We start from the raw sequence: 115343 nt of genomic DNA, 5'->3' as shown, positions 1-115343 counted from the left end.
AGCCCAGCACCAAGCATAACAGTTATAAATGTTGGTTTGGCAGCGATAATCATAATACCGCCAATAGCTGCCAAAGCTGTAATACCTACTCCGCAAAGAATTAGAAAAATATAAACAAAAAAGAAAAACAAAACAGAAAGAATCGCTTTTGTGGTCATCCTTTTGAAAGTCGAAGTAACTGGAGCTTTGTAATTTTGCGTCATTAAACTTGAAAAAGTTAGTTTATAATATATTTTAAATTTTCTTTCTTTCCAAAACCATATTCGTCAATTTGCAAAGCGAAACCAAATTACCTTCTTCATCGGTAATCTTAATTTCCCATAAATGCAGACTTCTTCCTTTGTGAATAATTCTGGCTGTGCCAAAAACATAACCTTCACGAATACTTTTTAGATGATTTGCTGAAATTTCGATTCCTCTTACCTCCTGCTCTTTCGGATTGATAAAAAAGAAGGAAGCCGCACTCCCAACACTTTCTGCTAAAGCTACAGAAGCGCCGCCGTGCAATAATCCCATTGGCTGGTGAACGCTTGGATTTACAGGCATTTTTGCAGTTAAAAAATCTTCTCCGGCGTCGATATATTCAATTTTCAGCGTTTCCATTAATGTGTTTTTAGAAAACTCATTGCAACGCGCCAAAATTTGCTCTTTTGTATAATTCATTAAAATAATCTTTAAAATCGTAAAATTAAAGAAAGATAAGATACAAAAGCGAAAAAACGGATTCTAAAATTAAAAATCAATTATAAACTTGTCAGTTTTTTGCTATTTTTACAAAAACAATAAACATAAATCTTGGCTGATTATTTTTGCCACAGATTTAAAAGATTAAAAAATATATAGCTACGAATTTCACAAATTTCCAAGAATTTTAACTCAATTAATTTGTGAAAATTCGCGTAATTCGTGGCAAAAAAAAGAAAAAATAATGCGTCAATACTTTGCAATCTTTGTTCTGGGTTTAATTCTAGCTTTTAGTTCTTGTAGAACGGACTTTGACACTGTTGCGAGTACTGGAGATTTGAAGTTTTCAAAAGACACGGTTTATTTGGATACTGTTTTTAAAAATATTGGATCAAGTACTTACCAATTAAAAGTGTATAATCGAAGTAAAAATGATATTTCGATTCCAGTTGTACAGCTTAAAAAAGGTTTAAATTCTAAATACCGTATGACGGTTGACGGAATGACTGGCAACAACGGAAAGATCTTTAATAATGTTACGCTTTTAGCAAAAGACAGTCTTTACATTTTTATAGAGACCACAGCCGATATTACAGACGCCAATCCGACAGATTTTTTATATACCGATGAAATTCAGTTTGACAGCGGCGCTAATCTTCAGGAAGTGGCTTTGGTAACTTTAATTCAAGATGCTGTTTTTTTATATCCAAATCAAAATCCAGACGGAACAAAAGAAAAAATAAACATCGAAGGCAAAGATGTTGACGGATTTTATCTCAGCGAAAATGATCCAGAAAACAGAAATGAACTTATTTTTACCAAACAAAAACCGTACGTAATTTATGGTTACGCAGGTGTTCCAGAAAACAAAACTGTAACTTTTGAAGCTGGCTCAAGAGTTCATTTTCATGCTAATTCAGGTTTGTATATAGCAAATAATGCTTCATTAAAAATTAACGGAACAACCTCAACAACAGATAAACTCGAAAACGAAGTTATTTTTGAAGGCGATCGTCTGGAATCACTTTACTCGGATATTCCGGGACAATGGAAATCGGTTCTTTTTGCAAACGGAAGTACCAATCACTCCATCAATCATTTGACTTTAAAAAATGCTGTTATCGGATTAGATTTTAAAAATCCTTTCAATACCATTACAATTCAAAACTCACAGATTTACAATTGCGCTGAATATGGGATTTTGGCTCAAAACGCTCAAATTGTCGGCGAAAACATTGTGATTAATTATGCTGGTTTAGCAAGTTTGTCTTGCGTTTATGGCGGAAATTATAAATTCACGCATTGTACTTTCAATAATAATTGGTCTAATCCTTCTCACTTTGCTGTTAACATAAGTAATAGTTTAAGCGGAGCTTCTCCAGAATCAAACGCCTTAACACAAGCAACTTTTAACAATTGTATTATTTATGGTTCAAATTTCAATGAATTCAATTTAAGTAAAAACACGGCTTCTCCGTTTGTCTACCAATTAAATAATTGTTTATTAAAATTTGGAAGCACAACAAATCCACTTTATCAATTTAAAACCGATACCGAACATTATAACAATATCATTCTAAACGAAAATCCAAAGTTTTATAATGTTTCTCAGAATAAATTCAATATTGATAAAACTTCTGCCGCTTTCGCGAAAGGGAATCAGGCATTTATAATTCCAACTGATATTTTGGGAATTACTAGAACTTCTCCGCCAGATTTGGGCGCTTATCAGAGTCAGGATTTCCCGAAGTAAATTTTATTTGCCGCGAAGGCGCTAAGTCACAAAGTTTTTTTTAACAAAGTATTCCACAAAGTTTGTCATTTCGACGAAGGAGAAATCTTCGCAAGTAGCTCCGTACAGAATATCTCTAATTTTTGTAGAGTTTCTCGTGAAGATTTCTCCTTCGTCGAAATGACATAAAATGACGGAAATCATTCCGTTTTTGACAAAAAATCTTTGCGACTTCGCGCCTTCGCGGCAAATAAAATTTTCCTCTTTCTGCAAATTTCTCGGATTTCCTTTAGAAAAATTTGTAATTAAATTTTAAGAATCCCTTCTTCTTCACGTGATACATTTTTGATTAAAATTTGAAAAACAACAGACGTTTACAAGAAAAAATTGAATGTCAAAAAATGTTAAATTTCGAGCATAATCAGAAGCAAAAAAATTGCATTTTCAGGGTAAAATAGAGTAAAAATAAATAATTAAAAAGGCGTTGTTCGTTGCTTTTTTTTTTGGTTTGAATTGACTAAATTTGCACCTCAATACAACAAACACACAAAATGATCCATTTCTTTGAAAACCAAAGCAAAACTGTTTTTGCCGTACAAACGGAAAACGAAATTTCAGCTCAAGACATTTCAAAATTAAACTGGCTTTTTGCCGACGCACATAAGATCGAGAAATCCGCTTTGACGGATTTTTTTGTTGGTCCGCGTGCAACTATGATTACACCTTGGAGTACCAATGCCGTAGAAATTACTCAAAACATGGGAATTTCAGGTATTATCAGAATCGAGGAATTTCATCCTGCAACGGAAGATTTCAATGATTTTGACCCAATGCTTTCTCAAAAATTTAATGGATTAGACCAAGAAATCTACACAATCAACATTCAGCCGGAACCAATTTTAGAAATTGATGATATCGCTGCTTATAACAAAGTGGAAGGTTTAGCTTTAAGCGAAGAAGAAGTTGATTACTTAAACAATCTTTCGACTAAACTAGGAAGAAAATTAACAGACTCAGAGATTTTTGCTTTTTCTCAGGCAAACTCAGAGCATTGCCGTCACAAAATTTTCAACGGAACATTTGTGATCGACGGAGAAGAAAAAGAAACTTCTCTTTTCAAATTAATCAAAAAAACATCTCAGGAAAATCCTAACGATATTGTTTCTGCTTACAAAGACAACGTTGCTTTTGTAAAGGGACCAAAAGTGCAGCAATTTGCACCAAAATCGGCAGACAAACCTGATTTCTACGAAATAAAAGAATTTGATTCTGTAATCTCATTAAAAGCAGAAACACATAATTTCCCAACAACAGTTGAGCCTTTCAACGGAGCTGCAACAGGATCTGGAGGAGAAATTCGTGACCGTTTAGCTGGAGGTCAAGGATCATTGCCATTAGCCGGAACTGCTGTTTACATGACTTCTTACTCTCGTTTGAAAGAAGACAGAAAATGGGAAAATGCAGTTGAAGAAAGAAAATGGTTGTACCAAACGCCAATGGATATCTTGATCAAAGCTTCAAATGGAGCTTCTGATTTCGGAAATAAATTTGGTCAACCGCTTATTACCGGTTCTGTTTTAACTTTCGAACACGAAGAAGAAAACAGAAAAATTGGTTACGATAAAGTAATCATGCAAGCGGGTGGAATTGGTTATGGAAAATTAGATCAATCTATCAAACACAAACCAAAAGAAGGCGATAAAATTGTAATTCTTGGAGGTGAAAACTATAGAATCGGAATGGGTGGTGCTGCGGTTTCTTCTGCAGATACAGGAGCTTTCGGTTCAGGAATTGAGTTGAATGCGATTCAGCGTTCAAACCCAGAAATGCAAAAACGTGCTGCAAATGCGATTCGTGGTTTAGTAGAAAGCGACAATAATCCAATTGTTTCTATTCACGATCACGGTGCGGGCGGACACTTAAACTGTCTTTCTGAATTGGTAGAAGAAACTGGTGGTTTGATCGATTTAGATAAATTGCCTGTTGGAGATCCAACACTTTCTGCAAAAGAAATTATCGGTAACGAATCTCAAGAAAGAATGGGATTGGTTATTGGTCAAAAAGATATCGATACTTTACAAAGAATTGCTGACAGAGAGCGTTCTCCAATGTACGAGGTTGGAGATGTAACGGGAGATCACCGTTTTACATTCGAATCTAAAACAAACGGTTCAAAACCGATGGATTATGCTTTAGAAGATTTCTTCGGAAGTTCTCCAAAAACGGTTATGACTGACAATACAGTTGACAGAAAATATGCTGACGTTGCTTACAACGCAGGAGATTTCGAATCATATTTAAAAGACGTTTTACGTTTAGAAGCTGTTGCTTCAAAAGACTGGTTAACGAACAAAGTGGACCGTTGCGTTGGAGGAAAAGTAGCTAAACAGCAAAATGCAGGTCCGTTACAATTGCCTTTAAATAATGTTGGAGTTATGGCTTTGGATTATTTAGGAAAAGAAGGTATTGCAACTTCTATTGGTCATGCTCCTATCGCTGCTTTGATTGATCCAGTTGCAGGATCTAGAAATGCAATTGCAGAATCGTTATCAAACCTTATTTGGGCTCCAATTAAAGATCAGTTAAAAGGAGTTTCTTTATCTGCAAACTGGATGTGGGCTTGTAAAAACGAAGGTGAAGACGCTCGTTTATACGCTGCAGTTGAAGGTTGTTCAGAATTTGCAATTGAATTGGGAATCAATATTCCGACAGGAAAAGATTCACTTTCAATGAAACAAAAATATCCAAACGACGAAGTAATTGCGCCAGGAACGGTTATTATTTCAGCTGCTGGAAACTGTACTGATATTAGAAAAGTAGTTGAACCAGTTTTACAGAAAAACGGAGATTCAATCTATTATATCAATTTGTCTCAAGATGATTTCAAATTAGGAGGTTCATCTTTTGCACAAATCAGAAATACAATCGGAAATGAAACTTCTACTATTAAAAACGCTTCTTTCTTCAAAAATGCATTTAATACCGTTCAGGAATTAATCGGCGAAAGCCAAATCTTAGCAGGACACGATATCGGAAGCGGTGGTTTGATCACAACTTTATTAGAATTGTGTTTTGCTGATGTAAATTTGGGAGCTAAAATTGATTTCAGCGCTTTCGCAGAAAAAGACTTGTTGAAAATCCTTTTCGCAGAAAACATCGGAATCGTATTCCAAGCTAAATCTGACGCGGCAGTTGAAGCTAAATTAAAAGCTAACAATATCGAATTCTTCAAATTAGGTACAGTTCAAAGCGTAGCAAGTTTGGAATTTGGAGCTTATAAATTGGATATTCCAACATACAGAGATGTGTGGTTCGAAACTTCTTATTTATTAGATCAAAAACAATCTAAAAACGGAAGAGCTCAGGCACGTTTTGAAAACTATAAAAATCAGGTTTTAAATTATACTTTCCCAACACATTTTACAGGAAGGAAACCAGAAATCGACAACTCTAAACCAAGACCAAAAGCGGCTATTATCCGTGAAAAAGGAAGTAATTCTGAGCGTGAAATGGCAAATGCTATGTACTTAGCAGGTTTTGACGTAAAAGACGTTCACATGACGGATTTAATTTCTGGACGTGAAACTCTTGAAGATATCCAATTCATTGGAGCAGTTGGAGGATTCTCTAACTCAGACGTTTTAGGTTCGGCTAAAGGTTGGGCTGGAGCTTTCTTGTACAACGAAAAAGCAAAAACAGCTTTAGATAATTTCTTCAAAAGAGAAGATACACTTTCTGTTGGAATCTGTAACGGATGCCAGTTGTTTATGGAATTAGAAGTTATTAATCCAGAGCACGAAATTCACGGAAAAATGCACCACAACGAAAGCCAGAAACACGAAAGTATCTTTACTTCTGTAACAGTTCAGGAGAATAATTCAGTTATGTTATCGACATTGGCTGGAAGCACTTTAGGAGTTTGGGTTTCTCACGGAGAAGGTAAATTCAAATTGCCTTATGCAGAAGATCAATACAACATTGTTTCTAAATATGCTTACGAAGGTTATCCAGCAAATCCAAACGGTTCTGATTACAACACCGCAATGATGTGTGACAAAACGGGAAGACATTTGGTTATGATGCCTCATATTGAGCGTTCGACTTTCCAATGGAACTGGGCGCATTATCCAAAAGACAGAAATGACGAGGTTACGCCTTGGCACGAAGCTTTTGTTAATGCCAGAAAATGGATTGAGAAAAACTAAGAAATATATTTTCACAAGAAGCGCCCGAATTTATCGGGCGTTTTTTTTTGATAGCCACGAATTACACGAATTTTCGCGAATTTTCTTTTGTTTTATTTGTGCAAATAAAAAGCAAGACTGTAATCATTTTAATCTGTGGCAAAAAAAATAATTCGTGAAAATTCGTGTAATTCGTGGCTAAAAAACACCTCGACGCTATCCCCACATCGTCAGGGCATTTTCATATTTTAATCTTTAAAAGCTGATGCTATTCCTGTTACAATATTAGCAGTTCCAAAAGCAAATAATCCTGAAGCGATTGCTGTTTGTCCAGAGAAATATTGACTTTCTCTAACTATAATACTAAAAATTGTTCCGCCGGCTAATCCAGCAATTAAGCCTAAACCAATTGTCGAAATAATCCACCAAGGCTCTGGTTCTGGAATTGGATGTTTTTTTAATAATTCGCGCCACCAGCCTGGGTACTTTGTACCGCACCATCCCATCGCTAAGAAAAAAGCAGTTTCCATAATATTCTAATTTATATAAAGCCTACTCTTTTGCTTTTCGGCTTCCGCATTATGACTGGGATAAAAGTAAGATTTAGGCTTTTTAATTATGCTATGAAATTTCCCGTTTTTGAGAGGGGAAAAATCCCCTTTTTACACAACTTAATTCTATTCAAAGGAAACCATTAATAAGCCCTAAGTCTAATTTAATAATATCTTAAGGCGCTTTATTCGGCTTTATTTCATTCGAAAAATAACTTTGTGACATGGAAAAATGGAAACAAAATTTAGTCGCAGCAATTTTATTATTTGCCTTTAGTCAGAACTCGTTTAGTCAGAAAAAAAATTCGATAAACGGAACCGTTTCGGATGGAAAAACTCCTATCGAATTTGTTGATGTTGTTTTAAAACCAGTTAGCGATACAACCAAAACGATTGCATACGCCGTTACGGATGCTACAGGAAAATTTATTCTCGAAAACATCAATCCCTCAGATTATATTTTAAAACTAAGATTAATTGGTTTTAAGACATTCACTCAAAAAGTAAAATATAGTGGAAATTCAATTTCGCTTGGAAATATAACTTTACAGGAAGATGCTAATCTTTTAAACACGGTCGTTGTAAATTCTCAGAAAAAACAAATTCAAAAAACTGCAGAAGGTTTTGTTTTTAATACCGTATCGAATATTTCACAATCTGGCGGAACAGCAATTGATATGCTAAAAAACATTCCAACTGTTGCTGTAGATGCTGACGATGCTATTTCACTAAGAGGGAAAACGCCTTTGATTTTAATTAACGGAAAAAATTCTGCTATTACCGATATGAATCAAATTCCAGCGAGCAGTATTGAAAGTATTGAAATTATCACAAGTCCGACAGCAAAATACGATGCTAATGCAGAAAGCGGAATTATAAATATTAAACTCAAAAAAAATAATTTAAACGGATTGAATGGTTCTGCGGTTCTTGGCGCTGGTTTTGGAGCAAAAGGAAGAATGAACAGTTCGGTTCTTTTAAACAATAAAACTGACAAATGGAATTTAGGAATTGCTTACGATAATCGTTTTGCAGGAAGAACTAAAAGCATAAAAGGTGAAAGAACAAATTATTTTATTGATGATGAACATTTTATCAATCAAAAAAGGCATGATCAGAGAACGGAAGGCTTGCAGAATTTAAAATTTAATGTTGATTTTTCTCCAAATGAAAAAAACACATTTTCATTTGAAGCACTTGGAAACCTTGAAAATAAAGACAATGATGAAACATTAAAAACAGATATTTTTAATAATTCAAATCAGTTTTTTTCTGGAAATCAACGTCATTCTATGGAAATACAGAAAGCTAAAGCGGCAGAAATGGCTTTCAATTATGACAGAAAATTTGCAGATGATCGAAAAAGCTTAAATGCAAGCATTACAACTTCATTCAATTTTGGAAGAGAAAATACCGATATTGACACCAATCAATACGATGAAAATGAAACTGTAATTGGCGATCCGTTTTTACAGCGAACGCATAACTATTCTAAAGAAAACATTTCTAACGCTATTTTAAATTATGCTTTTCCAATTTCAGAAAAATCGATGATTGAAACGGGATACAAAGGAACTTTCAGATTCTTTAATTCTGATTTTCAAAGTGCCGATTTTATCAATAATGAATATGTTGTAAATCCACTAACAAGCAATATTTTTGACTTTAACGAACAAATAAATGCTCTTTACGGACTTTGGAATTCCTATTCGGGTTCTAAAGAAAACCAGAAATGGAAATACAATATAGGACTTCGCGCAGAACAAGTTTCAAATAATGGAAAAACAGAAAATGGAAGCGATAACTTTTCAAATAATTATTTAAAACTTTTTCCGTCTGCATCGATACAACTGAATCTGCAATCTGACGAATCTGTAAAATTAGGTTACAGCAAACGTATTAACCGTCCAGATTTAGATGATTTAAATCCGTTTGTGGATATTACAGACGCTTTGAATCCTCATGGTGGAAATCCGTATTTGAAACCAGAAATTATTCATATTGCCGAATTAAGCTATAATAAAGATTGGGATAAATATTCTCTTTCTGGAAATGCATTTTATAGAAATGCCAACAATACGATTAGACAATATTCTATACTTCAGGAAAATGGAGCTGTTTTATTGCAACCACAAAACATTGGCAGCATGATAACTTACGGACTTGAAACTATTTTCACATTAAAACCAATTTCATTCTATGATGCGAATATTAGCCTTACTGCTTTTCAGCAAAATATTGATGTGGGCAATTTAGAAGGTGTAGAAGATGTTACCAACAATGCTTTTAGCTGGTACGGAAAAATCATCAATAATTTTCTTCCTTGGAAAGGCGGAAAACTTCAAATTATTGGAAATTACAATTCTGCCGTTGCCACTCCGCAAGGAAAACGAATTCCGATTTATAATATAGATATGGGTTTTCAGCAAAAATTAGGAAAAGGAAATGCCCGATTGGGATTAGTCGTTACCGATATGTTTAACACCTTAGAAAGTGGTTATAAAAACAATACTTTATTATTTAGAAACTACAGAACTTCTAAATCTGATACTCGCGCTTTGATGGTGACTTTTGCTTATACTTTTAGATCTGATTTTAAAGAAAAATTACTAGAAAATCAGTTTTCTACGGAGTAAAAACTTACCAAAAATCATTAAAAACTAAAAATTTCATTCTTGTATTTTTAACGTTCGATTCTATTGAAAATTTAATTTATATTCGCCAAACCAAAAATCGGCTATTAGATTTTTCAATCCCAAAAACATTAAACCTACATAGAATGAAATTTTTAAAATTACTTCTCTTCAGCAGTTTCTTTTTAACTGTTTTTCAAACTTATTCTCAAATCAAAGTCGATCAGATTACGTATAAAGTTCATGATCATTATATTACCACTACAATCGGATATCCTGTTGTTGGAACATTTTTTTCTGAAGGCAAAAAAGAACCTATTGTACAATTAAATGAAGACGGAAGCGGTGTTTTTCAATTTGAAGATTTAACAAAAGAAAATATTGTTTGGGGTATCGAATGCACAGAAGAAGGCGTTCCTACTTTTAAAGAAGGATTTAATAGTGCCACCTACACTTTTTGGTATAGAGATAAAAATAAAGAAGATTGGAATTACACTCAATTTTCTATTCACTTCAACAAAAAGAAAATGTTCATTATGGGCGAGCGTATGAAAGATTACGAAGATTATAATGATATGAAAAAACCATATAGTAAATAAATTTTTCTCTCTTTTTTGCAAAATTTACTATTAAAAAGAAAACGTTTTCGTTGAATTTTAATAGTACCCATAAAATTTGCCATTTTATTTTATAAAATTAAAAATCATACCCAAATTTTATTTAATTTGCAGTAAAATTCAATATTTTAAACATGGTTCCAATCACACGCCTTTTTGATTTTCCCTACTATCAACAAGAAACTTACAACCTTCCAGTCGCTCTTGCAACCAAAAAAAATGGAGCTTGGGAAAAAACATCTAGCCAGGAATATATTGCAAAAGCAAATGCTGTTTCGAGAGCATTATTGCGCATGGGCGTTCAGAAAGATGATAAAATTGCTTTAATTACTTCAAACAATAGAACCGAATGGAATATCATGGATATTGGTATTTTACAGACTGGTGCTCAAAATGTTCCTATTTATCCAACGATTGCTGAGGAAGATTATGAATATATTTTAAATCATAGTGGCAGTATTTACTGTTTCGTTTCTGATGAAGAAGTTTTACAAAAAGTAAACGCAATTAAAGCTAATGTTCCAACATTAAAAGAAGTATATTCTTTTAATGAAATTGCAGGCTGTAAACATTGGACAGATTTGCTGTTAGCTGGAGAAGATGAAAGCAATCAAAATGAAGTTGAAGCTAGAAAAGACAGTATAAAAACAGACGATTTAGCAACGATTATTTATACTTCTGGAACAACCGGAAGACCTAAAGGAGTAATGCTTTCACATAAAAATATTGTTTCAAACGTTTTGGACAGTGCGCCAAGAATTCCGTTTGATCCAGGAAAAAGTACGGCTTTAAGCTTCTTGCCTATTTGCCATATTTTTGAAAGAATGATTTTGTACATCTATCAATATTACGGTGTTTCAGTTTATTTTGGAGAATCTATTGACAAAATCAGTGATAACTTAAAAGAAGTTCGTCCAACTGTAATTACAGCTGTTCCGAGGCTTTTAGAAAAAGTTTACGATAAAATTTATGCCAAAGGTGCAGAACTAACAGGAATTAAGAAAAAACTGTTTTTCTGGGCAATTGATTTAGGTTTAAAATATGAACCATACGGCGCAAATGGAGCTTGGTATGAATTCCAATTAAAAATTGCCCGCAAATTGATTTTCAGCAAATGGAAAGAAGGTTTGGGCGGAAATTTAGATTTAATGGTTTCTGGAAGTGCAGCTTTACAACCACGTTTAACAAGAGTTTTTGCTGCAGCAGAAATTCCGGTTATGGAAGGTTACGGTTTAACTGAAACTTCTCCCGTAATTGCTGTAAACGATCAAAGAAATAAAGGTTTTAAAATTGGAACCGTTGGAAAACCAATTCGTAATCTTGAAGTTAAAATTGCTCAAGACGGTGAAATTTTAATAAAAGGTCCAAACGTAATGCTAGGCTATTACAATGATCCTGAAAAAACGTCTGAGGCTTTACAAGATGGTTATTTCCATACAGGAGATATTGGAGAAATTGATAGTGAAGGTTTCTTAAAAATTACTGACCGTAAGAAAGAAATGTTTAAGACTTCTGGAGGTAAATATATTGCACCACAAATGATCGAAAATGCTATGAAACAATCTCGTTTTATTGAGCAGATTATGGTTATTGGAGAAGGCGAAAAAATGCCAGCTGCTTTTATTCAGCCAAACTTTGAATTTGTAAAAGAATGGGCAAAAATCCATAAAATTACTTTAGGAAGTACAGATAAAGAAATCAGTGAAAATCCAGATGTTATTAAACGTATCGACGAAGAAGTTGAAGGAATCAACAAAAAGTTTGGACATTGGGAACAAGTAAAACGTTTTGAACTTACACCAGATGTTTGGTCTATCGACGGCGGACAGCTAACACCTACTTTAAAATTAAAGCGTAAAATCATTAAAGAAATTTACAAAGATCTTTACGCAAAAATCTACGGGAACAATTAATAAATCAAAATAATATAACCAAACGAAAACGGCTGTCAATTGACAGCCGTTTTTATTTAAGCCTTCTTTCCAGCTTTAATTTTATACTTCATGACATCTTTAAGCATTGATCTATTTTTTTCGTTAAAATGCAGTAACTCTAAAGCTATTTCCGGTTTCTTATCAATTTTATTGGCTACTATTTCGTAGGCAATATTTTTTGTCAATTCTTCCATCTTTTGATCTCTTTTAAACTCTTGCTTTATTGCTTGTAAAAAAGATTCTGAATTTGTTTCTGAAACATCTTTGCCATAAACCTCCGAAATAGTTTCTGCCAACTCATCTGTTGTTTTTATGTTACTAAAATAATTATTCAAACAATTGTAAGCATCTTTATTGGTTCGCCAGCCTTCTCTTAGTAGCACTTGTGCTTCAGAAATATTTCCAATCTTATTTTTGTAGATCAATGAAGCTTTTACATACTGAAAATTAGCTTTATACCTGTCAATCACTTTCTGAAAATATTTATCTGCTTCTTTCTTTTCTTTTAGAATCAAATACAAATCGCCAGTTTTTTCATCTTGATTTAATTCTTTATAAATTTCAATTGCCTGTCTGTATGCATGTCCTTTTTCATAACATTCCGCAGCCTTTGCTTTATTATTAAGGTACTTTAAATAAATTGCAGCAGCTTCATTATACATTTCTCCATTTTCAAGAACTCCTGCTGCTTTATTATAATTCTTAAGCAGCTTTATATAAATATGAGCCGCTTTGGAGTATTCTTTCTGCTCTATATATTTTTCTGCTAGTTTTTCATATCGATCTTGCAATGTATTAAAACGTTGCGAATCAAGCAAAGCAGAACTTCCAGAGCGTGAAATTGAGCGTGAAGAAGATCCTTGTAATGCAAGTGCAACAATAAAAACAACGACAAATAGAATTATTAGAACAGTAAAAAATGGATAATCACCAAAACTATTACTGTTAAAGCTACAGCCTCTAATTACAGATACAAAAATCAAAACAAAAATCCATCTTAATACTCCTGAAGCCGAAGAACTCAGATTTCCAATTATGCCTCCGATTCCTTGTCCAAAAGAACCACCATTCGAACCAAAATAAAATTTCCCATAAGCTCCTCCTCTTCCTGTTCCAAGTGTATCTAACGGAATTGCCATTTTTAAAGCTACTTCAGGTTTTTTTTCTAAAAAGGCCAAAAACTTGTCCATTTCCTTCTGATTTCCATTCAATAATTTTTGGATATTGAATGGCAAATTTTCAATCATTTCCTCTTCTGAATAGGGATTTTCAATGTTTTCCAAAATCTTTTCTGCATCAACTTCTAAACGGAAAGAAGAAATAAATTGAGGAATTGAAACTGTTTTGGATGGCTCTAGAATATTAATGCTTCTTTCTTCCGAAACCTCAACGAGATCATTCCAATTAACCTCTTCATCCAATTCTACCAAACCAATGTCAGGATGCAGAAAATGATAACATTCAGAGAACAATTTAGTCCATTCTTCTTTTGTTAACTGAGGCTCGATTGTCGTATATTCAGGAATAAAAAGTTTATTTTCTACTAATTGGCAACAGTTATTTTTATCAATATCTGTTAAACTGATTTTATTTTTATTGAAAACCAAGCAACCAAATAATTCATTCGCTTTTGAAGAAGGAATGGGAAAAACCTTGATACTATCAAGTGCTAGGCCCATTTTTTGAATTTCTTTAAGCCATATTTCCACAGAGGCACTTTTAATAAAAATGCCTTCCTTTGGAAATATATTTTTCGAATTTATCTTTAATTTAAGCTCCATGGTTTAATATATTCTGAATAAAAGAATTAAGATACTTTTCCCTAAAAACCTCGGTATCCATACTCATTTGCTGGTATTCTTTCGAAATAAAATAGTTGTTTCCTGTAAACTCTGTCTTTGATGCCATGGCAGTTGGAATATTAATTACAAAAGGAATATAAAACGTTTCTATCTGCTTATTGCTGCTTTCAAAAATCAGAATTCCATTTTGATTCGTTATTTTACTTCCGTCTGCAGTGATTAAATATTGTGTTTCTATGTAACAAACATCACCGTTTTTTTCTATTTCTTTCTTTAACTTTTCTGCTTCATCTCGATTTACGTTACTAAGAATGACACTAAAATCGTAGTCTATAATTTCTTTAATTTCCAGCGGACTTTTATCGGTAAATTGTTTTAGCGTTTTAAATAAATTAACAGCTGATGTTCCTTTGTTTTTGAGAATCAAATTCACTCTTTCTTCAAAAAAAACTTCAGAAGGTTTTCTCATAAAGTTTCTGTATTTCTGAAATAACAAGTTTGAAATGTAATAATCGTTTATTTTTAAATTTCCTTCTTCAATTACTGCAGCATCTAATTTTTTAATGATATTGTATTTTATTTTTGAACTTTTAAAAAGATTTACAAACACAGATCTTTTTTGAAAATAATTATCATAAACTTTTTTTATATCAACTCCATCAAGTTTGTTTGCCTTAAAATCATCATCAATAAGCCAAAAATTAATATTATCTGTAAAATAGAATTCGTTTTCATGTTCAAATACTTTTACATTTCCTGCATTTATTTCACTAGCAAAATCTCCACTGTTTTTTAGTTCATAAGTATTCAGATTAATTGTGCTAACATATTGCCTGAAATTAAAATAATTATACAACAAGATTCTTTCTCCTTCGCTATTTACTTTCATCGCAAAATTTCCATTTTTAAAAGGAAGATTCGAAGCTATTTTTACAAAACCTTTTTCAAATTTTTCATCACCAAACTTAAACAGACTATTATTCATGTAAACAAAACTCTCATTCTCATAAGAAAATATGTTTTGATAAGTTCTTTCTACAGGATAAAATAATGGAATTGTATTTTCTGAAAGGTCTTTTACGGCATACTTTTTTGTGTGGTCTCTTACCCACAATTCATCTAACGGCATAATAATATGCTGTAACATTTTCCTGCCTTTATTATGGTTTTTGAAGATTTTAATGCTTTCCAATTCCATTTCAAAAACATACTTAATCTCAGAAAAATAATCACTTAGCGCTTTTTGCATAGGAGCGAGTTTTAAACTTTCTTCTGAAGAAAAAAGAAACACTTCCTGATTTTTGCTTTCAATTTTATTTTCTTTAAAAAAGGCATCAAGTCCTTTTGAGCATTCTAGTTTTCCATTAAGTTCGCCTAAAGAATAAATTATTTCATTGATATTATCCAATGAAATTTCTTTGAATGAATCTCCAACGGCAAAAACTTTACACTCAATATCGGTCTTAGGATGTCTTGCAATCGCAATTGCTGAAGCAAAAGACAAAATTTTAGGATTTCCCCAGTTTTTAAGAGAAACGTCAATCAACAAAATACGCTGAAATTTATCTGCTTCTGGCGGAACTTCTCTTTGTATATATAAAGCTTCATTATTTGCAATTCTGGACATAAAAACATCGTCATCATGAGCAAATTCAGAGATGACCAGTTTATCAAAATCTCCTTTATTAGTCAAGTCTGAAATGCCTCCTAAAGGCTGTTGGCTAGGATGATTATGATGTAACGGAATATTTAAACCAGACCATAAACGTTTTATCAAACTTCCAACTTGAAATGTCCTATCATCTTCAATTAGCTGATCTACAAAATCGGTTACATTCTCAGATAGTTTTTTTTCTTCTAAAATTTCATCTTCCAACTTATCATTTAAATCCTGTTGCGGTAAATTTGCCATAGCATCTAAAATCGACTGAACCGTTGGAAACTTTGCTTTTAAAAGTGCGATTGTTCTAAAATCTTTAATAAAATTACCCAGATTAAAAGGCTGTTTGTCTTGAAATTTTATTCCATTTTTTTTCTTCTCACGATATTCATCAAGTATTTTTTTTGCCTTTTCTGACGAAACTCTTTTATGGCAATCATGAAAAATTGTCTGAAAAAGCTCTAAACGTTTTTCGCCTCTTTTATATTCTTCTGGTAGAGACGATAATATTTTTAAAAAGTCTATCACTGCACCAACTCTGAAGAACTCACCCTCAGGATTAGCATACGAAGCTTTGTTTAATTTAATCTTCTCTTCCGCTTTAAGGCTTATCACATAAATAGAACCTTCATTTTCTTGATTTGTTCCTATTATAGCAAGTAAAAGCGAGCCAAATGGCGGAAAACCATCATCAGATAAAAACTCTAAAATTTCAAAAATAAATTCTTCGTAAGCAATGGTAAATGTGTTCGGAATTGATATGACCTCACTTCCATTATCAGAAGAAAGCCGACTATCAAATTCCCAAAAATAATCTTCAAAAGATTGAACGTATTTTTCTAGTTCCATTTTATTTATGAAAAAGTTAAGCGAAATGAGCTTATAGAAAGCGGTTTAAAGTTTATAATTGGTATATTAAAATAAGTATTGTCTGTGTTCCAAAGCACAATATTTTCTTCTGTCGGGTTTAATTTTTTCTGCATTATTTTAGTTAAAGCATTCCATTCGAAATCATATCCAGAGGGCATTAGAAAATTATTTTCAAACCAATATGTATCGCCTTTTAATGGCAATAAAGGAGTTCCGATAATCAATGCTTTTTTATCAAAAACAATCCAGCGTAAAGGTTCCAATCTATATTTTGGAGCAGATTCGATATATGTTTTCAATTCTTCACAATCCACCAATAAGGCATATGCTTCTCTGGTATTTTCTGAAGGTTTCAAAGTCATCTTAACTTTTTGATTAATGCCAAAAAAGTTATGATTAAACTTTGGCAGCAAAATAGGTAAAGCCCTTAAAATTGGTGTCCATAATAATCCCGAAGGAAGCTTTTTTAGAGGCAGAAGTTTATCTTTTTCAAAAAGTAAATTTTCTTTTAGCTCATATAATTTTGTGTACGGAATTTGTAGCATTTCCGGTGAACTAATCTGTGCAAAAGAAAAATCTTTAACCCAAATCACATCCGACTCAAAAGCAACTTTTAAATTCTCCCAATGTCTTATTGCTCCTAAAAATTCCTTATGCTCTTTATTTATTTCTAAAAAATACATTTTAAATAGTTTGTAGAATTTTCTGCCACAAAGATTCTATATGATTCTGGATATACTTTTTTTGCTCTACATCTTTAATCCAATCACAACGTGTCTGAATATATCTCAGCTTATCTTTAATTACGTTTTGCTCTTCAAAAGAAAGGTTTTCATCTTGCCATTTCTCTGTTAGATAATTAACTTCTTTCATTACGCTTTCGGCATCTGGCGTTTTATTGTATAATGCCTGCGGATGTGCTGAGGCAGAATTATCTTTTTCGATAATCTTATTAATAATTCCTTCTAAAATTTCGATTTGTTCTTCGTTATCCCAAATATATTTCAGCACCCAAAAATCAGAAACAATTGCTTCATTTCGACCACACATTAAGGCACTTGCAGCTATAAGGTTTTGAAGCTTTACAGCACGTCTGTCAGACACTTTAATTCCTGTATTTCGAAGACTGTGGATAATATCAACATATTCTTTTCGAATTGCTGTTAAATCTACTTTACGGCAAAGTATCTGTAATTCACGGACTTCATCAGCCGAAATTGTTGGATTTTCTCTTACTTCAGAGCCTTCTAATCTCCATCCAGCCAATAAAACTTCGTGCAATAAGTCTGGTTCTACATAATCACAATTAATACGAATTAAGAAACGATCTAGCAAAGCGTTTAATGCTTCATCTTCAGGCAAAACGTTACTTGCTCCAACAAACATAAGAGCGGGTAATTTTTTAGTTTCTTTACCACGACGAAATATTTTCTCATTGAGCGCCATTAGTAAACTATTCAAAATAGCAGAATTGGCGTTAAAAATCTCATCTAGAAAAACCATTGAAGCTTCTGGCATCATCCCATCTGTATTTGTTACTAATTCACCTTCTTTTAGTTTTCGAATATCAAAAGGGCCAAAAATCTCATTGGGTTCTGTAAAACGAGTTAAAAGATATTCGAAGTTTTTATCGCCTTCAATACCTTTCGATAAAGATCTGACAATAGCACTTTTTGCAGTTCCTGGAGGTCCTAACAAAAAAGCATTTTCTCTAGCCAATAATCCAATTCCTAAAAGGTCTATAATTTCATTTTTTCCAACAAAAGTTTCTTTTATATGTTTTAAAACGGCATTTAATTTAGCTGTAGCATTCATTATTTTACTTCTATTTTTATTAATTCGTTTATTTTAAAGTTGTGTCCAAAATAGTTTTTGGTAGTCTCCAAATCCTATTTCTAATTGTTTTTTAATGAAATCTGACTGAGCAAATTTTATTGCTTTCCTATGTACAATACGATCAATGTAAAGCTGCAGCAAACAATCATTTTTGGCAATATTTTCATAATCTATATTTTCGATTTCGATATCAGATCCAATTGCTGAATAATGAAATCTTGAAATATGCTTCTCCAAAATTGGAACAACCAAATCTTCAGGATCTACTCTTTTCATTTCAGCTATAATTTGAGGTAAAAAACGAAGACACAAATCTGCAGAAAGAATTGCCGAGGCATTTTGCTTTCCTTTATAATCTGATAAAAGCACTTCAAGATCACTTATTTTATGTTCTCGATTTAATAGCAATTGTGCCGATATATATATTGTTTTAGCTCCCCATAAGGCCGCTTGTGGATTAAATTTTGGCGCTGTTCCGGGATATTCTAAAATCTCTTTTTCATATTCAGTTTCCAGAAACTGAATCGTTTCTGTTTCTTCCTTTTCAGAAATAGCTATTACTTTATTATACAAAATAATTTGCTCTATGGTTCTAAGATGGTAAATCGTTTCTAAAAAAGGTGTTTTTGGTTTACTCATAATCATGCAAATTATACCGCTTTTTTTTGACTTCTAATACTTTTTTAAAGCCAACTGTTTATAAGCCTATTCTTGCTAAATGCTTGGTAACAAATATATCATTAAATCTGAGATTTGCTAAATAATTATATGCTCGAAAACAACTGATTTCTATAATAAAATGGAAACTACAAATACTAATAATTTGCAGTTTCCTATTACAGCTATCCTTAATTAACTTGTAGTGTTTTTTCTTTATAAAATTCTAATTTTTCAAACACCAATTCAAAATCTTAGCAATGTTTTTTGCATCATCAATTCCACGGTGATGAGTTCCTTCTAGCGGAATATTAAGCAATGCAAGTGCACCATTCATTCCAGTTGGTTTTACTAGACCAAATTTCCCTGCAAAATATTCTTTTACATTAATGTGTTCATCTGCCATTGGATAGGAAACCCCAAACGATTTACATTGTTTTTTAAGCATATTCAAATCATATTGGCCGTAACTTGCCCAAGTATATAAATCGGGATTGTATTGATCAACTAACTGATTAATGGCGTCCTCAAAAAGAACTCCATTTTTATCAAGCAAATCCTGAGTTATCGTGGTTAATTCTGTACAAAACGGACTTACATTTGAACGCTGAGGCTTTATCAAAATGCCTTGATTCTTGCTAATTTCTCCCGTTTGGGTATCTAAAACCGCTAAACCGATTTCAATAATTTCATTTTCCTGCCCTTTTGGGACCGCACCCTGCCAACATGTGGCTTCTAAATCGATAATGATAATTTTATCTGTAGTTTTCATTTTTTTTTTTTTAAATATTTTATTATTCTCACATAAGGAGATTTTATTTCACGAAGATTTCCTTCAATTGACCAATTACGTTTCCGCCTCCTGAAATTGTAATTTCTCCAATTTTATCGGCAATTTTTTCAACGTATTCCATCTCTTTCAATTTCCACAACATTTCGTTTTCTTCCATCAATTTTGCTGTATTTAGCAAACTTCTTGTTGCGGCAGTTTCTTCTCTTCTCATAATACTATTGGCTTGCGCTTTTTTCTCGGCAACCAAAACTTGATTCATGATTTCTTTCATATCTCCAGGAAGAATTATATCTCTTATCCCAGCATCAGAAATATTCAAACCCAAATCTTTGATTTTAGCTTTTGCTTCTTCTAAAATAGCCTCCGCAATAGCATCTTTTCTACTCAATAATTCATCTAAAGTTAGTCCGCCAACAAAAGCTCTTAAAGCCAACTGCATGGCAACATACAACTGTTTTTCAAAGTCTTTATTTTCGACCAAAGCTTTCATAATATCAACAACTTGGTATCTCACAAAGAAATTGATTCTCAATCCAGCTTTGTCTTTAGTTAATAATTCCTGTCCAGAAATTTCTAGCTGCTGCTGTCTTGCATCGACAGTTTTAACTTCAATTGTAATAGCGTTATTCCAGAAATAATGCGTTCCAGATTTTAATTCTCGTATAAAAGTTCCATTCACAAAAAGCAATGCTTTGTCATTACTTGCCACGATAAATTTTCGAACAAAGTACTTTAATTGATTATGTTCCAATAAGTTTACTGAAATATTTTCTGTGATTTCAATTTTAGAAAGATCTGCTGTTCTAAATTCGTTTTTTACAATTCCTTTCCAGAAAGTATGTCTTCCAGAAGTCAGCGTTCCTTTAAAATTTCCGTTTATAAAATGTAAAACAATCTCATTATCGGCAACCTCAACAACGTCCAACATTGAAGCCAAAACTTCATTTTGCAATAAAATATTCAATTCAAAAGGCGCATTAAAAACTGCGTTTAAATCATAAATCGTTACATTTTTGTCTCGAAAAATCCAGTGCTGACCTTCTTCTAATACTTTTACTAATTTTCTGTTTTCGAAAAGCAATCCCACTTGGTACGCTTCGATTTTAATTCTTTTTATCATAATATTTTTGTTTCACGTTTCCTTTGTTTCACGTTTCAAGTTGTAAAACAGTCGAAAATCTTTGTTCTATTCTCTTGCTTCTATTCTATTCTACATAAAAAAACCTCCTTGCCTTTATCCTCGGAAAAAAGCGGGTGAAAAGTTTATTATCTGTATACCCGAATTGTTGACGATTGTATTTTGTGTAAATGATCCCCAAATCATTTTAACAATCAAATCGAAAAGAAAACAAGTATTTCAAAAAACATTACTTTTCACACTGGCTTTATCGTGAGTGTGAAATTTTAGATTCAAGAATCTTAATTTCACAGACAAAGACAAATCAGTTTTTCCTACTGGTCATCTTTTTAAGAGTGATGGTCTCTGTTAAAAACAGGTTTTGAGCCCGTCGTTGATTAGCCACTCATCCAACCGAAATTAATCGGTGCAGGATTCGAACCTGCGTTGACTTCTATTACTCTACCGGATTGAGTTACCGCATTGCTGCGAATGGGATTCGAACCCACAACACATAGATTGGTGATCATTTTTTGGAAAATAACCGAAACCTCAAACCAAGCTGCATAGAAAAACATAATACGCTTTCGCGGAAAGTTCCCTACAATGGTGCTATACAGAAACACGCAACTGGACTTGTTTGATATCTTTAATCAAAGCCGAAGCTTTAATGCATTTCATTTTATAAAAGAACTTGTTTTATTTCTTGAACAAATATTCAAATTGAACTGCGCAATTATTCTGCGCAGAAAATAAAAAAATTAAATTCGGGTAAATTCGTATTACTCGGTGTTAGACGCACAACTGTGCGTCTTTACCGAATATCCTCCTGTTTCTAGAAAAACAAGCTTTTAAAATCTAGAAAGAAACTTCTTTTCTTAGACTTTTTTTCAGATTTCTTTTTTTCAGAAACGACTTTAGATTTCTCCAATCGTTTAACTGGTTTTGTCCACTCAGTTTTAGAATTCTCGTAAAACTTTTTGAAAGGACGCAATTCAAAATCAACCAAAATTGCAGCCATGTTAATAGCGTCAATGTTTGACGGATCTGTTTCGCCTTTGAAGAATGTTTCGATAGGTCTGAACTTATCTTTCTTCTCCTTAAACTTATTCTTTTTCGAATGATCGAAATCTAAGCCCAAAAGGTTACTGAAAACGTTCAAATCCTCTTTCGTTGGGTTATTTTCGAAAATCAACCAGCACAAATCACGAAGTTTTCCACGAGAAGGTTTGTACAAATAATCAAAGTATTTCCCTTCTTTTTCGGTTTCGTATTTTTTTCTGATTGCGTTTTTATATTGTTGTAATGTATTGTTTTTCATGGTGTTTTTGGTTTTGTAATTCTTGGGAATCTCAGGAAATCGAAGGCTTTTCTAAGAAATCCAATATCACATCAATTCAAAAGCACCATTGCTTTACCAGAGAAATATCTCTAAATGATATATATAATTTTCCTAAAATTCACCTTTCCATTCCATAGGTTAATAAGTCCTAAATCCATTTTTCCAATCGAGGCAAATGGCGGCTCATTAAATTCCACTTTATCTGTTTGACTACTATCGTCTGACCTAAGTCCTATTTTTTGATTCATCCTTATTTTTTTTAGTTTCTAAGGGACTAAGATGCTGAGATACTAAGTTTTTCTTTTAGCACTCTGAACCTTTGTCACTTTGTTCCTTTGTTCTTTTGTCACTTACCATAATGGCATAAAAAAAGCACCCGATTAAAGGTGCTTCATAACAAATACGATATAACTATCCTATTGCTTATATTGATGCACCGACATGTAAAAGCATTCACGACCTGGAGTCGAGGCTACTAATCCTGCGTTGTGTATGTATAATTTAAAACTCATTTTATTTATTTTTTATAATTGTTGTTGTTGTTTTCTGAAACGCTATGTTTCAATTTTGTTGGGCAAAGATATGATAGAAAAAATCATATTTCCAAATATTTTTTAAGATTATTTTTCTGACTATCAGATAGTTACACACAAAATTAAGACAAAGAAAACCCTGTCCGCAAACTGGTGCAGATCTATCTTTTTAGCAATTGGCTGTCGCTCATTAGATTACTTTCCAAGACTATATTTTGCTATTTTGATTACTCATTAAACATTTGGTCAATTATTTTTTTAGTTTTTTTTAGTTATGGTTTGTTTTTCTATCATTTTCTGTCCTGTTGAGCGAAGTCGAAACATCTTTTTTTGTCACACTGAGCGAAATCGAAGTGCTTTTTAGGAGAAATCGAACTGCCAAAAAATAAAAAAAGCGTCCTACAATGTGGACGCTTTTCTATTTTATGATGAGTTTAACTCTAAATCTTAGATTTCAATTTCACAAAAATACATAAAGCATCCTGAACGTTCAACTGGAGAATCTCCGGCTAAAGTTTCAAAATTTTGTTTTGCTGAAAGTATCATTTGTGTTTTTCTATTTTTTAATTACAGATACAAATGTAGTATATTTTATATTAATTTAACAAATATTGGTAAAAATTAAATTTTTATAATAAGACCCTGCAAATACCAATTTGCAGGGTTTGGGTTTTTATTGCGTTAATTTACGATTGCTACTACAAGCCTTATAAATCTGTTTCTCTGAAAATGGCGATAAGGCTTCTGCCAGATTTCGGCTGGTTCTTAAACAGCTCAGAATTTTGTGCCTTAAATTGATATCGTCGCCAAACTCTGTATGCATTAAGAGCTCGAAGATTTCCTGCAAATACAGGGGCTGTTCTTTGTAATCCCCCTCAAACAATTCGTCTGAAAGGAAATTAATTACGGATGGCACTACATCATGATGTGTTGGTTTTTGATTTTCTTTTTGCATAATAGAAAATTTAGATGCGCGAATACCTCGCTTTAGGTGTGCAAAACATTCAAAGGAATGATTTAGGACAGTTTCCTGTTCCTTCACCATGACGAGGTATTCGTTTATGTTAACTTAAAAAAAGTTTTTAAGGATTTCTCCTTTGATTGTTTTGCACCGCAAAGATATACTTTTATTTTAAAAAGAAAGAAATAACTTACTTTTAAAAATAATATTAATAAAACGAAAGAAAATTTTACTGTCTTCATCACTTGATAAAGTTATTTATAAATTTGCAAAAAATTAAAAATCTAACAATTAATTAAATAATTTTTCTCTGAACTCTTTGATCACAGCTGTCCAAAATGCTGCTCTTTCAATTTTTGATACTTCTTTAATCTTATCATCTAAATACAATTGTTTATCCAAAGAAATATTTGTTCCTCTAAGGCTTGCATGATGCTTTCCTAATTTACTTGTTTCCCAATCACAAGGTTTTATAATAATTGGAATTATTTTTTTTCCTAATTCTTCTGCTTTATCAACCTCAAAATCCCTAATATACTTAGTATTTAATAAATCAACACTTACCAAAGCAACCATATAATCACATTCTGCTAGTTTACGTTGAATGACCTCATGTGAATCTTCACCTAGATCTATTTCATCACAATTAAATGGATCTATCAAATTATCATCTTTTAATGTGATTAGATGCTTTACAAATTCTTTTTTATAATCATCATCAAATTTTGAATAACTAATAAATATTTTTTTCATTTTCTCAGTATTTTTATTATTTGTAAAATTTCTGTATAAGATAGCGCTCTCTTCAATAACTAAATTTTTATTAAGTCGTCTAATTTCAATTTCCTTATCATTTTGTATTTCTTTTTTTATTTCTAAGCCGAAAGAAATTATTTTACTAAAGGTCCTATCTTCATTTTGTAATTCTTTATGGCTCGTAAAATACTTATTATCTACTGAAATATATAAATCATCAGGACTAACAAGTTCATTATAATTAGATCGAACACCGTCTTTTGACTCAGCTTTAACTATATTTTCAGTTTTAATATCTTTATGAGAAATACTAGCTTGTAGCGTACCTGAAATTAAATTTTCAATATTTATATCCTCAATATTTATATTTTCTTTTCCTATGTTATTTTGTTTAATTTCAACAGGTATTTTATCCCAATATAAATTAAGTATGTCTTTAAATATTTCTTTTTGCAATTTATCAAAACTCATACTATCTTTTGATTTTATAGAAACCGCTATTTCTAAATTGGTAAAATCTAATTTTATTAAAATTTTGCAATTATCTTTAGTAAACAATAACTGGTCTCTCCAATAATGTTTTTTATTTTTATTTTTACCATAAAAACATATTAGTTGATTAATTAATCCAAATGGAATAAAATATTCAAACTTCAATATAAAAGTTGGTTCAATAAAATCAAATGTTAGTAACTCGTATAATTTATCTTCTTCTTCTGTTAGCGGTAGATAACCAGGAATAATATAATTATTATCGTATTCATCTAAAAAAATGACTTTTTGATTAATAAGTAATTTTACTATTTTTTCATCAGCAAAACCATCAAAAATGTTTCGTTCAACAATTCCTCTCTTTGCGATAATGTTTTCTTTAGATAATATATTAGTATGTATATATTGCACTGTTTTAGAAGGATCTAACCATACCACATCTTTTAAATCTTCATCATCCTTATAATATAAAACAAGTCCTGTTTGACTCAATTCTCGCAAAACTTCTGGCAACAAAAGATTATCAGGATCACTCTCTCTTTTATATTCTGATACTACCTTAGATAATAATATATAATTTTCAGTGTTAGTCCTTAGTATATAATTCAAAAATTCTTTATACCACAAAGGCTCTTTTTTTATTATTTGTTTTTGTTGAATTAAATCATGTAACGTTTCCTCTAAATACTTTAAACCAATCTTTTGTATTACAGAACCTTCAATAGATTCTTGACTAAGAGAAATAAAAAATTCATTCTTAATGTTAAAAATCTCACAATCTCCTTTATAAGTGTCTCTTACATGTGCTTCCTTATCTGCATGAGTTTGAACTAATAAAATTGGTTCTCTTTTATTTCTATCAAATTCTAAATCTTTTTTTCTATTCCCTTTATCATACTGAAATTTTAGTTGGTTTAACCAATAATTACGATCATAATCTCTTGTTAATTGATTATTTCTATCTTTTCTAATTTGATTATTATCGTAATTTTTATTCCATAACAAGATATTAATTGAATCATTACTTAAGAAAGCTTTATAAAGTCCGTGATAATAATCTTGTCCGCCAAAATCATAAAAAACTGCCTTAGGTATTGCATTTTTTCTAAATTTAACGGGTAATGTTTCTATTTGAACAACATGTGTGCTACCAAGATTTTTTTTTAAAATTCTAGGTTCTTTTTCTTGTAAAATATAGTCCAATAATGTAGACTTTCCACTTTCAGTATTACCTAAAAAAAGCACTTTAGCTGGTAATCGATATGTTTTTTTGGATTCATCCAACTTTTTTAAGGCATTTAGAATAGTATCGTAATTATTACCTTTCTCATCAAGATGTATTTTATTTATATTAAAACAATTATTGTTATATGCCTTAATATGGAGTGAAGAAAATTGAACTATGAAGTTAAATTCTTCTACTTCAAAAATTTTATTTTCACTTAAATCTAGATTTCTGAGAAATTTTAGTTCCTTAAGTATGGAAATATGTGAAATTTTATTATTTTTTAAATATAAACTTTCAATTGTTTTCAAATCCTTCAAAATCTGAATATCAGAAATATTATTAGAGCTTAGATATAAAGTTTTCAAAGAGGTTAATTTCTCTAAAAAATAAATATTAGAAATATCATTACTTCCTAAAAACAAAGTTCTAATTTCTTTCATATTACTTAAGAATGAAAAATCAGAAATCTTTACACCATTTAGAAGAAGTACTTTTATTTTTTTTAAAAAACTAATAATTGAAAAATCGCCAATCTGTTGATTATAACTAACATCTAACTGAATTAGATTTTCTAATTCCCTAAGATTACTAATATCAGTAATTTCGTAATTTCCACTTACATTTAAATCTTGTAGTTTTTCCAATTTGGCAATAATTGAAATATCTGAAATTGCATTAAAGCTTAGATTTAAACTCTCCAAAGTTTTTAAATTTTCGATTATATCTATTTCAGAAATTTGATTGTTACTTAGATATAATTCTTTTAACTTATTTAAACTAGCTAAATGTGAAATATTAGAGATTTTATTTCTTGATAAATCTAAAAAGGAAAGTTCTGCGAAATCATAAATAAATGAAATATCTGAAATTTGATTACCATACAAATCTAGATGTACTAAATTTCTTAAAGGATGAAGAATAAAAAAATCAGAAATTTCATTTCGAACTAATTTTAATATTTTTAGTTTTGGTAAATTACTTATAAAAATTACTCCTGAAATTTTATTATCATTTAAATTAATATTATTTAAAACTGGAAGATTATCAATATCAGAAAAACTAAAAATCTGGTTATTACTTAAGTTGACTTCATTAATATTTTTTAAACTCTTCAAAAATGAAAGACTAGAAATTTGATTGTTACTTAAATTAAGTTCTTTTAATGATATTAAGCTTATTAAAACTGTCGGATCTGAAACATGATTATAACTTAGATCCAAAATTTCTAAACTTTTAAATTTCTCTAAAATTGAAATATCCGAGATGCTGTTATTACTTAGATCTAGAATAATCAAACTATTAAAAACGTCTAAAAATGAAATATCATCTATTCCATTTTTAGCTAATTTTAGCTCAACTACACTATTCTCGTTGTTAACAACATAAAATTCACTGGAAAGAAAAATTCTGTGTTTCTTCTCTAAAATTTGAATCTCTAAAGGTTTTTTCATTTTATTTTGTATGGTTTATTAGTATTAGAGAATTGAAAACAATTAGTTTTACTTATTTAAGAAATCAAATATATACAAACAAAAAGCCCTCAAACCAAGTACAAACACCTGATTTAAAAGCCAACAAATAATCTTTATAATTAAAACCTAAATCTCAAAAAAGCTTTTAGAATTCCTAGTCGTTTCCTCCGCCACTTTAGCTAAAGTAATTCCTTTAAACTGTGCAATTGTTCCGGCAACATACGGCAGAAAAGCAGGTTCGCAACGGCGTTCTTGGTATTTCTTCAAGAGACTGTTTGGGACATTTTTAGGAAGCATAAACGGGGCATCGGTTTCAATCATCATTCGGTCGAGCGGTACGTACTGAATGACTTCTTTTAAATGGCTGAAACGTTTGGCATCTGAAATCGCTCCCGTAAAACCCAGATAAAATCCGTTATCGAGATAGGTTTTGGCTTCCTGCAACGTTCCCGTAAAACAATGCACAACGGCTTTTGGCAGTTTCGGCAGATAGTCTTTTGTGATATTCATAAACGAACTAAAAGCACTTCTTTCGTGTAAAAACAATGGTTTCTGAACTTCAATCGCCAATTCGAGCTGGGCTTTGTAACATTCTTCCTGTTTGTTTCGGGGCGAAAAATCACGATCAAAATCGAGTCCGCATTCGCCAACCGAAACGACATGTTTCAGTTCTAATAATTTCCTGAGTTTCGAAATACTCTGTGCATCAAAACTCTTCGCATCATGCGGATGTATGCCCGCCGTAGCGTACAACACACCCGGATACTGCCTCGCCATCTTTGCAGATTCTTCACTATTTCGCACGCTGGTGCCTGTGAGTATCATTTGCGATACGTCGGCATCGAGCGCGTCTTGTACGACATCGTCTATGTCGTTTTGGAATTGTTTATTCGTTAAATTAATTCCGATATCTATATATGTTTTCATTTTTTTGTTTTTGCCACGAAGGCACTAAGACACAAAGTTTTTTTATTCTTTGAGTTGGTTATTATTTTTTAATCTCGCAAAGTCGCAGAGTCGCTAAGTTTTTTTGTTCCACGCAGATTTTAAACAGATTTAAGCAGATGCTAGCAGATTATTTATAAAAAAATCATTTTAAATCTGCTGGAATCTGTAAAATCTGTGTGAAAAAATTCTTTGCGAACCTTGCGTAAATCTTAGCGAACTTTGCGGTTAAAATTATCACAAAGCGTTAGACGCACTACAGTGCGTCTCTACACCGAATACTGTGACCGCGACTGAACACTAAAAATCAATCCTCACGACTTCCATCATCCGCCATTCTAACTAATTTCGGTGTAAACTTCGCTACAACATCTACTAAATCTTTCTGCGCTTCCATGACCTGATTGATATCTTTATACGCCATTGGGGCTTCGTCAAGACCTGCTCCGATAAGCGTAACGCCATGATCTCTCAGGATCGATTTCATTTCGGTTTGTGTGATGTTTTTTATGGCTTGGGTTCTGCTCATTTGTCTTCCTGCTCCATGCGAAGCAGAGTTTATTGCATTTTCTTGACCTTTTCCTCTCACCAAAAATCCTGGTGCGGTCATACTTCCCGGAATGATTCCCATAACGCCTTTTCCGGCTGGAGTTGCACCTTTTCTATGTACGATCACTTCTTCGCCGTTCCAGGTTTCTTTCCAGGCGAAATTATGATGGTTTTCTACTTTCGCTAAAATTGTCGCACCCAAAGCGCGTTCCATTTTGTTATGGATAATCTCGTGACAAGCCGAAGCGTAATCTCCCGCCAAATTCATCGCCATCCAGTATTCCTGACCCAATTGCGAATTCATATCCAAATACGCTAAATTTCTTGCCACTTCTGGAAGTTTACATTCTTCTTTGGCAATTTTAGTATAATGTCCGGCAATGGTTGCGCCCATTCCGCGTGAACCTGAATGCGTTAACAAAGCGACGTATTTTCCTTTTGGGATATTTAAAACCACATCGTCTTTAGCAAATTCCATGATTCCGAATTCCACAAAATGATTTCCACCGCCCGAAGATCCTAATTGCGACCAGGCTTTATCTTTCAGATTCTTCACAAACGGGTTCATATTGAAAGCTTCGTTCTCCAAAACCGCATGATCTGATTTGTACTGACCGTGAAATCCGTGACCTGCTCCAAAAATAGAATTCGCGATTAATTCTCTTTTGAATTTGGCTTCGTTTTCAAAGTAAAAATCCTCTGGAATATCGTAAACCGATAACGCCATTCTACACCCAATATCAACTCCAACACCATACGGAATAATGGCATTTTTTGTGGCAAGAACTCCGCCAATCGGTAATCCGTAACCTTGGTGCGCGTCTGGCATTAAAGCTCCGGCAACCGTAACAGGAAGTTTCATGGCCACTTCCATTTGTTTTCTGGCTCCGTCTTCGATATGATCCAATCCGTAAGCCGAATACGCATTCGGATTCTGATTTAAAGCAATGAAATCTTCTGGTTTTTCATTCGATTTTTCAATTAAAGCCACAGCCAGTTTGCTGAAGATTTTATCGTCTATATAATTCTCCGGAGTTTCTAAGACGTTTTTGTAATGAGTAATCATTTCGTCTCTTGTGAATCCGTTTCTTTTGCTGTTTATTTTTAAGGCAATCCCAATTATTTTTCCTTCAGGGAATCCTAATTCTAATATATCTGTACCGTTTATTTGTGTTTTCATTTTTTTTTATTTTGATAGTACAAAGGTTAATTACTACTGCGCAGTTATTTTGCGTAGTTTTTTTATTCCTAAGTTTTTTTTTCTCAGCGAAAGAGATGGTTCTCGCAAAGTCGCAGAGTCGCTAAGGTTTTTCTTTAAGTATTAAACACAAAGTTTGTCATTTCGACGAAGGAGAAATCTCCACAAGAAGCTCTACAAAGATTGGCTTTTCGTTGCGGAGTTACTTGCGAAGATTTCTCCTTCGTCGAAATGACAAGTATTGCGTAAAAAACTTTGCGACTTCGCGCCTTTGCGAGATTAAATTTACCAAACTCTGCAGAAACGCACAGAAGTGCGTCTCCACAAAACCTTTGAACCTTTGGACCTAATCTATTAACAACTGCGTAACAACCGCTGGATTCATCGCCCATTGCGCTGTATACACCTCATCAGCGATTTCATTTTCGGTGATTGTTAAACCTTGAGCTTCCGCTTTTAGCTGTAACAAACTACCAATATTCAATTTGCTGTTCAATTTTGCCAATAGTGCCTGAACTCCTTTGAAATCCAAACCACCTACAACCTGACCTCCGAAAGTCATCTCTAACCAAACGATTTCTCTTTTGGCTACATCCAACACTCCAAAAACCAAACCTTTGGCAACATTCTGCGTCACACGAACCTGATGATCTACACACGACGGATCGTATGCTACACCTGTTCTTTCCGAAATTTTCATCGGGTGTTTGCTGTTCATCCAACCTACGACTAGATTTGGCGTAATACTTCCGTTGCTGTACGCATTGCAAGTAAAAGTTACAAATTTTGCTTTGGCTTTCGCCAATTCGTCGATGTTGATGTTGATATATTCGGCTGTTCCAATTTTATTCGGAATGCTTCGGATATCACCGCTATGCTGACAACCTGTAGTCGTCAATCGGCTGTATGAGCAAATATCTGAACGATCTTCGTAGGCAATATGACAGCTCAAATCCATATCCAAATGTTGTGCAGGAAGGTCTTTACCCCACTGCATAAACAATCGTACTTCGTTACCTTCAACTGGGAAACGTGTTCCCATTAAAGCAACTGGCAAATCCTGAACTGTTTCGCTTCGATCTCCAATAGAAACCGGAATATTAAACAATTGCGGATCGATATAAATCGTTTTGTTGGTATTTGGAACCGAAGCAAATCGTTTTTTCATAGCCAAAAGGCACAATTCTTCGATTTTAGTTTTCATTTCTTCCAACTGAAAATCTTCGTATAATCCCAACAATTGATTTGCACCAATTCGTTTGTTTGTTCCACCCAAAGGTTTCACACTTCTCTGTATGTTTTTATCAAAATAATTTTGAGCATACATGTTCAAAGTAAACACCAAACGAGCTGGAACTTTATCGATGATTTCTTCAAAATGAGCAATAGTTTCTTCTGCTCCAAACCAAAGCATATTCGAAAATAACGAACGAGCAAATAATCCTGGACGCTGTTTCAATAACGCAAATGTCTTATCGGCATCAAATTTCAATCTTGACGAATTCACTTTGCTTTGCCAAACGTCGTACACTTGATTATAGAATACATCCATTAAAAAGTTCAATTTCTCAAACCCTTTTCTTTTGCTGTATTCTGCCAAACGCAACGCACGGATAAAACGAACCCACATTCCTCTTTTTGGATGCATCGTTTCGCACATGGCTTCAACGTCCATATCCATATCGTTCAACCAGTTTGCCACCATTAAACATTCTTTTCGGGAATATTTTAGTTTCAAATCTTTTTGAGACGCAATTCTTGCCTGAACACTTGTATCTAAAACATTATGAAAATGCTGTGCATTTTTTGATGTTCGTTTGATAATCGTTTTTGGCTCGATAATCTGAAGCATTCCTGTATTTTTGTACCATAAGTATCGTAAGATATCGGTTGGCGTTTTCAAAAACTGAGAAGCCTCATTTTCTTTACCGTTTTCAATCAAAAGATCGATCACTAGCATTAAAGTTTCCTTCATTGCTACTTCGGTTTTTGGTAAAGGTAAATATTGCATCGCCATTTTTAAACTATCTACCTGAGTAGCGTCTAAAGCGGTTTTTGATTGCAATAACGATATATAGAAATCATTTAAATCTTTTTCTGACCATAATTCCAACATTTTCAATTTGCTTCCTTGTCCGATATTTTCCAGTTTACCGAATTCAAACGGAGTTCCGCAGAACGGACAACCATTGTATCTTTCTAATGGGAAAGTATTATCTGGGATAATATGTCCGCATTGTAAAGTTGTTCCATTTCTAGTCTGGAAAACATTTCCGAAAAAAGTGATGATATGATCTACAACAGATTCGTTTGTTGGAACATTCCATTCTTTTACCAATGGTGTCCAGTTTTTATCAGTTCCCAAAACTTCTCTTAAAACTTCTAAAACCTCGATTTTATATTTTGGGTTTACGTTGTTTAGAGCATGAAGCAATGATTCAGAAAATGTAAATCCAAGTTTAGAAACATTGGCTAACAAAACTGATGTTGTTCCTGATAAATTTTTAGCGTCATTCGTAATCATTTCTGACGGAATGAAAATAGCATTTTGACGTAAACTGATTTTTAATAATTCTTTTGTTTTCATTTTTTTTAATTTTTAAAATTTAGATAATTGCGTTTCTGATTTCTACCTAAAAGAGTTTTGAAGTAAGAAACACTTGACCTGAAATTTAGTGTAATGAATTAGCTGATTCAAAGTGACAGTTTGGTGGGATTACCCCGAAGTAAGCTAATTTTGACCCTCGTTTTTTTATTAATGATGATTTTAAAACTATGTTCGGATTCGAACCGAAAGTAGCCGTTGTCTGAAGTAAGTTTTAATTGACCATTAATTGTGGAGCAGGTGGGATTCGAACCCACGACCCGGACATTAAAAGTGTAAGAAGTAAATTTTGATTGACCTTTGATTGATAATTTCAAAACTACCTGCTCTAACCGCTGAGCTACTGCCCCAATTATGATTGAAAAATAAAAAGGTAATGGTGTAAGTGGTACATTGGAAAGTGTTTTCGAAGTAACTTAAACTTGACCTGTTTTATTTTTTTCTATTTCTATGAACGTTTGTTTTTATTTCTTGAACAAAGATTTTAAAACTAGTACGCAGTTATTTTGCGTAGTAAAATTTTTGTTTCATTTTTTAGAAATACGATTTGTTTTATTTCCTGAACAAAGATTTCAAAACCACTACGCAATTATTTTGCGCAGTAAAAAAAGAATTTTAAATTTGAGTAAAAAACAAGATGAATTTAAAAGAAATTTATTCTGATTTACTCTCCAATATTGGCTTTTCAGTAAATGAAATTCAGCAAAACTGGCTGGATTTAGAAAAGGCATATTCCAAAAAATCAAGGCATTACCATAATCTCACGCATTTAAAAGAAATGATTGCCAGTTTTGAAGTCTATCGTGATAAACTTGAAAACCCAAACGAAATATTATTTTCAATTTTCTATCATGATTTTGTGTATTCGGCTTCTAAAAAAGATAACGAACTCAAAAGTGCTGAGTATGCTTTGGCTGTTTTACCTGAAAATGTCAGCTTAAATAAGCAATTAGTTTTTGATGCAATCTGCGCAACACAACAGCATCAGCAAAATGAAATTGGAGATATTAATTGGTTAATCGATTTTGATTTGAAAATCCTCGCTAAAGACTGGGAAGATTATAAAATCTATTTTCAACAAATTAGAAAAGAATATCGCATTTATCCTGATTTTCTCTATAAACCCGGACGAGCAAAAGCTTTGAAGCATTTTCTGGAGAATGAATTTATTTTTCAAACAAATGAATTTAGGAGTTTGTATGATGAAAAAGCTCGTGCTAATATTGAGAATGAAATAAAGTTATTAAGCTAAAAAATTGAATCTCGCAAAGACGCAGAGGCGTAAAGTTTTTTTATTTCACGCAGATTTTACAGATTTGAGCAGATCTAAAAATATTTTTATTTTTTAAATAATCTGCTGAATCTGCCTAAATCATTTTTAATCTGCGTGAAACAAATCTTAATAATCATTGAATTAAAAAACTTTGCGCCTTCGCGACTTTGCGAGCAAAACCACACACAGCCATGTCACAAAACAAAAACGCCTTAATACGCTACAAAACAATCGATAAATGTCTTCAGAATAAATACAGACAATGGACACTCGAAGATTTAATCGAAGAATGTTCTGAAGCTTTATCTGAATATGAAGGCCGTCAAAACCCAATCAGCAAGCGAACCATTCAAATGGATATTCAGCTGATGCGCAGTGAAAAATTGGGTTACAATGCGCCAATCGTAGTTTACGATAAAAAGTATTATAAATATGAAGACGAAGATTTTTCGATAACCGATATTCCGCTGACGGAAACCGATATGAATGTTTTGACAGAAACGGTTTCGATGCTGAAACAGTTTAAGGATTTCTCTTTATTTAATGATGTATCAGATATTTTACAGCGGTTGGAGGATAAAATCTACGCCGAGAAATCGCATACAAAACCTGTTATTTATCTCGATAAAAATGAGAAACTAAAAGGACTGCATTATCTGGATGAAATATATCAGGCGATTATCAAAAAAATGGTGCTCATTATTACTTATAAATCTTTTAAATCTGCTGAGGAAACGAAATTCCATTTTCATCCTTTTATATTAAAGGAATTCAATAATCGCTGGTTTTTGATTGGAAAAAGAAAAGCTTTACAACCTATTACCAATTTAGCCTTGGACAGAATTATTTCTATTGATTACGATTTTAATCTAACTTATATAGAAGAAGATTTTGATGCTGATGATTATTATAAAAATGTAATTGGTGTTACCGTAAATTCAGGTTTACAGCCTAGACGTATCGAAGTTTGGGTTGATGCTTCAAATGCGCCTTATGTACTCACAAAACCTTTGCACACTTCTCAGCGATTAATTAAACAAAATGAAGACGGAAGTGTTGTTATACATATATATGTAATACCCAATTATGAAATGGAACGTCTTCTGTTAGGTTTTGGAAGCTGTCTTGAAATTTTAAGGCCTGAAGGTCTGAGAAATCGTATGAAAAAGGTACTTCAAGAGGCACTTTTGCGTTATGATTCTGAAAACAAAACTGAATTAAATTCATAATTTTTTACAGAATACAGAATTAAATGCGTTTTAAAAACAAAAAAAGGATTTTTACCGCATCTAAAATGTTAAAATCTAAGAAAAGAATAGTATATTACACTTAAAACAAACAACCAAAACCCTCTAAATCAGGGATATTTTATAACTAACCAAAAAATTATTAAAAAATTATATGCATGCATAGTATTTTTTAATTATATTTGAAATCGATATAGTTACCTATGAAAGACAAAACGATAGATTATATTTTGAGAGCGACATGGCAAGCTGTTTCTAGAATGTATAACGAGGAAGCTGCAAAGTATGACGCAACAATGGCAACAGGATTTGCTCTTTTAAGTATGGATAAGGAAGAAGGAACTCCATCAACGGCTCTTGGCCCAAGAATGGGAATGGAAGCTACTAGCCTGACCAGAACATTAAAATCTATGGAAGAAAAAGGTTTAATTGTTCGCAAAAAGAATCCAAGTGACGGAAGAGGCGTTTTGATCTACTTGACCGAATTTGGAAAAGAAAAAAGAGATTTATCTAAAAATACAGTTCTAAAGTTTAATGAAACAGTAAGAAAACATGTTTCAGAAGAAAAGCTGAATCATTTTATCGAAGTTTCGGAAATCATCAACGAACTGATTCACGATAAAAACATATTTAATCAAACAGAAAACACAGAAAATAAATAGTCTTTAAAAGGCATTTATTTTTCCATACAAACAAATAATAACAATATGAAACGCACAATTAAAAAAGTTGCTGTAATTGGATCCGGAATTATGGGTTCAGGTATAGCTTGTCATTTTGCTAACATTGGTGTCGAAGTTTTACTTCTGGACATCGTACCGCGTGAACTGACCGAAGCTGAAGCTAAAAAAGGATTAACACTTGAAAGTAAAGCCGTTCGTAACCGTGTGGTAAACGACCATTTGGCGAATTCATTAAAATCAAAACCATCTCCTATTTACAGTCAGAAATTTGCTAGCCGAATCACTACTGGAAATACAACAGATGATATGGCAAAAATTGCTAATGTTGACTGGATTATTGAAGTTGTTGTAGAACGTTTAGACATCAAGAAATTGGTTTTTGAACAAATCGACAAATTCCGTAAACCGGGAACTTTGGTTACTTCAAACACTTCTGGTATTCCAATTCACTTTATGAGTGAAGGAAGAAGCGAAGATTTCCAACAGCATTTCTGCGGAACTCACTTTTTTAACCCTGCGCGTTACTTAAAATTATTTGAAATTATTCCTGGTCCAAAAACTTCAAAAGAAGTATTGGATTTCTTAAACGATTACGGATCTAAATTCTTAGGAAAAACTTCGGTTGTTGCCAAAGATACTCCGGCGTTTATTGGAAACAGAATTGGTATTTACGGAATCCAAAGTTTATTCCACCTTGTAAAAGAAATGGGATTAACGATCGAAGAAGTTGATAAATTGACAGGACCAGTAATTGGTCGTCCAAAATCGGCTACTTTCCGTACGGTTGACGTTGTTGGTTTAGATACTTTGGTACACGTTGCCAACGGTATTTATGAAAACTGCCCAAACGACGAACAACACGAATTATTTAAACTTCCTGATTTCATCAACAAAATGATGGAGAATAACTGGCTAGGAAGCAAGACTGGGCAAGGTTTTTACAAAAAAGTAGATAAAGATATTCTATCTTTAGACTTAAATACTCTAGAATACAGAGCTGCAAAAAAAGCAAATTTTGCAACTTTAGAATTAACTAAAACTATAGACAAACCAATCAACCGTTTTAAAGTTTTAGTAAAAGGAACGGATAAAGCGGGTGAATTCTACCGCAAAAGTTTTGCTGGAATGTTCGCTTATGTTTCAAACAGAGTTCCTGAAATCACAGATGAATTCTACAAAATTGACGACGCTATGAAAGCTGGTTTTGGATGGGAAAATGGTCCATTCGAAATCTGGGATGCTATTGGCGTTGAAAAAGGAATCGAAATCATGAAAGCAGAAGGTTTAGAGCCTGCTGCATGGGTAAACGAAATGCTAGCTTCTGGAAGTAAAAGTTTTTATACTGTAAAAGAAGGAGCTACTTATTTCTACGATATTCCAACAAAATCGCAAGTAAAAGTTCCTGGACAAGATTCATTCATTATTCTGAACAACATTCGCGAAAGCAAAAAAGTTTGGAGCAACAGTGGTGCAATCATTCAGGATTTAGGAGACGGAATCTTAAACTTAGAATTCCAATCTAAAATGAATACTATTGGTGGTGATGTCCTTTCGGCAATCAATAAAGCAATCGAACTAGCAGAAAAAGAACACCAAGGTCTTGTTATTGGTAACCAAGCAGCGAATTTCTCTGTTGGAGCTAATATCGGAATGATTTTCATGATGGCAGTTGAACAAGAATATGACGAATTGAACATGGCAATTAAATTGTTCCAAGACACAATGATGCGTGTCCATTATTCTTCTATTCCAGTTGTGGTCGCACCTCACGGAATGACTTTCGGTGGTGGATGCGAAATGAGCTTACATGCTGACAAAGTGGTTGCAGCTGCAGAAACTTACATGGGATTGGTTGAGTTTGGTGTTGGAGTTATCCCTGGTGGTGGTGGCTCTAAAGAAATGACTTTAAGAGCATCTGATTTATTCCGCAAAAATGATGTGGAATTAAACGTTCTTCAAGAGTATTTCTTAACTATCGCTATGGCTAAAGTTTCGACTTCTGGTTATGAAGCTTTTGATACTGGACTTTTACAACACGGAAAAGACATTATCGTAGTAAACAAAGATCGTCAGATTGCTGAAGCTAAAAAACATGCGTTGCTAATGGCTGAAGCTGGATATACACAGCCTATCAGAAGAAATGATATTAAAGTTTTAGGAAAACAGGCTTTAGGTATGTTCTTAGTGGGAACTGACCAAATGGAAGCTGGAAAATACATTTCTGAGCACGATAAGAAAATTGCTAACAAATTGGCTTACGTAATGGCTGGTGGTGATTTATCTGAAGCAACTTTAGTATCTGAACAATATTTATTAGATATCGAACGTGAAGCTTTCTTGAGTTTATGTACAGAACGTAAGACTTTAGAAAGAATTCAATACATGTTGACTAAAGGAAAACCACTTCGTAACTAGAGAATAAGATGAAAGAGCCAAGAAGCAAGACTTCAAAACAAAGTTTTGTCTTTCCTCTTGCCTCTTGCTTCTACCAATCTTAAAAAAAGAAAAACAAATGAAAACAGCATATATAGTAAAAGCATATAGAACAGCAGTTGGAAAAGCTCCAAAAGGTGTTTTTAGATTTAAAAGACCTGATGAATTAGCTGCAGAAACCATTCAATTTATGATGGACGAACTGCCTAATTTTGATAAAAAACGTATTGATGACGTTATGGTAGGAAATGCCATGCCGGAAGCAGAACAAGGTTTGAACGTTGGACGTTTGATCTCTTTAATGGGATTAAAAGTAGAAGATGTTCCTGGTGTAACTGTAAACCGTTACTGTGCATCTGGATTAGAAACTATCGGAATGGCGACTGCTAAAATCCAAGCTGGAATGGCAGATTGTATCATCGCTGGTGGTGCAGAAAGCATGAGTTATATTCCGATGGGAGGTTACAAACCAACTCCGGATTATAAAGTTGCGGCTGCAGGTCACGAAGATTACTACTGGGGAATGGGTTTAACTGCTGAAGCGGTGGCAAACCAATACAAAATCTCAAGAGAAGACCAAGATGAGTTTGCATACAACTCTCACATGAAAGCATTAAAAGCTCAGGCAGAAGGAAAATTCGACAAACAAATCGTTCCTATTACTGTTGAGCAGACTTTCATCAACGAAAATGGTAAAAAAGAAACAAAATCATATGTTGTAAATAAAGATGAAGGACCAAGAGCAGGAACTTCTAAAGAGGCTTTAGCAGGTTTAAAACCAGTTTTCGCCGCTGGCGGAAGTGTAACTGCGGGTAACTCTTCTCAAATGAGCGACGGTGCAGCATTCGTTTTAATCATGAGCGAAGAAATGGTAAAAGAATTAAACCTTGAACCAATTGCACGTTTAGTAAACTTTGCGTCTTCTGGTGTTGAGCCGAGAATCATGGGTATCGGACCTGTAAAAGCAATTCCGAAAGCCTTAAAACAAGCAGGATTAACATTAAACGATATCGAGTTAATCGAATTAAACGAGGCTTTTGCTTCACAAGCTTTAGCAGTTACTCGCGAATTAAATATTAACCCTGAAATCGTAAACGTAAACGGTGGAGCAATTTCTTTAGGTCACCCTCTAGGATGTACTGGTGCTAAACTTTCTGTTCAGTTATTTGATGAAATGAAACGCAGAGGTAATAAGTACGGAATCGTTTCGATGTGCGTGGGAACTGGACAAGGAAGTGCTGGGATTTACGAGGTGCTATAAGACTTTTTAGAGGAAAGAAGCAAGAGGAAAGACTTTCTCTTTGGGATAAAAGTTAGCCTGAGATGGATATTTTTAAAAGTAGTAAAAAACTTACTTTTAATTTTTCTTCTTATCTTGCCTCAAAAAAAATGAAACACAATTTCAAGAATTTGAAAATTTGGATTTTAGCTATGGAAATTACAAACGATATCTATAAACTAACTTCTACTTTTCCAAAATCAGAAACATATAGTTTATCAAATCAAATGAATAGATGTTCTGTTTCAATGCCTTCTAATATTGCTGAAGGTTCAAACAGAGGAAATAAACACTTTCAGCATTATTTGAATATTAGTTTAGGTTCGTCATTTGAATTACAAACACAATTGTTGATAGCTTGTCAAAATGATTATCTATCCAAAACAAAAACAGAAGAAATAGAAAACAAAATAATTGAATTTCAAAGGATGACAACAGGTTTCATAAGTAAGTTGAATTAAAATCTTGCTTCTTCCTTCTTTCATCTTTTACCTAAAAACATAAGCAATGGCAGATACAATCGAAAAAAACGTGACTCGTGGTGGTCAGTTTTTAGTTAAAGAAACAAAATGCGAGGATGTCTTCACACCAGAAGATTTCTCGGAAGAGCAGTTAATGATGCGTGACTCTGTAAAAGAGTTCGTAGACAAAGAATTATGGGCGCATAAAGATCGTTTTGAGAAAAAAGATTACGCTTATACAGAAGCTTCTATGCGTAAAGCTGGTGAACTTGGACTTCTTGGAGTTGCAGTTCCAGAAGAATACGGCGGATTAGGAATGGGATTTGTTTCTACAATGCTAGTTTGTGACTACATTTCTGGAGCAACAGGTTCTTTCTCAACTGCTTTTGGTGCGCACACTGGAATTGGAACTATGCCAATTACACTTTACGGATCTGAACAGCAAAAGAAAAAATACGTTCCGTTACTGGCTTCTGGAGAATGGTTTGGCGCTTACTGTTTAACTGAGCCAGGTGCAGGATCTGACGCTAACTCAGGAAAAACGAAAGCGGTTTTATCTGAAGACGGAAAATACTACTCTATCACTGGACAAAAAATGTGGATTTCGAATGCAGGTTTCTGCAGCGTTTTCATCGTTTTTGCTCGTATTGGAGATGATAAAAATATTACAGGTTTCATCGTAGAAAACGATCCAGCAAACGGAATTTCTATGAATGAAGAAGAGCATAAATTAGGAATCCGTGCTTCTTCTACTCGTCAGGTTTTCTTCAACGAAACAAAAGTTCCAGTTGAAAACATGTTATCTGAAAGAGGAAACGGTTTCAAAATCGCAATGAATGCTTTAAACGTTGGGCGTATTAAATTGGCTGCAGCTTGTTTAGATGCTCAAAGAAGAGTTACTTCTGGAGCTGTTAAATATGCTAACGAAAGAATTCAGTTCAACACTTCTATTTCAACTTTTGGAGCTATTCGTTCTAAACTAGCTGAAATGGCAACTAACGCTTATGCTGGAGAAAGTGCTTCTTACCGTGCTGCAAAAGACATCGAAGATAGAATCGCTGCTCGTGAAGCTGAAGGAACTTCTCACCAAGAAGCAGAATTAAAAGGTGTTGAAGAATATGCTATCGAGTGTTCCATCTTGAAAGTTGCTGTTTCTGAAGACGTTCAAAACTGTTCTGATGAAGGTATTCAGGTTTTTGGTGGAATGGGATTCTCTGAAGATACTCCAATGGAAAGCGCTTGGAGAGACGCTCGTATCGCTCGTATCTACGAAGGTACAAACGAAATCAACAGAATGCTTTCTGTAGGTATGTTGATCAAAAAAGCAATGAAAGGACACGTTGATTTACTTGGACCAGCAATGAAAGTTCAAGAAGAATTAATGGGAATTCCATCTTTTGATACTCCAGACTACTCTGAGCTGTTCTCTGAAGAAAAAGTAATCGTAGCTAACTTGAAAAAAGTTTTCTTAATGGTTGCTGGAAGCGCTGTTCAAAAATACGGTCCAGAATTAGATTCTCACCAACAATTATTAATGGCTGCTGCTGATATCTTAATCGAAATCTACATGGCTGAAAGTACAATTCTTAGAACTGAGAAATTGGCTAAAAAAGAAGGTGAAGATAAAGTACAAGAGCAAATCGCTATGGCAAAATTATACTTGTATAAAGCAGTAGATATTGTAAACTTAAGAGGAAAAGAAGGAATTGCTTCTTTCTCTGAAGGAGACGAACAACGTATGATGTTAATGGGACTTAAACGTTTCACTAAATATACTAACCTGCCAAATGTTGTGGCACTTAGAGAAAAAATTGCAGAAAAATTAGTTGCAGAAAACACTTACTGTTTCTAATTTCAAAATAGTTTTTAGATTTTAATTTGTTATAAACCCGCACAAGTCCGAAACTGTGCGGGTTTATTTTTTTTATTTTTAAAATAGAGAGATTTTAACTACAATTCGCAAGTTTTTTGCATCAATTTGCAAAATATTCGTTAAAATTATTATTTAACTTGATTAGACATAGTAAAATATCAAATTTATTGCAGTACTTTTAGCTTTCTAAAAAACTATAAAAAACCAGAAAATGAAACAAACTACTCTAATTGCTTTATTTTTAATGTGTTTTAGTATCTCCAATACTTTTGCTCAAAAAAATAAAAAAATGGACATTATTGCCTATTACACAGGCGATTCTAAACTAATTGATGAATACGAAGTTGGTAAATTAGACCAAATCATTTTTAGTTTCTGTCATTTAAAAGATGGTAAACTTACAGTTGATTCTCCTAAGGATTCAATTACCATTAAGCATTTAGTTTCGCTAAAAGCTAAAAATCCACAATTAAAGATTATCGTATCACTTGGTGGCTGGGGCGGTTGCGAACCTTGCTCTGCTGCTTTTTCTACTGCTGAAGGGCGTTTAAAATTTGCAAAATCAGTAAAGCAATTAAGTGATTCTTACAAGATTGACGGTTTAGATTTAGATTGGGAATATCCATCAATCGAAGGACTTCCTGGTCATTTATACCAACCAGCTGATAAACCTAATTTTACTGAATTGATTAAAATATTACGTTCTACTTTAGGAAAAAAATATGAATTAAGCTTTGCAGCAGGAGGTTTCCAGAAATGTTTAGATGAATCTATAGATTGGAAAGCTGTTGCTCCATTTGTAAACCGTATTAATATTATGAGTTATGATTTAGTAAACGGATATTCAAAAGTTACAGGTCATCATACTCCATTGTACAGTACAAATCCTAAAGAAGAGTCTACTGATAGAGCTGTTGAATTTTTATTAAAAGCTGGTGTTCCTGCTGAAAAATTAGTAATTGGAGGTGCGTTTTATACAAGACAATGGAAGAACGTAGAAAACATCAATAACGGATTATATCAGGCTGGAGAGCACTTTCAAGGTGTTGACTTTAAAAACTATGCTACAACATACACGGAGGCTAACGGCTGGAAATATTTTTATGATGAAAAAGCTCAAGCTCCATATTGGTATAACGCTTCAACAAAAACTTTTGCGACATCAGATGATTTAAGATCTATCAAAGCAAAAGCTGAATATGCAAAAGCTAAAAAATTAGGCGGAATTATGTTTTGGGAACTTACTTTAGACAGCTTCCGCGACGGAATGGTAAACGAAATTTACAAAGTAAAAACAGGAAAATAATCTTCGTTTTTTGTATATAAAAGAGGCAGTTGAATATAATCAACTGCCTTTTCTATTTTTTCTATAATAGTAAAATTTTATTGCACTTTCGATTTATCTAATTCCCCAATAAACGGAATAGCCTCCAATATTTCACTGCGAATAATAGTCTGAAGATAAACTTCCAACTGAATAAATTTGGCAGCATTAATTGACCCTATTGCTTTTTTAGCTTTTGAATATGTCTTGCAATAAAGCTTCTCATAAGCGATATGATTTTTCAAAGTTCCTTTGGCCAATTCATCAGCTTTGGCATCAGTCAACGTTTCATAATTGGCTGCATAATCATTAATCAATTTAAACTTGGTTTGTCCCAATACTTTTCGCTGTGTTTCATAATCATCATACACTTTAGCAAAAGCAGTCGCCTGAACATCAGACAAATTCATGTATTGTTTTACTAATTCACTTTTAGATTTTCCATAAACACTCTGCACTACTTCCAAATCTTCCGTAAAAGAAGATTGCGCATAAGATGAAAACGAGGCAATTGCCAAAATAAGGATAAGACTTAATTTTTTCATGGTTTCAATTTTAAATTTGTTTTTAAAAAATAATATGCTCTTCTCAAATATACTGATTTTTAACACATTAACACTTATAAATTAAAAAAATGAATATTGATAAGCCAGAGACAAAGCATAATAATTAAGTCCATTATTAGTGTATGCTCCTACATGATATTGTAATCTTATTGATTGTCCTTTTGCAATAGGCGTAGAAAAAGTTCCTCCTACTCTCCAATTATCGATTTGGCTGTCATCTGAAACTCCATCGGTTATCGTTTTTCCTCCAAAAAACCAATTGGTATTAAACCCAACCCACATTTGATTTTTAAAGTAATAACTCGCATGTGCCTGAAGACTATAAGTAGATTTCTGCTCGAGTTTTTTACCCATAAAATCATTATTATCAGTATAAAACCAAATTCCTGCATAAGCTTCAGCATACAAATGAGTAAAACGTTTAGAAACACCTATTTCAGGTTTAAATCCCCAACGGTTTGTTCCTATATTAACTTGTTTGTCAGAATAATATTTTCCTGTTGGAATTGAAGTTACAAAACTAACTCCCAAAATAGTTTTTTGCTGAAAATCACGAAATTCTGATTTATCCAAAGCGGGAGATCCGAGAAGATTAACTCCAAATCGAATCTTCGTATCTGCAAAACCTGTTCTTGAACCCGTTATCAATTCATCATTAATCGTTGCTGCTCCATCCATAAATGAATAAGGAAGAGTAACTTGTATACGAGCCAGTTTTTCAAAAAAACTAAATGTTCTAATATAATTTACTGCAAGATTGTGACTTTTAAGCGAGAAATCTTTTATGGGAAGCGAAGGGTCTGTCAATACATTTCCATTCGTAAAAACATAACCTGCCGCCACAACATTTAGATCTTTCGGAACATTAGCGTACGATCTTGGTTCTAGATCTTGACTATAGGAACTATATATTCCAAAAAGTAAAAACAAAGTAATCTGTCTTTTTTTAAAGAACCAAAACATTTTTCTTACCATACATTCCAACAAATTTGCGACAAGTTTATTAAATAAATTACTCCGCTTTTTTTTCCTTTTCTTCTGGAGCACGGATAATTCCATCATAGCTAATTGGCGCTCTGTTATTGCTATTTACAGATAATGTTGCCGTTCCGTTATAGAATATTCTAAACATCAGATCATAAGTATCGTTCTGTCCTTTTACAGTTGTCTGAAAATTAATGTTTTTCGATTTTTTCCCGACCTTAATATTTTCCGGTTTACCTTCAAATTTAATTCCGCCATCACCATTGTATCCCACATTAAAAGCACGTCCAAAAAAGGGTAAATCACATGAAACAGTATCACTATTAAATTTCAAGAAATAAGAATAATCATTTAAAATAATTAATCTTCCTCCTTGAGGAGTAACTTTTTGTGCTTCAAAAACAAAAGTCTTGGCATCAATCAATTCTTCAATTTCCTTTTGCTTTTTTTGAGCTTCTTCTGCCTTAAGTTCTTTCTTAGTTTTCTGTTGAGCCAAAGCGGGGAAACTTAAAAAACATACTAACAATAAAACGGATAATTTAGCTGACATAAAATATAGATTAAATAGAATTATTTTTCTTTTTTGGTAAAACGCATCATGGCAATATCTCCAGAAATAAAATTTAAAGTTTTACCATCATCAGTAATATCAAATGATGTTATCTTTTGAAGAGTATTCATATAAACCTGCTCTCCTTGATTATCTATACACATCATCTTAGTGACTGCCATTGGTTGTGTAAAATCAATTTTATTATCAGTTACAACCAATTTACCGGTGTAAGAATTGCAACTGTTATTTCCTGAAACCCTATTCTCTTTTGTATCAAAATTTATAGTAGGCTTTTTGTTAGGATAGAGACCGTCAAAGGTAATTCTAGGGCCAGTAATATAATTTAGTTCCCAAGTGCCGTCAAGTTTCGAAGCAGTATCAGTTTTTTTGTTTTTAGAACTATTGCAGGAAAACAATATTAAACTAAAAAAAACGAGGGTAAAAATCTTTTTCATCATAATCTTAAACATTAAATATGAACAAGTTAAAGAAGTATGGATTCTAAAAAAATACATAGAAACTATAACGAATTTAAGCAATATTTTTGGGTTTTGTGCTCAATCGGTATTAAATTATAACGTATAGTTTGACTTTTTTTTAACTTTTAGAGCTAATGTATTCCGTTATTTTATGTTAAATTTACTTAATCTTTAATTAAAAATGCCCGTAAATATGAAAAAACTAATCGTTTCTTTCGCTATAATTACAGCTTTAATCGTTGGCTGTAAGACAAATAACAAATCAAATGACGCAAAAACTTTAACTGTTGCCTTAGAACCAAAAAGCAATAGCAAGGTTGGCGGAACAGCTGTTTTTACAGAAAAAAATGGCAAAGTTACCGTTGTTGCAAAAATGACTGGACTTGAGCCAGGAGTACATGCAATTCACATTCATGAAAAAGCTGATTGTAGCTCTGCAGATGGAAGTTCTGCTGGCGGACACTGGAACCCAACATTTAAAAAACATGGAAAATGGGGAGTTGGTGAATACCATAAAGGAGATATCGGAAACTTCACTGCTGATGCAAAAGGTAATGGTTCTATCACATTAACTACAGATGAATGGTGTATTGGATGCGGAGACAGCAACAAAGATATTCTTGGAAAAGGTTTAATTGTACACGCAGGAACAGATGATTTTACAACTCAACCAACTGGAAATGCGGGAGGAAGAGTTGCTTGTGCAGGAATTATCAAATAAGAAAAATCATAATAACCGTTATATTTTCACAAAATATAGCGGTTATTTCATTTAAAATTAATTCTAAAACAAGAAAAAGACATAGCTTTGCATCAGCAAAATTAAGTCAATGATTAACCCATCAGCACCAGGCTGGATAGATAAGTTTTTTAGTGAACAAAAGTTTTCAGAGGCGATTCCTTTTGAAACTGTAGATTCTTTTTACTATAAAGTAAGAGAAACGGGATTTATTTATGGACATATCATTGCTATAGACTCGCAGATTCCAATTCCAATTAAAGGATGGTTTAAAACCGAAATTTCTAAGACAGCGTTACTAAATACGCTTTATCATGTTTTCTGCCTAGAAAAAAGAAATTCGGAACCTAAAAATTTCATTTCAGAAGTTTTAAAGTTTTATAAGCAAATGAATCCAGAAGGATTTAATTTGTTTAAAATCTTGTTACCAAAAGACACTCCTTCCCTATCTCTTGAAAATATAATTGATCAAAGAGTTCAAACAAATGATAGTATCATCAGCAAAAACTTTTCGCATTTGGTAACCAATGCTTTATTGTTTATTGATGTTTTGGCTTTTAGACAATATTTGGAACATGGCGAAATTCCTGAAAAATACTTAAAACGTATTGAAGAAACAGTTTTAGGAATAGTTGGTTTGGCTTTAAAAACAAAAACAGTTAAATCACAACATGACGATTTATTGATTAAGCTTTTTGAAGCTTCTATTCGATATTCTAAATTTTCAAAAGTTACCGTTGATACTTTAGAAAACTTACAATTACATTATTTCAGTAATAAATTGGAGCAATATTATCTAATTGATATGGCTGGAATGGCTCTTTGGAGCGATGGTGTTGTAGAAAATGAAGAAGCTTACTTTTTATATTCTTTAGGCACCACAATGGGAGTTCCTGATGATTTTGTAACCAAAAGTATGGATACCACTAATACTTTTATTACAACTCACAAAAAGAAGATTCCATATTTTAATTACTCAAATCCTGTTAAACATTTCTATGATCAAATGACGCATAGCGTTGTAAAACTGATAACTAGAAACAAAAACAGGTTAATTAGAGAAATTATGCAAAGTAAAGAACTTGTAGTTTTACTGGCATATTCTACGACTAGAGATTTAGACGCAAAAGAGAAGAAAAAAGTTAAAAAACAGCTTTTAGATATTTGTAAAACCATTCCGTCACTGACAATATTTTTACTCCCAGGAGGAAGTTTATTGCTGCCTATATTAATCAAGTTTATTCCAACAATGCTTCCATCAGCATTTAATGAAAACTTAGACGAAAACGAATAAAAAAAATCGCCCTTTTTAAGAGGGCGATTTTTTTTCTATCTATTAAAGATCCAATTGGTAAACTTCATCTAGTTCATCGTTCGAAGCGATATTTACATCTAAATCGGTTACAAAACCTGAATTTAATCCGTAAACCCAACCGTGAAGCATTAAATCTTGTCCGTTTTTCCAAGCATTCTGAACAATTGACGTTTTTGCCAAGTTGTAAACCTGTTCTTTAGTATTGATTTCAACAAAAGCGTTAAAACGCTCTTCTTCGTTCTCAATCGAATTCAAATATTTATCATGCAAACGATATTCATCTTTAATGTGACGAAGCCAGTTGTCAATAATCCCAACAGATTGATGTCCCATTGCAGCTTTTACACCTCCGCATCCGTAGTGTCCGCACACGATAATATGTTTAATTTTCAAAACATTTACAGCATAATCTAAAACACTCAACATATTCATATCAGAGTGTACAACCATGTTGGCAATATTACGGTGAACGAATACTTCTCCTGGTTTTGCACCAACAATTTCGTTTGCAGGAACACGGCTGTCAGAACACCCGATCCATAATAATGGAGGCTGTTGCCCTTTTGCCAAATCAGCGAAATAATTAGGATCTTTTGCTAATGAAGTTTCAACCCACTTTTTATTATTTTCTAATAACTGCTCATAAAATTTTCTCATTTTTTTCTTTTTTGTGTGGTAATTTCTAAGTTATAATAGTCTCAAAAAATGAACTTGAATGTAAAGTTACCTAAATTTTGAGACTTCTTTCGCTTTAAAAGCGCCTTATTTTAATTATTCGCCTCTAACAACTTCTTTTTGAACTACTTCTCTTTTTGCCACATCATAATAATGTTCAATCGTAACATGATTATTATTTTCTGGCGTATTTTCTAGTTCGTAAGCTTCTTTAAAGCCTTTTAGCTTCACTTTGATATTTTCATCAATTGCTCTCGTTTCTTTAAATTCACGAATTAAATCTAATACATCATGCGCAATATATTCCGTATCATGCGCATTGATAATTAATTTGGAATTTTCCGGAATCTCGCTTAAAGTTTGTTTGATAGCAGCTTTATTTAAAAATGAAACCTCCTGTGCTAAATCGATATGAATAATATCACCATCCTCATATTCTTCTTTTTTGAATATGTAGGCTCTCTTAAGATTTCCTCTTAAAACAAAAATAATACTAATGATAATTCCTAACGCAACACCTTTTAGCAAATCTGTCGCAACGACAAAGACCAAAGTTGCAATAAAAGGGACAAACTGGTATTTCCCCTTTTTCCAGAAATGCATAAAGGTTGCTGGTTTAGCTAATTTATATCCAACTAAGATCAAAACCGTAGCCAAAGTTGCCAATGGAATTTTGTTTAAAATCATCGGAATAGATAATACACTTATTAATAGTAGTACACCATGAATAATAGTGGACATTTTCGATTTTGCGCCTGCATTATTATTTGCCGACGAACGCACCACAACAGAAGTCATCGGAAGTCCACCTAAAAGCGAACTAACCACATTTCCAATACCTTGTGCTCTCAGCTCAACATTGGTATCTGTATATCGTTTTTGAATATCCATTCTGTCTGAAGCTTCGATACATAAAAGTGTTTCAATAGAAGCCACAATTGCAATGGTAAGACCAACAACCCAAACCTGAGGATTAGTAACTGAAGCAAAATTGGGCATGATAATAATCGATTTAAAATCATCAAAAGATTTTGGAACTGGCAAAGAAACCAAATGTTCTTTTGCGATTGCCAAACTACTTCCTGTTGATATAAATATTTCGTTTAAAACCACTCCAAGTATTACAGCAACTAATGCGCCTGGAACTAATTTTATTCTTTTTAGAAATGAAACTCTTTCCCAAGAAAGCAAAATTATCAATGATACAACTGTAACCACAACCGCTCCTAATTGAATATGATTTAAAACATCAAATAGAAATGAAAATGAATTACTTCCATCATTTTGTATAAAAGCTTGATCTCCTTCATAATCTGCATCGTAACCAAAAGCATGCGGTATTTGTTTTAGAATAATGATAATTCCAATACCTGCCAACATTCCTTCAATTACGTTTGTCGGAAAATAGTTAGATATACTTCCGGCTTTTAAGAATCCTAAAGCTAATTGAATCAATCCAGCAATAAAAACTGACATTAAAAAAACATCAAAAGCTCCTAAATCGGTTATAGCGGTTAGAACGATAGCTGTTAAACCAGCAGCTGGACCTGAAACACTAATGTGCGATTGGCTTAAATATCCAACTACGATACCGCCCACAACACCAGCAATAATTCCAGAAAATAATGGCGCTCCAGAAGCCATTGCAATACCTAAACACAACGGAAGAGCCACCAAGAAAACCACTAAACCTGAGGCAAAATCAGATTTAAGGTTGGCAAAAAGATTGATTTTTTTTGTCATAATACAATACTAAAAAATTATTCATTAAAGATTTACCGCATCTCAAAAATGAAATGTGGTTAAAGATCAAAATAATCGGAAGTATTATACTAAATTGGGAGGTGGAGCAAATATGCTCGGAGAAATATTGTCAAGTTTTACAATATTTTCAGAAATAATTGTTTTCTTCTCGATGCAAACCGGAATTAAAACTTCATGTTCTAAAATAGTAGGATGAACTACGTTTTTAAGTTCTTTATGAACTTCTTCTTCAGAAATACTAAAAGATATAGCCGCGCCATTTCCTTTCTTTAACGCCTGAACAATTGTTGGAGTCGATAAGAAAGCAATGAATATGAATAATAATATGCGGGCTACGAATTTCATCAAAACAAAAATAGCGTTAAACAAATAAAATCAAAGAAATTTTTATAGAAATTTAACATAAACAAAAAAGCAGAACGCAATTTTTATGCCGTTCTGCTTATAATTTACTAAAAAACAATAACTTAAAGAGTCTCTTCAAGCCATGCATTCATCATCCAGATTGTTTTTTCTTGTTCTGAAATGAAGTCACTCATCATAGAATTGGTTCCTTCATCATTGATTTCGTCAGATTTGTTTAATATTTCTCTTTCAATTTTCAATAGATCTGACAAAGAATGAACAATTAGCTGAACAGCTTTTTCATCATTAGAAATGTTTTTTCCAACAGTCAATTTATTGTTTTTGATATAGTCGTCAAAAGTATGCAAAGGTGTTCCTCCAATTGTCAAAACTCTTTCGGCTATCATATCTATTTTTAATTGCGCATCAGTATATAATTCTTCGAATTTTACATGTAAATCAAAAAAACGTTTACCACGAATGTTCCAATGAATTCCTCTCAAATTTTGATAATATACTTGAAAATTTGACAAAAGCACATTCAGTTCTTTTACTAATAATTCTGATTCTTTTACAGGTAATCCTAAAATATTTGTTTTCATAATCTCTTTTTTACACTAATTTACTACAAAATTAAAGTAACTTTCATAAAATAAATATAAATAAAAATTATATTTTCTTATTTTTGCATCACAAATTACTATCAACATGACTATAACTCAATTACAATATGTGTTAGCAGTTGCCGAACACAAAAACTTCACACTTGCAGCCGAAAAATGCTTTGTAACACAGCCAACATTAAGTATGCAAATACAAAAGATTGAAGAAGAGCTCAATATCTTAATATTTGACAGAAGCAAAAAACCTATTCAACTTACTGATATTGGTCAGAAAATAGTAAATCAGGCAAAAAACATTGTTAATGAAGCTGATCGTATTAAAGATATTGTAGAACAGCAGAAAGGTTTTATTGGAGGAGAATTTCGCTTAGGAATTATTCCGACAATTATGCCAACGCTTCTGCCTATGTTTTTGAATAATTTCATTAAAAAATATCCAAAAGTTAAACTTTTAATTGAGGAGCTTAATACAGAAGAAATTATTGTAAAGCTTAAAAACGGTCATTTAGATGCTGCAATTGCTGCTACTCCACTAGAAGATGAAAAGATTAAAGAAATCGTTTTGTATTTCGAACCTTTTGTAGCTTACATTCCAGAACAACATGCTGTTTTTGGGAAACAAGAATTGGAGGTTTCTGATTTAAATCTAAACGAAATTTTGCTCTTGCAAGACGGGCATTGTTTTAGAGATGGCATTTTAAATCTTTGCAAAAGTGTTTCTGATGCCGATCAGAGTAATTTCCAGATTCAAAGCGGTAGTTTTGAAACCTTAATTAAATTAGCCGACGAAGGTTTAGGCACAACATTACTTCCGTACTTGCACACCTTAGACTTAAAAGAATCCGATAAACTGAAACTTCGAAACTTTAAGGAACCAAAACCTGCTCGAGAGGTAAGTTTGATTTACCCAAAGAGCGAATTAAAAATGCAAATCATTGACGCAATCCGATCTACAATTGCTGGCGTTGTAAAGGGCGCAATTGTTTTTCAGAACGTTCAAATCATAAGTCCGCTACAAAAGAAAGCGTAAATAAAAAAGGAGCCAAATTGGCTCCTTTTTTTATACTTTAATTAGTAGTAGACTTTGTTTTAATTCTGGTTTTTCGATTACAAAACTTAATAACCATTCTTGTAATTGCTCCATTTCGTAAGGTAACAGTGTCTTGATAGCTTTTTCTAACTCTTTGCAGAAAAGTATCGGATCGAAACTAACTCTTTCAAGTATTGATTTCGTGTAATCAAACATCATTTTTGACATAATAAAATAAGATTTTCGGGGGTTATCTAATTTTTTAAACTCGAGCCAAATTTAAACAATTAACAAACATAAATTTCATTTTTAACTATTTTTTTTCAAAAGTTTAGCAACGAATACGTTTTCTTAAAACATATAAATCAATATAGAATCATTCTAAACAACTCATTTTTAAAGGCTTTTAGTGGCTCTAAACATTTCTCTTTTACCAGGAGGACCAGCTAATTTTTCTACGGTAAATCCTACAGAAATCATACTTCTTTTAACAACTCCGCGGGCTGCATAGGTAACTAAAACTCCATTAGGTTTTAAACTATTGTACATTTTCTGAAAAATTTCTGTACTCCAAAGCTCCGGCTGCACTCTGTATCCGAAGGCATCAAAGTAAATCAAATCAAAAATTTCAAAATCGTCTATTTCATCAAAAAATTGTTTCCTTTTGGTTAACGAGAACTGGTCGCAAATTTCTATTTTTTCGTTCCATTTCGATTTATGCATTTTCTCAAAAATGTTACTAAATTCCAATGCATTTAATTCTTCGGCATAATTCATTTCTAAAATTTCATCGGCGTCAACTGGATAAGCTTCTACTCCAACGTAATCGATTTTTTGATTTTTTTTAATGGCTTCTAAAAAAGTAATAAAAGCATTTAATCCTGTACCAAAACCGATCTCCAATATACTAATTGGTTTTTCAAACAAAGAAAGTCCGTTTTTTATAAATACGTGTTTTGCTTCTTGAATCGCGCCGTGTTTAGAATGATAACATTCATCCCATTCTGGCAAACGAATTGTAGTTGAGCCATCTAGCGTTTTAATTATTTCTCTTTTCACTTTTTCGAAATTTATAATCGATTTTTATTGATTTTCAAGGTATTTTAATATTCAAATTTAGTCAAAACTAATGCGTAAAGCCTTAAAAATCGATAGTTTTTTCATAAATTATTTATAAAAATCAACTAAATATTTGAGTTTATTATAGGATAAATAAATCTCAGTCAAAACCAGTAAATAATGAATTTTCACTAAGTATTTTACATATTTTTACTTAATTTTGCATTCTATAAATTCTATTTTCCATGATATCATCACTTTAGTTTTACTACAGTGAAAAATATCTCACAAAAAACTTACAGAACTATGAGTACAACTCAAACAAGCAAAATTGAAATCATAAAAGCTACTTCTACGAAAATAAACGAAGTAGATTTTGAAAACTTAAGTTTTGGTGCTGTATTTACAGACCATTTATTCGAATGCGATTTTAAAAACGGGCAATGGCAAAATCCTGTCATTAAACCTTATGCTCCTATTTTGATGGATCCATCTTCAAAAGTCTTCCATTACGGACAAGCTATTTTTGAAGGAATGAAAGCTTATAAAGATGACAATAATGATGTTTGGTTGTTTAGACCAGATGAAAACTATAACCGTTTTAATAAATCTGCTGTAAGAATGGCGATGCCAGAAGTTCCTGAAGCTATTTTTATGGATGGTTTAAATGAATTATTAAAATTAGACAAAGATTGGATTCAAAGAGGTAACGGCGCAAGTATGTACATCCGTCCTTTTATGATTGCTACAGGTCCTGGAGTTATCGCAAATCCATCTGATGAATATAAATTCATGATTTTACTTTCTCCAGCAAAAGCATATTATGGAGGAGAAGTAAAAGTAATTATTGCCGAGCATTTCAGTAGAGCTGCAAATGGCGGAATCGGAGCTGCAAAAGCTGCTGGTAACTATGCTGCGCAATTTTACCCAACTAACTTGGCGAACAAAGACGGTTTCCAACAAGTTATCTGGACTGATGATGCTACACATACAAAACTAGAAGAAGCAGGAACAATGAACGTTTTCTTCAGAATTAATGATACATTATTAACAGCTCCAACAAGTGAAAGAATTTTAGATGGTGTTACCAGAAAAAGTTTGATTGCTATGGCTGAAAAAGAAGGTTTAAAAGTTGATGTTCGTCCAGTAATTGTTTCTGAATTGGTTGAAGCGGCTAAAAACGGATCTTTAAAAGAAATCTTTGGTGCAGGAACTGCTGCTGTTATTAGCGTTATTAAAGGATTTTCATATAAAGATGAATATTATGAAATGGCTCCAATTGAGAATTCTTATGCTTCATTCTTAAAAGAGAAATTAACAAATCTTCAAAACAAACTTTCTGAAGATACTTTTGGATGGACAGTTAAAGTACAATAATTCCAAAACCATATAAAATGAGAAACCCGATAAATTTAGTTTTATCGGGTTTCTTTTTTATATCATTATTCCGTAAAATAAATTGTAAACACATAGCTATGTGTATTGATGCAAGTGAAAAGTCTTTTTTTTAATCTGCAAAAAACTATGTTTCTATGTGTTTAAATATACTTTTTCTATAATAATTTAGAAAAATCAGGTTTAAAATAGTTTGGGCCTTTCATTACCTTTCCGTCTTCGCGGTAAATTGGTTTTCCGTCTTCTCCTAATTTACTCATATTGCTACGTTGAATTTCATCAAAAACAGCTTCAATTTTATCTTGAAGACCATGCTCAATAATTGTTCCGCATAAAATATACATCATATCGCCAAGAGCATCTGCAATTTCAACTATATCATTATTCTGAACCGCTTCGTAATATTCCTCATTTTCTTCCTTCATTAAATTATAGCGAAGTAATTTCTTTTCTGCTCCCACATCGGCAATTGGAGTTGTGCTATGACCAATTTTAAAGGCAGTGTGAAATTCTGTTACGGCGTCGAGTTGTTTTTTCATATATGTAGGTTTCCTTTTTTTTGCTAATATAAGTCACTTTCTAATAAATTCGAAAATTTATTGGATGAAATGAAAAGCCAATTTAGCAGCAAATCGTATACAATTTTCTAAATTTGTCGAAAATAATTTTAAAACTATGTTTAGTCAAGGACAAATACTATTTGGAGTATGCTTTTTTATTGCATTTGTAATCATAATGATTTTTGCTTATCGAAAGGATTTAGCGTTGCATAAAATCTTTTACAAAGGAAATTATAAAGTACTTGTTGCCTTCTTACTCTTTATTGCTATTTTATTTTTGATTAAAATATTCTTTAAAAGATAATTTATAAAATTAAATAGAGTCTGTTTTTTTTATTAAAAAAGATTAATCGCTATAAAATAAAACCTAATAATTATTGGTTATTAGTAAGACTGACGATAAAATTTATAACTTTACGAACCAAACAATCTACCAATGAAAATTCTTAAGTATTTATTTCTTTTTGCATTACTAAGCTTTGTTGCTCTTACTGTTTTTGTTGCTACTCAAAAAGGAAATTTCTCTGTAGAAAGAAGTAAAGTTATTAATTCGCCTCGTTCGACAGTTTACAACTATCTTAATGACTTTAGAAATTACGAAGACTTCGAATCTTGGTCGGTTGAAGATCCTACTATAAAAATGACTTTTGCAAATAAAACAAGCGGAAATGGCGCTTCGTTTTATTGGGATGGTGTCGATGGAAAAGGAAATGCTATTACACTTAAAACAAAAGAAGGAGAAAGCATTGCTCAAAAAATGCAATATGACGGCACTGAAGCCGATGTAAGCTGGACTTTAAAAGATACTTTAAACGGAAAAACAAAAGTTACCTGGAAAGGAACTGGAACAATGAGTTTCTTGTTTAAAATTTATACTGCCTTGCATGGTGGTTCTGATAAAGTTATTGGAACTATTTATGAAAAAAGCTTAGTAAATATTGACAAAAACCTAGATTACGAAACCAAAACTTACGCTGTAAAAGTTGATGGAGTAGTTAAGAAAACGGAAACTCCATATATTCGTCAAACCTTTACAAGTGAAATCGCAAAAGTTAATAAGAATGCAAGAATTGTAATTCCGAAACTAATACACTTTAGCGAGACAAATGGTTTATCTGCTAATGGAAAACCGTTTATCATTTACCATACTTATGATACAAATACTGGTTTAGCAAAAATCTCAATTTGTTTGCCAATTAATAAAGAAATATCAATTAGCTCTGGAAGCGATATTTCATCTGGAAAACTAAATGGTTTTGATGCCGTAAAAACAACTCTTAATGGAGATTACTCGCATAGAAATGAAGCTATTGCTAAAACAACGGCTTACATCAATAATCAAAAAATAATTCCAGATTTGAGTTGGTCTCATCTTGAAATTTGGACGTTAAGCAAATTAGATGTAAAAGCTTCATCTAAATTAGTTACAGAAATTTATTTCCCTATAAAACCAAAAGTAGTTCCTGTCGTAACTGAGCCTGTTTACACACCAGAAACACCAAGCGAAACTCAAGGAGAAACTCCAAGCGAGCCTCGCCCAGAACCACGAAAAGAACCAGTTAAAAAGAAACCTGCTCCTGCTCCAACTCCTGCAGAGACAGAAGAAGACTCAGAATTTTAAATTTCAAAGGCTTATTAAACCTTTTGTTTACAATTCAGTCTAATGTATATTAAGAAGGTTTACATAACAAAAAAGTTTGATAGACGAGAAGGAATTTATAAAACAATTATTAGACCCTCAAACGCAAAATACAGCGTTTCAAAAACTCTTGTCCGATTATCAGCGTCCGCTGTATTCTCATATTCGAAATATTGTTTTGAATCATGATGATGCAGATGATGTCTTGCAGAACACTTTTATAAAAGTCTTTCAATATCTTAAAAACTTTAAAGGAGAAAGTAAACTCTTTTCTTGGATGTATCGTATTGCAACAAATGAAGCTTTGACATTTCTGTCTCAAAAAGCAAAATTGAGCGGTATCTCATCTGAAGATCTTCAAAATAAAACCATTGATAATTTAAAAGCTGATCTTTATTTTGATGGAGATGAAATACAGATAAAACTTCAAAAAGCAATTGTAACGCTTCCAGAAAAACAGCAATTAGTTTTCAAAATGAAATATTTTGAAGAATTAAAATACGAAGAAATAGCTGAAATTTTAGGGACTTCGGTGGGTGCTTTAAAAGCATCCTATCATCATGCAGTAAAAAAAATTGAATTATATGTTACATCAAATTAAACCTTTGGTAACTAAAACTATCTTATAGATATTATGAAAACATTTAAATTAGAAAACGAACCAAAAATAAAATCTGGATTTAAGACTCCAGACAATTATTTTGATGATTTTTCAGAAAAGGTTTTACAGCAATTAGATCAAAAAGAGGTTAAAGTAATTCCTTTTTACAAACGCAAAAAAACAATTTCTTTGGCTGCTGCCGCATTAATTGGTTTTGCTTTAATGATTCCGATCGTGAATAATTATAGAGCAACATCAAATGATCTTGACGAGGCTACATTGGAAACTTATTTATCTTATCAATCTAATATAAGTCAATACGATTTAATTCAAAAATTAGACGATAGCGATATCGAAAAATTAAACAACGACATAACTCTGGAAGACGAAACTTTAGAAGACATTTTATCCACAAGTCCGAATATAGAACATCTGATTTCAGAACAAAATTAAACTCAACTTAACTCAACAACTTAACTTAGCAATGAAAATAAAAAACATTTTACCGCTACTGCTCTTTCTGACAAGTATTTCCTTTTTTGCCCAAAATGGAAAAATTGATGAAAAACGTGAAAAAATCAAAGCTTTTAAAGTTTCATTTTTAACTACAGAATTAGAATTAACTTCTACAGAAGCTGAAAAATTCTGGCCAATATACAATGCTTATGACGACAAACAATTTGAGTTGAGGCATTTTAAAATGAAAACTTACCTGAAAAAGCTAAACGATGACAATCTAAAAAATCTTTCAGAAAAAGAAGCAGCGACATTATTATCTCAGATAGAAAGTACTGATAAGGAATTATATCAACTTAGAGAAAAATTTATGAGTAATGTAAAAAAGGTACTTTCTCCGAAGAAAATATTATTACTCAAAAAATCTGAAGATGATTTTAGCCGAAAATTGTTACAGCAATATCGCGATAAAGGCAACAAAGACTAGATAGCAAAGAAACAACAGCGACAAGAACCCTATATAATAATACTTACTTTATTATTTAGGGTTCTTGTTTTTTATTTAAAATTAAGTTTAACTACTTTATTGTGACCAGCAGCAATTGCCGTATTTCTATTTACAAAACGGATAGTAAAAAGAGTTGAATCTGTAGAAAGCTGCATCCAGTTTTCGCCACCATTTTGAGAATACTGAATCCCCTCAGAACCAACGCACACAATTTCTTTTCCATTACCTCCAGGAACATATTGCACACAAGACGCATATCCAAAACCCATGTTTTGCCCAATTAGTTCCCAAGTTTTTCCTCCATCTTTAGTAAAAGCTTTATTGTCTATTTTTTTGTTCGGATAATCATAGTCGCCACCGGCGATAAAACCTTGTTTAGAATCGTAAAAATCAGCTGTAAAAATTCCGGTCATCTGTTTTCCTTGAACAATTGGCGTTTCTACTACTTTCCATGTTTTTGCTTTGTCTGGAGAATAAAAGACACGTGCCTTTTTTCCACCTGAAACCAACCAAGTATCATTTCCTTTAATTACAATATTAGTATTACTTGCTGCAAAAGCCGCTTCGCCAGTTGTATTTGTAGGTAATTTATCTGATAGTAATTTTGTCCAAGTTTCTCCACCGTCTCGGGTTACAATAATAGAAAAGGTATCTTCTGTTGGATCACCAATTGCTATTCCTTCTTTGTCGTTCCAGAATTGCATACTATCGTAGAAAACTTTTGGATTGATTTCTTTGTAAACCAATTTAAATGTATTGTCTTTTTTAGAAACAGCATAAAGTAAAGCAGGATTTGCTACACTAAGCAGAAAAACATCTTTTGAAGTTTGTGCAATGCTTCTAAACTCTAAATTTAAAGTATCACGGTAAATATGCTCTTCAAATTTTTCTTTCTTAGTCAAATCATAATAGCCAAATCGAGAATTATCTGCGCCATACCAAACTTTATTTTTATCAATCAAAATGGCTCTTATACTAATTCTATCTTTAAACAAAGTATCCACCGTCATCGATGTAAAACCACTGCTGTAAGGTACTTCTGTTTTATGGTTAAATGCACTAAAAGACATCAATAAAATAAAAATACCACAAAATAAAGTTAGTTTTTTCATAGGAAATTAAAATTTGGTTAACGCTAAAATACGATTATTTATAAAATTTCAAATAAGTTTATTTTCTTTTCATAAAATAAAATTCACATTTCCCTATATCTTCCAAAAAAGCAAAGGCATTAAACAAAAACAACAAACAACTGATTTACAAAAACTTAAAAACCAATAATTCTTCAAAAAAAATTATGGCACAGTAATTGGATATTTACTATCAGAAAAAATAATTTAATACAATTAGTCATGAAAACGAAATTACTTTTAATAGCGATGATAGCCTTAGTTTTTGGTTCTTGTGCAGCACAAAGTCAAACTACAGTATATGCAAAAAACTCAGATATAAGCGATAACTTGGATTTAAGAGCAGTTGCTTCGATGTTTGGAGAATCTGCAAATCTTCAAGATTTTGAAAGAAGATTAAATGATCCTAAATATCAAATTTCAAACCTTGATTTAAATGGTGATGACGAAGTAGATTATTTACGTGTTATCGAATCTGTAGAAAACAGAACTCACGTTGTAATCATTCAAGCGGTTTTAGATCGTGACGTTTATCAAGATATTGCTACGATTGATGTTGAAAGAGATAATTACAATAAAGTAAGTGTTCAAGTTGTTGGAAACACGTATTTATATGGAGCGAGTTATATTTATGAGCCTGTATACAGTGTCGTTCCTGTAATTTATAGCTCTTTTTGGGTAACAAATTATAGACCATATTACTCAACTTGGTATTGGGGATACTACCCAACATATTACACAGCATGGAGACCTTATCCTGTTTACAGATACAGAAACAATGTAAATGTGTGCATCAATGTTCATAACAGTTACAATTATGTAAATGTTAGAAGAAGTTACAGAGCCCCTGCTATTTACGAAACAAGACGTACTTATGGTTATGAAAGAATGCGTCCAAACTATAGCTTTGCAGAAAGACATTCTAACACAACTAATAGATACGAATTAGATCAAAGACGTGTAGCTAGCAGAGAAGCTAACAGAAACTCTTATAACACAAACAGAAGCAATACCTCTAGACCAGTTTCTTCTGATAACAGAACTCCAAACAGAAATTATGCTGAAAACAGAAATTCTACTTATAGAACTTCTTCAGACAGAAACACTGATAGAGACTACAATTCTAGTAACAGAACTGTAAACAGAAATACAGAAGGAAACGTAAATAGAGACTATTCAAACAGAGGAAACAATTCTGCAAGGGTTGAAAATACTCCAAGAACTGAATCTGCAAGTAGCAACAATACTAGAGTTACTTCTAGAGGAAATTCAGAAAATAGAGGTTTTAATCGTGAGACATCTTCTCAAAGATCAGAGAATAGAAATTATTCTCAAAATAGAGTTAGCACAACGCAATCTGCTCCCGCTCAAAGAGCAGAAATGCCAAGAAGTAATTCGGAAAACAGATCAAGTTCTAATAGAGAATATTCTGCAAGACCTGCTCAAAGCCAACAACGCTCAGAATCGCCGAGAGCAAGTCAAGAGACTTCTAGAGTTAGCCAAGAATCAAGAGGAGGACAACCTCAAAGAGAAAGCGGTTCTAGCAATAGAGGCGGTGGTGGAAGAAGAGGATAATTTCATCAAAAATCATAATTAAGAAAAGCACAATTTTAGGATTGTGCTTTTTTTTATCTTTTTAATTATAATTGCTGCTAATTTGTTTTAAAACAGTAAATTTGCAACCGTCTTTTATAAAAATATACATGAGCGCATCGCATAAAAACTTACATAGTAAGTTGTCTATTGGGGGTTTATTGATTACTTTAGGGATTATTTACGGAGATATTGGAACCTCTCCATTGTACGTAATGAAGGCAATTTTGGGGGATCACACCATTAATGCTGATATTGTTTTAGGAGGTATTTCTTGTGTCTTTTGGACTTTAACATTACAAACTACAATCAAATATGTGCTTATTACTTTAAGTGCAGACAATCATGGAGAAGGAGGAATTTTCGCACTTTATGCATTAGTCAAGAAAACAAAAATACAATGGCTTATTGTTCCCGCCATAATTGGGGGTAGTGCCTTGCTCGCAGACGGAATTATAACACCTCCCATTTCAATTTCATCTGCTGTAGAAGGAATTAGAGCATTTTATCCAACTATGCAAACGCAAACTATTGTTTACATAGTAATTACTATTCTATTTGTATTATTTACAATTCAGCAGTTCGGAACTAAATTGGTTGGTAAATTCTTTGCTCCAATGATGTTAATTTGGTTTGCCATGCTTGGAACTTTAGGTACTATTCAAGTACTTAATTATCCAGAAGTTATCAAAGCGATCAATCCTTATTATGCTTACCATTTATTATCTATTCACCCAGATGGTTTCTTTGTTCTTGGTTTTGTATTCTTGTGTACAACCGGAGCAGAAGCGCTGTATTCTGACATGGGACACTGCGGTAGAAAAAACATTAGAATCAGCTGGATGTTTGTAAAAACAACTTTAGTTTTAAACTATTTCGGACAAGCAGCTTATTTAATTCATCATGAAGGAAGCACTTTACAGCAATTGGGCGGAGAAAATGGAAATCCGTTTTACTTAATCATGCCGCATTGGTTTTTACCATTCGGAATTGTAGTAGCTACTTTAGCTGCCGTTATTGCATCACAAGCATTAATCAGTGGTTCATTTACATTGATAAACGAAGCAATGCGTTTGAATTTCTGGCCAAAAGTAAAAATCAAATATCCAACAGAAGTAAAAGGTCAGCTATATATTCCGTCAATCAACTGGCTATTGTTTTTTGGTTGTGTGGGAATCGTTCTGCACTTCGAAAAATCTGGAAATATGGAACATGCTTATGGTCTTGCTATTATTTTATGCATGATCATGACAACTATTTTATTGAACTATTATTTAATTATGAAGCGTGTAAAACTGTACTTTATGGTGCCGTTAATTACAATTTATTTATTAATTGAATTTAGTTTCCTTTTTGCCAACATTACAAAATTTGCCGAAGGTGGTTATGTTACTTTAATCATTGCAAGTATGCTAATTTCAGTAATGACTATTTGGTACTTAGCTAAAAAAATCAACAAGAACTACACTAAAGTGGTTAAACTTGATGATTACAAACGAGTTCTTGTAGAATTGAGTCAAGATTTATCTATTCCAAAATACGCAACGCACCTAGTTTACATGACCAATGCAAATCGTGTTGATGAGTTGGAAGAAAAAGTAATTTATTCTATTCTTCAAAAACGTCCGAAAAGAGCAGATATCTATTGGTTTGTTCACGTTAATATTTTGACAGAACCTTATAAAACGCAATATAAAGTAACTGAAATTGCAAAAGACGATATTTATAGAATTGATTTCAATTTAGGATTTAGAGAACCAACCAAAATCAATTTAATGTTTAGAGAAGTAATCAAAGATATGGTAAAACGTGGCGAAGTGGATATTACCAGCCGTTACGAATCTTTAAACAAAAACAATATTATTGGAGACTTCAAATTTGTATTGTCTGAAAAATTCTTATCAAACGACAACGATTTGAGATGGCATGAAAATATTATCATGAATTCTTACTTCTTCATCAAAAAATTGAGTTTGTCTGAAGAAAGAGCTTTTGGTCTAGACAGTAGTTCAGTTAAAGTTGAAAAATTCCCAATGGTGCTTCATGCTCCCGAAAATATTGGATTAACGCGTATTGTTTCTAAAGAATAAAGCCTTAAAAATATTTCAAAAAACACTCTTAATTAGAGTGTTTTTTTTTCTTTAATAGCGATCTAAGTAAGATTCGGTATTAAAAATTTAACTTTCAATCAATTAATAGTACCTTTGCAACTCAAATAATAGAAATGAGATTACACAGAAATTTAGTTTATACTACCATTGACTCTTTGAATGCAATTTTCAACGAAGGAGAATATGCTGATAAAGTGGTAGCTAGAGCATTAAAAAAAGACAAACGTTGGGGAAGTTCTGACAGGAAGTTTGTTGCTGAAACCATATATGAAATTGTTCGTTGGAAACGATTATATGCCGAAATTGCCGAAGTAAAAGAACCATATGATAGAGATAATCTTTGGAGAATGTTTGCTGTTTGGGCGGTTTTACGCGGTTACCCAATTCCAGATTGGAGACAATTGGAAGGAACTCCAGAGAGAAAAATAAAAGGTCGTTTTGACGAATTATCTAAAACAAGAGCTGTTAAAGAATCTATTCCAGATTGGATGGATGAATTAGGAGTAAAAGAATTAGGCGAAAAAGTTTGGGCGAAAGAAATTGCAGCTCAAAATCAGCCTGCAAAAGTTATTCTTAGAACTAACACTTTAAAAGGAACTAAAGAAAGCCTTCGAAATACTTTAATGGATTTAAATATTGAAACAGAATATTTAAAAGACCAGCCAGAAGCACTTGTTTTAAAAGAAAGAGCTAATGTATTTTTAACAGATGCTTTTAAACAAGGCTTATTTGAAGTGCAGGACGCCAACTCACAATTAGTTGCAGGATTCTTAGATGTAAAACCTGGAATGCGTGTGGTTGACACTTGTGCTGGAGCAGGTGGAAAAACATTGCATATGGCTTCTTTAATGGAAAATAAAGGGCAGCTTATTGCAATGGATTTGTACGAAAGTAAATTGAAACAATTGAAATTAAGAGCAAAAAGAAATGGCGCTTTTAATATCGAATACCGTATTATTGACAGCACAAAAGTGATCAAAAAATTACACGAAAAAGCAGATCGTGTTTTAATTGACGCACCTTGTAGCGGTTTAGGAGTTTTGAAAAGAAATCCTGATTCGAAATGGAAATTACAACCTGAATTTATTGATAACATTCGTAAAGTTCAGAGCGAGGTTTTAGAAAGTTATTCTAAAATTGTAAAACCAGGCGGTAAATTAGTTTATGCAACTTGTTCTGTATTGCCATCAGAAAATCAAGAACAAGTTGAAAAGTTCTTGAAAACAGAAATCGGACAGCAATTTACTTTTATTGAAGATCGTAAAATGCTAGCGTCGGAATCTGGTTTTGATGGATTCTATATGGCACTTATGGAACGTAAGAAATAAATTCCAATTTTTGAAAATCCAAATTTCAATTTATTTTGGAATCTTAATACTAAAAAATCCAAATTCCAATTTTAAACTTGGAATTTGGATTTTTTTTATTTTATATTTTTCTACTTGTCCAACTTTGTCAAAGTTTGAAACTTTGACAAAGTTCTAAACGCATAGCATTGTAATTTGCATTTTTTTATTTTGGAATTTTAATCCTGCAAAGTAGGTTTGCGTAATAACTTTCCATTTTCGTTTTCTTTGAATTTAGTAACAAAAACTATTTCTTTTGGTTTTTCATATTTCCCTAAAACATCAAAGAAATCTGCTGGAAATTCTTGTTTTTCTCCTTCAATAACTAGAACTAACTTTTCTCCTAAAGTAGTATCAGGAAGTCCGGTTACAAAAAACCTGCTATTTATTTTCCCTGTCAATTTTGCTTCAATCTGCTCAGGAATCAGCTTTACTCCTCCACTATTAATTACATTATCTATTCTTCCTAAAAAAATAAATTGCTGATCGTTTAATAATTCTACTAAATCATTCGTTACAATAGCTTCATCAGAAATTGTGGCAACATTGATAACCAGACATCCACGATCGTCTTGCGAGATTTTCACATTTGGAAGAATTGAAAAAACAGAATCTCCCAAACGTTTAGCTGCAATATGCGTTATTGTTTCAGTCATTCCGTAGGTTTCATAAATCTCTGTTTTTAGTGGCAAAAGTTTTTCTTCTAAAGACGAATCCATTTTAGCACCTCCAATAATCAGCTTGCGAACATTTTTTAGTCCCTTTATTGAATTTTGAACCTGAAGTGGCACCATTGCAACAAAATCATATGTCGTTGTATTTAACTCAAGCGGGTGAAGACTTGGCGAAACAACATCTAATTCTAATCCTAAAATTAAACTTCGCACCAACATCATTTTGCCGGCAATAAATTGTGTTGGAAGACATAATAAAGCTTTGTCGCCAGGTTTCAAATCAAAAAAATCACCTGTTGCAAGCGCAGAATGAATCATTGCCTGTTTTTCTAATCTTACTAATTTTGGAAGACCAGTAGTTCCAGATGTTGTCATTTCGATATAATCCTTTTTATCAAACCAATCTAAAAAGAATTCACCAATTGATCGTTCGTATGCGTCACCTTCTTTAACATAACTATATGCAACGCGACATAAATCATTGGCATTTAAATGATAACCATTTAATTTAAAATAATTGTGTACATTTCTATGAGTCAAATTTGGCATAACTTTACTGTATTTCTTGAACATTAATATTTCCTGTCAATTTTTCTTTCCAATTTGTCCAGCCATATTTTTTAGAAAAAATAAAAAGCAAAATTGGATATATGATTACAACTGGCAAAATAACGTCTATTCCTGCCGATGGATCTGAAAGGTCTCTAAATATAGAATGTGTTTGAAAGACGGTCCAATCTGATGTAACTAAAAGCGCTCCCACAAGATTATTTGCTGCGTGAAAACCTAATGCCAGTTCCATTCCTTCATCCATTAATGTGATAACACCTAAAAACAATCCTGTTCCTATGTAATATATCATTACGATATTTCCCATTTTCCCTACTTCTGGATTAAACCAATGCATCGATCCAAAAATTACCGAAGTCATAACGAGCGGAAACCATCTATTGCGAGCTAAATTGGCAAATCCTTGCATAAGATAGCCTCTAAAAACATATTCTTCTGTACTGGTTTGTATCGGAATTAATATAGATCCTACTACAACTAAAATTAAAAACGGAATTAATCTAAAACTTAAAACAAATTTTTCTGGAGAACTTATATAAACAATAAAGAAACTTAAAAGTGAAATGAACGTCCATAAAAAGAAAGAGAACCAAATTCGCTTCCAGTCCGTTTTGGGTCTTGCTGTAGTTACAGATAATAATGTCTGATGATGAATAAATTTAACCACAAAGTAAACTCCTGCTAAAGCGAAAACAAACGAAATCATTACTAGAAAAAGAGTTATATTTGATTCAAACATTTTCATAACGCCATCGTTCGTTGTTGGAAATGCTTTTCCTTCGCTAAAAGCTTTATAAAACACCGCCGCGGTAAGTGGAATTTGTCCTACAAAAGAAGCTGCTATTATAAAAAGAGAGCCTACGAGATACTTCCAAAATTTATTTTCTGGCTTAATTCCTTGTTCTAAAAACATAAATCTAAAATTTTAAAAAAAATGAGAATTCAAATTTCATAAGTAAATCTTACTTTTGGCATTGCAAAAGTACCTCTTTTTTGCCTTACAAATATTTGAACCCTTAAATATAACAAAATGATACAAATTTATCATAATCCGAGATGCGGAAAATCAAGAAACTGCCTTGCTTTTATCGAACAGTCTAATCAAGAATTTGAAATAATTCCATATTTGACAGAAACCCCAAATGTTGAAGAACTAAAAAAGCTGTTGAAACAACTTAATTTAGAGCCAATTCAGTTGGTTAGAACCAAAGAAAAAATTTGGATTGAAAACTTTAAAGGAAAAACTTTAAGTGATGATCAAATTGTTAATGCAATGGTCGAAAATCCAATTTTAATAGAAAGACCTATTGTTGTAAAAGATGGAAAAGCTATTATTGGCAGAGATCCAGATCTAGTCGCTTCTTTTTTAGATTGATTCTAAAATACCTCATTAACATTTTTTTGTGATTTCTTTCTTTAAACCAAAAACTACATTTGCCGTCTAAAGAGAAAAGAAAAACCAGAAAATGAAAAAAATCAAATTTGCTGTACTGCTAGTATTCTTGTTTACAAGCATGTACAATTACTCACAACAAGGTCCTGGCGGCAACAAAGTAAAAGTCAGTGGAAAAGTTTTAGAAAAAGTAAGCAAACAGCCTTTAGAGTATGCTACTATTTCTATTACTGCTCCAAATGATACTAAGGTTATTGCAGGAGGAATTACCAATCCAAAAGGAGAGTTCGAAGTTGCTGTTGCTCCAGGAACTTACGATATAAAGGTTGAATTTATCTCTTTTAAATCGACTGAAATTAAGCAAAAAAGCGTTCAAGGTGATACCAATCTAGGTGTTGTCAATTTATCTGAAGATGCGGCACAGCTTAATGAAGTTGTAGTTCGAGCTGAAAAATCTTCAGTAGAAATAAAATTAGACAAAAAAGTTTACAACGTTGGTCAAGATATGATTGTAAAAGGCGGAAGCGTTAGCGACGTTTTAGACAACGTTCCGTCTGTTTCTGTTGATACTGAAGGAAATGTTAGCTTACGCGGAAGTGATAATATTCGTATTTTAATTGACGGAAGACCTTCGCAAGCTATTAATATGGCTGAAGCTTTAAGACAACTTCCAGCAGATGCTATCGATAAAGTAGAAGTTATTACCAATCCATCTGCACGTTATGATGCAGAAGGAGGTTCTGGAATTATCAATATTATACTTAAAAAAGGAAAAAATCAAGGTTTTAATGGAACTTTGATTGCTTCAACAGGATTACCAGAAACTTATGGTTTAAGTGCCAATGTAAATTATAAAACAGAAAAATTAAACTACTTTACAACTGCTGGATACAATTACAGAACAACAGAAGGTGCTGGTAAAACAAATTCTGAATATCTAAATACTGATGGCACGACAAAGAATTTCTTAGATGAAACTCGTGATACCAAACGTGTTAGAAATGGTTTTAATGGAAGAGCTGGAGTTGAATGGACGCTTACTCCAACTACATTCTGGACTAATGCCATTAATTATCAAAACAACACTGGTGACGATCGTGATTTGATTAATTACTACAATTATGATGCAAATCGCGCTTTTACAGGAACATCTTATCGTTTAAACAACGCTGATACAGGAAGTGAAAATGTTGAATTTACATCTAATTTAATTAAAAATTTCAACGACAAAGGCCATAAACTTACTGCTGATCTTTCTATTTCTAGAAATACAGATGATAGTAATAGTACGATTACAGCTTCTCCAAATTTTAATACAACTCTAAATAATCAAGTGCAAAAACAAGTCTTAGCACAAGTTGATTATGTTTTACCTCTTGGAAAAGGCGGACAGTTTGAGGCTGGTTACAAAGGAAGTTTTGGGGATTTGAATAACATTTATAATGTTAGTACTCTTGATTCGAATGGTCAGAATGTGACCGATCCTAATTTATCTAATACTTTAGAGTATAAAGAAAACATTAATGCGCTTTATACGCAATATGGTTTCAAAGTGAATAAATTCTCTTATTTATTTGGTTTAAGATGGGAAGACACTAATATCGAAGTTAACTTATTAGATAATAGCGATTTCAACACTAAAAAATACAACAATCTTTTCCCAAGTGCTTTTGTTAGTTACGAAATTTCAGATCAAAGCAATTTCTCTGCAAGTTATAGCAAACGTTTATCAAGACCTAGAGGACGTTTCATGAACCCTGCAGTAAACTATGCTAGTAACATCAACATCTTTCAAGGAAATCCAGATTTGGATCCTTCTTTAACAGACAAATATGACATCGGATACATCAAAAGATGGGATAAAGTAACTTTTAATACCTCTGCTTATTTTGAAAACACAAAAGACGTTTTCAGTTTTGTAAGATCTCCTACGGGCGATGTTGTTACTCCTGATGGTGAAGTAGTAACTCCTCAGCCAGGTGAAACAGTTGATGGTACGCCTGTGATTAAAAGTTCTCCTATTAACTTAGGAAGAGAGCAAAAATTTGGTTTCGAATTTACATTCAATTACACGCCTTACAAATGGTGGAAATTGAACAGTAACTTTAACTTCTTTAATGTAAAAACAACTGGAGAAAATAGCTATACAGACACACAAGGAAATGTGGTTGTTCAGGATTTAGACAATCAGGCTAATTCTTGGTTTGCAAGAGTAAACTCTAAAGTTACATTACCATACAAAATTGACTGGCAATTGACTGCTATGTATAACGGAGAGCAAAAAACAGCTCAAGGTAAAAACTTAGGGCAATTCGGAATGAATACTGCTTTTAGTAAAGATGTAATGAAAGATAAAGCAACTATTGCATTTAATATTAGCGACGTATTCAATTCTAGAAAAATGAGATCTTACACGTATTTGGATGATGTAAATTCATATAGCGAATTCCAATTCCGTAAACGTCAATTCAACTTATCGTTCACTTATCGTTTCAACAAACCAAAAGGTGAAAGAGATAAAAATATGCCTAAAAATGATGGTGGCGGAGATGGAGGAGAATTTCCTGGATAATCTCAGTTAAATTTCAATATTAAAATTCCAAATTCCAATTTTTAAGATTGGGATTTGGAATTTCTTTTTTAATTCATATTCTTAAAATCAAAAAGGCAAAGCTTGCTCGACTTTGCCTTTGATCAAAAAAAAAAAAAAAACAAAAAAGAATTAAAAAACCAGTTTTTAATATTTCTTAAGCAGTAACTTCTTGTTCTGCTGTATTTTTCAATTTAGGAACAGGAATTGCTTTGCTTGCTACTTTTGGTTTTGCAGCGGGCTTCTTTTTGCCCCATTTCTGTTTACCCCACCAAATTATAAATCCAGTTATAGGTAAGCTTGCAGAAATTAAACTGGCAAAAAATGCAATGAACTTTCCTGTTAGTCCAAGAACACTTCCTACGTGAATATCATAATTCATACGACGGATTTTGTCTGGAATATTTGCTTCAACATACTTTCCTGAGAAAGGTGTCTTAATTGAAATTTCTTTCAAAGTCTGTTGATCGTAACTGTAACGATCCATATTGTAATAAGTGTTTTTTTGCTTGTAAACAAAAGCACCGATTGGATCTGAAGGTTTTCCCGGAATGTTAATTAAAATACCAGATGCCTGTGGATTTTCTTTTCTTAAATTTAATAAAACTTTATCGGCAGTTGTAATATTAAACGTCGCAACGTGGGTAGTATCCGATTTTGGAGCTTCACGGTTATCAGACAAAGGTTTTCCTCCTGATGTTACCCAGTATAATGATTTACTCCACCATCCGAAACTCCATACTAAACCAGTAACAGCAATAAAGAAAAGAAAAATACAGCTGTAAAAACCAAATACATTATGCATGTCATAATTGACACGCTTAAAGCTCGCGTCCCATTTAATTTTAAAACTTTTATCAATAATAGATTTAATCCATTTTGTTGGCCACCATAAAACTATTCCCGAAATTAATAAGACCACAAAAATCAAAACTGCAACTCCCACAATTGGTCTTCCAATATCATAAGGAAGCCACAAAGCGCGGTGTCCGTTTAATATCCATCTGAAAAAATCTGGTGAATCACCTCTAGAAAACGTTTTTACATTTAATATTTCTCCTGTATAAGGATTCATATAAACACTGATAAAAGTTCCAGATCTTCTGCCTCCTTTACGTTTTTCGTCTTTTCCCTTTCCTTTTCCTTTTTCTCCAGGTTTTCCTTGAGATTTTAAGTCAGATTTAGCTTTTTCGCCTTCATTTTTAGCGAAATCTCTTTTTCTTTCTCCTTTTTTATGTTCTCCCCTTTTGTTTTCACCTTTTTCTCCTCGACCACCTTTTTCGCCATCGCCTTTTTTCTCAACAAAATAACCAACAATAGCCGCTTCGTCTTTTTCTCCGAATGTGACACTGGTAGCTTTTTTATCTTTCATTTTTTTATCTGCAATTGAAACCAATTGCGAAGGCAGCAAAAATGCTTTTTCTTGAGGCTTTACAAAACGCCAGTCTTCAATAAAATCTTTTATTTCGTTTTCAAAAACATAAATACAGCCCGTAAGGCTGACAATAACTACAATGATTCCAGACGCTAAACCAAGCCACAAATGCAGCCAAGCCATAACGCGTTTAAAAAGTGATTTTTTACTTTTTTTCTTATTGTTTGGGGTTGGTTTTGATTTTGATTTTAAAAAAGAAAACATATTTTGTGATAGATAAATAGGATAAATAAAAAAACCGTAAGTCCTCAAAATGAGAACTTACGGTAAAAAAATATTAGTATTTTAATTTCTGAATTGCAGTAATTTGTCCGCCTTCAACTTTCATTCCTTTTGTAGCAACAGCTGTTGTACCGTTGATAGAGTAAATCCAGTTTCCATCAGGAGTATTGATACCTACGATTGCAGAACTTCCATCTTCAGATGTAATATTGTAACGGCTTGTTACAGAAGTTAGAGTCGTTGGAGCATTAGTTACCCAAGTAAATGTTTGGTTGTAAACATCAGCGATAGCCATTTTAACTGCACCATTGTTTTTTCCAACATTTCCGTACATTAACAATAAGAATTTACCTTTAGAAATGTAACTTGTAGAAGAAATTTTATAACCTCCAGATTTTTCTTGAACATTGAAGAAATATGATTTATCAAACTCTGTAGTTCCTTTTTTGATTTTTACAACCGCAGATGGTTTTGTAGAAGTCAAAACAGCATTGCTAGTAGCGATAGCTCCAGAGAAACCGTAAGCATCTCCATTTTCATCTTGGAATAAACCGTTTGTGAAATAAGCTCCTAAATAACTTGTACGGTTATCTTTGATTACTTTTTCTAATTTAAGTTCTGGGTAGTTGTAAACAGCAACCCAAGTACTATCTGGATTTACAGTTCCGAAGTTATCAACTCCATCTCCTTTAATACTCATGTAAGGCATATAAACTTTATCTCCAACTTGAGTTGCCCAAGTAAAGAAAGCTCTTTCTCCGTTTTTAGCCAATACTTTAGTATCTTGTTGTGCCTCACCAGTAATTAATGATTTTTCAGCATCGATTTTGTACATAGAAGCGATAGAAGCACCACTTCTTGGAACTTTAATTGTCAAAATATCTTTGTTTACAGCAGCAAATACGTGTACCGTTTCTGCTTGGAAATCAGATTTTTTAACCAATTTCCCTTCAGCATTTAAGTTGTAAGTTGTTACAGCTCCTGGATTTCCTTGTCCATAAAGTAAACTAAAGAAGTTATTTTGTGCTGTAATGTAGTAACGGTAAGTCCCGTCTTGCTCTAATCCGTTTCCTGTAGTAGTGATAGATCCTGTAGAAACATCATCTGCAGTCAATAAATAATCTGCAATTCCTGCTGCTCCTGTAGTTGCAGTAATAATATATTTCGTTTTTCCTGTATCTGTTCCTCCTCCAGATTCTCCTCCTGAATTATCAGAATCACTGCTGCAAGAAAAAGCTGTAAAAGCTAAAACAGCTGATAATAACGCTAATGTGGTACTTTTTTTCATTGTATTATAGTATTTGTATTTAAATTAATTATTTGATTTACTGAAGTAATATCTCAATTTGATGTAAAAAGCTCTACTTGGTTTTTGTAATGAGAAATTGTCGTAAAGTTTATTGTCTAAGAAGTTTTTACATTCAAGAGCAATGTTGTATTTCCCGTTTGCCATAGTATAAACTGCATTCAAATCGTGGCTAAACTGTTGCGGAATTTCCAATTTACTGTCTTTACTTCCCATACTTGGCCATGATAAATAGTAAGTATGAACATAAAGCAGATTATAACCAACAGATAAATTGTTTCCTTTTTTCCAAAGATTATTAAAGAACATTGTGGCATCGGCATTTCCAAAAAGGTAAGGCATGTTCGGAATTCTGTCTTTATAAAATGGAGACACGTAGTTTTGATTTGGCTCATATTCGGTCATATTTCGAATATTCTGATAAGTTGTATTTACACCAGCCGTAAAACGATTTCCGTAAGAATATCTGATTTCTCCGTCAATACCATAATTTGTCACCTTTCCTTGATTGACATTGGTCGTCATGGTTTGATTATTGTTTAAAGTCGGACGAATGAAATCTGTTGCATTTCTATGTAAAAGATTTACATCAAATGATAAAGCATTTTTTTCGTTGAAACTTGTCTGATAACTCGCTCCAACATTAAAATTGTTACTTGTTTCAGGTCTTAAAGAAAGATTTCCTTCTAAGTTATCGTTTACATTTCCAAAGATTTCTTCAGGACTCGGAAGTCTGTAGGTCTTTTCATAAGATGCTTTTACCTGAAGATTTCGCTTTAAATAATAACTCGTTGCACCACCGTAACCAGTTGTAGAAGTATTATCGACATATTTTTGATAAGCGATATCTCCCGCATTTCCAGACGGATTGTAACTTCTAGAATATGTTGTTTTTAGTGAGTAATCTTTAATAAATACAGAAGTGCTCCATTTGGTATTGAAATCTAATTTATACCCAAGTCCTAAAACATTTTTTTGAGTCTTTTTAGGCTGTTTGTAAACCAAAGATTCAGGAACTAATTCATCACTTTCTTTACGATCAAACGTATTAAATGTGTTGTTAACCATAAAAGAGTGTCTCTCATTCAGCGTGTAAGTTGCATTGGCAGTTGCTACTCCATTATTGTTGTAGAATTTACGTAGTGTACGGCTTCTCTCTCCTCCAGTTCCTGCATACTGTTTGTAATCACCAAACCAGTTATATCTTCTAAAAACGGTATCAATATTTTGTTCGTATCCAAAATTGTAATTACCGGTAACATTTACATTCAATCCTTTTGTAAATAAATCTTTTACCTGATATTTAAGTGTTGGCATTACAATGCTACCTTTTCTATAAATTTTACCAAACACACTCACCATTCTCGCACCTGTCTGAATATCTGCTTGATTTTCACCACCAGTAAAACCGATCATCAATTTATCAGCATATTTTTTTCCAGTAACACCAATGTTAAAGATTACAGTTTCATTTCGGTATTTATCATGAAAACGTCTCACTCTCTGATTTGGAAAATAAGCTCCCGTATTCAAATCTGCTACGTCAACATTTACCCAATAATTATTGTCTGAATAATTTTGAAAAGCATTAATTTCTGTTGTAAATCCACTTTTTGCTGTATATCCAGCATTAAGACTTGAACGGTGCGTATTAAAAGATCCAAAAGAATATGAAGCATCAATGTAAGTTCTCGGCTTACTGCTTGTTACAATATTAATTGCCCCACCTAAAGCATCTCCACCTAACCAAATTGGCACAACTCCTTTGTAAACCTCTACACGATCAGCAAGATTAACCGGAATATTATTCATTTGAAAAGAAGAACCGAAATTATCCATAGGCACTCCATCAATAAAAACTTTAATCTGATTTCCAGCGAATCCATTGATAGAAAGTTCTGATCTAGAACCAACCCCTCCAGATTCTCGGTTACGAACACCCGAAACGCGGTCTAAAGCATGAGATAAATCTAAAGTTGAATTATGTAATTTTTTAGCATCAATTGCAGTTACGCTATAAGCTTGTTTATTTACTTTTTCTGTTTGAGTTCTTCCAAGTACTGTAACACTTTCTAACTCTTGTGATTCGGTTTCCATTTTTACAGGAATATTCAAATTGCTTCCTGAAACTTCGAATTGCTTTTTATGAACTGCAAAACCAATTGCAGAAATTTTTAAAGTGTGCTTTCCTGTTGGTACATTTTTAAAAATATAGTTTCCATTTTCATCTGAAATTACACTTAAACCCGTCTTTTCGATAATAATCGTTGCATAAGGAATGGTTTGTCCAGAATTTTCAACGACTTGACCAGACACTGTAAAACCTTGATTTTGCTGGGAAAATGAGAAGAACGTAATGAGAAGAAATAAACTGGAAAATAAAATTTTTTGAGTTGACATATCTTTAATTAGACTAATTATAAATAACTTTGCTGCAAAAGTACCATCAACGTCTTGAAAAAAGATAGGGAAAAACGGATTATTATTTTGTAAAAACGGATTAAATTTTGAAAATCGAAGCCACACTTTTAACACCAGAAACCCCAATAATAAAAATTAAAATTGGAGATAAATATTATCCCAAAAGCATCTTAACCGAAGAAAACATTAAAATCGAAAACAGTGATACAGAAAAAATTATAAGTCGCCATTTAATAACCGAAGGCCTAGTTTTACTGGATACTCAGATGCATTTTTTAACTGCTAAAACTGTTGTTTTTGAAATTGATGAAGAATCTGTAGTCATGAATTTTACTTACAGTAGTAACGTAGAAACTAAGATTAAACATCTGGAAGGCGAGAAATATTCTCAAGAAAATACACATAATATTTTTTACACAGACAATTTTAAAGCTTCATTTACTATTCCGCCATTAACACAAGTTAACTACTTATCTATAATTCTTTCTAAAGAGTTTTATTACAACATAATTAATGAAGATTGGCAGCTGCATGAAAAATTCTCGAAAAATATTTTAAACAAAAAACCGAGTTATATAAACTCAAAATACCTCCCTTTTACCCCTGCAATACAGTGGGTTACGCATGAAATAAAAAATTGTACAAGACAAGGCGTCTTAAAGCGAATTTATATTGAAACTAAAATAAAAGAGCTTTTAATTTACCAATTGGAAACTCTAAATACGAAACCATCTTCGGAAGAAAAAATTGACGAAGAAGATTACAATAGATTATTAGAAGCAAAAAAAATACTAGAAAACGACTATCGAAACACACCTACTCTACCTGAACTTTCACGACTTATTTCACTAAACGAATTCAAACTAAAGAAAGGATTTAAAGCTTGTTTTGGCACAACTGTCAAAAGCTATATCATCAAGCTAAGGATGGAACATGCAAAAGAATTATTTCAAAGTAAAAAAGCAACTGTAAGCGAAGCTGCCTATAAATGTGGTTACAAAGATGTTTCTCATTTTTCGGCTGCATTTAAAAGCTATTATGGCTTTTCTCCTCAAAAATTCAAACTCAATACCGATATTATACAATTTTGGTTAATTGGATTCTCACTTTTATTCTAAAAAAAAGGGTTTTAAAATTTCGCCCGTCGACTTAATCTTAAAACCCTTAAAAATTCGACATTAATGTATATTGCAAACTTATACAATTACCCACGATCAAATGAATATGTCAGAATTAATTCTAAAAAAATGTTTCTCCAAAAACAGTATAAAAATTTAAAATGACACCTAAAAAGGTAAAGAATGCCATCGTTTTTAAATTTCTACACGACAAAATTAGAAGCCCAAAAAGATATTACCTTACGGTTTTCCTCATCTTTACGTTAAAAAATAGCACATTAAAAGTTAATTTACTGTTTTACAAAACATTATCATTTCAACTTTAACATAATTTTAAAAAAAGAGAAATCCGTTAATTCTGATAAATCAATAAAACAGTAGAAAATAAACATTTTTCTTGTCCTAGATTAAGTTTGATTTAATTGATCCTTTATATTTTTGTTCGGTTAATTTCAATTTAAAAATAGCATCTCTTTTTAACTCAAACTGGATATTATGAAAACTCTTGAATTCTTATTACTTGGAAAAAACGAAGCCATTTTGGCCATTTTACTTCGTCTTGTAAATGCAGATGAAAACTGGAATGCAGTTGCTTTTAATAATGAAAAAGAAGCTCAGGAGTACTTTCAAAATAATAAAATCGACATTGTTCTTTTGAGTTCTGCAATTGAAGATAATGTTGAAAAAGAGTTTACTTCTTTTTGCCTAAAAAATCAGCCCGATGTTGAAGTTATTGAACATTTTGGAGGCGGAAGCGGTTTATTAAAATCTGAAATTCTGCATAGATTGCATTTGAAGGGAAAGCTTTAAATTTGCATTTAAAGCTAAAAAAATGGAAAAGAAGTATTCAATTGTTTTTTATTCAGAATCAGTCGTTGCTCCTGTCAAAGAAATGAAAAACCTCTTGAAAAGCAAAGTACCAGAAAATTGGTACAGCAGCTGCAATTCTGAAGCCCACATTACTATTTGCGAGTTTACAATTGATGAGTCTCAAATCGATTTTGTAAAACAAAAACTTACGAAAATTGCCAATACACTTACTCCCTTTCAGGTTGTTCTGAATGCCTTTGGATTTTACGAAACTAGTAACGCTTTTTTCATTTCACCAAGTGAAGATTCTAAAGTTGTTTTACAATCGATTATGAAGAAAACACAAAATGCGCTTAAGCCTTTAAAAATGTATAAGAGCATAGAACCTCATATGTCAATTGGACGAAAATTAACTCCCGAAAATCTCAAAATTGCTTCTGGACTTTTTAAAACAATTTATCTAGAATTTGAGTGCAATCAGATTGTTTTAAGAGAATTGGAACCTTTTAAACAGTATTTTATAATTGAGACTTTTAAATTTGGGAGTAATCCTGAACCTGAATTTGTGCAAGGAAGTTTGTTTTAACCGCAAAGTGCACAAGGTTATTTCGTAAGATTTGCTTCGCCTATTCACTATCGCTCGGGTCTCCTTCGTCGAAAGGACAAAAATGTTTATAAATCTTTGCGAACTTTGCGAAAAAACCTTACGTTCTTTGCGTTTAAACAAACACAAAGTTAAGCAACCTGAAACTTGAAACATTAAACCTGAAACAAACAAAAACCAATCTTCATTTTTTTCGTATATTTGAATTTTACAATTCGAACATTATGAAATCTCTAGATTCATTTTACCAAGACATTACCGAAGGCTCAACTATTGAACCTAATTCTTTACTTCCTAATGATATTAAGAAAGAAATCGGACATTTTAATGTTTTTGACATTAAAGAGCTTTTAGAGCGAATGAAGGAAAAACCTGCAATGCCTTATGATAGAAGAGCTTATTATAAAATAAGTTTAATAAGAGGACATAATAAAGCCGAATATGCTGATAAAGTAATTGAGATCGAAAAACAAGGATTGTTATTTGCAACTCCAAAAATTCCATACAATTATGTACCGCAAGACACCAATCAAGGCGGGCAATTTTGTGTATTTACCAGTGAATTTTTATCTAAAAGCAAAAGTGGAATCGATTTGGACGAATTGCCAATTTTCGCTTCAGATGGTTATCCAATTTTCCAGCTTTCGGATGAAGAAGTAGAAGAAGTGGCTTTGATTTTCAAAAAGATACAAAAAGAAATTAATTCTGATTATATTTATAAGTATGATTTAATCCGAAATTATGTTGCAGAGCTAATTCATTTCGGGCAAAAATTACAGCCTATAACGGCTTTATATTCAAAACACAATTCAGCAGCAAGAGTTTCTTCTTTGTTTGCTGAATTATTAGAACGACAATTTCCAATCGAATCTCCAAATCAGAGATTAGAATTGCGAACGGCTAAAGATTTTGCTGCTAGATTATCTGTGCATGTCAATCATTTAAATAAGGTTTTAAAAGAAAACACTGGAAAAACTACAACCGAATTAATCAGTAACCGATTAACAAACGAAGCTAAAATACTTTTAAAACAAACAGACTGGAATATTTCTGAAATCGCTTATTCTCTTGGTTTTGAAGAATTAGCACACTTTTCTAATTTCTTTAAAAAACAAACTTCTTTTACACCGATTGCTTTTAGGAGTTGATTTTGTTTCAGGTTTCAGGTTTCAGGTTTCAGGTTTCAGGTTTCAGGTTTCAGGCTTCAGGTTTCAGGTTTCAGGTTTCAGGTTTCACTGGAACTTTGTCAAAGTTTGAAACTTTGACAAAGTTTTTGGAATTTGGAATTTCAAAAATTGTGATTTGAATTTCGCAAACATCGGTTTGAAATTTACAACTTCCCATCTCTACTTCCATCCTACCTTTGTCTTATCAAATTAAAAGATCGAAAAGATGAATTTATCAAACAACAAAATTTTAATAACAGGCGGTGCAAGTGGTATCGGACTTGGACTTGCCGAAAGATTTATTCAGGAAAACAATACTGTGATTATCTGTGGCAGAAGAGAAGCTGTTTTAAACGACGTTAAAGCAAAATTCCCATCTGTAATTACCAAAGTGTGTGACTTATCTCTAGAAGAAGAAAGAATTGCACTTTACAAATGGATTGCAGAAAACCATCCTGATCTAAACGTATTAATCAATAACGCTGGAATTCAAAACTGGATTTCCGTAACAGATGACAATTTCTACGAAAGTATGAAAGCTGAAATCAGCACTAATATTGAAGCGCCTTTACATTTAACCTCGTTATTTATTCAGTTAAAATCTTTGACGACTGTAATGAATGTAACTTCTGGATTGGCTTTTTCTCCTTTTGCAAAAGTTCCGGTTTATTCGGCTACTAAAGCATTTTTTAGATCGTTTACGCTTTCGCTTCGTCATTTATTAAAAGCTAAAAATATTGAAGTAATCGAAATTATTCCACCAGCCTTAAACACAGATTTGGGCGGAATTGGTCTTCATGACGCGCATCCAAGTGTAAGCAGTTTTATCGAATCTATTTTTGAACAATTAAAAGAAGGCAGACAAGAACTTACTTTCGGAACCAGCGAAACAAGATTAAATGCAAGCGCAGAAGAACTGCGACGTCACTTTAATGCAATGCATTCGAATTAAGTAAAATGTGAAATGTGAAATGTGAGATGTGAGATGCAAAAGATTTTAGTCTTTTAAAGCTTAGAAAACATGACAACTATTTCACATCCGCATTCCATTTCACAAATAACATTTCACCTTTTACAAATTAACAATTATCAATTATAAACATGGCAGTAAATACAAAAATAGCTCTTGTTACTGGCGGTAGCAGAGGCTTAGGGAAAAATATGGCAATTGCGATTGCTAAAAAAGGAATTGACGTAATTATTACTTATAACAGTAAAAAAGAAGAAGCTGATTTGGTAGTAAAAGAAATTGAAAATTTAGGTCAAAAAGCGGCAGCATTGCAATTAAATGTAGCTGAATCAGGGACTTTTGATGCTTTTTTTGAAGAAGTAAAATTGGCTTTGAAAAGTACTTTCAATACTGATAAATTCGATTTTTTGGTGAACAATGCAGGAATCGGAATTCACAATTCTTTCATTGGAACAACTGAAGCTGAATTTGATCAATTGACTAATATTCAATTCAAAGGTCCATTTTTCTTAACTCAAAAAGGATTAAATGTAATGAATGACGGCGGTGGAATCGTAAATATTTCAACTGGATTAGCAAGATTTTCTTTCCCAGGTTATGCTGCTTATGCATCTATGAAAGGCGCAATGGAGACTTTAACTAAATATCAGGCAAAAGAATTAGGCGCTAGAAAAATCAGAGTAAATATTGTAGCTCCTGGTGCAATTGAAACAGATTTCGGCGGCGGAGTGGTTCGCGACAATGAACAGATGAATCAGCAAATTGCTTCAGTAACCGCTTTAGGAAGAGTTGGTTTACCTGACGATATTGGCGGAGTTGTAGCTTTCTTATGTACAGAAGATGCACGCTGGATTAACGCTCAAAGAATTGAAGCTTCTGGCGGAATGATGCTTTAATTGGTTTCGCAGTTTCAAGTTTCAGGTTTCAAGTTTCAGGTTTAACCGCAAAGTGCGCAAGGTTTTTTCTAAGCTTTATCCATAAAACGCAAAGTTCGCGAAGCTTTGTCTAAAAACCTTTGCGAACCTTGCGTAAACCTTAGCGTTCTTTGCGGTTAAACCTGAAACTTAAAACTTGAAACAAAAAACCAAAAACCAAAAACAAAACCCGATAAGCATTAAAAACTTATCGGGTTTGTCGTTTCAAAAATATATTTGAATTAGTAAGCATTCTTAATTTTTTTCAATGGAAACATCAAAATCTCCATCTTTATCAAAAACTACATCATAGAATTTCGTGTTTTTTATTACACCAATTTCGTAAGTTGTATTCTTCTTATCATCAACAACCATGGCGACTTCACGAATCTCTTTTGGCGCGTAATTCTTTTTCAGATAAGCTTGAGTTTTCGGTGGTAATTGACTAAATGGAATCTGCAATTCGTATGCTTTCATGTTTCCCAAATTATCATAAATCGCAACCGCTTTGGTTGAATTGGTAACATTATATTTTGCTTCAAAACGAACTTCATCTGCATCATCTCCAACATACTCTTCAGACCAAACAGGCACTTTTCCCGGATACTCTTTTTCAAAAGCAACTCTAACCAATTCTGGCGGAGTTATTACTTTTTTCATATTCGTTCCTTCTTGTGCAATTAAATAACTGCTGCATAAAAAAGTAAAAGCTAAAAACACGTTTTTCATGGTCAAATTTTTAAAATTAAACTTTAAAACAACGTATTAAATTTACTACTTTTTTATGAAGAATAAATGAAGTCGTAAAAAACTTATTTTTACAAAAAAGAAATTCATCGTAACAATCTGCTTTGGTTATCGTCATATTAAAAACCAAAACCAAAAAAATGAATTTTAAACCTGTAAAATTTGAGAGTTCTCCTCAAATGTATGCCCGAATAGCAGGATTATTATATCTTGTAATCATTGTAATGGGCGCATGTTCGCAAGCATTTGTTCGAAATAAACTATATGTTTCAGGTGACGCCATTGCTACTGCAAACAATATCATTCAAAATCCTTTTTTATGGAAAATTGGAATAACAGCTGATCTGATTATGCATATCTGCGACTTACCGGTTATGATTATCCTTTATTATTTTTTAAAGCCAGTAAGTAAAAAACTAGCATTGCTCAATTTATCTTTTAATCTAATTCAAACAGCAATTTTGGTTCTAAACAAACTAAATCTCCTGACTGCATTATTTTTTCTTTCAGATGTCGATTATTTAAAATCATTTAGTACAGAACAATTAGCTGGTTTATCCTATTTATCTATTAAAGTGCATAATTTTGGTTTCGGAATTGGATTGATCTTTTTTGGTTTTGTATGTCTTTTTGAGGGGTATTTAATATTTAAATCGGACTACTTTCCAAAAGCAATTGGCATCCTTATGGCAATTGCAGGTTTTTGTTATTTATTCAATAGTTTTGCTTTGATACTTGAACCTGAACTTTCTCATATTATGCTATTAATGCCTTGTTTGATCGCAGAATTATCGTTCAGTTTATGGCTAGTTTTTAAAGGAGTTAAATTAGAAATCTGGAAACAAAAATGCATTTGATTCGTTTACAAAATATAAAAGCCTGCAGAAGAACTAAATCTATACAGGCTTTTTTAAAAAATAATTGAATTAGTAAGCAATTTTATTTTTGACTTTATTTCTTTAATCGATCTGTCAATTCTCGTTTATAGGTAATTCCAATCGGAATTCTTTCATTTTTAATAACCACAAAATCTTTTTCCGTCGCATCAATTTTATCCAATGCAACAATGTACGATTTATGAATACGCATAAAGCTTTTTTCAGGAAGGCATTTCTCAAATTCAGTCGTTGTAATCGATGCCAGATAAGTTCGTTTTGTGGTATGAAGTTTTACATAATTTCCAAAACTCTGCGCAAACAAAAGCTGATCTAATTCTATTTCGATAAAATAACCATCAACTTTTACACTTACGGAATTGATAACTGTTTCTTCGGCTTTTTTGACATTTTCTGTTGCAAAAAAACGATCAATTGCCTTTAAGAATCTTGGAAAATAAATAGGTTTCAATAGATAATCTATTACACCGTAATCGTAACTTTCTAAAGCAAATTCAGAGTAAGCTGTTGTCAAAATAGTTTTTGGATGTGTCGGTAGAATTTTAAGCAATTCCATACCAGAAATCTCAGGCATATTGATGTCAAGAAACATTAAATCTACTGTATTTTCTCGCAGATAATCCATCGCTTCAATTCCGTTATATCCTTGAAAAACCAATTCCAACTGCGGATTTTGTTTGATATAATTGGCTAAAACATAATGCGCCGCCGGCTCATCATCTACGATTATACATTTTTTTGTTTCTCTCATCTTACAAACTTTTTAAGTTGTATTTCTAAATCAACAATATAGGTTTGTTTATCGTCCTGAATATCTAATTTATAGTCTTTTCCGTAAATTAAATTCAAACGTTCAATTGTATTTTTCAAGCCTATTTTGGTCGAAATCACATCATTTTTCTTCGGAATTGAATTGGTAACATGAAGATGCAATAATCCGTTTTCGACTGAAATCGTAATTTTTACGAAACAATTTTCAATCGCGCAAGTTCCATGTTTAAAGGCATTTTCTATAAATGCAATTAAAAGCATTGGCGAAATTTTATACGTATAATCTTTATCTACAGTACTCTCGAAATTAATATCGCAACGATAACCAACACGCTCTTTTTCTAGCTGAACGTAACTATTTATAAATTCGAGTTCATCTTCTAAAGAAACACATTGTTTACTGTTGCTTTCTAACTGATAACGCATTAACTGCGAAACTTTCATAATTAAATCGGGCGTTCTATCTGGAAATTCAAGACTGATTCCGTAAAGCGTATTAAATGTATTGAATAAAAAATGCGGATTTAATTGTCCTTTCAAAGAGTTTAACTGCATTTGATTGAACAATAAGGCCGCATCGGTTTGTTTTCTATGAATTCGATAAAACTTAAATACAATAATTGGGCTCAAAATGCAGACCAGAGTTCCTAAAACACTTGCCAACTGATAAGCATAACTTCTTTGATGTGAATTTTGATACAAATGGCATTTCGCAAACATATCCAACATTGTAATTTCATAAAGAACAACAGAAAATACAAAGACCCCGAAAAGCGTTAGAATAATATAAGTAAAAGGTTTATTGCCTTTGAATAATATTGGAAGTAGAAAAAAGCGGTTAAACTGCGCATGCATGTATAAAATGCAATAAAAAAAGATACCCATTAAAATAGAAATGAACGAACTGAATAACATCCAATCATTTTTTAAAGTGTAAATCGTAAAAGAAAAAAGGACAACAGCAACTTCTTGCCACCATTTGTTATCCAATATGTTATCAATCTTTTTGTTCATTCTTAATTTTGAAATAGGTTACAAAGTACGAACAAATATTTAATTTATATTTCGTAAAAATGACAAATTCAATTCGTCATTTACTAGTGCAGTACATCACTTAACATCACTTTTATCAGTGTAAGAGAAATAAATTTGTTTCATCAAAAACATTTCATATCACACCTTGAGTTTATGTATTTCAAAAAAATTACCATTTTATTTTTATTGATTTTTGCCTCAATCGGTTACTCTCAAACCCTTTCTCTTAAAGAAGCTGTAAAAACAGGGCTTGAAAACTACGGTTCGGTCAGAGCAAAAAACAATTACGCCAATGCATCAAAAGAAACTCTAAAACAATCTCGTCGCGATTATCTGCCCAACCTTAACTTATCGGCGCAGCAGGATTACGGAACTGTAAACGGACAAAACGGACCGCTTTACGGATTTGGAGGTTTAGGAGTTGCTTCATCAGGTTTGCCTCTTCCGGAACAAAACTGGAATTCGGCTTTCGGTGCACTTTATTTAGTCAACATGAACTGGGATTTTTTCACTTTCGGAAAAACACAGGAAAAAATCAATTTATCTAAAATTGATGTTCAGGCTAAAGAAAAAGATTTACAGCAGGAAAAATTCCAGCAAGAAATCAAAATTTCGGCTGCTTATTTGAATTTATTAGCAAGCCAAAGATTACTGATTTCACAGCAAAAGAACTTAGATCGCGCAGAAGTTTTCAAAAAGACAGCTGTTGCGCGAGTTAAAAACGGTTTATTGGCAGGAGTCGATTCTACATTGGCTACAGCCGAAGTTTCTAAAGCTAAAATTGCTTTAAACTTAGCAAAGAATTTCGTTAAGGAACAAAACAACAAATTAGTCGATTTAATGGGTGTTGCACCGCAAGATTTTGTTACTGATACGCTTTTTGTAACTCAGATTCCAAAAGAATTAGTTCAAGCAAGCGCAGCAAATGACAGTCTTCATCCTTTATTACAACTTTATAAAACCAAAATCGATTACAGCAATCAGCAGGTTAAATTATACAAACGTTTTTATTATCCAACAATGAGCGCTTTTGGTGTTTTACAAACCAGAGCTTCAGGATTTGAAAATACTTATGCTTCAGATCAAACCGCTTTCAGCAGAAATTATTGGGATGGCGTAAATCCAGATCGAACTAATTATTTAATTGGAGTTGGAATTACGTGGAATTTAACCACGCCGTTCAGATCAAGCAAACAAGTTAGCGCTCAGAAATTTGTTTCTCAAGCTTTGCAAGAAGAATACAATCAAGCCGATAGAGAATTGAAATCGCAGTTAAATTTTGCAGAAGATAAAATCAAAATCACGCTTGAAAACTATGCGGAAGCGCCAATTCAAGTTGATGCAGCAAAAAGAGCTTATTTGCAAAAATCAACTTTATACAAAAACGGTTTAACCGATTTGACCGATTTAACACAAACCATGTATGTTTTAAATCGCGCTGAAATCGATCGAGATATTGTCAATAATAATGTGTGGCAATCGTACTTATTGAAAGTCGCTGCAACAGGAAATTTTGACTTATTTATAAATGAATTTTAATTATAAATCCTAATGAATTTAATACGTTTTGCACTCCGCAAACCCATTTCCATTTTAGTATTGGTTGCGGGTCTATTTTTCTTCGGAATTGGTGCCATCAAAGACATTAAGGTAGATATTCTGCCAAAAATGAATTTGCCGGTTATCTATATTGCGCATCCGTTTGGAGGTTATACGCCAGACCAGATGGAAGCTTATTTTGCCAAAAACTACGTAAACGTTTTGCCTTTCTCGAACGGTATCAAATCGGTAGAAACTAAAAATATTCAAGGGTTAATGATTATGAAATTAACCTATTACGAAGGAACCAATATGGCGCAGGCTGCTGCCGAATTAAGTGCGCTTTCGAATCGTATTCAAGCGGCTTTTCCCCCGGGAACACAGCCTCCCTTTATCATTCGTTTTGATGCTTCTTCACTTCCAATTGGACAATTGGTTTTGAGCAGTAAAATACGATCAAATAACGAATTACAGGATTTAGCCAACGTTTATGTTCGTGCTTCGTTTACTGCAATTCCTGGTTTATTATCTCCAGCTCCTTTCGGCGGAAGCCCAAGAACAATTGAGGTAAACGTAGATCCAGATTTATTGCGTTCTCATAATATGACGCCAGACCAAATCGTAGATGCGATTCGTTTGAACAACCAAACGGCTCCGTCTGGAAACGTGCGTATGGGCGACAAAAACTATATTACGCCAACCAATAATACGATTAAAGAAGTTAAAGATTTTGAACAAATTCCGTTATTCAAAGGCGGTGTTCAAAACTTAAAATTAGGCGATGTTGCGTCTGTAAAAGACGGTGCAGATATTACAGCAGGTTATGCTTTAGTAAACGGAAAACGTTCGGTTTATATTAGTATTGCAAAAGCGGGAGACGCTTCGACTTGGGATGTGGTTCAGAAATTGAAAAAAGAATTGCCTAAAATTCAGAGTACACTTCCAGAAGACGTAAACATTACGTACGAATTTGACCAGTCGGTTTATGTAATCAACTCGGTTAAAAGTTTGATTACTGAGGGAATTATCGGTGCGGTTCTTACCGGATTAATGGTTTTATTATTCTTAGGTGACCGTCGTGCGGCTTTAATCGTAATTATGACGATTCCAATTTCGATTATTTCTGGAGTTTTATTCCTGAAATTATTCGGACAAACGATCAACCTAATGTCTTTATCAGGATTAGCGCTGGCAATTGGTATTTTGGTGGATGAAAGTACCGTTACAATCGAAAATATTCACCAGCATCTCGACATGGGAAAACCAAAAGCACTCGCCATTTGGGATGCCTGTCAGGAAATTGCTTTGCCTAAATTATTGATCTTACTTTGTATTCTAGCCGTATTTGCACCAGCATTTACAATGGTTGGTATTCCAGGAGCGTTGTTCTTGCCTTTAGCTTTAGCAATTGGATTCTCAATGGTAATTTCATTCTTGCTTTCACAAACCTTTGTACCCGTAATGGCAAACTGGATGATGAAAGGTCATGAAAAACATGCACACGGACCAGAAATCACAGATGATGAAGCTGAATTTAATGACAGCGGCATTACTCCAGAATCGGAACAAAATCTGATTACTCAGAAAAAAGGTTACGTAGAAAGAGAAGACACAAACAACAACGGAAAAATAAGTCCGTTTGAGCGTTTCAAAATTCGTTTTATGCGAACTTTAGATCGTTTGTTTGTTCACAAAAAAGCTACGACTATTATTTATTTAACTGGCTCAATTCTTCTGGCGGTTTTATTTATCAATTTTATTGGTAAAGATGTTTTTCCTAGAACAAATTCTAGTCAGTTCCAATTAAGAATGCGTGCTGTTGACGGAACGCGTTTGGAAAGAACAGAAGAACAAGCGAGAGTTGTTTTGAAAGAATTGGAAAAAATGGTCGGAAAAGAACATATAGGAATTTCATCTGTTTATGTTGGACAACACCCTTCTTTATTCTCGATCAACCCGATTTATTTATTCATGGCAGGTTCTCACGAAGCGGTTTTCCAAGTAAGTTTAAAAGACTTTGAAGAAGATATGGATGACTTTAAAGATGAATTTAGAGCAAGAATTAAAAAAGTATTGCCAGACACTAAACTTTCTTTTGAGCCAATCGAATTGACAGATAAAGTTTTAAGCCAAGGTTCTCCTACTCCAATTGAGATTCGAGTTGCCGGAAAAGACAAAAAGAAAAACGAATTGTACGCGACTCAAATTGTAGATAAACTAAAAGCAATTTCTTATTTCAGAGATGTACAAATTGGTCAGCCAATACATTATCCCGCAATGAATATTGATATTGACAGAACTCGCGCTGCCGAACTAGGAGTTGATATGAATGACATTTCGCGTTCACTTGTAGCTTCAACCTCATCTTCTCGTTATACCGAAAAAAATAACTGGGTTGATGAAAAAGCAGGATTATCGTATTCTGTTCAGGTTCAAGTGCCTTTAAATAAAATGAAAAGCAAAACCGATATTGGAGAAATTCCAGTCTTGAAAAATTCACTTCGTCCAGTTTTAAGTGACGTTGCTAAAATTACACCGGGATTTGTAAGTGGTGAAAATGACAATTTAGGAGCCATGCCATACATTACCGTTACGGCAAACATCTACCAGACCGACTTAGGAACGGCATCAAAAGATGTGAGTAAAACAATTAGTTCTTTGGGCGAGTTACCACGTGGTTTATTTATCACACCAATCGGACTAAGTACGGTATTAACGGAAACATTAAGCAGTTTACAGACAGGTTTGTTGGTCGCTGTTTTTGTAATCTTCTTAATGTTGGCTGCTAATTTCCAATCGTTTAAAGTTTCGTTAGTAATTTTAACGACAGTTCCAGCCGTAGTTTTAGGTGCTTTATTAATGCTGACTATTACAGGTTCTACGCTTAACTTACAATCGTATATGGGAATCATCATGTCGGTTGGGGTTTCTATTGCCAATGCCGTTTTATTGGTTACGAATGCCGAACAGCTCAGAAAAATAAACGGAAACGCCTTAGAATCTGCAAGAGAAGCAGCTGCGTTGCGTCTTCGTCCGATTATCATGACTTCTGTTGCGATGATCATGGGTATGTTGCCAATGGCAATTGGACACGGCGAAGGAGGCGATCAAGTTTCTCCATTAGGAAGAGCGGTTATCGGCGGATTATTATTTTCTACTTTTGCCGTATTGTTAATCCTTCCGCAGATATTTGCGTGGGCACAAGAAAAAACATCGACACAATCTGTTTCTTTAGATCCTGAAGACGAAGAAAGCATCCATTATATCTCATCTATCAGTAAGTCGAAAGTTGGAAAGTAATAAAGTCATAAAGCCGAAAGTTGGAAAGTCGAAAGTCATAACTCTTTGAGTGTAATTATTTTAACACATAGAAACATAAATTTTAATTTTAAATAAAAAAAGGTAAAAGAAAAAACTAGTTTTCACACATAGTCCCGAAGCTTCGGGATGTGTTTAAAAAAGTGAAATGCCTTTTATACGCAAAGAAAAGCTATGTATCTATGTGTTAAAATAACTACTCCAAAAGAGTTAAAAACATATTCATTATATAAAACCAAAAAATGAAAAGTAACATTATAAAATCATCTGCATTATTATTTACAGCACTAGTTGTATTAAGCGGTTGCGAAAAGAAAAAAGAAGAAACTGCAAAACCAGAAATCGAACCTAAAGTTGAAACTTTCCTTTTAGCGAAAGAAAAACTGACTACAGAATTGCGTTTGCCTGCTGAATTAACGGGTTTCCAACAAGTTGATTTGTACGCAAAAGTGAGCAGTTTCGTAAAAACATTAAAAGTTGATATTGGTTCTAAAGTAAAAAAAGGACAGCTTTTAATTGTTTTAGAAGCGCCAGAAATCAGTTCGCAATTGGCTGCTGCCGAATCGAGACTGAAATCTATGGAAGCCATTTATGCAACCAGCAAAAGCACTTACAATCGTTTGTACGAAACAAGCAAAGTGGAAGGAACGATTTCTAAAAACGACTTAGAAATGGCAAGCGGTAAAAAGAACTCTGATTACGCACAATACCAAGCAGCAATTGCAGCGCACAAAGAAATCTCGATTATGAGAGGTTATCTAGAAATTCGTGCTCCGTTTGATGGCGTTGTAGCGGCTAGAAATGTCAATTTAGGAACATTTGTTGGTCCAGCAGGAAAAGGTTCAGATTTACCTTTATTAACAATTCAAGAACAAAGCAAATTGCGTTTGGCGGTTTCTGTACCAGAATTGTACACAGGATATTTGCACCCAGGCGACAATATGAGTTTTAATGTAAAATCGTTGCCTGATACTTTTACAGCAAAAATTACCAGAATGTCTGGCGCTTTAGATTTAAAATTACGTTCTGAGCGTGTAGAAATGGACGTTCACAATACCAAAGGAAATTTATTGCCTGGAATGGTTGCCGAAGTTTTATTACCGCTTAACGCGAAAGACAGCACGTATGTAGTGCCAAAAACAGCAGTAGTAAATTCTGCTGAGGGTTTATATGTAGTAAAAGTAGTAAACCACAAAGCGACAAGAGTGGACATTAAAAAAGGAAGAGAAATCGAAGATAAAATTGAAATTTTCGGCGATTTGACTCCAAACGATAAACTGGTAAAAATTGCCAGCGAAGAAACTAAAGAAGGCGATCACATAAACGAATAACCTGCGTTTAGTCTTCTTTTTAGTAGATTACCCAAAAACTGTACGCATTCTTAGGAATGCAAATTTTTAAATTTGCCTAAAAGGGCAGTTCTTCTTTAATTGGAGGGACTGTCCTTTTTTTTGTTTGGTAAATATTAGTGAAAACTTATTTTCATTTTTATATATTTATTAATTATTAAAATGCTTTTATTCTATCTTAGAATTAGTTTTAAAAAAAATCAAACATTTTTATTTTTGGAGTAAATAATTCATAAAATAAATAGTTTTGACATATTAAACTTCTTTTATTTTAAAATCAATTATCATTTTTAAATTTTGTTTAAAAAATTATTAGTGGACATCTACGGTTTTCCGTAACGTAAAATATTTTTAAGCAAATACATTTATAATTGAATAACAATTAAAACAATAATTAATCTCTATAAATATGATTTTTAACATATATTACATCAACTTTCCTAAAGTTTATGAAATAAAAATGATGCTTAGTAATGTAGTTTCTTTAAGTAAAGAAATAACTAAAGATAATATCCTTGAAGGAGATGCGTCACTAAAAGCAAAATTTGGATTAAACTTTATGGATTTGTTTAAATTAGGAGACATTGAATCTGGAGGAAATATTAAGGGTTCAAAATCAAACAAAGTCTTAGAAACTTTTGAAATTAAAACAACTAAATCAGTAATCCTTGATGACGTTGTAAAAAATAGTAATACGATTATTTCTTTTGAAAAAATTGAGGAAGGAGAACTTATTAAATTAGATAACATAAAACTATCCCTTGAGAACGAAGCCGAACTTAGAATGGTCAAATTTATGAATAGTGGAGCTTTTAAAGATTTAATAGCACCTGGAAACAATGGAATGGATATGAATAATATTTTTAACTCTATGTTTAAAGACTATGCGTATAAAATTAAAGGAGAAAATGAAAATTTAGATAATAAGATTTTATTTAAAATCCCTTTAACATTTGAAAGTGAATTCGAGAGCTCATATAGCGTTGATGATCTATTCGTTGGAAGAGTTTCAATAGTTGGTCTTTATAAAGGAAAAATAAAAGTTGATGATTTAAAAAATTCCTTTGAATATTTCCAAGAGATTGGTCAACTTCAAAATTCTTTTAATGCTAATAAAGAAGATGAAGAAATACAAGATAGTCATTATTCACAAAATGTGAGCAGTACACCTTTTGATTTTAAAAGCTCTGGAGATGGAAATGACTATCATTACATTGATTTGTTAGCAATAGTACAGAATGTAAATATTTCATCAAAAAAAATGTAACAAATGAGATCTGAGTTATTATTTTATGAAAAAGACGATTTTTTCGACTATAAAGAACTTAAATATAGTGAAGGTTATTCTATTGCTAGTATTTCAAAATTTATAAAAGATAATGAGTTAATTTACGATCTAGATTCAGAATCTACAATTATTGATCTTTCAGTTCTTTCAGAATATGTCAGTCTTCAATTATTACCAGAACAAGTATTACCCTTATTTGATGATGAAATTATTTTTATTGCTGATAAAAAGCACAAAAAACTTTTATCATATGAATTACGTTTTGTTTTTGAATACTTTAATGATGTAGAAAAGAGCTATTTAAAGAAAGAAGTTAATTTAAATAGTGATTCTGACGAAATAAAACCACAAAAAAGACATAACAAAATTATAGACTTAGACAATGAAGATATTACAATATTTTTTCAAAATTTTAGAGAGAAACTATATGGACATCCAAAATTTAAAGATGATTTAGAACAAGAAATAAATACTTTCAGAATTTTCAATAAGCTAGGAGAACACAAAATACTTTCTTTATTTTTAATGGGTGATTCAGGGGTCGGTAAAACTGAAGTGGCACGAACAATGTTTAATTGTCTTAATGGAAAAAAGAAATTGGCTAAAATAAATTTTGGTAATTACAGTAATGAATTTTCCTTAAGTTCATTAATTGGTTCTGCACGAGGATATACAGGTAGTGACGATGGCGAAATATTTATGAAAGTTAGGGATACTGATGTAGGAATACTATTAATTGATGAATTTGAAAAATCAAATGCTTCTTTATTTAATTATTTTTTAGATGTATTAGAAAGTGGAAAAATGACAAGTTCATTGGGAGATGAAATCGACTTAAATGGTTTTATTATTGTTTTTACATCAAATATTACTAAAGAGGATTTTTCTAAAAGGATTTCTCCTGAATTAAGATCAAGATTTAATTATAAATGTATGTTTACCGTATTAAGCAATAAAGACAAAGAAAAATATATTGAATTCAGAGTTGGAAGTTTAATAAAAAAAGTCAAACAAGAATATAATATAGAATTTCCTGAAAATACGATTAATTATTTTACAAAATTGATAAATGTTTCAAAATATAAAAATATGCGTGATATAAATAAACAAATAAAAAAAGTTTTTTTAAAGTATATACAGGATAACAATTATATTGACATTGAGCATGAAGAAGTTGATTCTGTATCAAAATTTAGTGTGGGACGTAAAATTATTAATTTATTTAGATAAGTAATAATTTCCCTGTTAGTGCAAGTGTCTCGTTCGTGAACACAAAGAATTTCTAATCTTAAATAATTGTAAGAAGACTTAAGCTTCGATTTTAAATTTTACTCTAAATAAAACCTCGATTAATTAAAAATCGAGGTTTTTCCATTTTTATAAACCTTATTCCTCACTCAAATAAGGATTCAAAATCTCCGCCAATTCATTGAGCCAATAATAATTGTCTTCAAAATTGGTTAGGCCTATTTGGAGGGTTTCGTGCTGTCGCATTACGCCGAGTGCTAAAATGCAATTTACTTGTCTTAGTATTTTAGCCATATCTTCGGGATCTATAATATGGTTAAAAAAATCAATCAGCCTTCTTTCGGCTTCTTTGGAAAGGGTGTTTGTACTCATAATGTCGTAGTATTAGGAATATAAAAACCCTTGCATCTTAGTGTTCCTAACGCCTACGACAGCGTTTACGGTCGTTTCCGATACCGTACACATAATACAAGGGCAAATCTTGTTCTAATTTAAAGTCGTAATTATAGGAACTTCAAATATAGAAAAACTATTAAAAAGAAAGATTTTTCTTTCAAAAATAATATCTGATATTTCTAAAAGAACAAACTCAACTAAATGTATTAAATCACAATTGAAAATTATACATTTGAAAAGCTATTAAATATTTTAAATGATACGAATAGAATTCGAAGAGCCAAACATCGAAGTTTGCGACTGTTGTAACAACAAAACTACCAAATTAACTCGATTTGTATATAAAGATGAAGATGCATTCGCAATTTATTATTTAAAATTCACAAAAGGACACGAAGATAAATTTGCAGTTGGAATAATCAGCATTGGAGACTGGGGAACAGACGACGAACCGAAAAATAGATTTTCGTTTCCATTTAGAATCTGGCTCAGTGAAAATGACGAATATCAAATAGGCTTAATTGACAAAGAAGAATCACCATGGAATCACCCTCTTCTTGGAAAAATACTTGATAGAAAACATGCTTTAGAACATCCTTGGATTAAAGAAGTCTTTCATATAACAGATCATATTGTCATGGAGGATAAAGAATTAATTGAATATTTTGATTAACTAAAAAATTAGAATCATTTAATAAAAACAAATAACTTTCACTAACCCAAAAAACAAAACCATGAAAAAAACAATCATCACATTTGTAATTGCACTATTTACAGGATTCTGCGCAACTTCACAAACAAAATTTGATTTACCGCAAGACATAAAATTAAAAACAGAATCAGATTATGTCAAATATGAAAATGATATTGTTAGCGCTACAAAATGGCTTGAAGAAACTGATTTAGATAAAGAAACAGATAAAAGAAAACAAATCGATGCTTTTGTAATTAATTGGGTTTCGGGAACTCCAACTATCACGGTCGAAATGAATAGTTCTATTATGAAGCTATATGGTAAAAACAATGAATTATTGGTTTTGTATATGGGTAGCTATTCAAGTTATTTTATAGAAAATAAAAATGCAGATAAAACATCTGCCATTAAAGCTGGATTGGTTTCTATGATTAATGTTTATAAAAAAGGTATTTCGATTAAAAAAAATAAGGAAATGGAGAAAGTAATCGAAGCACTTGATCAAAATAAACTTGACGAATATATTACAAAAAACTTTGGATAATTTTCAGCAATTTTCTGCTAGCGTAGACCTAAAAGTTTTATTTACATTTTAATTAAAAAATCAATTGCCTCCATCTTTAGATGGAGATTCGCTAGACTATTATAAAGATGGCTTTAGCCAAAATGCGCATTTTGGCTAAAGCCTTGCTTATATAAACATTAGAAAATTCCCTAGTTGAAACTAGGGGCAATTTATCATCTGTTGGCGTGAGCTTCTCGCTCGTGTTAGCTTAAAGATTTATTTAGCGTTATTTATAATAGAACAACACTCCTGGAACCAAGTAAGAAAATAGAAAAATCTAATTTTGGTACATTTATCCAAAAATGATTAATAATGAACAAATTGCCTTTCCTACTATTACTGATTACATTTAAACTAATTGGGCAAACTTCTTCTCAAAAAGAGTTTACGGTAAATTATACTATTGGACACTACAATTTTGGACAAAAAGGAGAATATGAAAGAAAAGAAATTTTTAAGTTTCAAGAAAATGATTCTTACTTCGTTTTAACTGCCTCCTATTACATCACTAACAAATACGATTATAATCCTGAAACAACGAAAAACGACCTTAAAATTTCGGACACGATTATTAAATTATCAAACAAAAAAATTGAAAAGATCGGAACTGAAAACCTATTCGAAGAATTAAACCAAAATAAAAACAACTTCAATACTGATTTTATAGATTCTAATTTTTCAAAGAAAATTAGCAAACGAGAAATTTTAGAAGTTGCTAAAAAACGTGGTCAGCTATATTGGTTTATAGACGATGAAACAGGAAAATTAGATGACCTCGGAAAAGAAAAAATAAAAGAAATACAGAGTTTTAAAAACTACAACGAATATGTCAAAGAGACTAACCCTGATGTTAATCATATCGCTATAGTTTATGATGCATGGAATTTTGTCAATATAGAATATTCAGGCTCTACTTATAAATTGGATTTTCATTCTGTTCTCGGACAGCCTATCCGAATTGACAATTCTAAGCAATTAATAAATTTAAATGTCAATTTAATTTTCTCGAAAATACTGCCAAAAAAATCTCTTTTGTTAAAACAAATTTCTCTAGAAAGCATAAAAACGAGCTATTTACATTGGTTTATTGACAATATCAATAAGTAAACTATTTCAAATCTTTTTTAATAACCAAATATTTCAAATCGGTATTTCCTGCATTGCTAATTCCGTGTTCTGCATTTGGCGGACAATACAAGCTTGTATTTGGACCAACAACAACCGTTTTTCCATCTAAGAAAAAAGAAGCCGAACCTTCCAGAATATAAAAGAATTCCTCTTCTGGATGATGATGTGGCGCGTGGGTCGATTTTCCAGGTTCTACAATACTCATTTTGAGCGTATTTTCTTGAGTGAAATCTTTATCGGCAAACCAGTATTGATATCCAACTTTGGTTTTCTTGGCTTTATCTAATTCAAAATGGTTGACACAGTTTTCGATTGTGTATTGCGGAGTTTCTTTTTTGGCTTCCTGAGAGAAGGTCTGTTGGAAAAACAAAAAAGCAAATGTGGTTTTTAGGATAGTTAGCGTTTTCATTTTTTTTATTGTAATGATACAAAAAAATGCTTTTGGATAAATTGAGATTAAAATTTTATTTTAATCTCAATGCATTTAATATCAGAAATAAAAACTATTTTTAAAACCGCTTCAAAAGCAAGTTTTAATCCTTTTTATAATGAACCCACTCCAACTTAAAATAAAATCATACCTCATATTTGTTATTACTTTAGTTTTTACAAATTCCATAAACGCTCAAATAGTAGAAAAAGAAAAACATAATTTAATAGCACAAAACGCAGTTCTCACAAAACTATCAGATCAATTCAGTTTTACAGAAGGACCTGCTTCGGATAAAAAAGGGAATATTTATTTTACGGATCAGCCTAATAATAGAATCATGAAATGGTCGGTTTATGGCAAACTTTCTGTTTTTATGGAAAATGCAGGAAGAGCGAATGGTTTGTATTTTGATCAGAAAGGTAATCTTTTGGCTTGCGCCGATGAAAAAAATGAACTTTGGAAAATAGATCAAAACAAAAATTATACTGTAATATTAAACAACTTTGAAGAAAAAAGGCTCAATGGTCCTAATGATCTTTGGGTTGACCCAAAAGGCGGTATCTATTTTACAGACCCTTTTTACCAAAGGGATTACTGGAAACATACTTCTAAAGAAATAGAGAAAGAATGCGTCTACTATTTATCTCCAGATAAATCCAAAATTATCAACGTTGAGAATGATCTTGTAAAACCAAATGGCATTATTGGAACTTCGGATGGAAAAACCTTATACGTTGCAGATATAGCAGGAAATAAAACATACTCTTATACTATCGAAAAAAATGGGTTTTTAGATAAAAAAAAGCTATTTACTGAATCAGGTTCAGATGGAATGACAATAGACGAGTACGGAAATATTTACTTATGCGGAAAAGGAGTTACCATATTCAATCCGCAAGGAGAAAAAATATCTCATATTGATGTTCCTGAACCTTGGACTGCTAATGTTTGTTTTGGAGGAAAAAAATTTAAAACATTATTTATTACTGCTGGCAAAAGTGTTTATGCGATAGAAATGAACGTTCGAGGAATGAAATAATCGATAAATCATCAATTTTTTACAATCTTGTCATTTCGACGAAGGAGAAATCTTCGCAATCTAATTCGAAAATCTTTGTCGAGCTACTTGCGAAGATTTCTCCTTCGTCGAAATGACAAACTTTGTGACAACACTTTGACAAAGCTCTTATAAAAAGAGATGTTCTCTCTTAGCCCCGATCGAAATGGCATCCTTTTATGCCGGGGTTCGGCATAAAAGATATAATGTAGAGCGGGACAAAACGTTCTTAAAAATGAAAAATGTTCTGCTCCTGAAAAAATTTTAAAATCCAAAAAACCAATAAAATCAAGGCTTTTCAATCAATCTATCGTACGATAAGAAAATATTATGATAAAAATATTTTGAAATCCGAAAATCCGCCATACATTTGCCTAACAGTGTTAAACGATTTAATACTTGAATACAATGGCTAGCAAAGATCGAATTTTAAGACAAAAAGAAGAGACAAGGAATAACATCCTTGGCGCTGCTTATGATATCGTAAAAGATGAAGGCTGGAATGGTTTGAGTATGCGTAAAATTGCCGACAGAATCGAATATACTGCTCCTATTATTTATGAATATTTCTCGAATAAAGAAGCAATTTTAGAAGAACTGACTGGCAAAGGTTTTATTAAACTAACTAAAGAGTTACAAACTGCAATAGATAAGTTTGAAAAACCCGAAGATCAATTGGAAGCCATGTGGATGACCTATTGGGACTTCGCTTTTACTAATACTGAAATGTATCAACTAATGTTTGGTGTTCAAATGACTTGCTGTGCACAACGATGTTCGGCTCAAGAGGGACCTTACAAATTATTTACTCAGGTTATTGCTGAAGTAATGAAAGACAGCAATCCGAGTCAAGATATCATAAAACAAAAGTACTTCACTTTCTTTTCTGTTATTCATGGTTTAATCGCCATCAACATCATTAATAAAAGTGATATTTTAGAAACAATTAATGCTCAAATTTTGAAAGATGCCATTGGTGGTATCATCAAATCCATACAATAAAAAAATTTTCAATTTTACTTAACAGTGTAAAATGATTTAAACAGGATAAGATAGAATCCTTTTTTTTAGAAGTTTAACTTAACACTGTTAGAAAATTTAATCGAGGTAATAAAACTCTTTTTTTAGACTTTTACTTAACGCCGTTAAATATTTTAATACTGATTTAAGAACAATTGGAAATGATTAAAGTTTGGAAGTTTGTGCACTTTTACTTAACAACGTTAGATAATTTAATTCAATTAAATATGAATCCCGAGAATGCCAGAATGCCCAAAGAATTAATCCGAGAAAATGTTCAACCAATTAAAACCACAATGAAAATGAAAAATGTAATTATAACCAGTTTTATTCTGGCATTAGTACTAAGCAGCTGTGCTGATAAAAATCAGGCACCAACTGCTCCGCCTCCACCGGTTTTACCAGTTTTAGCTATCACGAGTGCAAACACTACTACAGACAATGAATATCCTGCTTCTATACAAGGAACTGTTGACGTTGAGATTCGTCCGCAAGTAAGCGGAAATCTTGACAGAATCTATGTAGACGAAGGGGCTTATGTAAGCAAAGGACAAACTTTATTCAAAATCAATGAACGTCCGTTCCGTGAGCAATTAAACAATGCTTTGGCAAGTCTTCATGCAGCCGAAGCAGCTTTAATCAACGCAAACTTAGAAGTTGATAAATTAACTCCTTTGGTTCAGAACAAAGTAGTTTCTGATTATCAGTTAAAAACGGCTAAAGCTTCTCAAAAAATCGCAGCAGCAAATATCGAACAAGCAAAAGCAATGGTTGGTTCTGCTAAAATCAACTTAGGATATACAAATGTAACAGCTCCAGTTAGCGGTTATATTGGAAGATTACCAAAAAAACAAGGAAGTTTGGTTTCTGCTTCAGATATTGAGCCTTTAACAACACTTTCAGACGTTCATGAAGTATTTGCTTATTTCTCTTTAAGTGAAACGGATTTCATCAACTTTAAATCGAAATACGCTGGAAATTCTTTAGGAGATAAAATCAAAAAACTGCCTCCAGTTAATTTGATTTTAGCTGATAATACTGATTATCCAAAAACCGGAAAAATCGATATGGTTGACGGCCAGTTTGATAAAACTACAGGCGCAATCACTCTTAGAGCGACTTTCCCAAACACAAACGGAACTTTACGTTCAGGAAACACAGGAAAAATCCGTTTAGGATTAAATCACGATGATGCGATTTTGGTTCCGCAGTCGGCTACAGTTGAAATGCAGGACAAAGTATTTGTATTTACTGTAGGTAAAGACAACAAAGTGACCAAAATGCCTATTACAGTTGTAGGTAAAAGCGGAACTAATTATTTAATTAAAGAAGGTGTAAAAACAGGCGACCAAATCGTGTTAAGCGGTATTGACAAGCTTCAGGACGGACAAGCGATTCAGCCTGAAAAATCAACTAAGGTTGCCGAAGTAACTAATCAAAAATAATTCTAAAACACAATGTTCAAAATATTTATACAAAGACCTGTACTGGCAACCGTAATTTCCATTTTATTGGTTATTCTGGGAGTATTAGGTTTAACTAAACTGCCTTTACAACAGTTTCCTGATATTGCGCCTCCATCGGTTTTGGTAACGGCGGTATATCCGGGAGCCAACGCAGAAACGGTTTTACGTTCTGTGGCGCCTTCTCTAGAAGAGTCCATAAATGGTGTAGAAAACATGACTTATATGAGTTCTACTGCCAGTAACGATGGTACTTTAGCGATTACTGTTTTCTTTAAATTGGGAACAGATGCCGATCAGGCTGCAGTAAACGTTCAAAACCGTGTGGCACAAGCGACAAGCCAATTGCCTGCAGAGGTTGTTCAGCAAGGTGTTATCACAGCAAAACAACAAAACTCTTTCATCATGGCCATTGGTATGTATACCGATGATGAAGCGAAATACGATCAGACTTTTGTTGCCAATTATGCACAGATTAATATTATTCCGGAATTAAAACGTATTCCAGGTGTAGGTTCTGCCAGTATTTTTGGTGGTGTAAAAGATTACTCTATGCGTGTTTGGTTAAACCCGACACAAATGGCAACTCATAATGTTACGCCAAGCGAAGTTATGGGAGCAATTCAGGACAAAAGTTTGGAAGCTGCTCCAGGGAAATTTGGAGAGCGAAGCAAAGAGGTTTTTGAATACGTTATTAAATACAAAGGTAAACTTACCAAACCAGAAGATTATCAAAATATCGCAATTCGTTCCAACGCAGACGGTTCTGTACTTCGTTTAAAAGATGTAGCCAGAGTTGAATTGGGTGCTTACTCTTATAACAGTTTAACTCGTTTGAATGGTAAAAAAGGAATTGTAATTGGGGTGATTCAGTTAGCGGGTTCTAACTCGAATGATATCCAGATTGCAATCAATAAAATGATGGAAAAGGCTTCTAAAGATTTTCCAAAAGGCATTAAACACAATATATTTTACAGTACAAAAGTTTCTCTTGATCAATCTATCGAACAAGTTGAACATACTTTGATCGAAGCTTTTATTCTTGTATTTATTGTGGTATTTATTTTCCTTCAGGATTTTAGATCAACTTTAATCCCGGCTATTGCTGTACCTGTAGCAATTTTAGGAACGTTCTTCTTCATGCAGTTATTCGGATTCTCGATCAACCTTTTAACGCTTTTCGCTTTAATTCTGGCGATAGGTATTGTGGTCGATGATGCCATTGTGGTAGTCGAAGCGGTGCATGCGAAAATGGAGCATAAACGTTTGTCTCCAAAAATCGCAACCCATGAAGCAATGCACGAAATAACGGGTGCTATTATCTCGATTACGTTGGTAATGGCTGCTGTATTCCTGCCGGTTGGTTTTATGGAAGGCTCAACAGGAGTTTTCTATCGTCAGTTTGCCTTTACAATGGCAATCGCAATTGTAATTTCGGCTGTAAATGCCTTAACATTGAGTCCGGCTCTTGCTGCTTTATTCTTGAAAGATAATCACGGAGCTCACGATCACGATGCGCCTTATGAGAAAAAAGGATTTAAAGAGAAATTCTTTACCGCTTTCAACAGCAGTTTCGAATCGTTGACCAACCGTTACGTTGGCGGAATTAAATTCTTAATCAGAAAAAAATGGTTGAGTTTAGGCGGATTAGCTGCTATTACTGCTGCAACAGTTTTATTGGTAAAAACAACTCCTGCCGGATTTATTCCGACAGAAGATCAAGGATTTATTGCAATTGCCGTAAATACGCCATCGGGAACTTCGCTTGACGGAACTCAAAAAGTAATGACCGAAGCTGAAAATACTTTAAGAGGTTTAGATGCTTCAAGATTCGTAACAGCGATTTCTGGTTTTAACTTATTGACGAATTCAACAAGTCCATCTTCTGCAGTTGTTTTCGTATTGCTTAAACCAAATGAGGAACGTGGAGAAGTTAAAAACATTGACGAGATCATGAATCAGGTTCGTGGTAAATTAGGTTCAATTTCTGGCGGAAGTTTCTTCGTGTTCAGTTTCCCAACGGTTCCCGGATTTAGTAATGTTGAAGCTTTAGATTTGGTTCTGCAAGATAAAACAGGAGGAAAACTGGATAAATTCAGTGGTATTTCTCAGGAATTTATCGGAGCATTAATGAAACGTCCTGAGATTGCTGTAGCCTTTACCTCTTTCAAAGCCGATTATCCTCAATTGCAATTGGAGGTTAATGATGAAAAAGCAAATCAATTGGGTGTTAATGTAAAAGACATTTTGCAAACTATGCAGGCTTATTTTGGTAGCGCGCAGGCATCAGACTTTAACCGATTTGGTAAATACTATCGAGTTGTAGTTCAGGCCGATATTGATGACAGAGCCGATCCAACCGCAATTGACCGTGTTTTCGTTAAAAATAAAAACGGCGAAATGGTGCCAATAAATACTTTAGTAAAACTAACTCGTATTTATGGTTCTGAAACCGCTTCTAGATATAATCTATTTAATTCAATTTCGATTAATGCCATTCCGAAACCAGGATTTAGTTCCGGAGATGCCATTAAAGCCATTGAAGAAGTAGCAGCACAACAATTGCCTGCAGGTTACGGGTTTGAATTCTCGGGCCAAACGCGTGAGGAGATTTCGTCTGGAGGACAATCTGCAACTATATTTTTACTGTGTTTGATATTCGTTTATTTCCTACTTGCTGCACAGTACGAAAGTTACATTTTGCCTTTGGCTGTAATCTTATCAATCCCTGCAGGTATTTTTGGAGTATTTGTAGCTATTGGTTTAACTGGAATTGAAAATAACATTTATGTTCAGGTTGCACTTGTCATGCTGATTGGACTTCTCGCCAAAAATGCCATCTTGATTGTGGAATTTGCGGTTCAGAAACGAAAATCTGGGCAGGCTCTGGTAAAAGCTTCTATTGAAGCAGCAAAATTACGTCTGCGACCAATTATAATGACTTCTCTTGCTTTCGTAGTTGGTTTAGTGCCAATGATGAGTGCCAAAGGACCTTCAGCACAAGGAAATCATTCAATTAGTATTGGAGCAGCGGGCGGAATGCTTTCGGGGGTAATTCTAGGATTATTTATTATTCCGGTATTATTCATAGTATTCCAGCATTTACAAGAAAAATTTAGCGGCAAACCAATCGCTGTAATTCATAATGAAGAAGAAAAATAAAATATGGAAAACTATATCACAACCATTTTAGTTGCCATCATAGTTGGCATTGGATATATATCGTACAGAATCTCAAAAGATCTTGAAACTAGAAAAGATACTTGTACAGAGATATAATCTGTTGAGGAAAATTAAACATATAGAAACATAGATTTTTAGTGTTGAAAAAAGAGATTAGAAGAAACTAGTTTCCACACATAGGACTATGTGTATTTAAGCAAGTGAAACGCCTTTTTAAAATTTGAAAAGAACTATGTCTCTATGTGTTTCAAAAAAAATTACCCCCAAACGGGTTAAAGGAATTTTAATAAAAAAACTAATGAAAAATCATATAACCAAAATCGTGACCTTCGCCATTCTGATCACGACTTTAATATCCTGTAAAGTCTCTAAGGATATTGAAACTCCAAAAGATGCATTTCCTGAGAATTTCAGGAATGCATCGGTTTCGAGTGATACTACGAGTATCGCCGATGTGGAGTGGAAAAACTTCTTTACAGAAAAAGATATTATCAAATTAATTGACAGCGCTGTTGCAAGAAACAATGACCTGCAGATTGCCGAAAAGAACATCGAAATTGCACAATACCGTTTTACGCAGTCAAAATGGGGAAATGTGCCTCAGGTTAATTTATTTGTAAACGCAAGCACAAGCAATCCGTCAGACAATAGTTTTACGGGATTGAACTTAAATCAGGCCATCGGTGCCAAACATATTGACGACTATTCTGCTGGAGCTTCTCTTTCTTGGGAGGCTGATATTTGGGGAAAGATCAGAAACCAAAAGAAAGGGGCTTACGCAGGATATCTTCAATCTGAAGAAGTAAAAAAAGCATTGCAGACCAATATTGTTGCCAATGTTTCGAGAGGATATTATAATCTTTTGATGTTGGACGCTCAACTGGATATTGCCAGACAAAATCTTCGTTTAAATGATAGTACAACAAATATTATCAAATTAAAATACGATGCGGGTCAGGTAACTAATTTGGCTATTCAACAATCTGAAGCGCAGAAATTAAACTCAGCGCAATTGATTCCGTTATTGGAACAAAATATTGCAATTCAGGAAAATGCTTTGAGTGTTTTAACTGGTTCATTTCCAAATTCTAAAGAAAGATCTGTTCGTTTAAGCGCACTTGAAGTAAAACATAATACAGCAATCGGCGTTCCTTCTGCCTTAGTAAGCAGAAGACCTGATGTAAAAAGTGCCGAACTGGCTCTTAAAGCTGCCAACGCAAATGTCGGTATCACGAAAGCGGATTTATACCCAGCTCTCAGAATTACGGCGCAAGGCGGATTAAACTCTTTCGAAACTAGTAATTGGTTCAATATTCCGGCATCATTATTCGGAACTGTTGCAGGAGGTTTAACTCAGCCTCTTTTAAACAACAAAAGAGTGAGAACGCAATATAATATTGCTGTTGCAGAAAGAGAAAAAGCAGTTTTGGCTTTTAGACAATCTGTTTTGGTTGCGGTAAGCGAAGTTTCGGATGCTTTGGTTAAAGTAGAAAAATTACAGCAACAGGAAACATTCTTAAAAGAAAAAGTAAAAACGTTGCAACAAGCAATTAAAAACGCTAACCTTCTATTTCAAAATGGTTTAGCAGAATATTTGGAAGTTTTGACAGCACAAGCAAATCTTTTGCAAAGCGAATTGGAACTTGCAGATATAAAAAGACAACAGTTAACCGCTAACACCGATTTATATCGTGCCCTTGGCGGCGGCTGGAAATAATACCCGTACCCGTTAATTATTTATTTTTTGAGAGGAAAACGCTGTGAGGCCATTTTGGTTTCATGGCGTTTTTTGCTTTTTGCCACGAAGGCGCAAGGGCGCGAAGTTTTTTTATTTGCCACGAATTTCACTAATTTTCACTAATTTCTTTTCTCTCTAATTATAAAAATAATTCGCGAAAATTAGTGAAATTCGTGGCAGTGAACTTTGTGTCTTAGCGCCTTCGTGGCAAAACCAAAACAATCTATGAATTTCAATCCAGAAATATACCTCAACAATCTAAAAAAAACCATCGAAAGTTATTACCCGCTTTCTGATCAGTCTTGGAAACAGATAGAAAGCACTACACATTTTCAAACTCTTAAAAAAGGAGAAACACTTTTAAGAAACGGAGAAATTGCTAAAAATCTTCATTTTATTGCAAAAGGTATTTTAAGAGCTTTTATTACAGATGAAGAAGGAAATTTCTATAACAAAAATCTTTTTATGGAAAATTATTTTGCGGGTTCTAAAGTTTCTTTGATGCTCCAAACTCCTTCTAATTTTACACTTGAAGCTTTAGAAGATTCCATCGTAATCAACATCGACTATAAAAAATATATGGAGTTGATCTATCAAAACGATGATCTTAAAAACTTCTATATCGCCCATTTGGAGAAAAACTGGATTATCGAAAAAGAACAAAGAGAAGTGGCTTTGGTAATGCAAAATGCAACAGAAAGATATATTAGTCTTCTTGAAAAACATCCAACAATTGCTGATCGCGTTCCGTTATTGCATATTGCTTCGCATTTGGGAATTACGCCAACACAGTTAAGCCGAATCAGAAAAAGTCTGGAAAAAGGTTCGTGAATCAACATATGTAAAGGCTTTTCTGAAAGACCAGATTTATCTTTGTTCTACAATTTAAACTCGTCACAATAATGGATCATATAAAACTCATCAAAGACAATATTGATAATCTTACAACGCTTTGGAAAACTGTTGCCACTCCTCTCCTATCTTATCATAAAAACGATCCTTTTGAATTTTCCCAAATCAAAAATTCTGGCTGGCCCAATAGATTATGGTCTCGAGAAGATATTACCGAAGAAAATTTTTCTCAGATTCAAGAAATTATGGCAAAAAATCCAGGTTTGGTTATTCCATACTGGGATATTTTTGGAAGCAATGCTAAAGAAATTTTCGAAAAAAATGGCTTTCATATCCGAATTCAACTTGTAGCGATGGCTTTAAAACTGGGAGAAAAATTTCCGCTTGAAAACAAACTTACTTTTAAAAGAGTTTTGAATGAAGAAGACGCTAAAACTTGGTCAGATATTTATCCACTGTCTTTTAGTTATGTAATCAGTAAAGAAACTTTGATTAACAATTACGAAAATGCGAAATTTTATTTAGTTCATTTTGAAGGAAAAGCAATTGGAACCTTGACTCTTTTTCAAACTGAAAAAATAATGGGAATTCATGGCGTAGGCGTTATTCCTGAAATGCGTAAAAGAGGTTTTGCCGAAGAAATCATGAAGTTTGCCATCAATGAAGCTGTAGATTCGGATTGCGAATATGCACAATTACAAGCTTCAGCTTTAGGAAAAGGGATTTATACCAGATTAGGTTTTGAAGATTTGTTTACGATTACGAATTACCAACTGGCGTAAATTTCAAGTTTTAAAATCCAAATCCCAATTAATCCTCTCGCAAAGACGCGAAGTCGCAAAGTTTACTTTTTTTAAGTTATTTTTCTTTGCGACTCAGCGTCTTTGCGAGAACTATTTTCAATCTAAAATCTACCTTCTATAATCTAAAATCAGAATCTTGTCCAAAATGCCCCTAAAATAGTCGTAAATGCGTATTTGGTTAAATGAAAACATTATTAGATTTGTAATACATTAACTAATAACTATTTAAAACAAATACCCAATGAAGACAACAAAAATTATTTTTTGGACTACTACAATTCTTATTTTTTTATTTGAAGGTGTTATGCCGGCAATATTTTCACAATCACATGAAGCCAAAGAAGGAATAAAACACCTTGGTTATCCGGAATATTTCGGAAATGCATTAGTAGTCTTTAAGATCCTTGGAGTTTTGGTTTTAATTATTCCACAAATCCCAGGACGCATTAAAGAATGGGCTTATGCCGGATTTGCATTCGATTTTATTTTTGCTTCAATAAGTCACTACGCTGTAGACGGACTCCATTTCAATACTTTTTTCCCATTGATAGTTCTAGCTGTTCTTGTGGTTTCTTATATAACATATCATAAAATACAGCGTTATAAAAACATAGCACTCTAAAAACCAAAACTTTATGATTGAAGTTTTTAAAACAAATGTTCAAGAAGAGTCTCAATGTCAAATAATCATTGAGAAACTTCTTGAGCATTTTCCAAACAGTTCGATCAGCTTCGATTTAGAAGATTGCGATAAAATTCTGCGTATTCATGCACCCTCTATTTCCAATACCAAAATTATTGCTGTTTTAAATCTTCATGGCTACTCTTGTGAAGTGCTTCCATAAAACCACAAACATTCAAAATACTGGTTTTTAGCATTTTATTATTTTTTATCGTATATTTGATATACCATCATTCCCCTAATTCTATACAATTTACTTTAACAGAAAATGCACTGTGGGTTCACAAAACCTTACAGCAAGCGTGAATGTTGAATAATTAATTTTTAAAAATTAAAAAGATGGAAAGCGCAATTCAAAATACAATATTAGAAACCTATACCAAGCTAAACGATGTTTTTTCTTCTTTTGCCGAAGATGAAATCAATATTGTACCTTTTGAAGGAAGCTGGACTGGCGCCCAAACCGTTCAGCATATTATTCTCGCTTGTTCTGGTCTTCCGCAATTATTTGCAGGAAAAACAGAAAAAACAACTCGCGAACCAGATGAAAACAGTAAAAAACTAGATGGAATATTTCTAGATTTTAATACCAAATACCAATCTCCCGAAAATATAAAGCCTGCTACTATTGAATATAATAAGAATGATTTATTGGCTTCGATAAAAAAAGTACAAACCGATTTATTTGAAGCTGCAGAAACTTACGATTTAACATTGACTTGTTTGGATGCCAAAATTCCCGGTTTTGAAAATTTTACTATTTATGAATGGTTGCATTTTGCAATTGTTCATTCGCAGAGGCACACACATCAGTTAAAATCGATTTATGAAATTCTCCACAAAAAATAAAACTAGCTTTCACCAAAACCATTTTTTATGAGATCAAAAGTAAGAACCATTGTTTCATCTGGTTTAGTTGCAGGTACATTAGATATTACCGCCGCTATATTAATCTACTCGGTGATTCTTCATAAAACAACAGCCGAAAAAATACTGCAATCTATTGCAAGTGGCATCTTCAAAAAAGAAGCTTATACAGCAGGAGCGGAAATGACTTTTGCAGGTTTAGGACTTCATTTCTTAATTGCATTTATATTTGCGTGGTTTTACTTTAAAATTTTCCCGTACATTCCGTTCTTCAGAATCAATACTTTTCTATCGGGGCTTTGTTATGGTTTCTTTATTTGGATAGTGATGAATTTGATTGTACTTCCGATAGTATTTCCAGTTCTTCCAGAGAAAAATTTAGACTTCGCCTTATTACTTTCTATCCTAATTATAATTTTTTGTGTCGGAATGCCGATAGCGTTTATTACAAGGAAATATTACGCAAAGTGGTATTGATGAGAAAAGCACTAAGGTTCTGAGATTCTAAGGTCCTGATGCACTAAATTAAAAACCTAAATTAGTAAACACTTTAAATCTTAGAACCTTAGAATCTCAGAACCTTAGCACCTTCTAAAAAACTATATTTTTCTTCTTCCTGTAATTAATGATATTATAAATAACACTAGAAAGATAAAGAATAGCACTTTTGCAATACTTGCGGCTCCAGCAGCAATACCACCAAAACCAAAGATTCCAGCTATAATTGCTAGAACTATAAAAATGACTGTGTAACGTAACATAATATTTAGATTTTAAGTTCTTAAATAAGACTAATTCAAGTCTGTTTTGTTTGTTACTCAAAATTCTTTTATTCCTACAAATCTTGTTAACTCAAAACCATTTTTTAATTAACTCAATTAATTAAAAAACAACGAAATACCTATTATTTTCACTATACTTTTTTTTTCTTACACAATTACCATGTATAAGCTTTTGAGTTAATTTTTTGATCGATTGGGTTAATTGTCCCTCTAGGGCTAAAGTAATTTTAGATAAAATTATTTACAGCAAGAGCGTTAGCTCAAAAACATATCAAATGTTATACACAGTAAGGTGTTGCCAAATTTTTATAAAGTGGTATTCTGAACCTCAACGAGTTATTAACCGAACAAAATTTATTCCTCATGAAAACAATATCAAATAAATCAAAAATAGTTTTTCTTTCTACTTTTCCACCGACACAATGCGGCATTGCAACTTATACGCAAGACACCATTAAAGGAATTACAGATGTTTACGGCAAATCTGTTCAATGCGAAGTTTGCGAGTTAGTTACCGAACCCAAAGAAAAACCAACACAAGCCTTTACTTTAAACACTAAAAACAGAGAAGAATACGCTAAAGTTGCAGAAGAAATTAATAATGATGAATCTGTAAAATTGGTGCATATTCAACATGAGTTTGGTTTGTTTTCTGGAAATTACGGGGATTACCTTTTAGATTTCTTAAATGCTATAAAAGTACCTGTTACCTATACCTTTCACAGTGTAATTCCAAATCCGAATGACGAGTTAAAAACGTTCGTGAAATTATTACTGACTTACAGTAATTCGGTTTTTGTAATGACGAATAAATCTAAAGAAATACTAATAAGCGATTACGATATTAATGAAGAAATAATTACTTGCGTACCACACGGAACTCATATTGTCGTTTATGAAAAACCAGAAACTGCAAAAGAGAAATTAAATATTCAAGACAGATTAGTACTTTCAACTTTCGGTCTTTTGGGGGAAGGAAAAAATATAGAAACAGGTTTGCAAGCATTGCCAAAAATTATCGAAAAAGCGCCAAATGCATTGTATTTAATTATAGGAAAAACACATCCAAACTTAATCAGAGATGGCGTAGATGCCTACAGAGATAAATTGGAAGGAATTGTAGCAGAATTAAATCTTCAAAATAATGTACGTTTCGTAAACCAATATTTAGATACCAATGAACTTTTAGAATATTTAAAAGCTACAGATATTTATATGTTTACATCTAAAGATCCGAATCAAGCTGTAAGCGGCACTTTTGCTTATGCAATGAGCTGTGCTTGCCCGATTGTAGCATCAAAAATTCCACATACTAAAGAAGTGCTGACGTCAGATTCTGGAATTTTGTGCGATATTGGAGATTCAGATCAGTTTGCTGCGGCTGCCATTAAATTGATTGAAGATGAAAATTTAAGACATGAAATGGGAATTAATTCTTTTACAAAAATGAGAGCTTCTTCTTGGGAAAATGTCGCCATTACACAAATGAACACTTATAAAAATTTGATTGATAACCCTACTGAAATTAAATTCAGCTATCCTGACATTCAATTAAAACATATCAAAAAGTTGACTACAGATCTTGGTATAGTGCAATTCAGTAAAATTTCTATTCCAGATTTAGATTCAGGATATACTTTAGATGATAATGCAAGAGCCTTAATCGCATTCTGTATGCACTACAAACTAACGCAGGATAAAGAAGATTTGGCTTATATTTTAATCTATCTAGATTTTATTCAACGTTGCCAACAACCGAAAGGAGATTTTATCAATTACGTTGACCAAGAAAATCGCGAACATGTAGAACAAAATGCAGAAGTTAATTTAGAAGATTCAAATGCAAGAGCGATTTGGGCATTGGGAACCGTAGTTTCTATGTCTGACATTCTTCCAGAAGCAATTGTCAAAAAAGCGGCAAAATGTTTCTTAACTTCATTAAAATGGGCAGAAAACATTCAATCGCCGCGTTCTATAGGCTTTGCAACAAAAGGTTTGTATTTGTACCATACTACCATTCCTAATCTGTATGTTGCTGCAATTATCAATAAACTTAATGCAAAATTATTGGCTAATTACGAAGATACAGCAACTGAAGACTGGCAATGGTTTGAAAACTATTTGACTTACGGAAATGGTATTTTGCCGGAATCTATGCTTTATGCTTATTTAATTACCAATAAACCCGTTTACCAAAAAGTCGCGCTAGATTCTTTAGATTTTTTAATTTCTAAAACTTTTGTAAAAGGAAATTTCAAAGCCATTTCTAATCAAAGCTGGCATCATAAAGGTTCTGAACCTCACGAATATGGCGAACAACCAATAGACGTAGCGTATACGATTATGACTTTAAATGCATTTTATAATGAATTTAAAACGCCACAATACAAGAAAAAAATGAAAGCTGCCTTTAACTGGTTTTTAGGTAAAAATCATTTAGGACAAATTATGTACAATCCAGTAAGCGGTGGCGGTTACGACGGACTTGAAAAACACAATGTAAACTTAAATCAAGGTGCAGAGTCTACCGTTTGTTTTCTAACTGCTAGATTATTAATGGAAAAATTAGCTATGTCTCAATCTAAAGTGATTCCAATAATGAAAAGCCGTTCTGGAATTGCTATTAACTCATAAAATCAGAAAACACTAACCGAACACTTCTCTTTTAAAACCCAGAAAATCCCTTTCTATACGAAAGGGATTTTTTGTTTTTTGAAATTTCCCTAACGTGGCTTTTTATTTTTTATTGTGTTTGTCGCGATGAAAATTATATAAAGTTGAAAAAAAGTTGTGTAAGATTTTTTACTCATAAAAAAAGTAACTTTCCTATAGAAATCAGAGGTGTTTTTAAGCCATTTTGATTTCAAATTATCAGTAAAATTAAAAACACAAACATTTTGATTCTCAGCCTAAAAAATATATTCACCGAAATTGGAGAAACAGCATTATTCGCCAAGAAGTTTTTTAAGGAGGTTTTTATTCCGCCTTATGAGACCAAAGAGTTTTTGAAACAATGCTATATAATCGGATACAAATCGTTGCCTTTAGTAGCCATTACCGGATTTATAATGGGTTTGGTACTTACCTTACAGTCAAGACCTACATTGGTAAAGTTTGGTGCAGAATCTTGGCTTCCAGGAATGGTGGCACTTTCTTTAATAAGAGAAATTGCTCCAGTAATTACAGCGTTGATTTGCGCAGGTAAAATTTCCTCTGGAATTGGAGCCGAATTGGGTTCTATGAAAGTAACAGAACAAATTGACGCCATGGAAGTTTCAGCTGTTAATCCGTATAATTATTTAGTCGTAACAAGAGTTTTAGCCTGTACGCTTATGGTTCCGATTCTTGTTTTTTTTGCTGATGCTATTGGAATTATTGGCGGATATGTCGGCATCAATATTCATGGCGATGTCAATTTCTACCGCTTTTTAACGCAGATTATTCAATCATTAGAGTTTTTGGATTTATTTCCTGCCACAATCAAAACTTTCTTTTTCGGATTTGTAATTGGTATGATTGGATGCTATAAAGGTTTTACAGCCTCAAACGGAACAGAAAGTGTTGGACAAGCAGCTAATTCCGCAGTTGTAACCGCATCATTAAGCATTTTTATTATCGATATGGTAGCTGTTCAAATAACCGATTTATTTTTTTAAAATGACCAAAGAAAAACTACATAAAGAACCTAAAACAAAAGAAAAAGATCTTACTCCTATTATCGAGATTAAAGATCTGCACAAAACTTTTGGAAAAGATAATGCCGTACTAAAAGGCGTAAATCTTACTTTGAACAAAGGCGAAGATTTAGTTGTTTTAGGACGATCCGGATCTGGAAAATCTGTTACTATAAAATGTATTGTTGGATTGATTGAGCCAGATCAAGGAGAAATTAAAGTATTTAATGAAAACGTTCTTAATATTTCAAAAAGCGAGCTGAATGAAATTAGAGTCCGAGTTGGTTTTTTGTTTCAAAGTGGAGCACTTTACGATTCGATGTCTGTTAGAGAAAATCTCGCTTTTACTTTGACTAAACACAAACGTGATTTGAGCGCAGATGAAATTGAAAAAGAAGTTATGGAAGCGCTCGAAAATGTTGGTTTAGCAGAAGCTGTCGACAAAATGCCTTCTGAACTTTCGGGCGGTATGAGAAAAAGAATAGGATTAGCCCGTACGCTTATTTTAAAACCCGAAATCATTTTGTACGACGAACCAACAACAGGTTTAGACACCATAACATCTAGAGAAATCAGCGAATTGATTTTGGATATCAAACACAAACAAAAAACATCGTCGATTATTATTACACACGATATGGCTTGTGCAAAACTAACAGCAGATCGAATTATCGTTCTTAAAGAAGGTGTTATTCACGCAGAAGGAACATACGAAGAACTAGAAAAAGACGAAGACGAATGGGTACGCTCATTTTTCGAATAAGCAAAATAAATAAAAGAAATCATGGAAAAGCAATCTGGATATACTTGGAAATTAGGAATGTTTGTAACAATTGGCTTAGTGCTTTTTGTTATGGCCATCTATTTTATTGGAAAACAAAAAAACCTTTTTGGTTCAACCTTTCATATTACTTCTCAATTTAAAACGGTGAGTGGTTTAGAAGTCGGAAACAACGTTCGTTTCTCAGGAATTAACGTCGGAACCGTCGAACAAATTCAATTGAAAAACGACTCAACGGTAATTGTTGTTTTGGTAATGAAAGAAGAGGTTAGAAAATTCATTAAAACTGACGCAACGGCAAGCATAGGTTCTGATGGCTTAATGGGGGATAAAGTTTTGACGATTTCTCCAGGTGCAAAATCTCAAAAAATGATTGAAGATAATGGCACTATCGCTTCTGTAGACGGAATTGAAATGCACGACATTATGAAAAGCGTGAAAAAAAGCGTGGATAATATTGGCGTGATTTCAGACGAAATAGCCATTTTCAGCCATAGTATGAATAACGGAAATGGAGCTTTGGCACGTTTAGTCAAAGATGATAAAATGGCCAATAGCGTTTCAAATACACTTGAAAACCTAGAATCTGGAACAAAAGGTTTCAGCGATAATATGGAAGCTGCAAAGAGTAATTTTCTTTTAAGAGGTTATTACAAGAAAAAAGAGAAACAAAAAGAAAAGAAATTAGAAGAGCAAAAAGAAAAACAGGAAGAAGCTAAAGAAAAAGCCGCTAAGGAAAAAGAACAGAAAGAGAAAGAGCTCAAAGAACAAAAAGAAAAAGAGGAAAAACAGAAGCAAGAAGAAGCTAAAAAAGCTGAAGCTGCGAAAAAGTAATTTGAGAGAAGAATGCCTGTTTAAAGAGAAAAGAGGAAAGATTAGAGAGGAAAAGATTTAAAATATTGATCGATTATAACTCCGAATTATAACTTACAACTTATAGTTTCACACTTATTTCATTTTACTATTTACTTTCAATTTGTTTTTAAACTAGGCCAAATTCTTAACAAGAAAAATTGATATATATGCCTACTTCATTTAAACATACCGCCATAAAAGTTTTAAAAATCACTGGAATATCAATTGCGGTGATTTTGTTTTTGTTATTTATTATTCCGTTGCTTTTTCCGGGGAAAATTGCTTCGGAAGTAAAGAAAATTGCCAACGAACGTCTTGATACCAAATTGGATTTTACAAATTCGAAACTTTCTTTTTTTACCCATTTTCCGTCTTTGACCGTTTCATTAGATGAATTGTCATTAACGGGTTCTAAACCTTTTAGCAACGATACTTTACTGAAAGCTGATCAGGTTGCATTTGGAATTGACATCAAAAGATTGCTATTTGACAATGAAGTAAAAATCAATAAATTATACGTTTCTGACGCTTTGATTAATGTAATGGTGAATGAAAAAGGTCAAGCCAATTATAATATTTATGTCGCGCCAGAAAAACGAAAAGACGAAAAAGATGCGCCAGAAGAAGGAACTGCCATAAAATTAGAAAGAATAGATTTAGAAAATTGTCATGTAAAATACAATGACCGTTCGGCAAAAATTTTGGTCGATGCAAAAGGTTTCAATTATGTTGGAAAAGGAAACCTAAGCGAAGATATTTTCGATCTTGCCACAGATGCTAAAATTGAAAAT

The 115343-nt window shown here is 32.8% G+C and carries 97 protein-coding genes and 2 tRNA genes (2 of these 99 running past the window's edge); 58 read left to right on the top strand and 41 right to left on the bottom strand.

Features of this window, described 5'->3' with window-relative positions:
• On the bottom strand, nucleotides 1-203 hold the 5' portion of the coding sequence (locus HNP35_RS09890) for a M48 family metallopeptidase (RefSeq protein WP_184160879.1). 1858 nt of this gene lie to the left of the window's left edge; only the first 203 of its 2061 coding nucleotides appear in the window; its start codon is at nucleotides 201-203; its stop codon lies off the left edge, out of view.
• Nucleotides 204-234: 31 nt separating this feature from the next.
• Nucleotides 235-663: a PaaI family thioesterase gene (locus tag HNP35_RS09885; RefSeq protein WP_184160878.1), complete on the bottom strand. Its 429-nt coding sequence runs from the start codon at nucleotides 661-663 to the stop codon at nucleotides 235-237.
• 265 nt (nucleotides 664-928) lie between these two features.
• Here HNP35_RS09885 and HNP35_RS09880 point away from each other — a divergent pair, with 265 nt between their 5' ends.
• Together HNP35_RS09880 and purL are read left to right on the top strand one after the other, a co-directional pair.
• Nucleotides 929-2437, top strand: a complete 1509-nt coding sequence (locus tag HNP35_RS09880; protein WP_184160875.1) for a hypothetical protein — start codon at nucleotides 929-931, stop codon at nucleotides 2435-2437.
• Between the two features lie 530 nt (nucleotides 2438-2967).
• Complete coding sequence (gene purL, locus HNP35_RS09875; protein ID WP_184160872.1) at nucleotides 2968-6621, top strand: phosphoribosylformylglycinamidine synthase; 3654 nt, start codon at nucleotides 2968-2970, stop codon at nucleotides 6619-6621.
• 227 nt (nucleotides 6622-6848) lie between these two features.
• Here purL and HNP35_RS09870 read toward each other — a convergent pair whose 3' ends face one another.
• Nucleotides 6849-7130 carry a hypothetical protein gene (locus HNP35_RS09870; protein ID WP_184160868.1) on the bottom strand — a complete coding sequence of 94 codons (282 nt, stop codon included), beginning with the start codon at nucleotides 7128-7130 and terminating at the stop codon, nucleotides 6849-6851.
• Nucleotides 7131-7375: 245 nt separating this feature from the next.
• On the opposite strand from HNP35_RS09870, the gene HNP35_RS09865 reads away from it, so the two are divergent.
• From HNP35_RS09865 to HNP35_RS09855, 3 genes are all read left to right on the top strand, one after another.
• On the top strand, nucleotides 7376-9787 hold the full coding sequence (locus HNP35_RS09865) for a TonB-dependent receptor domain-containing protein (RefSeq protein WP_184160865.1): 2412 nt from the start codon (nucleotides 7376-7378) through the stop codon (nucleotides 9785-9787).
• Between the two features lie 143 nt (nucleotides 9788-9930).
• Nucleotides 9931-10383, top strand: coding sequence for a hypothetical protein (locus HNP35_RS09860; RefSeq protein ID WP_184160862.1), 453 nt, complete (start codon nucleotides 9931-9933; stop codon nucleotides 10381-10383).
• Between the two features lie 152 nt (nucleotides 10384-10535).
• Nucleotides 10536-12314, top strand: a complete 1779-nt coding sequence (locus tag HNP35_RS09855) for an AMP-dependent synthetase/ligase (protein WP_184160859.1) — start codon at nucleotides 10536-10538, stop codon at nucleotides 12312-12314.
• Between the two features lie 56 nt (nucleotides 12315-12370).
• Here the strand turns inward: HNP35_RS09855 and HNP35_RS09850 are convergent, their stop codons facing one another.
• From HNP35_RS09850 to HNP35_RS09780, 15 genes are all read right to left on the bottom strand, one after another.
• The gene (locus HNP35_RS09850; RefSeq protein WP_221433435.1) at nucleotides 12371-14116 is read right to left on the bottom strand and encodes a hypothetical protein; all 1746 of its coding nucleotides are present in this window, start codon (nucleotides 14114-14116) and stop codon (nucleotides 12371-12373) included.
• Nucleotides 14106-16646: a ribosomal protein L7/L12 gene (locus HNP35_RS09845; protein ID WP_184160853.1), complete on the bottom strand. Its 2541-nt coding sequence runs from the start codon at nucleotides 16644-16646 to the stop codon at nucleotides 14106-14108. The genes HNP35_RS09850 and HNP35_RS09845 overlap by 11 nt, the downstream gene beginning before the upstream one ends.
• 5 nt (nucleotides 16647-16651) lie before the next feature.
• Nucleotides 16652-17350 (bottom strand): hypothetical protein, encoded by a 699-nt coding sequence (locus HNP35_RS09840; RefSeq protein WP_184160850.1) that lies wholly within the window; start codon nucleotides 17348-17350, stop codon nucleotides 16652-16654.
• A gap of 1 nt (nucleotide 17351) precedes the next feature.
• On the bottom strand, nucleotides 17352-18482 hold the full coding sequence (locus tag HNP35_RS09835; RefSeq protein ID WP_184160847.1) for an AAA family ATPase: 1131 nt from the start codon (nucleotides 18480-18482) through the stop codon (nucleotides 17352-17354).
• 33 nt (nucleotides 18483-18515) lie between these two features.
• Nucleotides 18516-19142, bottom strand: a complete 627-nt coding sequence (locus HNP35_RS09830) for a hypothetical protein (protein WP_184160844.1) — start codon at nucleotides 19140-19142, stop codon at nucleotides 18516-18518.
• 244 nt (nucleotides 19143-19386) lie between these two features.
• Nucleotides 19387-19932 (bottom strand): 3'-5' exonuclease, encoded by a 546-nt coding sequence (locus HNP35_RS09825; RefSeq protein ID WP_184160841.1) that lies wholly within the window; start codon nucleotides 19930-19932, stop codon nucleotides 19387-19389.
• 43 nt (nucleotides 19933-19975) lie between these two features.
• Nucleotides 19976-21073 (bottom strand): slipin family protein, encoded by a 1098-nt coding sequence (locus HNP35_RS09820; protein ID WP_184160838.1) that lies wholly within the window; start codon nucleotides 21071-21073, stop codon nucleotides 19976-19978.
• A 417-nt stretch (nucleotides 21074-21490) separates the two neighbouring features.
• Nucleotides 21491-21556, bottom strand: a tRNA-Ser gene (locus HNP35_RS09815).
• Nucleotides 21557-21905: 349 nt separating this feature from the next.
• Nucleotides 21906-22391, bottom strand: coding sequence for a hypothetical protein (locus tag HNP35_RS09810; protein WP_184160835.1), 486 nt, complete (start codon nucleotides 22389-22391; stop codon nucleotides 21906-21908).
• 1227 nt (nucleotides 22392-23618) lie between these two features.
• Complete coding sequence (locus HNP35_RS09805) at nucleotides 23619-23900, bottom strand: hypothetical protein (protein ID WP_184160832.1); 282 nt, start codon at nucleotides 23898-23900, stop codon at nucleotides 23619-23621.
• Between the two features lie 297 nt (nucleotides 23901-24197).
• The gene (locus HNP35_RS09800; RefSeq protein ID WP_184160830.1) at nucleotides 24198-27833 is read right to left on the bottom strand and encodes a leucine-rich repeat domain-containing protein; all 3636 of its coding nucleotides are present in this window, start codon (nucleotides 27831-27833) and stop codon (nucleotides 24198-24200) included.
• A 147-nt stretch (nucleotides 27834-27980) separates the two neighbouring features.
• A complete protein-coding gene (locus tag HNP35_RS09795) occupies nucleotides 27981-28781 on the bottom strand; it encodes a TatD family hydrolase (RefSeq protein ID WP_184160826.1) in 801 nt (266 codons plus the stop codon).
• 325 nt (nucleotides 28782-29106) lie between these two features.
• A complete protein-coding gene (locus HNP35_RS09790; RefSeq protein ID WP_184160823.1) occupies nucleotides 29107-30528 on the bottom strand; it encodes an RtcB family protein in 1422 nt (473 codons plus the stop codon).
• Nucleotides 30529-30892: 364 nt separating this feature from the next.
• Nucleotides 30893-33133 (bottom strand): hypothetical protein, encoded by a 2241-nt coding sequence (locus HNP35_RS09785; protein WP_184160820.1) that lies wholly within the window; start codon nucleotides 33131-33133, stop codon nucleotides 30893-30895.
• A gap of 250 nt (nucleotides 33134-33383) precedes the next feature.
• Nucleotides 33384-33501 (bottom strand) — tRNA-OTHER (locus HNP35_RS09780).
• A gap of 287 nt (nucleotides 33502-33788) precedes the next feature.
• Between HNP35_RS09780 and HNP35_RS09775 the strand changes: the two genes are divergently transcribed.
• The 8 genes from HNP35_RS09775 to HNP35_RS09740 all read left to right on the top strand — a co-directional run bounded on the left by HNP35_RS09775 (nucleotide 33789) and on the right by HNP35_RS09740 (nucleotide 43706).
• On the top strand, nucleotides 33789-34403 hold the full coding sequence (locus tag HNP35_RS09775; protein WP_184160817.1) for an HD domain-containing protein: 615 nt from the start codon (nucleotides 33789-33791) through the stop codon (nucleotides 34401-34403).
• A 212-nt stretch (nucleotides 34404-34615) separates the two neighbouring features.
• On the top strand, nucleotides 34616-35653 hold the full coding sequence (locus tag HNP35_RS09770) for a helix-turn-helix transcriptional regulator (RefSeq protein WP_184160814.1): 1038 nt from the start codon (nucleotides 34616-34618) through the stop codon (nucleotides 35651-35653).
• Between the two features lie 221 nt (nucleotides 35654-35874).
• Nucleotides 35875-36333, top strand: a complete 459-nt coding sequence (locus tag HNP35_RS09765) for a MarR family winged helix-turn-helix transcriptional regulator (protein WP_184160812.1) — start codon at nucleotides 35875-35877, stop codon at nucleotides 36331-36333.
• 45 nt (nucleotides 36334-36378) lie between these two features.
• On the top strand, nucleotides 36379-38769 hold the full coding sequence (locus HNP35_RS09760; protein WP_184160809.1) for a 3-hydroxyacyl-CoA dehydrogenase/enoyl-CoA hydratase family protein: 2391 nt from the start codon (nucleotides 36379-36381) through the stop codon (nucleotides 38767-38769).
• A gap of 97 nt (nucleotides 38770-38866) precedes the next feature.
• Nucleotides 38867-40048 carry a thiolase family protein gene (locus HNP35_RS09755; RefSeq protein ID WP_184160806.1) on the top strand — a complete coding sequence of 394 codons (1182 nt, stop codon included), beginning with the start codon at nucleotides 38867-38869 and terminating at the stop codon, nucleotides 40046-40048.
• A 128-nt stretch (nucleotides 40049-40176) separates the two neighbouring features.
• Nucleotides 40177-40527, top strand: coding sequence for a four helix bundle protein (locus HNP35_RS09750; RefSeq protein WP_184160803.1), 351 nt, complete (start codon nucleotides 40177-40179; stop codon nucleotides 40525-40527).
• Between the two features lie 46 nt (nucleotides 40528-40573).
• Nucleotides 40574-42379: an acyl-CoA dehydrogenase family protein gene (locus HNP35_RS09745; protein WP_184160800.1), complete on the top strand. Its 1806-nt coding sequence runs from the start codon at nucleotides 40574-40576 to the stop codon at nucleotides 42377-42379.
• A gap of 232 nt (nucleotides 42380-42611) precedes the next feature.
• Nucleotides 42612-43706, top strand: coding sequence for a glycoside hydrolase family 18 protein (locus tag HNP35_RS09740; protein WP_184160798.1), 1095 nt, complete (start codon nucleotides 42612-42614; stop codon nucleotides 43704-43706).
• A 77-nt stretch (nucleotides 43707-43783) separates the two neighbouring features.
• On the opposite strand, the gene HNP35_RS09735 is transcribed toward HNP35_RS09740, so the two are convergent.
• The 4 genes from HNP35_RS09735 to HNP35_RS09720 form a co-directional block, all read right to left on the bottom strand.
• Complete coding sequence (locus tag HNP35_RS09735) at nucleotides 43784-44269, bottom strand: hypothetical protein (RefSeq protein ID WP_184160794.1); 486 nt, start codon at nucleotides 44267-44269, stop codon at nucleotides 43784-43786.
• 81 nt (nucleotides 44270-44350) lie between these two features.
• On the bottom strand, nucleotides 44351-45253 hold the full coding sequence (locus HNP35_RS09730; RefSeq protein ID WP_246453431.1) for a transporter: 903 nt from the start codon (nucleotides 45251-45253) through the stop codon (nucleotides 44351-44353).
• Nucleotides 45254-45302: 49 nt separating this feature from the next.
• Nucleotides 45303-45824 carry a DUF4251 domain-containing protein gene (locus HNP35_RS09725; RefSeq protein ID WP_184160788.1) on the bottom strand — a complete coding sequence of 174 codons (522 nt, stop codon included), beginning with the start codon at nucleotides 45822-45824 and terminating at the stop codon, nucleotides 45303-45305.
• Between the two features lie 20 nt (nucleotides 45825-45844).
• On the bottom strand, nucleotides 45845-46285 hold the full coding sequence (locus HNP35_RS09720) for an META domain-containing protein (protein WP_184160785.1): 441 nt from the start codon (nucleotides 46283-46285) through the stop codon (nucleotides 45845-45847).
• A 214-nt stretch (nucleotides 46286-46499) separates the two neighbouring features.
• Here HNP35_RS09720 and HNP35_RS09715 point away from each other — a divergent pair, with 214 nt between their 5' ends.
• Nucleotides 46500-47027 carry a superoxide dismutase family protein gene (locus HNP35_RS09715; protein ID WP_184160782.1) on the top strand — a complete coding sequence of 176 codons (528 nt, stop codon included), beginning with the start codon at nucleotides 46500-46502 and terminating at the stop codon, nucleotides 47025-47027.
• Between the two features lie 109 nt (nucleotides 47028-47136).
• Entirely contained in the window at nucleotides 47137-48339 is a 1203-nt protein-coding gene (locus HNP35_RS09710) for an LETM1-related biofilm-associated protein (protein ID WP_184160779.1), read from the top strand.
• 42 nt (nucleotides 48340-48381) lie between these two features.
• On the opposite strand, the gene can is transcribed toward HNP35_RS09710, so the two are convergent.
• The 4 genes from can to HNP35_RS09690 form a co-directional block, all read right to left on the bottom strand.
• On the bottom strand, nucleotides 48382-49017 hold the full coding sequence (gene can / locus HNP35_RS09705) for a carbonate dehydratase (RefSeq protein ID WP_184160776.1): 636 nt from the start codon (nucleotides 49015-49017) through the stop codon (nucleotides 48382-48384).
• Between the two features lie 114 nt (nucleotides 49018-49131).
• Complete coding sequence (locus HNP35_RS09700) at nucleotides 49132-50778, bottom strand: SulP family inorganic anion transporter (RefSeq protein ID WP_184160773.1); 1647 nt, start codon at nucleotides 50776-50778, stop codon at nucleotides 49132-49134.
• 84 nt (nucleotides 50779-50862) lie between these two features.
• Nucleotides 50863-51144, bottom strand: coding sequence for a hypothetical protein (locus HNP35_RS09695; protein WP_246453454.1), 282 nt, complete (start codon nucleotides 51142-51144; stop codon nucleotides 50863-50865).
• Between the two features lie 122 nt (nucleotides 51145-51266).
• The gene (locus HNP35_RS09690; protein ID WP_184160767.1) at nucleotides 51267-51746 is read right to left on the bottom strand and encodes a Dps family protein; all 480 of its coding nucleotides are present in this window, start codon (nucleotides 51744-51746) and stop codon (nucleotides 51267-51269) included.
• 106 nt (nucleotides 51747-51852) lie between these two features.
• On the opposite strand from HNP35_RS09690, the gene HNP35_RS09685 reads away from it, so the two are divergent.
• On the top strand, nucleotides 51853-52797 hold the full coding sequence (locus HNP35_RS09685) for a LysR substrate-binding domain-containing protein (protein WP_184160764.1): 945 nt from the start codon (nucleotides 51853-51855) through the stop codon (nucleotides 52795-52797).
• Between the two features lie 30 nt (nucleotides 52798-52827).
• Here the strand turns inward: HNP35_RS09685 and HNP35_RS09680 are convergent, their stop codons facing one another.
• Both HNP35_RS09680 and mnmD read right to left on the bottom strand, forming a co-directional pair.
• Nucleotides 52828-53025, bottom strand: a complete 198-nt coding sequence (locus HNP35_RS09680) for a hypothetical protein (protein ID WP_184160761.1) — start codon at nucleotides 53023-53025, stop codon at nucleotides 52828-52830.
• Between the two features lie 168 nt (nucleotides 53026-53193).
• Nucleotides 53194-53856 (bottom strand): tRNA (5-methylaminomethyl-2-thiouridine)(34)-methyltransferase MnmD, encoded by a 663-nt coding sequence (mnmD, locus tag HNP35_RS09675; protein WP_184160758.1) that lies wholly within the window; start codon nucleotides 53854-53856, stop codon nucleotides 53194-53196.
• Nucleotides 53857-54162: 306 nt separating this feature from the next.
• Between mnmD and HNP35_RS09670 the strand changes: the two genes are divergently transcribed.
• Nucleotides 54163-55233 (top strand): branched-chain amino acid aminotransferase, encoded by a 1071-nt coding sequence (locus tag HNP35_RS09670; RefSeq protein ID WP_184160755.1) that lies wholly within the window; start codon nucleotides 54163-54165, stop codon nucleotides 55231-55233.
• Nucleotides 55234-55409: 176 nt separating this feature from the next.
• Here HNP35_RS09670 and HNP35_RS09665 read toward each other — a convergent pair whose 3' ends face one another.
• Nucleotides 55410-55790, bottom strand: coding sequence for a nucleoside triphosphate pyrophosphohydrolase family protein (locus HNP35_RS09665; protein ID WP_184160752.1), 381 nt, complete (start codon nucleotides 55788-55790; stop codon nucleotides 55410-55412).
• Between the two features lie 136 nt (nucleotides 55791-55926).
• On the opposite strand from HNP35_RS09665, the gene HNP35_RS23775 reads away from it, so the two are divergent.
• The 5 genes from HNP35_RS23775 to HNP35_RS09645 all read left to right on the top strand — a co-directional run bounded on the left by HNP35_RS23775 (nucleotide 55927) and on the right by HNP35_RS09645 (nucleotide 58994).
• On the top strand, nucleotides 55927-56115 hold the full coding sequence (locus HNP35_RS23775; RefSeq protein ID WP_246453428.1) for a hypothetical protein: 189 nt from the start codon (nucleotides 55927-55929) through the stop codon (nucleotides 56113-56115).
• A 132-nt stretch (nucleotides 56116-56247) separates the two neighbouring features.
• On the top strand, nucleotides 56248-57432 hold the full coding sequence (locus tag HNP35_RS09660) for an SRPBCC family protein (RefSeq protein WP_184160749.1): 1185 nt from the start codon (nucleotides 56248-56250) through the stop codon (nucleotides 57430-57432).
• 76 nt (nucleotides 57433-57508) lie between these two features.
• Nucleotides 57509-58051 (top strand): RNA polymerase sigma factor, encoded by a 543-nt coding sequence (locus HNP35_RS09655; protein ID WP_184160746.1) that lies wholly within the window; start codon nucleotides 57509-57511, stop codon nucleotides 58049-58051.
• 33 nt (nucleotides 58052-58084) lie between these two features.
• The gene (locus HNP35_RS09650; protein WP_184160743.1) at nucleotides 58085-58504 is read left to right on the top strand and encodes a hypothetical protein; all 420 of its coding nucleotides are present in this window, start codon (nucleotides 58085-58087) and stop codon (nucleotides 58502-58504) included.
• Nucleotides 58505-58535: 31 nt separating this feature from the next.
• On the top strand, nucleotides 58536-58994 hold the full coding sequence (locus HNP35_RS09645) for a sensor of ECF-type sigma factor (protein ID WP_184160740.1): 459 nt from the start codon (nucleotides 58536-58538) through the stop codon (nucleotides 58992-58994).
• 71 nt (nucleotides 58995-59065) lie between these two features.
• Here HNP35_RS09645 and HNP35_RS09640 read toward each other — a convergent pair whose 3' ends face one another.
• Nucleotides 59066-60127: an oxidoreductase gene (locus HNP35_RS09640; protein WP_184160737.1), complete on the bottom strand. Its 1062-nt coding sequence runs from the start codon at nucleotides 60125-60127 to the stop codon at nucleotides 59066-59068.
• Nucleotides 60128-60367: 240 nt separating this feature from the next.
• Here HNP35_RS09640 and HNP35_RS09635 point away from each other — a divergent pair, with 240 nt between their 5' ends.
• From HNP35_RS09635 to HNP35_RS09625, 3 genes are all read left to right on the top strand, one after another.
• Nucleotides 60368-61720 (top strand): hypothetical protein, encoded by a 1353-nt coding sequence (locus HNP35_RS09635; RefSeq protein WP_184160733.1) that lies wholly within the window; start codon nucleotides 60368-60370, stop codon nucleotides 61718-61720.
• A gap of 128 nt (nucleotides 61721-61848) precedes the next feature.
• A complete protein-coding gene (locus tag HNP35_RS09630; RefSeq protein WP_184160730.1) occupies nucleotides 61849-63828 on the top strand; it encodes a KUP/HAK/KT family potassium transporter in 1980 nt (659 codons plus the stop codon).
• 134 nt (nucleotides 63829-63962) lie between these two features.
• Nucleotides 63963-65177 carry an RsmB/NOP family class I SAM-dependent RNA methyltransferase gene (locus HNP35_RS09625; protein WP_184160727.1) on the top strand — a complete coding sequence of 405 codons (1215 nt, stop codon included), beginning with the start codon at nucleotides 63963-63965 and terminating at the stop codon, nucleotides 65175-65177.
• A 197-nt stretch (nucleotides 65178-65374) separates the two neighbouring features.
• Here HNP35_RS09625 and HNP35_RS09620 read toward each other — a convergent pair whose 3' ends face one another.
• A complete protein-coding gene (locus tag HNP35_RS09620) occupies nucleotides 65375-66418 on the bottom strand; it encodes an AMP-binding protein (RefSeq protein WP_184161254.1) in 1044 nt (347 codons plus the stop codon).
• 4 nt (nucleotides 66419-66422) lie between these two features.
• Nucleotides 66423-67352: a CPBP family intramembrane glutamic endopeptidase gene (locus HNP35_RS09615; RefSeq protein ID WP_184160724.1), complete on the bottom strand. Its 930-nt coding sequence runs from the start codon at nucleotides 67350-67352 to the stop codon at nucleotides 66423-66425.
• Nucleotides 67353-67469: 117 nt separating this feature from the next.
• On the opposite strand from HNP35_RS09615, the gene arsC reads away from it, so the two are divergent.
• Together arsC and HNP35_RS09605 are read left to right on the top strand one after the other, a co-directional pair.
• Nucleotides 67470-67814, top strand: a complete 345-nt coding sequence (gene arsC / locus HNP35_RS09610) for an arsenate reductase (glutaredoxin) (RefSeq protein ID WP_184160721.1) — start codon at nucleotides 67470-67472, stop codon at nucleotides 67812-67814.
• A gap of 91 nt (nucleotides 67815-67905) precedes the next feature.
• Complete coding sequence (locus HNP35_RS09605) at nucleotides 67906-70404, top strand: TonB-dependent receptor domain-containing protein (protein ID WP_184160718.1); 2499 nt, start codon at nucleotides 67906-67908, stop codon at nucleotides 70402-70404.
• A gap of 175 nt (nucleotides 70405-70579) precedes the next feature.
• On the opposite strand, the gene HNP35_RS09600 is transcribed toward HNP35_RS09605, so the two are convergent.
• The 3 genes from HNP35_RS09600 to HNP35_RS09590 form a co-directional block, all read right to left on the bottom strand.
• Nucleotides 70580-72061: a PepSY-associated TM helix domain-containing protein gene (locus tag HNP35_RS09600; RefSeq protein ID WP_184160716.1), complete on the bottom strand. Its 1482-nt coding sequence runs from the start codon at nucleotides 72059-72061 to the stop codon at nucleotides 70580-70582.
• 73 nt (nucleotides 72062-72134) lie between these two features.
• On the bottom strand, nucleotides 72135-73367 hold the full coding sequence (locus HNP35_RS09595) for a DUF4374 domain-containing protein (protein ID WP_184160714.1): 1233 nt from the start codon (nucleotides 73365-73367) through the stop codon (nucleotides 72135-72137).
• 24 nt (nucleotides 73368-73391) lie between these two features.
• Nucleotides 73392-75785 (bottom strand): TonB-dependent receptor, encoded by a 2394-nt coding sequence (locus HNP35_RS09590; RefSeq protein WP_184160712.1) that lies wholly within the window; start codon nucleotides 75783-75785, stop codon nucleotides 73392-73394.
• Nucleotides 75786-75892: 107 nt separating this feature from the next.
• On the opposite strand from HNP35_RS09590, the gene HNP35_RS09585 reads away from it, so the two are divergent.
• The 6 genes from HNP35_RS09585 (at nucleotide 75893) to HNP35_RS09560 (ending at nucleotide 81370) form a co-directional block, all read left to right on the top strand.
• Nucleotides 75893-76924: an AraC family transcriptional regulator gene (locus HNP35_RS09585; RefSeq protein WP_184160710.1), complete on the top strand. Its 1032-nt coding sequence runs from the start codon at nucleotides 75893-75895 to the stop codon at nucleotides 76922-76924.
• 495 nt (nucleotides 76925-77419) lie between these two features.
• Nucleotides 77420-77734: a hypothetical protein gene (locus tag HNP35_RS09580; protein WP_184160708.1), complete on the top strand. Its 315-nt coding sequence runs from the start codon at nucleotides 77420-77422 to the stop codon at nucleotides 77732-77734.
• 22 nt (nucleotides 77735-77756) lie between these two features.
• Entirely contained in the window at nucleotides 77757-78320 is a 564-nt protein-coding gene (locus HNP35_RS09575) for a 2'-5' RNA ligase family protein (RefSeq protein WP_184160706.1), read from the top strand.
• A gap of 242 nt (nucleotides 78321-78562) precedes the next feature.
• Entirely contained in the window at nucleotides 78563-79486 is a 924-nt protein-coding gene (locus tag HNP35_RS09570) for a helix-turn-helix domain-containing protein (RefSeq protein ID WP_184160704.1), read from the top strand.
• 244 nt (nucleotides 79487-79730) lie between these two features.
• Nucleotides 79731-80456, top strand: a complete 726-nt coding sequence (locus HNP35_RS09565; RefSeq protein ID WP_184160701.1) for an SDR family oxidoreductase — start codon at nucleotides 79731-79733, stop codon at nucleotides 80454-80456.
• 149 nt (nucleotides 80457-80605) lie between these two features.
• A complete protein-coding gene (locus HNP35_RS09560) occupies nucleotides 80606-81370 on the top strand; it encodes an SDR family oxidoreductase (RefSeq protein WP_184160698.1) in 765 nt (254 codons plus the stop codon).
• Nucleotides 81371-81643: 273 nt separating this feature from the next.
• Here the strand turns inward: HNP35_RS09560 and HNP35_RS09555 are convergent, their stop codons facing one another.
• On the bottom strand, nucleotides 81644-82117 hold the full coding sequence (locus HNP35_RS09555; RefSeq protein WP_184160696.1) for a hypothetical protein: 474 nt from the start codon (nucleotides 82115-82117) through the stop codon (nucleotides 81644-81646).
• Between the two features lie 158 nt (nucleotides 82118-82275).
• Between HNP35_RS09555 and HNP35_RS09550 the strand changes: the two genes are divergently transcribed.
• Nucleotides 82276-82992 carry a DUF4386 domain-containing protein gene (locus HNP35_RS09550; RefSeq protein ID WP_184160695.1) on the top strand — a complete coding sequence of 239 codons (717 nt, stop codon included), beginning with the start codon at nucleotides 82276-82278 and terminating at the stop codon, nucleotides 82990-82992.
• Nucleotides 82993-83086: 94 nt separating this feature from the next.
• Here the strand turns inward: HNP35_RS09550 and HNP35_RS09545 are convergent, their stop codons facing one another.
• Both HNP35_RS09545 and HNP35_RS09540 read right to left on the bottom strand, forming a co-directional pair.
• Nucleotides 83087-83782 carry a LytR/AlgR family response regulator transcription factor gene (locus HNP35_RS09545; RefSeq protein WP_184160693.1) on the bottom strand — a complete coding sequence of 232 codons (696 nt, stop codon included), beginning with the start codon at nucleotides 83780-83782 and terminating at the stop codon, nucleotides 83087-83089.
• Nucleotides 83779-84816: a sensor histidine kinase gene (locus HNP35_RS09540; RefSeq protein ID WP_184160690.1), complete on the bottom strand. Its 1038-nt coding sequence runs from the start codon at nucleotides 84814-84816 to the stop codon at nucleotides 83779-83781. The genes HNP35_RS09545 and HNP35_RS09540 overlap by 4 nt, the downstream gene beginning before the upstream one ends.
• 174 nt (nucleotides 84817-84990) lie before the next feature.
• Here HNP35_RS09540 and HNP35_RS09535 point away from each other — a divergent pair, with 174 nt between their 5' ends.
• The 5 genes from HNP35_RS09535 to HNP35_RS09515 all read left to right on the top strand — a co-directional run bounded on the left by HNP35_RS09535 (nucleotide 84991) and on the right by HNP35_RS09515 (nucleotide 93561).
• Nucleotides 84991-86376: a TolC family protein gene (locus HNP35_RS09535; protein WP_184160688.1), complete on the top strand. Its 1386-nt coding sequence runs from the start codon at nucleotides 84991-84993 to the stop codon at nucleotides 86374-86376.
• 12 nt (nucleotides 86377-86388) lie between these two features.
• The gene (locus tag HNP35_RS09530; protein ID WP_184160686.1) at nucleotides 86389-89676 is read left to right on the top strand and encodes an efflux RND transporter permease subunit; all 3288 of its coding nucleotides are present in this window, start codon (nucleotides 86389-86391) and stop codon (nucleotides 89674-89676) included.
• 260 nt (nucleotides 89677-89936) lie between these two features.
• Nucleotides 89937-91025 carry an efflux RND transporter periplasmic adaptor subunit gene (locus tag HNP35_RS09525; RefSeq protein ID WP_184160684.1) on the top strand — a complete coding sequence of 363 codons (1089 nt, stop codon included), beginning with the start codon at nucleotides 89937-89939 and terminating at the stop codon, nucleotides 91023-91025.
• Between the two features lie 427 nt (nucleotides 91026-91452).
• On the top strand, nucleotides 91453-92310 hold the full coding sequence (locus HNP35_RS09520) for a hypothetical protein (protein ID WP_246453426.1): 858 nt from the start codon (nucleotides 91453-91455) through the stop codon (nucleotides 92308-92310).
• 3 nt (nucleotides 92311-92313) lie between these two features.
• Nucleotides 92314-93561, top strand: coding sequence for an AAA family ATPase (locus HNP35_RS09515; RefSeq protein ID WP_184160681.1), 1248 nt, complete (start codon nucleotides 92314-92316; stop codon nucleotides 93559-93561).
• A gap of 156 nt (nucleotides 93562-93717) precedes the next feature.
• On the opposite strand, the gene HNP35_RS09510 is transcribed toward HNP35_RS09515, so the two are convergent.
• Nucleotides 93718-93951 carry a hypothetical protein gene (locus tag HNP35_RS09510; protein ID WP_184160679.1) on the bottom strand — a complete coding sequence of 78 codons (234 nt, stop codon included), beginning with the start codon at nucleotides 93949-93951 and terminating at the stop codon, nucleotides 93718-93720.
• Between the two features lie 280 nt (nucleotides 93952-94231).
• Between HNP35_RS09510 and HNP35_RS09505 the strand changes: the two genes are divergently transcribed.
• The 3 genes from HNP35_RS09505 (at nucleotide 94232) to HNP35_RS09495 (ending at nucleotide 96341) form a co-directional block, all read left to right on the top strand.
• Nucleotides 94232-94648, top strand: coding sequence for a hypothetical protein (locus HNP35_RS09505; RefSeq protein WP_184160677.1), 417 nt, complete (start codon nucleotides 94232-94234; stop codon nucleotides 94646-94648).
• Nucleotides 94649-94709: 61 nt separating this feature from the next.
• Nucleotides 94710-95213 carry a hypothetical protein gene (locus HNP35_RS09500; RefSeq protein WP_184160675.1) on the top strand — a complete coding sequence of 168 codons (504 nt, stop codon included), beginning with the start codon at nucleotides 94710-94712 and terminating at the stop codon, nucleotides 95211-95213.
• A 333-nt stretch (nucleotides 95214-95546) separates the two neighbouring features.
• Nucleotides 95547-96341: a hypothetical protein gene (locus tag HNP35_RS09495; RefSeq protein ID WP_184160673.1), complete on the top strand. Its 795-nt coding sequence runs from the start codon at nucleotides 95547-95549 to the stop codon at nucleotides 96339-96341.
• Between the two features lies 1 nt (nucleotide 96342).
• Here HNP35_RS09495 and HNP35_RS09490 read toward each other — a convergent pair whose 3' ends face one another.
• Entirely contained in the window at nucleotides 96343-96771 is a 429-nt protein-coding gene (locus tag HNP35_RS09490) for a cupin domain-containing protein (RefSeq protein WP_184160671.1), read from the bottom strand.
• Between the two features lie 139 nt (nucleotides 96772-96910).
• On the opposite strand from HNP35_RS09490, the gene HNP35_RS09485 reads away from it, so the two are divergent.
• From HNP35_RS09485 to HNP35_RS09435, 11 genes are all read left to right on the top strand, one after another.
• Nucleotides 96911-97834: an SMP-30/gluconolactonase/LRE family protein gene (locus HNP35_RS09485; protein WP_184160669.1), complete on the top strand. Its 924-nt coding sequence runs from the start codon at nucleotides 96911-96913 to the stop codon at nucleotides 97832-97834.
• A 426-nt stretch (nucleotides 97835-98260) separates the two neighbouring features.
• On the top strand, nucleotides 98261-98854 hold the full coding sequence (locus HNP35_RS09480) for a TetR/AcrR family transcriptional regulator (RefSeq protein WP_184160667.1): 594 nt from the start codon (nucleotides 98261-98263) through the stop codon (nucleotides 98852-98854).
• 245 nt (nucleotides 98855-99099) lie between these two features.
• Nucleotides 99100-100317 (top strand): efflux RND transporter periplasmic adaptor subunit, encoded by a 1218-nt coding sequence (locus HNP35_RS09475; RefSeq protein ID WP_184160665.1) that lies wholly within the window; start codon nucleotides 99100-99102, stop codon nucleotides 100315-100317.
• Nucleotides 100318-100329: 12 nt separating this feature from the next.
• Nucleotides 100330-103497 carry an efflux RND transporter permease subunit gene (locus HNP35_RS09470; protein WP_184160663.1) on the top strand — a complete coding sequence of 1056 codons (3168 nt, stop codon included), beginning with the start codon at nucleotides 100330-100332 and terminating at the stop codon, nucleotides 103495-103497.
• 319 nt (nucleotides 103498-103816) lie between these two features.
• A complete protein-coding gene (locus HNP35_RS09465) occupies nucleotides 103817-105235 on the top strand; it encodes a TolC family protein (RefSeq protein WP_184160661.1) in 1419 nt (472 codons plus the stop codon).
• Nucleotides 105236-105481: 246 nt separating this feature from the next.
• Nucleotides 105482-106087, top strand: a complete 606-nt coding sequence (locus tag HNP35_RS09460) for a Crp/Fnr family transcriptional regulator (RefSeq protein ID WP_184160659.1) — start codon at nucleotides 105482-105484, stop codon at nucleotides 106085-106087.
• Nucleotides 106088-106158: 71 nt separating this feature from the next.
• The gene (locus HNP35_RS09455) at nucleotides 106159-106890 is read left to right on the top strand and encodes a GNAT family N-acetyltransferase (RefSeq protein WP_184160658.1); all 732 of its coding nucleotides are present in this window, start codon (nucleotides 106159-106161) and stop codon (nucleotides 106888-106890) included.
• A 262-nt stretch (nucleotides 106891-107152) separates the two neighbouring features.
• Nucleotides 107153-107533, top strand: coding sequence for a DoxX family protein (locus HNP35_RS09450; RefSeq protein ID WP_184160656.1), 381 nt, complete (start codon nucleotides 107153-107155; stop codon nucleotides 107531-107533).
• A gap of 13 nt (nucleotides 107534-107546) precedes the next feature.
• On the top strand, nucleotides 107547-107756 hold the full coding sequence (locus tag HNP35_RS09445; RefSeq protein WP_184160654.1) for a hypothetical protein: 210 nt from the start codon (nucleotides 107547-107549) through the stop codon (nucleotides 107754-107756).
• Nucleotides 107757-107932: 176 nt separating this feature from the next.
• Complete coding sequence (locus HNP35_RS09440; protein WP_184160652.1) at nucleotides 107933-108442, top strand: DinB family protein; 510 nt, start codon at nucleotides 107933-107935, stop codon at nucleotides 108440-108442.
• A 27-nt stretch (nucleotides 108443-108469) separates the two neighbouring features.
• Nucleotides 108470-108937 (top strand): DUF1440 domain-containing protein, encoded by a 468-nt coding sequence (locus tag HNP35_RS09435; protein WP_184160650.1) that lies wholly within the window; start codon nucleotides 108470-108472, stop codon nucleotides 108935-108937.
• Between the two features lie 122 nt (nucleotides 108938-109059).
• On the opposite strand, the gene HNP35_RS09430 is transcribed toward HNP35_RS09435, so the two are convergent.
• Nucleotides 109060-109221, bottom strand: a complete 162-nt coding sequence (locus HNP35_RS09430) for a DUF1328 family protein (RefSeq protein WP_184160648.1) — start codon at nucleotides 109219-109221, stop codon at nucleotides 109060-109062.
• Between the two features lie 384 nt (nucleotides 109222-109605).
• On the opposite strand from HNP35_RS09430, the gene HNP35_RS09425 reads away from it, so the two are divergent.
• The 5 genes from HNP35_RS09425 to HNP35_RS09405 form a co-directional block, all read left to right on the top strand.
• Nucleotides 109606-111876: a glycosyltransferase gene (locus HNP35_RS09425; protein ID WP_184160646.1), complete on the top strand. Its 2271-nt coding sequence runs from the start codon at nucleotides 109606-109608 to the stop codon at nucleotides 111874-111876.
• 263 nt (nucleotides 111877-112139) lie between these two features.
• A complete protein-coding gene (locus HNP35_RS09420; protein WP_184160645.1) occupies nucleotides 112140-112898 on the top strand; it encodes an MlaE family ABC transporter permease in 759 nt (252 codons plus the stop codon).
• A gap of 1 nt (nucleotide 112899) precedes the next feature.
• Nucleotides 112900-113679, top strand: coding sequence for an ABC transporter ATP-binding protein (locus HNP35_RS09415; RefSeq protein WP_184160643.1), 780 nt, complete (start codon nucleotides 112900-112902; stop codon nucleotides 113677-113679).
• Between the two features lie 21 nt (nucleotides 113680-113700).
• Nucleotides 113701-114531, top strand: coding sequence for an MlaD family protein (locus HNP35_RS09410; protein WP_184160641.1), 831 nt, complete (start codon nucleotides 113701-113703; stop codon nucleotides 114529-114531).
• A 188-nt stretch (nucleotides 114532-114719) separates the two neighbouring features.
• Nucleotides 114720-115343, top strand: partial view of an AsmA family protein gene (locus HNP35_RS09405; RefSeq protein ID WP_184160639.1) — the 5' portion only. 2190 nt of this gene lie beyond the right edge of the window; 624 of the gene's 2814 nt are visible here — the first part of the coding sequence; its start codon is at nucleotides 114720-114722; its stop codon lies off the right edge, out of view.

Source organism: Flavobacterium notoginsengisoli, from assembly GCF_014207905.1.
Lineage (GTDB): Bacteria > Bacteroidota > Bacteroidia > Flavobacteriales > Flavobacteriaceae > Flavobacterium > Flavobacterium notoginsengisoli_A.
This window is presented reverse-complemented; position numbering and strand designations above follow the sequence as displayed.

Excerpts from the sequence above, each read along its gene's own strand:
- HNP35_RS09695 (WP_246453454.1), bottom strand. The coding sequence starts at position 51,144 with ATGAAATTCGTAGCCCGCATATTATTATTCATATTCATTGCTTTCTTA.
- can (WP_184160776.1), bottom strand. The coding sequence starts at position 49,017 with ATGAGAAAATTTTATGAGCAGTTATTAGAAAATAATAAAAAGTGGGTT.
- HNP35_RS09625 (WP_184160727.1), top strand. The coding sequence starts at position 63,963 with ATGAGATTACACAGAAATTTAGTTTATACTACCATTGACTCTTTGAAT.
- HNP35_RS09445 (WP_184160654.1), top strand. The coding sequence starts at position 107,547 with ATGATTGAAGTTTTTAAAACAAATGTTCAAGAAGAGTCTCAATGTCAA.
- HNP35_RS09435 (WP_184160650.1), top strand. The coding sequence starts at position 108,470 with ATGAGATCAAAAGTAAGAACCATTGTTTCATCTGGTTTAGTTGCAGGT.
- HNP35_RS09550 (WP_184160695.1), top strand. The coding sequence starts at position 82,276 with ATGAATTTTAAACCTGTAAAATTTGAGAGTTCTCCTCAAATGTATGCC.
- HNP35_RS09505 (WP_184160677.1), top strand. The coding sequence starts at position 94,232 with ATGATACGAATAGAATTCGAAGAGCCAAACATCGAAGTTTGCGACTGT.
- purL (WP_184160872.1), top strand. The coding sequence starts at position 2,968 with ATGATCCATTTCTTTGAAAACCAAAGCAAAACTGTTTTTGCCGTACAA.
- HNP35_RS09555 (WP_184160696.1), bottom strand. The coding sequence starts at position 82,117 with ATGAAAAACGTGTTTTTAGCTTTTACTTTTTTATGCAGCAGTTATTTA.
- HNP35_RS09560 (WP_184160698.1), top strand. The coding sequence starts at position 80,606 with ATGGCAGTAAATACAAAAATAGCTCTTGTTACTGGCGGTAGCAGAGGC.
- HNP35_RS09810 (WP_184160835.1), bottom strand. The coding sequence starts at position 22,391 with ATGAAAAACAATACATTACAACAATATAAAAACGCAATCAGAAAAAAA.
- HNP35_RS09860 (WP_184160862.1), top strand. The coding sequence starts at position 9,931 with ATGAAATTTTTAAAATTACTTCTCTTCAGCAGTTTCTTTTTAACTGTT.
- HNP35_RS09595 (WP_184160714.1), bottom strand. The coding sequence starts at position 73,367 with ATGAAAAAAAGTACCACATTAGCGTTATTATCAGCTGTTTTAGCTTTT.
- HNP35_RS09620 (WP_184161254.1), bottom strand. The coding sequence starts at position 66,418 with ATGCCAAATTTGACTCATAGAAATGTACACAATTATTTTAAATTAAAT.
- HNP35_RS09755 (WP_184160806.1), top strand. The coding sequence starts at position 38,867 with ATGAAAACAGCATATATAGTAAAAGCATATAGAACAGCAGTTGGAAAA.
- HNP35_RS09630 (WP_184160730.1), top strand. The coding sequence starts at position 61,849 with ATGAGCGCATCGCATAAAAACTTACATAGTAAGTTGTCTATTGGGGGT.
- arsC (WP_184160721.1), top strand. The coding sequence starts at position 67,470 with ATGATACAAATTTATCATAATCCGAGATGCGGAAAATCAAGAAACTGC.
- HNP35_RS09615 (WP_184160724.1), bottom strand. The coding sequence starts at position 67,352 with ATGTTTTTAGAACAAGGAATTAAGCCAGAAAATAAATTTTGGAAGTAT.
- HNP35_RS09440 (WP_184160652.1), top strand. The coding sequence starts at position 107,933 with ATGGAAAGCGCAATTCAAAATACAATATTAGAAACCTATACCAAGCTA.
- HNP35_RS09790 (WP_184160823.1), bottom strand. The coding sequence starts at position 30,528 with ATGAAAACACAAATAAACGGTACAGATATATTAGAATTAGGATTCCCT.
- HNP35_RS09855 (WP_184160859.1), top strand. The coding sequence starts at position 10,536 with ATGGTTCCAATCACACGCCTTTTTGATTTTCCCTACTATCAACAAGAA.
- HNP35_RS09665 (WP_184160752.1), bottom strand. The coding sequence starts at position 55,790 with ATGAAAAAACAACTCGACGCCGTAACAGAATTTCACACTGCCTTTAAA.
- HNP35_RS09725 (WP_184160788.1), bottom strand. The coding sequence starts at position 45,824 with ATGTCAGCTAAATTATCCGTTTTATTGTTAGTATGTTTTTTAAGTTTC.
- HNP35_RS09710 (WP_184160779.1), top strand. The coding sequence starts at position 47,137 with ATGATTAACCCATCAGCACCAGGCTGGATAGATAAGTTTTTTAGTGAA.
- HNP35_RS09745 (WP_184160800.1), top strand. The coding sequence starts at position 40,574 with ATGGCAGATACAATCGAAAAAAACGTGACTCGTGGTGGTCAGTTTTTA.
- HNP35_RS09670 (WP_184160755.1), top strand. The coding sequence starts at position 54,163 with ATGAGTACAACTCAAACAAGCAAAATTGAAATCATAAAAGCTACTTCT.
- HNP35_RS09820 (WP_184160838.1), bottom strand. The coding sequence starts at position 21,073 with ATGATAAAAAGAATTAAAATCGAAGCGTACCAAGTGGGATTGCTTTTC.
- HNP35_RS09785 (WP_184160820.1), bottom strand. The coding sequence starts at position 33,133 with ATGAAAACAAAAGAATTATTAAAAATCAGTTTACGTCAAAATGCTATT.
- HNP35_RS09715 (WP_184160782.1), top strand. The coding sequence starts at position 46,500 with ATGAAAAAACTAATCGTTTCTTTCGCTATAATTACAGCTTTAATCGTT.
- HNP35_RS09825 (WP_184160841.1), bottom strand. The coding sequence starts at position 19,932 with ATGAAAACTACAGATAAAATTATCATTATCGATTTAGAAGCCACATGT.
- HNP35_RS09410 (WP_184160641.1), top strand. The coding sequence starts at position 113,701 with ATGGAAAAGCAATCTGGATATACTTGGAAATTAGGAATGTTTGTAACA.
- HNP35_RS09570 (WP_184160704.1), top strand. The coding sequence starts at position 78,563 with ATGAAATCTCTAGATTCATTTTACCAAGACATTACCGAAGGCTCAACT.
- HNP35_RS09460 (WP_184160659.1), top strand. The coding sequence starts at position 105,482 with ATGAATTTCAATCCAGAAATATACCTCAACAATCTAAAAAAAACCATC.
- HNP35_RS09530 (WP_184160686.1), top strand. The coding sequence starts at position 86,389 with ATGAATTTAATACGTTTTGCACTCCGCAAACCCATTTCCATTTTAGTA.
- HNP35_RS09865 (WP_184160865.1), top strand. The coding sequence starts at position 7,376 with ATGGAAAAATGGAAACAAAATTTAGTCGCAGCAATTTTATTATTTGCC.
- HNP35_RS09495 (WP_184160673.1), top strand. The coding sequence starts at position 95,547 with ATGAACAAATTGCCTTTCCTACTATTACTGATTACATTTAAACTAATT.
- HNP35_RS09885 (WP_184160878.1), bottom strand. The coding sequence starts at position 663 with ATGAATTATACAAAAGAGCAAATTTTGGCGCGTTGCAATGAGTTTTCT.
- HNP35_RS09840 (WP_184160850.1), bottom strand. The coding sequence starts at position 17,350 with ATGTATTTTTTAGAAATAAATAAAGAGCATAAGGAATTTTTAGGAGCA.
- HNP35_RS09680 (WP_184160761.1), bottom strand. The coding sequence starts at position 53,025 with ATGTCAAAAATGATGTTTGATTACACGAAATCAATACTTGAAAGAGTT.
- HNP35_RS09515 (WP_184160681.1), top strand. The coding sequence starts at position 92,314 with ATGAGATCTGAGTTATTATTTTATGAAAAAGACGATTTTTTCGACTAT.
- HNP35_RS23775 (WP_246453428.1), top strand. The coding sequence starts at position 55,927 with ATGTTTAGTCAAGGACAAATACTATTTGGAGTATGCTTTTTTATTGCA.
- HNP35_RS09660 (WP_184160749.1), top strand. The coding sequence starts at position 56,248 with ATGAAAATTCTTAAGTATTTATTTCTTTTTGCATTACTAAGCTTTGTT.
- HNP35_RS09415 (WP_184160643.1), top strand. The coding sequence starts at position 112,900 with ATGACCAAAGAAAAACTACATAAAGAACCTAAAACAAAAGAAAAAGAT.
- HNP35_RS09535 (WP_184160688.1), top strand. The coding sequence starts at position 84,991 with ATGTATTTCAAAAAAATTACCATTTTATTTTTATTGATTTTTGCCTCA.
- HNP35_RS09735 (WP_184160794.1), bottom strand. The coding sequence starts at position 44,269 with ATGAAAAAATTAAGTCTTATCCTTATTTTGGCAATTGCCTCGTTTTCA.
- HNP35_RS09775 (WP_184160817.1), top strand. The coding sequence starts at position 33,789 with ATGAATTTAAAAGAAATTTATTCTGATTTACTCTCCAATATTGGCTTT.
- HNP35_RS09635 (WP_184160733.1), top strand. The coding sequence starts at position 60,368 with ATGAAAACGAAATTACTTTTAATAGCGATGATAGCCTTAGTTTTTGGT.
- HNP35_RS09565 (WP_184160701.1), top strand. The coding sequence starts at position 79,731 with ATGAATTTATCAAACAACAAAATTTTAATAACAGGCGGTGCAAGTGGT.
- HNP35_RS09540 (WP_184160690.1), bottom strand. The coding sequence starts at position 84,816 with ATGAACAAAAAGATTGATAACATATTGGATAACAAATGGTGGCAAGAA.
- HNP35_RS09580 (WP_184160708.1), top strand. The coding sequence starts at position 77,420 with ATGAAAACTCTTGAATTCTTATTACTTGGAAAAAACGAAGCCATTTTG.
- HNP35_RS09485 (WP_184160669.1), top strand. The coding sequence starts at position 96,911 with ATGAACCCACTCCAACTTAAAATAAAATCATACCTCATATTTGTTATT.
- HNP35_RS09425 (WP_184160646.1), top strand. The coding sequence starts at position 109,606 with ATGAAAACAATATCAAATAAATCAAAAATAGTTTTTCTTTCTACTTTT.
- HNP35_RS09845 (WP_184160853.1), bottom strand. The coding sequence starts at position 16,646 with ATGGAACTAGAAAAATACGTTCAATCTTTTGAAGATTATTTTTGGGAA.
- HNP35_RS09730 (WP_246453431.1), bottom strand. The coding sequence starts at position 45,253 with ATGTTTTGGTTCTTTAAAAAAAGACAGATTACTTTGTTTTTACTTTTT.
- HNP35_RS09805 (WP_184160832.1), bottom strand. The coding sequence starts at position 23,900 with ATGCAAAAAGAAAATCAAAAACCAACACATCATGATGTAGTGCCATCC.
- HNP35_RS09465 (WP_184160661.1), top strand. The coding sequence starts at position 103,817 with ATGAAAAATCATATAACCAAAATCGTGACCTTCGCCATTCTGATCACG.
- HNP35_RS09760 (WP_184160809.1), top strand. The coding sequence starts at position 36,379 with ATGAAACGCACAATTAAAAAAGTTGCTGTAATTGGATCCGGAATTATG.
- HNP35_RS09600 (WP_184160716.1), bottom strand. The coding sequence starts at position 72,061 with ATGTTTTCTTTTTTAAAATCAAAATCAAAACCAACCCCAAACAATAAG.
- HNP35_RS09835 (WP_184160847.1), bottom strand. The coding sequence starts at position 18,482 with ATGAATGCTACAGCTAAATTAAATGCCGTTTTAAAACATATAAAAGAA.
- HNP35_RS09520 (WP_246453426.1), top strand. The coding sequence starts at position 91,453 with ATGATTTTTAACATATATTACATCAACTTTCCTAAAGTTTATGAAATA.
- HNP35_RS09455 (WP_184160658.1), top strand. The coding sequence starts at position 106,159 with ATGGATCATATAAAACTCATCAAAGACAATATTGATAATCTTACAACG.
- HNP35_RS09430 (WP_184160648.1), bottom strand. The coding sequence starts at position 109,221 with ATGTTACGTTACACAGTCATTTTTATAGTTCTAGCAATTATAGCTGGA.
- HNP35_RS09800 (WP_184160830.1), bottom strand. The coding sequence starts at position 27,833 with ATGAAAAAACCTTTAGAGATTCAAATTTTAGAGAAGAAACACAGAATT.
- HNP35_RS09765 (WP_184160812.1), top strand. The coding sequence starts at position 35,875 with ATGAAAGACAAAACGATAGATTATATTTTGAGAGCGACATGGCAAGCT.
- HNP35_RS09650 (WP_184160743.1), top strand. The coding sequence starts at position 58,085 with ATGAAAACATTTAAATTAGAAAACGAACCAAAAATAAAATCTGGATTT.
- HNP35_RS09830 (WP_184160844.1), bottom strand. The coding sequence starts at position 19,142 with ATGAGTAAACCAAAAACACCTTTTTTAGAAACGATTTACCATCTTAGA.
- HNP35_RS09545 (WP_184160693.1), bottom strand. The coding sequence starts at position 83,782 with ATGAGAGAAACAAAAAAATGTATAATCGTAGATGATGAGCCGGCGGCG.
- HNP35_RS09450 (WP_184160656.1), top strand. The coding sequence starts at position 107,153 with ATGAAGACAACAAAAATTATTTTTTGGACTACTACAATTCTTATTTTT.
- HNP35_RS09575 (WP_184160706.1), top strand. The coding sequence starts at position 77,757 with ATGGAAAAGAAGTATTCAATTGTTTTTTATTCAGAATCAGTCGTTGCT.
- HNP35_RS09880 (WP_184160875.1), top strand. The coding sequence starts at position 929 with ATGCGTCAATACTTTGCAATCTTTGTTCTGGGTTTAATTCTAGCTTTT.
- HNP35_RS09470 (WP_184160663.1), top strand. The coding sequence starts at position 100,330 with ATGTTCAAAATATTTATACAAAGACCTGTACTGGCAACCGTAATTTCC.
- HNP35_RS09750 (WP_184160803.1), top strand. The coding sequence starts at position 40,177 with ATGAAACACAATTTCAAGAATTTGAAAATTTGGATTTTAGCTATGGAA.
- HNP35_RS09490 (WP_184160671.1), bottom strand. The coding sequence starts at position 96,771 with ATGAAAACGCTAACTATCCTAAAAACCACATTTGCTTTTTTGTTTTTC.
- HNP35_RS09525 (WP_184160684.1), top strand. The coding sequence starts at position 89,937 with ATGAAAAGTAACATTATAAAATCATCTGCATTATTATTTACAGCACTA.
- HNP35_RS09510 (WP_184160679.1), bottom strand. The coding sequence starts at position 93,951 with ATGAGTACAAACACCCTTTCCAAAGAAGCCGAAAGAAGGCTGATTGAT.
- HNP35_RS09605 (WP_184160718.1), top strand. The coding sequence starts at position 67,906 with ATGAAAAAAATCAAATTTGCTGTACTGCTAGTATTCTTGTTTACAAGC.
- HNP35_RS09720 (WP_184160785.1), bottom strand. The coding sequence starts at position 46,285 with ATGATGAAAAAGATTTTTACCCTCGTTTTTTTTAGTTTAATATTGTTT.
- HNP35_RS09740 (WP_184160798.1), top strand. The coding sequence starts at position 42,612 with ATGAAACAAACTACTCTAATTGCTTTATTTTTAATGTGTTTTAGTATC.
- HNP35_RS09640 (WP_184160737.1), bottom strand. The coding sequence starts at position 60,127 with ATGAAAAAACTAACTTTATTTTGTGGTATTTTTATTTTATTGATGTCT.
- HNP35_RS09685 (WP_184160764.1), top strand. The coding sequence starts at position 51,853 with ATGACTATAACTCAATTACAATATGTGTTAGCAGTTGCCGAACACAAA.
- HNP35_RS09770 (WP_184160814.1), top strand. The coding sequence starts at position 34,616 with ATGTCACAAAACAAAAACGCCTTAATACGCTACAAAACAATCGATAAA.
- HNP35_RS09700 (WP_184160773.1), bottom strand. The coding sequence starts at position 50,778 with ATGACAAAAAAAATCAATCTTTTTGCCAACCTTAAATCTGATTTTGCC.
- HNP35_RS09690 (WP_184160767.1), bottom strand. The coding sequence starts at position 51,746 with ATGAAAACAAATATTTTAGGATTACCTGTAAAAGAATCAGAATTATTA.
- HNP35_RS09795 (WP_184160826.1), bottom strand. The coding sequence starts at position 28,781 with ATGAAAACATATATAGATATCGGAATTAATTTAACGAATAAACAATTC.
- HNP35_RS09475 (WP_184160665.1), top strand. The coding sequence starts at position 99,100 with ATGAATCCCGAGAATGCCAGAATGCCCAAAGAATTAATCCGAGAAAAT.
- HNP35_RS09870 (WP_184160868.1), bottom strand. The coding sequence starts at position 7,130 with ATGGAAACTGCTTTTTTCTTAGCGATGGGATGGTGCGGTACAAAGTAC.
- HNP35_RS09590 (WP_184160712.1), bottom strand. The coding sequence starts at position 75,785 with ATGTCAACTCAAAAAATTTTATTTTCCAGTTTATTTCTTCTCATTACG.
- HNP35_RS09500 (WP_184160675.1), top strand. The coding sequence starts at position 94,710 with ATGAAAAAAACAATCATCACATTTGTAATTGCACTATTTACAGGATTC.
- HNP35_RS09480 (WP_184160667.1), top strand. The coding sequence starts at position 98,261 with ATGGCTAGCAAAGATCGAATTTTAAGACAAAAAGAAGAGACAAGGAAT.
- HNP35_RS09645 (WP_184160740.1), top strand. The coding sequence starts at position 58,536 with ATGAAAATAAAAAACATTTTACCGCTACTGCTCTTTCTGACAAGTATT.
- HNP35_RS09850 (WP_221433435.1), bottom strand. The coding sequence starts at position 14,116 with ATGGAGCTTAAATTAAAGATAAATTCGAAAAATATATTTCCAAAGGAA.